98 protein-coding genes, 1 tRNA gene and 2 pseudogenes (2 of these 101 only partly in view) are annotated in these 114,359 nt (G+C 64.7%); 50 read left to right on the top strand and 51 right to left on the bottom strand.

Annotated features, from left to right (window positions below; genetic code table 11):
• Window positions 1-84: the 3' end of a flagellar motor protein MotB gene (locus tag AXW83_RS03455; RefSeq protein ID WP_066610666.1), read on the top strand. The gene continues 792 nt to the left of window position 1, outside the view; 84 of the gene's 876 nt are visible here — the last part of the coding sequence; its start codon lies off the left edge, out of view; the stop codon is at window positions 82-84.
• Window positions 85-300: 216 nt separating this feature from the next.
• Here AXW83_RS03455 and AXW83_RS03450 read toward each other — a convergent pair whose 3' ends face one another.
• From AXW83_RS03450 to ccrA, 6 genes are all read right to left on the bottom strand, one after another.
• Entirely contained in the window at window positions 301-1,989 is a 1,689-nt protein-coding gene (locus tag AXW83_RS03450; RefSeq protein ID WP_066610664.1) for an acyl-CoA dehydrogenase family protein, read from the bottom strand.
• A gap of 74 nt (window positions 1,990-2,063) precedes the next feature.
• Entirely contained in the window at window positions 2,064-2,948 is an 885-nt protein-coding gene (locus tag AXW83_RS03445) for a DMT family transporter (RefSeq protein WP_066610662.1), read from the bottom strand.
• A 102-nt stretch (window positions 2,949-3,050) separates the two neighbouring features.
• Entirely contained in the window at window positions 3,051-3,710 is a 660-nt protein-coding gene (locus tag AXW83_RS03440; protein WP_066610659.1) for a glutathione S-transferase family protein, read from the bottom strand.
• 164 nt (window positions 3,711-3,874) lie between these two features.
• Window positions 3,875-4,324: a YidB family protein gene (locus tag AXW83_RS03435; RefSeq protein ID WP_066610657.1), complete on the bottom strand. Its 450-nt coding sequence runs from the start codon at window positions 4,322-4,324 to the stop codon at window positions 3,875-3,877.
• Window positions 4,325-4,365: 41 nt separating this feature from the next.
• Window positions 4,366-4,620 (bottom strand): GlsB/YeaQ/YmgE family stress response membrane protein, encoded by a 255-nt coding sequence (locus AXW83_RS03430; RefSeq protein WP_066610656.1) that lies wholly within the window; start codon window positions 4,618-4,620, stop codon window positions 4,366-4,368.
• Window positions 4,621-4,745: 125 nt separating this feature from the next.
• A complete protein-coding gene (ccrA, locus tag AXW83_RS03425) occupies window positions 4,746-6,014 on the bottom strand; it encodes a crotonyl-CoA carboxylase/reductase (protein ID WP_236841806.1) in 1,269 nt (422 codons plus the stop codon).
• 207 nt (window positions 6,015-6,221) lie between these two features.
• On the opposite strand from ccrA, the gene AXW83_RS03420 reads away from it, so the two are divergent.
• Window positions 6,222-6,500: a CopG family ribbon-helix-helix protein gene (locus tag AXW83_RS03420; protein ID WP_066610649.1), complete on the top strand. Its 279-nt coding sequence runs from the start codon at window positions 6,222-6,224 to the stop codon at window positions 6,498-6,500.
• A gap of 312 nt (window positions 6,501-6,812) precedes the next feature.
• Here AXW83_RS03420 and ubiG read toward each other — a convergent pair whose 3' ends face one another.
• Window positions 6,813-7,568: a bifunctional 2-polyprenyl-6-hydroxyphenol methylase/3-demethylubiquinol 3-O-methyltransferase UbiG gene (gene ubiG / locus AXW83_RS03415; RefSeq protein ID WP_066610648.1), complete on the bottom strand. Its 756-nt coding sequence runs from the start codon at window positions 7,566-7,568 to the stop codon at window positions 6,813-6,815.
• Window positions 7,569-7,738: 170 nt separating this feature from the next.
• Between ubiG and AXW83_RS03410 the strand changes: the two genes are divergently transcribed.
• The 4 genes from AXW83_RS03410 (at window position 7,739) to AXW83_RS03395 (ending at window position 12,869) form a co-directional block, all read left to right on the top strand.
• Window positions 7,739-8,977: an aspartate kinase gene (locus AXW83_RS03410; RefSeq protein WP_066610647.1), complete on the top strand. Its 1,239-nt coding sequence runs from the start codon at window positions 7,739-7,741 to the stop codon at window positions 8,975-8,977.
• A 283-nt stretch (window positions 8,978-9,260) separates the two neighbouring features.
• Window positions 9,261-10,442, top strand: coding sequence for a methyl-accepting chemotaxis protein (locus AXW83_RS03405; protein WP_156639762.1), 1,182 nt, complete (start codon window positions 9,261-9,263; stop codon window positions 10,440-10,442).
• Window positions 10,443-10,538: 96 nt separating this feature from the next.
• Entirely contained in the window at window positions 10,539-11,582 is a 1,044-nt protein-coding gene (locus AXW83_RS03400) for a phosphotransferase family protein (protein WP_066619748.1), read from the top strand.
• Window positions 11,583-11,594: 12 nt separating this feature from the next.
• Entirely contained in the window at window positions 11,595-12,869 is a 1,275-nt protein-coding gene (locus tag AXW83_RS03395) for an acyl-CoA dehydrogenase family protein (protein ID WP_066610641.1), read from the top strand.
• Window positions 12,870-12,916: 47 nt separating this feature from the next.
• Here the strand turns inward: AXW83_RS03395 and AXW83_RS03390 are convergent, their stop codons facing one another.
• From AXW83_RS03390 to AXW83_RS03375, 4 genes are all read right to left on the bottom strand, one after another.
• On the bottom strand, window positions 12,917-13,207 hold the full coding sequence (locus AXW83_RS03390; RefSeq protein WP_066610639.1) for a DUF1330 domain-containing protein: 291 nt from the start codon (window positions 13,205-13,207) through the stop codon (window positions 12,917-12,919).
• A 324-nt stretch (window positions 13,208-13,531) separates the two neighbouring features.
• The gene (locus tag AXW83_RS03385) at window positions 13,532-16,657 is read right to left on the bottom strand and encodes an efflux RND transporter permease subunit (protein WP_066610637.1); all 3,126 of its coding nucleotides are present in this window, start codon (window positions 16,655-16,657) and stop codon (window positions 13,532-13,534) included.
• The gene (locus tag AXW83_RS03380) at window positions 16,654-17,865 is read right to left on the bottom strand and encodes an efflux RND transporter periplasmic adaptor subunit (protein WP_066610635.1); all 1,212 of its coding nucleotides are present in this window, start codon (window positions 17,863-17,865) and stop codon (window positions 16,654-16,656) included. Before AXW83_RS03380 ends, AXW83_RS03385 begins: the two co-directional genes overlap by 4 nt.
• A gap of 3 nt (window positions 17,866-17,868) precedes the next feature.
• Window positions 17,869-18,366: a MarR family winged helix-turn-helix transcriptional regulator gene (locus AXW83_RS03375; protein WP_066610633.1), complete on the bottom strand. Its 498-nt coding sequence runs from the start codon at window positions 18,364-18,366 to the stop codon at window positions 17,869-17,871.
• A 288-nt stretch (window positions 18,367-18,654) separates the two neighbouring features.
• On the opposite strand from AXW83_RS03375, the gene AXW83_RS03365 reads away from it, so the two are divergent.
• From AXW83_RS03365 to AXW83_RS03355, 3 genes are all read left to right on the top strand, one after another.
• The gene (locus tag AXW83_RS03365) at window positions 18,655-19,746 is read left to right on the top strand and encodes an NADH:flavin oxidoreductase/NADH oxidase (protein WP_066610628.1); all 1,092 of its coding nucleotides are present in this window, start codon (window positions 18,655-18,657) and stop codon (window positions 19,744-19,746) included.
• A 114-nt stretch (window positions 19,747-19,860) separates the two neighbouring features.
• Entirely contained in the window at window positions 19,861-21,354 is a 1,494-nt protein-coding gene (locus tag AXW83_RS03360; RefSeq protein ID WP_066610626.1) for a carboxypeptidase M32, read from the top strand.
• 58 nt (window positions 21,355-21,412) lie between these two features.
• Complete coding sequence (locus AXW83_RS03355; RefSeq protein WP_066610621.1) at window positions 21,413-22,522, top strand: glycoside hydrolase family 5 protein; 1,110 nt, start codon at window positions 21,413-21,415, stop codon at window positions 22,520-22,522.
• 71 nt (window positions 22,523-22,593) lie between these two features.
• Here AXW83_RS03355 and AXW83_RS03350 read toward each other — a convergent pair whose 3' ends face one another.
• From AXW83_RS03350 to AXW83_RS03340, 3 genes are read right to left on the bottom strand one after another with little or no spacing between them, the layout of a single operon-like run.
• A complete protein-coding gene (locus tag AXW83_RS03350) occupies window positions 22,594-24,093 on the bottom strand; it encodes a tripartite tricarboxylate transporter permease (protein ID WP_066610620.1) in 1,500 nt (499 codons plus the stop codon).
• Window positions 24,094-24,108: 15 nt separating this feature from the next.
• Window positions 24,109-24,558: a tripartite tricarboxylate transporter TctB family protein gene (locus tag AXW83_RS03345; protein WP_066610619.1), complete on the bottom strand. Its 450-nt coding sequence runs from the start codon at window positions 24,556-24,558 to the stop codon at window positions 24,109-24,111.
• Window positions 24,559-24,562: 4 nt separating this feature from the next.
• A complete protein-coding gene (locus AXW83_RS03340) occupies window positions 24,563-25,558 on the bottom strand; it encodes a Bug family tripartite tricarboxylate transporter substrate binding protein (RefSeq protein WP_066610618.1) in 996 nt (331 codons plus the stop codon).
• Between the two features lie 235 nt (window positions 25,559-25,793).
• Between AXW83_RS03340 and AXW83_RS03335 the strand changes: the two genes are divergently transcribed.
• From AXW83_RS03335 to AXW83_RS26930, 8 genes are all read left to right on the top strand, one after another.
• Entirely contained in the window at window positions 25,794-26,786 is a 993-nt protein-coding gene (locus tag AXW83_RS03335; RefSeq protein ID WP_066610611.1) for a Bug family tripartite tricarboxylate transporter substrate binding protein, read from the top strand.
• Window positions 26,787-26,836: 50 nt separating this feature from the next.
• Window positions 26,837-27,742 carry a LysR family transcriptional regulator gene (locus tag AXW83_RS03330; protein ID WP_066610609.1) on the top strand — a complete coding sequence of 302 codons (906 nt, stop codon included), beginning with the start codon at window positions 26,837-26,839 and terminating at the stop codon, window positions 27,740-27,742.
• Window positions 27,743-27,838: 96 nt separating this feature from the next.
• Window positions 27,839-28,789: a 5-dehydro-4-deoxyglucarate dehydratase gene (gene kdgD / locus AXW83_RS03325; RefSeq protein WP_066619745.1), complete on the top strand. Its 951-nt coding sequence runs from the start codon at window positions 27,839-27,841 to the stop codon at window positions 28,787-28,789.
• A 192-nt stretch (window positions 28,790-28,981) separates the two neighbouring features.
• Window positions 28,982-30,067, top strand: a complete 1,086-nt coding sequence (locus AXW83_RS03320; protein WP_210179636.1) for a lactonase family protein — start codon at window positions 28,982-28,984, stop codon at window positions 30,065-30,067.
• A gap of 141 nt (window positions 30,068-30,208) precedes the next feature.
• Window positions 30,209-30,340 carry a GIY-YIG nuclease family protein gene (locus AXW83_RS28130; protein WP_335339352.1) on the top strand — a complete coding sequence of 44 codons (132 nt, stop codon included), beginning with the start codon at window positions 30,209-30,211 and terminating at the stop codon, window positions 30,338-30,340.
• Window positions 30,341-31,976: 1,636 nt separating this feature from the next.
• Window positions 31,977-32,591, top strand: coding sequence for a hypothetical protein (locus AXW83_RS26940; RefSeq protein ID WP_156639760.1), 615 nt, complete (start codon window positions 31,977-31,979; stop codon window positions 32,589-32,591).
• A 9-nt stretch (window positions 32,592-32,600) separates the two neighbouring features.
• A complete protein-coding gene (locus AXW83_RS26935; protein WP_156639759.1) occupies window positions 32,601-33,182 on the top strand; it encodes a hypothetical protein in 582 nt (193 codons plus the stop codon).
• Entirely contained in the window at window positions 33,160-34,695 is a 1,536-nt protein-coding gene (locus AXW83_RS26930) for a hypothetical protein (RefSeq protein WP_156639757.1), read from the top strand. The genes AXW83_RS26935 and AXW83_RS26930 overlap by 23 nt, the downstream gene beginning before the upstream one ends.
• Window positions 34,696-34,786: 91 nt before the next feature.
• Here the strand turns inward: AXW83_RS26930 and AXW83_RS03315 are convergent, their stop codons facing one another.
• From AXW83_RS03315 to AXW83_RS03305, 3 genes are read right to left on the bottom strand one after another with little or no spacing between them, the layout of a single operon-like run.
• Complete coding sequence (locus AXW83_RS03315; RefSeq protein ID WP_066610607.1) at window positions 34,787-35,704, bottom strand: ABC transporter permease; 918 nt, start codon at window positions 35,702-35,704, stop codon at window positions 34,787-34,789.
• A complete protein-coding gene (locus AXW83_RS03310; RefSeq protein WP_066610605.1) occupies window positions 35,701-36,669 on the bottom strand; it encodes an ABC transporter permease in 969 nt (322 codons plus the stop codon). Before AXW83_RS03310 ends, AXW83_RS03315 begins: the two co-directional genes overlap by 4 nt.
• Window positions 36,670-36,678: 9 nt before the next feature.
• Window positions 36,679-38,226: an AMP-binding protein gene (locus AXW83_RS03305; RefSeq protein ID WP_066610600.1), complete on the bottom strand. Its 1,548-nt coding sequence runs from the start codon at window positions 38,224-38,226 to the stop codon at window positions 36,679-36,681.
• Between the two features lie 190 nt (window positions 38,227-38,416).
• Between AXW83_RS03305 and AXW83_RS03300 the strand changes: the two genes are divergently transcribed.
• The 4 genes from AXW83_RS03300 to AXW83_RS03285 all read left to right on the top strand — a co-directional run bounded on the left by AXW83_RS03300 (window position 38,417) and on the right by AXW83_RS03285 (window position 43,421).
• A complete protein-coding gene (locus AXW83_RS03300; RefSeq protein WP_066610593.1) occupies window positions 38,417-39,193 on the top strand; it encodes an enoyl-CoA hydratase/isomerase family protein in 777 nt (258 codons plus the stop codon).
• A gap of 26 nt (window positions 39,194-39,219) precedes the next feature.
• The gene (locus tag AXW83_RS03295) at window positions 39,220-40,749 is read left to right on the top strand and encodes an AMP-binding protein (protein ID WP_066610590.1); all 1,530 of its coding nucleotides are present in this window, start codon (window positions 39,220-39,222) and stop codon (window positions 40,747-40,749) included.
• Window positions 40,750-40,806: 57 nt separating this feature from the next.
• Window positions 40,807-41,640, top strand: coding sequence for an IclR family transcriptional regulator (locus AXW83_RS03290; protein ID WP_066610589.1), 834 nt, complete (start codon window positions 40,807-40,809; stop codon window positions 41,638-41,640).
• 185 nt (window positions 41,641-41,825) lie between these two features.
• The gene (locus AXW83_RS03285; protein WP_210179635.1) at window positions 41,826-43,421 is read left to right on the top strand and encodes an ABC transporter substrate-binding protein; all 1,596 of its coding nucleotides are present in this window, start codon (window positions 41,826-41,828) and stop codon (window positions 43,419-43,421) included.
• A 112-nt stretch (window positions 43,422-43,533) separates the two neighbouring features.
• Here AXW83_RS03285 and AXW83_RS03280 read toward each other — a convergent pair whose 3' ends face one another.
• The 6 genes from AXW83_RS03280 to AXW83_RS03255 all read right to left on the bottom strand — a co-directional run bounded on the left by AXW83_RS03280 (window position 43,534) and on the right by AXW83_RS03255 (window position 50,924).
• On the bottom strand, window positions 43,534-44,616 hold the full coding sequence (locus AXW83_RS03280) for a hypothetical protein (RefSeq protein ID WP_066610586.1): 1,083 nt from the start codon (window positions 44,614-44,616) through the stop codon (window positions 43,534-43,536).
• Window position 44,617: 1 nt separating this feature from the next.
• Window positions 44,618-46,147: a class I adenylate-forming enzyme family protein gene (locus AXW83_RS03275; RefSeq protein WP_066610585.1), complete on the bottom strand. Its 1,530-nt coding sequence runs from the start codon at window positions 46,145-46,147 to the stop codon at window positions 44,618-44,620.
• 25 nt (window positions 46,148-46,172) lie between these two features.
• Window positions 46,173-47,939, bottom strand: coding sequence for an ABC transporter permease subunit (locus tag AXW83_RS03270; RefSeq protein WP_066610584.1), 1,767 nt, complete (start codon window positions 47,937-47,939; stop codon window positions 46,173-46,175).
• Window positions 47,936-49,012 (bottom strand): ABC transporter ATP-binding protein, encoded by a 1,077-nt coding sequence (locus AXW83_RS03265; protein WP_066610582.1) that lies wholly within the window; start codon window positions 49,010-49,012, stop codon window positions 47,936-47,938. Before AXW83_RS03265 ends, AXW83_RS03270 begins: the two co-directional genes overlap by 4 nt.
• A 5-nt stretch (window positions 49,013-49,017) precedes the next feature.
• Window positions 49,018-50,088, bottom strand: coding sequence for an ABC transporter substrate-binding protein (locus AXW83_RS03260; protein WP_066610580.1), 1,071 nt, complete (start codon window positions 50,086-50,088; stop codon window positions 49,018-49,020).
• 62 nt (window positions 50,089-50,150) lie between these two features.
• On the bottom strand, window positions 50,151-50,924 hold the full coding sequence (locus AXW83_RS03255; RefSeq protein ID WP_066610579.1) for an enoyl-CoA hydratase/isomerase family protein: 774 nt from the start codon (window positions 50,922-50,924) through the stop codon (window positions 50,151-50,153).
• Between the two features lie 117 nt (window positions 50,925-51,041).
• Between AXW83_RS03255 and AXW83_RS03250 the strand changes: the two genes are divergently transcribed.
• The 4 genes from AXW83_RS03250 to AXW83_RS03235 all read left to right on the top strand — a co-directional run bounded on the left by AXW83_RS03250 (window position 51,042) and on the right by AXW83_RS03235 (window position 54,810).
• Window positions 51,042-51,884 carry an IclR family transcriptional regulator gene (locus tag AXW83_RS03250; protein WP_236841805.1) on the top strand — a complete coding sequence of 281 codons (843 nt, stop codon included), beginning with the start codon at window positions 51,042-51,044 and terminating at the stop codon, window positions 51,882-51,884.
• A gap of 99 nt (window positions 51,885-51,983) precedes the next feature.
• On the top strand, window positions 51,984-52,295 hold the full coding sequence (locus AXW83_RS03245) for a (2Fe-2S)-binding protein (RefSeq protein ID WP_066610566.1): 312 nt from the start codon (window positions 51,984-51,986) through the stop codon (window positions 52,293-52,295).
• Window positions 52,292-53,659 (top strand): FAD/NAD(P)-dependent oxidoreductase, encoded by a 1,368-nt coding sequence (locus tag AXW83_RS03240; RefSeq protein ID WP_066610561.1) that lies wholly within the window; start codon window positions 52,292-52,294, stop codon window positions 53,657-53,659. Before AXW83_RS03245 ends, AXW83_RS03240 begins: the two co-directional genes overlap by 4 nt.
• 8 nt (window positions 53,660-53,667) lie before the next feature.
• Window positions 53,668-54,810 carry an NAD(P)/FAD-dependent oxidoreductase gene (locus tag AXW83_RS03235; RefSeq protein WP_236841804.1) on the top strand — a complete coding sequence of 381 codons (1,143 nt, stop codon included), beginning with the start codon at window positions 53,668-53,670 and terminating at the stop codon, window positions 54,808-54,810.
• 438 nt (window positions 54,811-55,248) lie between these two features.
• Here AXW83_RS03235 and AXW83_RS03230 read toward each other — a convergent pair whose 3' ends face one another.
• On the bottom strand, window positions 55,249-55,557 hold the full coding sequence (locus AXW83_RS03230) for a helicase-related protein (RefSeq protein WP_066610556.1): 309 nt from the start codon (window positions 55,555-55,557) through the stop codon (window positions 55,249-55,251).
• Window positions 55,558-55,600: 43 nt separating this feature from the next.
• Here AXW83_RS03230 and AXW83_RS26925 point away from each other — a divergent pair, with 43 nt between their 5' ends.
• Window positions 55,601-55,819: a hypothetical protein gene (locus AXW83_RS26925; RefSeq protein WP_156639755.1), complete on the top strand. Its 219-nt coding sequence runs from the start codon at window positions 55,601-55,603 to the stop codon at window positions 55,817-55,819.
• 309 nt (window positions 55,820-56,128) lie between these two features.
• Window positions 56,129-56,242, top strand: a pseudogene (locus tag AXW83_RS26385) (ATP-binding protein); the annotation flags it as partial.
• 266 nt (window positions 56,243-56,508) lie between these two features.
• Here AXW83_RS26385 and AXW83_RS03220 read toward each other — a convergent pair.
• Together AXW83_RS03220 and AXW83_RS03215 are read right to left on the bottom strand one after the other, a co-directional pair.
• The gene (locus tag AXW83_RS03220) at window positions 56,509-57,846 is read right to left on the bottom strand and encodes a type II toxin-antitoxin system HipA family toxin (RefSeq protein WP_082766914.1); all 1,338 of its coding nucleotides are present in this window, start codon (window positions 57,844-57,846) and stop codon (window positions 56,509-56,511) included.
• An 11-nt stretch (window positions 57,847-57,857) separates the two neighbouring features.
• Entirely contained in the window at window positions 57,858-58,130 is a 273-nt protein-coding gene (locus tag AXW83_RS03215) for a helix-turn-helix transcriptional regulator (RefSeq protein ID WP_066610552.1), read from the bottom strand.
• A 340-nt stretch (window positions 58,131-58,470) separates the two neighbouring features.
• Here AXW83_RS03215 and AXW83_RS03210 point away from each other — a divergent pair, with 340 nt between their 5' ends.
• Window positions 58,471-58,992, top strand: a complete 522-nt coding sequence (locus tag AXW83_RS03210) for a helix-turn-helix domain-containing protein (protein WP_156639753.1) — start codon at window positions 58,471-58,473, stop codon at window positions 58,990-58,992.
• Here AXW83_RS03210 and AXW83_RS03205 read toward each other — a convergent pair.
• From AXW83_RS03205 to glpK, 3 genes are all read right to left on the bottom strand, one after another.
• Window positions 58,975-61,017: a DUF6538 domain-containing protein gene (locus AXW83_RS03205; protein WP_066610545.1), complete on the bottom strand. Its 2,043-nt coding sequence runs from the start codon at window positions 61,015-61,017 to the stop codon at window positions 58,975-58,977. The two genes, AXW83_RS03210 and AXW83_RS03205, sit on opposite strands and share 18 nt — an antisense overlap.
• A gap of 122 nt (window positions 61,018-61,139) precedes the next feature.
• Window positions 61,140-61,213, bottom strand: a tRNA-Gln gene (locus AXW83_RS03200).
• 104 nt (window positions 61,214-61,317) lie between these two features.
• Window positions 61,318-62,823: a glycerol kinase GlpK gene (glpK, locus tag AXW83_RS03195; RefSeq protein ID WP_066610544.1), complete on the bottom strand. Its 1,506-nt coding sequence runs from the start codon at window positions 62,821-62,823 to the stop codon at window positions 61,318-61,320.
• Window positions 62,824-63,140: 317 nt separating this feature from the next.
• Between glpK and AXW83_RS03190 the strand changes: the two genes are divergently transcribed.
• Both AXW83_RS03190 and AXW83_RS03185 read left to right on the top strand, forming a co-directional pair.
• Window positions 63,141-64,163, top strand: a complete 1,023-nt coding sequence (locus AXW83_RS03190) for a Ppx/GppA phosphatase family protein (protein ID WP_066619737.1) — start codon at window positions 63,141-63,143, stop codon at window positions 64,161-64,163.
• Window positions 64,164-64,212: 49 nt separating this feature from the next.
• Window positions 64,213-64,929 carry an RlmE family RNA methyltransferase gene (locus AXW83_RS03185; RefSeq protein ID WP_066610543.1) on the top strand — a complete coding sequence of 239 codons (717 nt, stop codon included), beginning with the start codon at window positions 64,213-64,215 and terminating at the stop codon, window positions 64,927-64,929.
• A 9-nt stretch (window positions 64,930-64,938) separates the two neighbouring features.
• Here AXW83_RS03185 and AXW83_RS03180 read toward each other — a convergent pair whose 3' ends face one another.
• The 3 genes from AXW83_RS03180 to AXW83_RS03170 are packed head-to-tail and all read right to left on the bottom strand — an operon-like array spanning window position 64,939 to window position 67,003.
• Window positions 64,939-65,253 carry a HigA family addiction module antitoxin gene (locus AXW83_RS03180; RefSeq protein WP_066610542.1) on the bottom strand — a complete coding sequence of 105 codons (315 nt, stop codon included), beginning with the start codon at window positions 65,251-65,253 and terminating at the stop codon, window positions 64,939-64,941.
• The gene (locus AXW83_RS03175) at window positions 65,228-65,509 is read right to left on the bottom strand and encodes a type II toxin-antitoxin system RelE/ParE family toxin (protein ID WP_066610541.1); all 282 of its coding nucleotides are present in this window, start codon (window positions 65,507-65,509) and stop codon (window positions 65,228-65,230) included. Before AXW83_RS03175 ends, AXW83_RS03180 begins: the two co-directional genes overlap by 26 nt.
• A 54-nt stretch (window positions 65,510-65,563) precedes the next feature.
• Complete coding sequence (locus tag AXW83_RS03170; protein WP_066610539.1) at window positions 65,564-67,003, bottom strand: MFS transporter; 1,440 nt, start codon at window positions 67,001-67,003, stop codon at window positions 65,564-65,566.
• 282 nt (window positions 67,004-67,285) lie between these two features.
• Between AXW83_RS03170 and AXW83_RS03165 the strand changes: the two genes are divergently transcribed.
• From AXW83_RS03165 to AXW83_RS03115, 11 genes are all read left to right on the top strand, one after another.
• Complete coding sequence (locus tag AXW83_RS03165) at window positions 67,286-67,618, top strand: hypothetical protein (RefSeq protein WP_066610538.1); 333 nt, start codon at window positions 67,286-67,288, stop codon at window positions 67,616-67,618.
• A 197-nt stretch (window positions 67,619-67,815) separates the two neighbouring features.
• Window positions 67,816-69,309, top strand: coding sequence for an IMP dehydrogenase (gene guaB, locus AXW83_RS03160; RefSeq protein ID WP_066610536.1), 1,494 nt, complete (start codon window positions 67,816-67,818; stop codon window positions 69,307-69,309).
• 337 nt (window positions 69,310-69,646) lie between these two features.
• Window positions 69,647-70,057, top strand: coding sequence for an MAPEG family protein (locus AXW83_RS03155; protein WP_066610535.1), 411 nt, complete (start codon window positions 69,647-69,649; stop codon window positions 70,055-70,057).
• A 209-nt stretch (window positions 70,058-70,266) separates the two neighbouring features.
• The gene (locus AXW83_RS03150) at window positions 70,267-71,532 is read left to right on the top strand and encodes an efflux RND transporter periplasmic adaptor subunit (RefSeq protein ID WP_066610532.1); all 1,266 of its coding nucleotides are present in this window, start codon (window positions 70,267-70,269) and stop codon (window positions 71,530-71,532) included.
• Window positions 71,529-74,669 carry an efflux RND transporter permease subunit gene (locus AXW83_RS03145; protein ID WP_066610530.1) on the top strand — a complete coding sequence of 1,047 codons (3,141 nt, stop codon included), beginning with the start codon at window positions 71,529-71,531 and terminating at the stop codon, window positions 74,667-74,669. Before AXW83_RS03150 ends, AXW83_RS03145 begins: the two co-directional genes overlap by 4 nt.
• Window positions 74,670-74,964: 295 nt before the next feature.
• The gene (locus AXW83_RS03140) at window positions 74,965-76,008 is read left to right on the top strand and encodes a DUF2865 domain-containing protein (RefSeq protein WP_156639750.1); all 1,044 of its coding nucleotides are present in this window, start codon (window positions 74,965-74,967) and stop codon (window positions 76,006-76,008) included.
• Window positions 76,009-76,174: 166 nt separating this feature from the next.
• Complete coding sequence (locus tag AXW83_RS03135; protein WP_066610526.1) at window positions 76,175-77,188, top strand: extracellular solute-binding protein; 1,014 nt, start codon at window positions 76,175-76,177, stop codon at window positions 77,186-77,188.
• Window positions 77,189-77,256: 68 nt separating this feature from the next.
• A complete protein-coding gene (locus AXW83_RS03130) occupies window positions 77,257-78,864 on the top strand; it encodes an ABC transporter permease (RefSeq protein WP_236841803.1) in 1,608 nt (535 codons plus the stop codon).
• Window positions 78,865-78,966: 102 nt separating this feature from the next.
• Window positions 78,967-80,721 carry an AsmA family protein gene (locus tag AXW83_RS03125; RefSeq protein ID WP_066610523.1) on the top strand — a complete coding sequence of 585 codons (1,755 nt, stop codon included), beginning with the start codon at window positions 78,967-78,969 and terminating at the stop codon, window positions 80,719-80,721.
• Window positions 80,722-80,788: 67 nt separating this feature from the next.
• The gene (locus tag AXW83_RS03120; protein WP_066610521.1) at window positions 80,789-81,037 is read left to right on the top strand and encodes a DUF4160 domain-containing protein; all 249 of its coding nucleotides are present in this window, start codon (window positions 80,789-80,791) and stop codon (window positions 81,035-81,037) included.
• On the top strand, window positions 81,024-81,434 hold the full coding sequence (locus AXW83_RS03115) for a DUF2442 domain-containing protein (protein WP_066610519.1): 411 nt from the start codon (window positions 81,024-81,026) through the stop codon (window positions 81,432-81,434). The genes AXW83_RS03120 and AXW83_RS03115 overlap by 14 nt, the downstream gene beginning before the upstream one ends.
• Window positions 81,435-81,461: 27 nt before the next feature.
• Here AXW83_RS03115 and gyrA read toward each other — a convergent pair whose 3' ends face one another.
• Window positions 81,462-84,164 (bottom strand): DNA gyrase subunit A, encoded by a 2,703-nt coding sequence (gene gyrA / locus AXW83_RS03110; RefSeq protein WP_156640471.1) that lies wholly within the window; start codon window positions 84,162-84,164, stop codon window positions 81,462-81,464.
• Between the two features lie 61 nt (window positions 84,165-84,225).
• Here gyrA and AXW83_RS26920 point away from each other — a divergent pair, with 61 nt between their 5' ends.
• Window positions 84,226-84,546, top strand: coding sequence for a hypothetical protein (locus AXW83_RS26920; RefSeq protein WP_156639748.1), 321 nt, complete (start codon window positions 84,226-84,228; stop codon window positions 84,544-84,546).
• 72 nt (window positions 84,547-84,618) lie between these two features.
• Window positions 84,619-85,251, top strand: a complete 633-nt coding sequence (locus AXW83_RS03100; RefSeq protein WP_066619735.1) for a MarC family protein — start codon at window positions 84,619-84,621, stop codon at window positions 85,249-85,251.
• A 22-nt stretch (window positions 85,252-85,273) separates the two neighbouring features.
• On the opposite strand, the gene AXW83_RS03095 is transcribed toward AXW83_RS03100, so the two are convergent.
• Together AXW83_RS03095 and AXW83_RS03090 are read right to left on the bottom strand one after the other, a co-directional pair.
• Window positions 85,274-86,467 (bottom strand): E22 family MetX-like putative esterase, encoded by a 1,194-nt coding sequence (locus AXW83_RS03095; protein ID WP_066610515.1) that lies wholly within the window; start codon window positions 86,465-86,467, stop codon window positions 85,274-85,276.
• A gap of 276 nt (window positions 86,468-86,743) precedes the next feature.
• Window positions 86,744-87,859 carry a M20 family metallopeptidase gene (locus AXW83_RS03090; RefSeq protein WP_066619732.1) on the bottom strand — a complete coding sequence of 372 codons (1,116 nt, stop codon included), beginning with the start codon at window positions 87,857-87,859 and terminating at the stop codon, window positions 86,744-86,746.
• 211 nt (window positions 87,860-88,070) lie between these two features.
• Between AXW83_RS03090 and AXW83_RS03085 the strand changes: the two genes are divergently transcribed.
• The gene (locus AXW83_RS03085; protein ID WP_066619730.1) at window positions 88,071-88,541 is read left to right on the top strand and encodes a VOC family protein; all 471 of its coding nucleotides are present in this window, start codon (window positions 88,071-88,073) and stop codon (window positions 88,539-88,541) included.
• 58 nt (window positions 88,542-88,599) lie between these two features.
• Here AXW83_RS03085 and AXW83_RS03080 read toward each other — a convergent pair whose 3' ends face one another.
• From AXW83_RS03080 to AXW83_RS03070, 3 genes are all read right to left on the bottom strand, one after another.
• On the bottom strand, window positions 88,600-90,186 hold the full coding sequence (locus tag AXW83_RS03080; RefSeq protein WP_066610514.1) for an ABC transporter substrate-binding protein: 1,587 nt from the start codon (window positions 90,184-90,186) through the stop codon (window positions 88,600-88,602).
• A 186-nt stretch (window positions 90,187-90,372) separates the two neighbouring features.
• Window positions 90,373-90,912: a single-stranded DNA-binding protein gene (gene ssb, locus AXW83_RS03075; RefSeq protein ID WP_066610513.1), complete on the bottom strand. Its 540-nt coding sequence runs from the start codon at window positions 90,910-90,912 to the stop codon at window positions 90,373-90,375.
• Between the two features lie 345 nt (window positions 90,913-91,257).
• Window positions 91,258-92,487, bottom strand: a complete 1,230-nt coding sequence (locus AXW83_RS03070) for an MFS transporter (RefSeq protein WP_066619723.1) — start codon at window positions 92,485-92,487, stop codon at window positions 91,258-91,260.
• 375 nt (window positions 92,488-92,862) lie between these two features.
• On the opposite strand from AXW83_RS03070, the gene uvrA reads away from it, so the two are divergent.
• The 5 genes from uvrA (at window position 92,863) to AXW83_RS03050 (ending at window position 100,071) form a co-directional block, all read left to right on the top strand.
• Window positions 92,863-95,766: an excinuclease ABC subunit UvrA gene (uvrA, locus tag AXW83_RS03065; protein ID WP_066619721.1), complete on the top strand. Its 2,904-nt coding sequence runs from the start codon at window positions 92,863-92,865 to the stop codon at window positions 95,764-95,766.
• A gap of 149 nt (window positions 95,767-95,915) precedes the next feature.
• Window positions 95,916-96,308 carry an ATP-binding protein gene (locus AXW83_RS26380; protein ID WP_168166049.1) on the top strand — a complete coding sequence of 131 codons (393 nt, stop codon included), beginning with the start codon at window positions 95,916-95,918 and terminating at the stop codon, window positions 96,306-96,308.
• A gap of 65 nt (window positions 96,309-96,373) precedes the next feature.
• Window positions 96,374-97,906: a hypothetical protein gene (locus tag AXW83_RS03060; protein WP_066610510.1), complete on the top strand. Its 1,533-nt coding sequence runs from the start codon at window positions 96,374-96,376 to the stop codon at window positions 97,904-97,906.
• Between the two features lie 737 nt (window positions 97,907-98,643).
• Window positions 98,644-98,970 (top strand): hypothetical protein, encoded by a 327-nt coding sequence (locus AXW83_RS03055; protein ID WP_066610508.1) that lies wholly within the window; start codon window positions 98,644-98,646, stop codon window positions 98,968-98,970.
• A gap of 726 nt (window positions 98,971-99,696) precedes the next feature.
• Window positions 99,697-100,071, top strand: a complete 375-nt coding sequence (locus AXW83_RS03050) for a VanZ family protein (protein ID WP_156639746.1) — start codon at window positions 99,697-99,699, stop codon at window positions 100,069-100,071.
• Window positions 100,072-100,117: 46 nt separating this feature from the next.
• Here the strand turns inward: AXW83_RS03050 and AXW83_RS03045 are convergent, their stop codons facing one another.
• Both AXW83_RS03045 and AXW83_RS03040 read right to left on the bottom strand, forming a co-directional pair.
• On the bottom strand, window positions 100,118-100,717 hold the full coding sequence (locus tag AXW83_RS03045; protein ID WP_156639744.1) for a flavin reductase family protein: 600 nt from the start codon (window positions 100,715-100,717) through the stop codon (window positions 100,118-100,120).
• 110 nt (window positions 100,718-100,827) lie between these two features.
• Window positions 100,828-102,276 (bottom strand): undecaprenyl-phosphate glucose phosphotransferase, encoded by a 1,449-nt coding sequence (locus AXW83_RS03040; RefSeq protein ID WP_082766911.1) that lies wholly within the window; start codon window positions 102,274-102,276, stop codon window positions 100,828-100,830.
• Window positions 102,277-102,998: 722 nt separating this feature from the next.
• Between AXW83_RS03040 and AXW83_RS03035 the strand changes: the two genes are divergently transcribed.
• On the top strand, window positions 102,999-103,244 hold the full coding sequence (locus AXW83_RS03035; protein WP_066610500.1) for a hypothetical protein: 246 nt from the start codon (window positions 102,999-103,001) through the stop codon (window positions 103,242-103,244).
• 109 nt (window positions 103,245-103,353) lie between these two features.
• Here AXW83_RS03035 and AXW83_RS03030 read toward each other — a convergent pair whose 3' ends face one another.
• The 11 genes and pseudogenes from AXW83_RS03030 to AXW83_RS02985 all read right to left on the bottom strand — a co-directional run.
• A complete protein-coding gene (locus AXW83_RS03030; RefSeq protein WP_066610499.1) occupies window positions 103,354-104,733 on the bottom strand; it encodes a TRAP transporter large permease in 1,380 nt (459 codons plus the stop codon).
• Entirely contained in the window at window positions 104,730-105,350 is a 621-nt protein-coding gene (locus tag AXW83_RS03025) for a TRAP transporter small permease subunit (protein ID WP_066610498.1), read from the bottom strand. Before AXW83_RS03025 ends, AXW83_RS03030 begins: the two co-directional genes overlap by 4 nt.
• 14 nt (window positions 105,351-105,364) lie before the next feature.
• The gene (locus tag AXW83_RS03020; RefSeq protein WP_066610497.1) at window positions 105,365-106,447 is read right to left on the bottom strand and encodes a TRAP transporter substrate-binding protein; all 1,083 of its coding nucleotides are present in this window, start codon (window positions 106,445-106,447) and stop codon (window positions 105,365-105,367) included.
• A gap of 132 nt (window positions 106,448-106,579) precedes the next feature.
• Complete coding sequence (locus AXW83_RS03015) at window positions 106,580-108,175, bottom strand: gamma-glutamyltransferase family protein (RefSeq protein WP_066610496.1); 1,596 nt, start codon at window positions 108,173-108,175, stop codon at window positions 106,580-106,582.
• Between the two features lies 1 nt (window position 108,176).
• Window positions 108,177-108,566, bottom strand: a complete 390-nt coding sequence (locus tag AXW83_RS03010; RefSeq protein ID WP_066610495.1) for a cupin domain-containing protein — start codon at window positions 108,564-108,566, stop codon at window positions 108,177-108,179.
• A 111-nt stretch (window positions 108,567-108,677) separates the two neighbouring features.
• On the bottom strand, window positions 108,678-109,448 hold the full coding sequence (locus tag AXW83_RS03005) for an SDR family NAD(P)-dependent oxidoreductase (RefSeq protein WP_066610493.1): 771 nt from the start codon (window positions 109,446-109,448) through the stop codon (window positions 108,678-108,680).
• Window positions 109,449-109,475: 27 nt separating this feature from the next.
• The gene (locus AXW83_RS03000) at window positions 109,476-110,234 is read right to left on the bottom strand and encodes an SDR family oxidoreductase (protein WP_066610491.1); all 759 of its coding nucleotides are present in this window, start codon (window positions 110,232-110,234) and stop codon (window positions 109,476-109,478) included.
• A gap of 335 nt (window positions 110,235-110,569) precedes the next feature.
• Complete coding sequence (locus AXW83_RS02995; RefSeq protein ID WP_066610489.1) at window positions 110,570-110,767, bottom strand: hypothetical protein; 198 nt, start codon at window positions 110,765-110,767, stop codon at window positions 110,570-110,572.
• A gap of 145 nt (window positions 110,768-110,912) precedes the next feature.
• Window positions 110,913-111,234: pseudogene (locus tag AXW83_RS27710) on the bottom strand (IS3 family transposase); the annotation flags it as partial.
• Window positions 111,235-111,805: 571 nt separating this feature from the next.
• Window positions 111,806-113,047 carry an aminotransferase class III-fold pyridoxal phosphate-dependent enzyme gene (locus AXW83_RS02990; RefSeq protein ID WP_066619719.1) on the bottom strand — a complete coding sequence of 414 codons (1,242 nt, stop codon included), beginning with the start codon at window positions 113,045-113,047 and terminating at the stop codon, window positions 111,806-111,808.
• 8 nt (window positions 113,048-113,055) lie between these two features.
• Window positions 113,056-114,359: the 3' portion of an ABC transporter permease gene (locus AXW83_RS02985; protein WP_066610487.1), read on the bottom strand. Its footprint extends 820 nt past the window's final position; only the last 1,304 of its 2,124 coding nucleotides appear in the window; its start codon lies off the right edge, out of view; the stop codon is at window positions 113,056-113,058.

Here is a 114,359-nt window from a genome sequence, read left to right as displayed (position 1 = left end):
AATCCCTACCTCGCGCCGAACCGACGGGTGACGATCACGCTGCTCAATGCGGAGCCGCCGCTGCCCCCGAACCTCTTTCGCTGACGACAAGGCGCCTCGGCCGCCTCAGAGTCCGTTTGAGACTGAGCGCAGTGGCTGGCACGACGCAAGAGGCTGACCATTGCGACGCGGATCATGGCCTCACCGTTGATTCGCTCGTGAACCGAGACGCCCCGCAGCGGACATTATTGAAGTCCGGACAGGGCCAACTCCCATCGCCAGACATTGACCGTCCAATGCCTCAGACGCGTCGAAACCTGCTTACCCCTCCACCAATCTCCGTGCGATCACCTGCGCCTGGATCTCCGCCGCGCCCTCAAAGATGTTCAGGATGCGGGCGTCGCAGAGGACGCGGCTGATGGCGTATTCCAGAGCGAAGCCGTTACCGCCATGGATCTGCAGGGCGTTGTCGGCCGCGGCCCAGGCGACGCGGGCGCCCAGCAGTTTTGCCATACCGGCCTCCAGATCGCAGCGGCGCTCGGCGTCCTTCTCGCGGGCGGCGAAATAGGTCAGCTGGCGGGCGATCAGGATTTCCACCGCCATCATGGCGAGCTTGTCGGCGACACGCGGGAAGGCGATCAGCGGTTTGCCGAACTGGATGCGGTCCTGGGCATATTTCAGCCCAAGATCGAAGGCCGATTGCGCGACGCCCACCGCGCGTGCCGCCGTCTGGATGCGGGCCGCCTCGAAGGTCTGCATCAACTGCTTGAAGCCCTGGCCCTCGACGCCGCCGAGCAGGTTTTCCGTCTTCACCTCGAAACCGTCGAAGGCGAGTTCGTATTCCTTCATGCCGCGATAGCCGAGCACCTCGATCTCGCCGCCGGTGAGGCCTGAGACCGGGAACGGGTCCTCGTCGGTGCCGCGCGGCTTTTCGGCGATCAGCATGGAGAGGCCGCGATAGCCGGCGGCGTCCGGGTCGGTGCGGACCAGCAGCGTCATGATGTCGGCGCGGACGGGATGGGTGATCCAGGTCTTGTTGCCGGAGACCTTCCAGACGGCCGCATCCCCCTCGCCTATCTTCACCGCCTTGGTGCGCAAGCTGGCGAGGTCGGAGCCGGTGTTGGGCTCGGTGAAGACGGCGGTCGGCAGCACCTCGCCGGCTGCGAGCTTCGGCAGCCATTTCTGCTTCTGTTCGTCGGTGCCGCCGCAGAGGATGAGTTCGGCCGCGATCTCGGAGCGTGTGCCGAGCGAGCCGACGCCGATATAGCCGCGGGAAAGCTCTTCCGAGACGACGCACATCGAGACCTTGGTCAGGCCCATGCCGCCGTATTCCTCGGGGATGGTCAGGCCGAAGACGCCGAGTTCGGCCATCTTCTCGACGACCGCCATCGGGATGTACTCGTTCTGGAGGTGCCATTCATGGGCATGGGGCGTCACCTCGGCGGCGCAGAAGCGGCGCATCTCCGTGCGGATCGCCTCCAGTGTCTCGTCGAGGCCGGGATCGCCGACGCTGATCAGGCCATGGTTCTGGCTGAAGAGCGAGACCAGGCGAGCGCGGTTCTCCGGTGTGTTGCCCTGCGCGATCAGGGCCTCTGCGGCCTCCGTGCGGGCGTCGGCGATCGCTTTGGCCGAGAGACCGAGTGCGCCGAGCCTCACGATCTCGCCCTGGCTCATCGGGATGCCGCCGAATATCTGGGCGGCGTATTCGCCGGCACCGATCCTGATGCAGTAATCCTCGGTCGCGCCGTAACGGTCCTCGGCCAGCAGGCGCTCGCCATAGGCCTTCATTTCGCGCAGGGCCATGACATAGGTCGCGAGCCAGGACAGGCCGTGAGCGGCGTGCTGCTCGGCCTCGAGCCTTGCGGCCGAGATCTTGCCGTCGACGAGCACCTTCTCGCGGACGGCGGCGATGGCCTGTTCGAGCAGAACCTCGAAACCCGGCAGGGCGGCGGCGATCAGTGCGATGGCGGTGGCGGGCGTCGGCGACTGCAGGGCGGCGTTGGCGCTCATGGTTGTTCTCCCCGTGTTGCGACGCAGCATAGGCCGAACAGCGAAGGGACGAAAAGCCGTCTTTCGGGTGAGGCCTACTTCCGGCTCGCCAGCACCACCCCGAGGATCGTCACCGCCATGCCGGCGATCTGGATCGCCGTCAGCGCCTCGCCGAAGAGGATCCAGGCCTCGACCGCGACCAAAGCCGGGACGAGATAAAGGAAGGTCGAGACGCGCGAGACGGCCCCGCGCCGTATCATCATCAAATAGAGCCCGATGCCGCCCAACGACAGCGCGAGCACCGACCAGGCCAGCACGAGAACCATGGTCAGGTTCCACTCGATACGCATCGGCTCCAGCGCCCAGGCGAAGGGCAAGGTCACCAGAAACGCGACGATGTACTGGACGGCGGTGACGGTGCGCAGGTCGCCGGTAACGATGCGGGCTTTCTGGTAGAAGGAGCCCAAGGTCACGGCGAACATGCCTCCGACGTTGATCACGACGGGGATCAGCACCGCCCACAGCGCGGCCGGCTCGACACCGGCGATCTTGGGCTCCAGTACCAGCGCGATCCCCACGAAGCCGCACAGGATGCCGAGCCAGCGGATGCGGGAAATCAGTTCGCCGACGAGCAGGGGCGCGAGCAGGGCCGTCAGGATTGGCTGCAGGCCTGCGATCAGGCCGGAGATGCCGGCGGGCAACCCATGCCTGACCGCCCACCAGACGCCGCCGAGATAGGCCGCGTGCAGCAGCAGGCCGGTCACCACGCAATCGAGCAGGGCTCGTCTGCCCTTCGGCCAGGGCGCGCCTATGACAATAGCGAGCGCCGCGATGAGCACGGCGGCACAGCCATAACGGACGACGAGGAACGTCAACGGATCGGCATAGAGCGCCGAATAGCCCGCCACCACCCAGCCCGAAGACCAGAGAAAGGTGAAGATCAGCGGGACGGCGCGCAGGAAGAGCGGAGATGTCAGCATTGTTCGCCTTTGCGGCGATCTTCTACATCTGTGCCGCGCCGTCCGACAGGGCGCCAACGCCCGCCCGCCATGTCACGCAGGATGGACGGCTCTGGGGGCCGCTCAGTCGCGGTCGGGCGCTCCTGGCGGAAAGAACGAGCGATAGGGTCGCCCCTCGTCCACGGCACGCGCAAAGGACGGCCGCGCAAGCAGGCGGGCCCTATAGGCGCGCGTATGCGGATAGGCCTTGTCGATCTCGTGCACCCAGTCTGCATAGAACAGCGAAGGCGCAGCCGCGCAATCGGCCAGCGAAAAGGCCTCGCCGCACGCCCATTGCCGGGATGCGATCTCGCCATCGAGCCAGCGATAGGCAGAATCGAGCATCGCGCGCGCCTCGGCCACGCCTTGCGGGTCGCGATCCTGCGGCTGCCGAATATGGTCGAAGACGATCTTCTGCATCGGCGTCATGACGTAATTATCGAAGAAGCGATCCATCGTGCGGATGGCCAGCGCTGCCTTGGGGTCACCTGGAAGCAGTCTGACGGGTCCGGGATGGCGCAGCTCGAGATGCTCGATGATCACGCTGGATTCGAGCACGGTCTCGCCGTTGTCGACCAGCACCGGAAAGCGCTTGAGAGGCCAGAGCGCTTCGAGTTCCCTGCCTGCCGCGGGGTCTTCGAAGTCCAGCGTGCGGTAGGTGAACGGTGTCGCGTTCTCATACAGCGCGACGAGCACTTTCTGGCAGTAGGACGAGAACGGGTGAGCGTAGAGCACGGGGAGCATGACGGTCTCGAACGGCTGTTACTTTACCGTTCGATTAAGTGTTTCGCATCGTGAATGCAAGCCCGCTTGGAAACGTCCTCGTTGTGCAGGGCTGACCGCAACGAAATCGCCACCGCGGGCAGAGCCGCGGCGGCGATCGGATGTTGCTTTAGTGGCAATGCCGCTCAGGCCGCGACACGCCCGTCCGGAGTATAGCGATCGACCGCATCAGGGAGATCCCTGGACAATCGCGTCAACAGTTCGTCTCGCGAAAGGCCTGTCCGCTGCTCCAGGTCGGCAAGGACGTCGGGGCCGAGGGCCTGTTCGAGGTCGGGCGCTTCGATCGGCTGGTTGGGCCCGGCCTTGACCCATGAATCGGCGGTCTCACCACGCCCGCCCTGGCGGAAGCGTTCGATCAATTCCTGCAGTCCGCCACCGAGCATGCCGCCGATGCCGCCTGCTCCGATCGCGGGGCCGTTGCCTACTACCTTGTCGAGGCCGGGCGGCGCACCAGCCGGCACCTGGCCGGACTGCGCGTTGCCGAACCATTCCGCCAACTTGTCGCGATTTTGGTATCCCGCGACGGCAAGCAGACCGAGCAGTGCCGTCATCGACGGAAATCCGTTGTTGCTCATCGAAAACCTCCAGGATTACGGATCATTTGAATTGCGGGCGATCAGGTGCTTCTGCGGCTGAGCATCGACCAGACGACCAGAACGACGATGGCGCCGATAACCGCGCCAATGAACCCGGCGCCCTGTCCGGGCGTGTACCAGCCCAGCGCCTGACCGAGATAAGTCGCGACCACCGCCCCGACGATGCCGAGGATGGTCGTCAGAATGAACCCGGAGGGCTCGTTAGACCCGGGCGAAATGAACTTTGCGACCACGCCGGCCAGAAATCCAATCACGATCGTCCAGATGATGCCCATGGTCGTCCCCCTCCAATTCAAAAGCCGTCCGAAAGCCGGCGGCCTCCCTGCATCGTGCAGGGAGCAAAATCCGAACGAAGACGGGCCGCGAAAGTTCCGCAATTCGACAGGCTGGCGCTGCGCGATCAGACGGCGAGGGCCTCCGCCACATCCTCGTAAGTGCGCAGTCCGGTACGCGGGGCGGTCACCAGCACGGCCATGTTGCCGGGCGCATGCTCGTTCTTCCACATCTTCTGATGGGCGAGCGGGATCTTGTCCCAGGGGAAGACCTCGGACATGCAGGGGTCGATACGGCGATCGATGACGAACTGGTTGGCGGCGCTCGCCTGCTTAAGATGGGCGAAATGCGAGCCCTGGACGCGCTTCTGCCGCATCCAGACATAGCGGGCGTCGAAGGTGATGTTGAAGCCCGAGGTGCCGGCGCAGAAGACGATCATGCCGCCGCGCTTGGCGACGAGGCATGAGACCGGGAAGGTCGCTTCGCCGGGATGCTCGAAGACGATGTCGACGTCCTTCTTGCCGGTGATGTCCCAGATCGCCTTGCCGAACTTGCGGGCCTCCTTGGTCCAGTCGTTGTATTCAGGGGAGTTGACCTTGGGCATCTGGCCCCAGCAGTTGAAATCCTTGCGGTTGATCACGCCCTTGGCGCCGAGCCCCAGCACGTAATCGCGCTTGGTCTCATCCGAGATCACGCCGATCGCGTTGGCGCCGGACGCCGCGCAGAGCTGGACGCCGAAGACGCCGAGACCGCCCGAGGCGCCCCAGATCAGGACGTTGTCGCCGGGCTTGATCGTGTGAGGGGCGTGGCCGAACAACATGCGGTAGGCGGTCGCCAGAGTCAGCGTGTAGCAGGCGGCCTCCTCCCAGGCGAGGTGCTTCGGCTTCAGCATCAGCTGGCGCGACTGGACCCGGCAGAACTGGGCGAAGGAGCCATCGGGCGTCTCATAGCCCCAGATGCGCTGGCTGGACGAGAACATCGGATCGCCGCCATTGCACTCCTCGTCGTCGCCATCGTCCTGGTTGCAATGGACGATGACCTCGTCGCCGACCTTCCAGCGCTTCACCTTGGAGCCGACCGCCCAGACGATGCCGGAGCAGTCCGAGCCGGCGATGTGCAGCGTGCCCTTGTGGACGTCGAAGGGCGAGATCGGCTGGCCCAGCCCCGCCCAGATGCCGTTGTAGTTGACGCCGCCGGCCATCACGAGGAGCAGCACTTCCTCTTCGCCGATCGTCCAGGTCGGCACGACCTCGACCTGAAAGCTGTCGAGCGGCGGACCGTGGCGGTCGCGCCGGATCGCCCAGGCGTACATGTTGGCCGGGACATGGCCCAGCGGGGGCAGTTCGGTCAGTTCGTAGAGGTCCTTGAGCGGCGGCTGCGTCTGCGGCTTCGACATCATCGTCTCCCGTTTCTATGGCCGGCGGCTTATCCTGCACGCTCGGAGATGCCTCGACTACGGGCATGATGATGCAATGCAATGCTGCGCTGCGCCATCCCCCTTTGGACCATACTGCAACGCAACAACCGGGGCGGAATGCCAGATTGTGTTCGTCATGATAACGTATATACTTCCTCAGCATTTGAACCATGAGAGTTCCCGAACATGTCCAAGGAAGCCGTCTTCACGATGAAGCTGGAACCGGAGCTGCGCGACGCCTTCATGGCCGAAGCCGAAGCCAGCCATCGCCCGGCCTCGCAGGTGGTGCGGGAACTCATGCGCGAATTCATCGAGCGTCAGCGCGAGGCGCGGGACTATGACGCGTTCCTGCGCCGCAAGGTCGAGATCGCGCGCGCCTCCATGCAAGCGGGCCGCGGTCGATCGAATGAAGAGGTCGAAGCCGAGTTCGCCAAGCGACGCGATAGTCTCATGGGGCAGACGTGAATTGCACGGTATGCCCAAGTCGACAGCATCGCGCGCCATGGAGCGAAACGAGGCAAGGCTTTGAGGCTCTTGGAGGATCCGGCGGCGGTGGATCCCTGGTGCCCGCGCGTATGGAGTTGACTCAAGAACCGCCAGCGTCATTCCGGGGCGACCTGCAGGGTCGAGCCCGGCACCCATAAACACCGGTGATGCCGACAACGGCATCTACATTGGTCGCTTTTCTAGAAGCGCCGAGTGCGTATGGGTTCCGGGCTCTTCGCTACGCGAAGCCCCGGAATGACAACGGGGATTTCCCGCGAAAATTGTCCGACTTCAGCCCCGCCGGCTCGCCGCCAGCATGTAGTTGACGTCCGTGTCGCGGGCGGTCGACCAGCGGTCTGTCAGGGGGTTGTAGACCACGCCGGTGCTCTCGCCGAGATCCAGTCCATTCGCTTCGATCGCCTGTCCAAGTTCATCCGGCGTCACGAATTTGTTCCAGTCATGCGTGCCGCGCGGCAGCCAGCGCAGGACGTATTCGGCGCCGACGATGGCAAGCGCATAGGATTTCAGCGTCCGGTTCAACGTCGCCATGACGAGCACTCCGCCCGGCTTGACCGCTGCGCAGCAGGCCGCGACGAAGGCTTCGACATCGGCGACATGCTCGACGACCTCCATGGCCAGCACGATGTCGAAGGTCTTGCCCTCGGCGACCAGCGCCTCGATCGTCTCCTCGCGATAGTCGATCGCGAGACCGCTTTTTTCGGCATGGGCGGCGGCGACCGCGATATTGGTCGGGGCGGGATCCAGTCCCGTCACCTGCGCGCCCAGCCGTGCCAGCGGTTCCGACAGCACGCCGCCGCCGCAGCCGATGTCGACCAATGTCAGCCCGTCCAGCGACCGCAGCGATCGAGGATCGCGCCCGAAGCGGTCGCAGGCGAGGTCGCGGATGAAGCCGAGGCGTACCGGATTGAACTTGTGCAGCACCGCCATGGGTCCCTTCGGGTCCCACCAGGTTTTTGCGATGGCATCGAAGCGCGCGACCTCGGCGGGGTCGATGGTGGAGCCTTCGCGCTGGGCCGTTGCCGCCATGGCATGGTTCCTTCTCGATAGCCGGCAGGCTTCTCGATCGCCGGCAGGCCTGGCGTCGCATTGACAGTCCGGCCTCTGCCCGTCATCTACACCGGCCCCGCGCCAGGCGCGAGGGCGACCCTTCGTCCCGGACCGCGGGACAATCGATTTACGAGAGCCTCTGGACCGCCATGGCCCGTCTGGTGATGAAATTCGGCGGAACCTCCGTCGCGACAGTCGAGCGCATCCGGAACGCCGCCCGCCATGTCAAACGCGAGTTCGATGCCGGCAACGAGGTCGCGGTCGTGGTCTCTGCGATGTCGGGCAAGACCAACGAACTCGTCGCCTGGTGCAAGGAGGCGTCGCCGCTCTACGACCGGGCCGAATACGATGTCGTCGTCGCCTCGGGCGAGCAGGTCACGTCGGGGCTGATGGCGATCGCGCTGCAGGAACTTGGCCTGCCGGCCCGCTCATGGCAGGGCTGGCAGATTCCGCTCTACGGTTCGGACGCGCATGGCTCGTCGCGGATCGAGGGCGTCGACGGCACGGCCATTCTCGCCGGCTTCGCGAAGAACCGCGAGATCGCCGTCTGCTCCGGCTTCCAGGGCATCCACAAGGCAAGCGGCCGCATCGTCACGCTCGGGCGCGGCGGCTCGGATACCAGCGCGGTCGCGCTGGCGGCCGGGCTCAAGGCCGACCGCTGCGACATCTACACCGATGTGGACGGCGTCTACACCACCGATCCACGCGTGGTGCAGAAGGCCCGCCGCATGGACCGCGTCTCCTTCGAGGAGATGCTGGAGATGGCCTCGCTCGGCTCCAAGGTGCTGCAGGTGCGCTCGGTCGAGATCGCGATGACCCAGCGCGTGCCGACCTATGTACGCTCCTCCTTCGACGACCCAGACAATCCCCAATCCGGCACCCTCATCTGCGACGAGGACGACATCGTGGAACAGCAGATCGTTACCGGCATCGCGTTCTCGCGCGACGAAGCCCAGATCACCCTCCGGCGCGTCGCCGACAAGCCGGGAGTGGCTGCGACCATCTTCGGCCCGCTCGCCGATGCCAACATCAATGTCGACATGATCATCCAGGTCGTCTCCGACGACCAGGCGACAACCGACATCACCTTCACCGTGCCCACCGCCGATTACGAGCGGGCCAAGAGCCTGCTCGAGAGCCGGCACGCCGAGATCGCCTATCAGGCGCTGCAGGGCGCGACCGACGTGGTCAAGGTCTCGGCGATCGGGGTGGGCATGAGGAGCCATGCCGGCGTCGCGGCGCTCGCCTTCCGGGCGCTGGCCGAGAAGGGCATCAACATTCGCGCAATCACCACCTCGGAAATCAAGTTCTCGGTGCTGATCGACGCAGCCTATACCGAACTCGCTGTGCGGACGCTGCATTCGCTGTATGGGCTGGATGCGGCCTAAAAAACGCGCATTCCTCCACTGATTTTCGTTAACATATTCATGGGACCTTTGCTGCAGCGCAAACCCACAGATCGCGGCAGCCTTGGTCACCTATCCGAAGACAGATTCATCGGACGCTAAGCCGGTCGCCATTACGCGCGACGCGATCGAGCGGCTCCTGAACGCATCGCATGTCGATGCGCAGTCGCGTGCCGTCGCGCGGTCACTTTTGCCGATCGTGTCAACGCACGCCGCCGCGGCGTGCCATGATTATTGCGATCATCTCGAGCGCTCGGTGGCCGACATGAAACCTCATGTCGAACAGCACAGGCCTGAAGTCGTCGCCGCGGAAGGCCAGCATTTCCGCACCTTGTTCGAGGCCCGGTTCGACGCGGATTACCTGTCCGAACTCACCGACGCGGCTCAGACCGAATTCGGCGATGCGATGGGCATCCGGACGCGGCTGGGAACGGCACTGCGGCTCGTCGATCCCCTGTTCACCGAGATCGGGCGGCGCCGGCGCTTCAACGGCAGGAAAGCCGTCGAAGACGCCGCCGCCCTGATGCGGCTGATCCTGTGCGATGCGATCGCGGCGACGTCCTGCTATCAGCGCGCGAGCCGGATCGGCCTGACGCATCGCGAAAAAGAACTCCATGTCGCGGCTTCGTCCTTCCAGAGCAACATCGCGGAATTGTCGACCAGCCTGCAGGCGGCGGCGACGACGTTGCGCGAATACGCCGCCACCAGCCTGCACCGCAGCGACCAGGCCGGTCGGGAAGCCACGACCGCGGAAGATGCGGCGCGCGAATGCACGCAGCGGATCAGCAGCACGGTGGAAGCGACGGACAATCTGGTGCGGGCCCTCGACCATGTCAGCAGCGAGGCGCAGCAAAGCTTCGCCATCACCGGACAGGCCGTCACCGACACACGCGCAGTCACGTCCTCGATCGCCGTCCTGGCCGAAGCCACAGGCCGGATCGGCTCGATCGTCACCCTGATCCAGCAGATTGCGACGAAGACAAACCTGCTTGCGCTGAACGCCACGATCGAGGCCGCCCGCGCCGGCGAGGCGGGAAAGGGCTTTGCCGTGGTGGCGGGAGAGGTCAAGTCGCTGGCGCACCAGACCGCCAGCGCCACCGCGGAGATCTCGACCCAGATCGCCCAGGTTCAGTCGGCGACCGAATCCTGCGTCGCCCATGTGAATTCGATCGCCCTGACGATCGCACGGCTGGAGGAATCGGCGGCCTCGATCGCGGCGACGGTGCAAATCCAGTCGAACACGACCAATGCGATGGCGTCCAACACGCAGGAGGCCGCGTCGCGGACCCAGGAAGGGCTGTTCTCCGCCAAGGCCGCCCGGCACGCGATCAGCGACGTCACCAAGATGACCATCGAGCTCGACAGCGCAGCGATTCAGGTCGAGGCCTCTGCCGGCATGATCAGCGATCTCGTCTCGCGGTTCCTGTCGAGCCTTCGGGCGGCGTAGCGTCGAGCGGGCTTTTACTCCGGCTGCAGAATGGGACGCCCAAATGGGCCGAACGTCGCGTTGACCCGCGCGTCCGGCCTCACGATGATGCCGGCCATGCCAGCCGAAGCCGCCTCAGCCGCTCCCGAATTCGATCCCGAGCGGCTCGACGCCTTCCTGCGTTCGGCCCTCCCCGGCCGGACCGCCGGCGCGATCACACTGGAGCGGATCAGCGGCGGCCAGTCCAATCCGACCTTCTTCCTGTCCTACCCCGACGCCGGAACGCGGCTGGTCCTGCGCAAAAAGCCGCCGGGACCGCTGCTGCCCTCCGCCCATGCGGTCGAGCGCGAGTACCGCATCCTCAAGGCGCTCGCCGGTTCGGACGTGCCGGTGCCGCCGGTGCTGCTGCTGCATGAGCAGGACGATGTGGTCGGGACGCCGTTCTACCTGATGGAGCGGCTGGACGGCCGGGTCTTCCACGACACCGGCCTGCCCGGCGTGACGCCCGATGAGCGCCGCGCGATGTATTTCGCCATGGCGGAGACGCTGGCTGCGCTGCATCGCTTCGACTGGCAGGCCGCCGGCCTTTCGGATTTCGGCAAGCCCGGCAATTATTACGCCCGCCAGCTCAGGCGCTGGGGCGGGCAGTGGCGCGAGACGAAGACGCGCGAGATCCCCGCGATCGACCGGGCCGTCGACTGGCTGAGCGACAATCTCGACGAGAGTGCGGAGACGACGATCGTCCATGGCGACTTTCGCCTCGGCAACCTGATGTTTTCGCCGGTTGCGCCGCGCATCGTCGCCGTGCTGGACTGGGAGCTGTCGACGCTCGGCCATCCGTTGTCGGACGCCGCCTTCTCCTGCCTGCCCTGGCATTCGACGCCGGCGATGTATTCAGGCATCGTCGGCCTCGACGCCGAGGCGCTCGGCATTCCGACGCAGGCCGAGTACATCGAACGCTATTGCGCCGCGGCAGGCCGTGCCGGCGGGCCGGGGCGCTTCCACCTCGCCTTCTCGCTGTTTCGCTTCGCCGTCATCCTCGACGGCATCGCCGCGCGCGCCAGATCGGGCAATGCCGCAGCCGAGAATGCGGTCGCGGTCGGTGCGATGGCGGAAAGTTTCGCATTGCGGGCGCAGGCCGTGATCGACGACCAGAACTGAACGAGGACCACCATGGATTTCGCCTATTCCGCCAAGGTCGAAGACCTGCGCGCCAAGCTCCAGGATTTCATGGACGCTCATGTCCAGCCGGCCGATGCGGCCTGGAAGCACGAGGTCGAGGCCGGGCGCTATCCGATGGCGCTGATCGACGGACTGAAGGCCGAGGCGAAGGCCGCCGGCCTATGGAATCTGTTCCTGCCGGCATTGCAGCCCGACGAGCCTGGTACGCGGCTGAGCAATCTCGAATACGCCCCGCTCGCCGAGATCATGGGCCGAATCTACTGGTCGTCGGAGGTGTTCAACTGCAACGCGCCCGACACCGGCAATATGGAAATCCTGCACATGTTCGCCACGCCCGAGCAGCGGCAGCGCTGGCTCGTTCCGCTTCTGGCCGGCGAGATCCGCTCCTGCGTCGGCATCACCGAGCCCGGCGTCGCTTCCTCCGACCCGACCAATCTCCAGACCACGATCATCCGCGACGGCGACGATTACGTCGTGACCGGGCGCAAATGGTGGACGACCGGGGCGCTGCATCCCAACGTCAAGTTCTGCATCGTGATGGGGCTGTCCGACCTCGCCGCCGACGCCAACCCTCACAAGCGTCATTCGATGATCCTGGTGCCGATGGATGCGCCGGGCGTCACCGTGATGCGCAATTTGCCGCTCCTGAACCATTTTTCTCCGGAGGGGCACACCGAGACCGATTTCGATCAGGTCCGCGTGCCGGCCGCCAACATTCTGGGTGAGGAAGGCGCTGGCTTCGCGCTGGCGCAGGCGCGGCTGGGTCCGGGCCGCATCCACCATTGCATGCGCTCGATCGGGCAATGCGAGGTCGCGCTCGAACTGATGGTCGAGCGCGCGCTGGAGCGGCAGGCCTTCAGCCGCAACCTCGCCGACTACGCCAACATCCAGGACTGGATCGCGGAGGGGCGCATGGAGATCGACCAGGCGCGGCTGCTCTGCCTGCGCGCCGCCTGGATGATGGACAGGCATGGCAACAAGGCCGCGCGCACCGAGGTCTCGGCGATCAAGGTGGTGGCGACGCGGCTGCAGACCAAGATCGCCGACCGCGCGATGCAGGTCTTCGGCGCAGGCGGGCTGTCCAACGATACGCCGCTCGCCTTCATCTACTCCTGGGGACGGGCGTTGCGCTTCATCGACGGCCCCGACGAGGTGCATCTGCGCACCGTGGCGCGCGCCGAGATCAAGAAGCGGCAGGGCAGCAACCGCTCGACCTTCGCCGAGCAGGGCGTGCTGCGGCCGTATAGCAAGCCGGCGGTGGAGTAGGCAGCGACCAAGCGGGTATCAGATCCGGCCCCTGCCAGAGCTCGAACTCAGGCCGCCTCGACGATCCGAATGTCCCGTTCGGCTCCCCCCGCCAAAGCGACGAGAGCCTCCTTATAGGCCGCGCTGTCATGCGCTGCCATCGCCTGCTCGACGCTGTCGAACTCGATGACGACGGTGCGCTGCATCAGCCCGTCTTCATAGACATGCGCCGGCACTCCCCGCACGAGGATCCGGCCGCCGCCGGCGACGATGGCCGGTCCGCTGAGCTTGGCATAGGCGGCCAATGCATCGGGGTTGTCGACCGAGCGATATGTTGCAACCCAATAGGCCTTCGCCATCGTCCATCTCCTCGGTTGGAACAGTGCCGTCCAATACCGCGAAGATATCAAGCAACCGGTAGGCTGGCCAGTCGGCCGCAGCGGTGCCGCGGGTAAGTTGCGCAGATGGAGATAAAGTTGGCGAGCAGGGCGTGCTGCGGCCGTATAGCAAGCCGGTGGCGGGGTATGCTCCATCGTCATTCCGGGGCTTGGCGAAGCCAAGAGCCCGGAACCCATACGCACAGGTCGTTCAGGACGAGCCCGGCGGTTTGAGGCTCGATCGTCGAGACCCGTGCTTATGGGTTCCGGGCTCACGCCTGCGGCGTGCCCCGGAATGACGGCAGCCTATTCCGCCGGAGCGGGATGCGGCTCCACCGCTGCACCACTGGTCACCTGCTTGCGCGTAAACAGCCTTTCCAGCCTGTCCATATAGAGAAACAGCACGGGCGTGATGAACAGGGTCAGCACCTGCGAGATCATCAGCCCGCCAACCACCGCAATGCCGAGCGGCTGGCGCAGTTCGGCGCTGGCGCCGGCTCCGAGCGCGATCGGCAGCGTGCCCATCAGCGCCGCCAGCGTCGTCATCAGGATCGGCCGGAACCGCATCACGCAGGCCTGATGGATCGCCGCCTCGGGCTCCTTGCCCTCGCGCTTCAGCACCAGGGCTACGTCGATCATCATGATCGCGTTCTTCTTGACGATGCCGATCAGCATGAGCAGGCCAATGATGGCGATGACCGAGAGGTCGAGATCAAAGAGCCTGAGCGCCCCCAGCGCGCCGATCGCGGCCGAGGGCAGCCCGGTCAGGATGGTCAGGGGGTGGATGAAGCTCTCATAGAGGATGCCGAGCACGATGTAGATCGTCAGGATCGCGCCCATGATCAGCAGGCCCTGATTGGCGAGCGAATCCTGGAAGGTCTTGGCCGTGCCGGCCAGCGTCGTGGACAGGGATTTCGGCAGGTTTATCTCGGCCTTCAGGGCCTCGATGCGCGTGACGCTGGCGCCGAGCGCGACGCCCGCCGGCAGGTTGTAGGAGATCGTCACCGCCGGGAGCTGGCCAAGCTGGTTGACGGTAAGCTGGCCCGCCGTGCGCTCGACATGGGCGAAGGAGCTCAGCGGGATCAGCGTGCCGTTGCCGGCGCGGATGCGGATCTGGTCGAGCCGGTCGGCCGACCAACCGCCTTTCGGATCGAACTCGACCACGACCTGATAGCTGTCGCCAGTGGTGTAGATGGTCGAGACCTGCCGGACGCCGAAGCCGGAATACAGCGTCGAACGAAGGACATCGGAGCCGATCTTCAACTGGTTCGCCTTGTCGCGATCGACCACCAGCGTCGCCTCGGCGGCGCTGTTCTGCAGGTCGGTCGTGACGTCGGCGAAGGTGGCGCGGTCGCGGGTCATGGCGTCGGCGAGCCTGACCGACCAGTCGTTCATCAGCGCCTGGTCGAGGCCCTGGACGACGAGCTGGTACTGGCTCTTCGACGAGCGCGCGCCGATGTTGAGGTTCTGGACGGGCGTCATATAGGCGGTGATGCCGGGGATCCCTGCGAGATCGCGACGCAGTCCGACGAGCACGGCCTGGAGCGGCGGGCGCTCCTTCTGGGGCTTCAGTTCGACGAAGAGCCGGCCGGCATTGAGCGCGCCGGCCGCGCCTGCGCTGCCGCCGACGGTCGAGGCGACATGGGCGACGAATGGCGAGTTGCGGAAGACCTCCGCGACCTGGCCCTGCAGCTCCTTCATCGCCGGGAAGGAAATGTCCTGCCTGGCCTCGGTCGAAACCTGGAGCTGGCCGATATCCTCCTGCGGGAAGAAGCCCTTGGGCGCGCTCTGGAGCAGCCAGACGCTCAGGCCCAGCGTGGCGAAGAAGGCGAGCAGCATCACCGGCTTGAAGCGCAGGCTCAGCGTCAGCGCTCTGTCATAGCCGTGCAGCAGGCCGTCGAAGCCGCGTTCCAGGATGCGGCCGAAGGCGTTCTCCTTGTGCTCCTTGGAATAGCCGCCCAGCAGCCGCGAGCAGAGCATCGGCGTCAGCGTCAGCGAAACGAAGGCCGAGGCCAGGATCGCGACCGTCACCACCACGGCGAACTCGTTGAAGATGCGGCCGATGACGCCGCCCATCAGCAGGACGGGGATGAAGACGGCAACCAGCGAGAGCGAGATCGAGATAATGGTGAAGCCGATCTCGGACGAGCCCTTCAATGCCGCGTCATAAGCCGAGAGCCCGTCCTCCTCCATGTGGCGGACGATGTTCTCCAGCATGACGATGGCGTCGTCGACGACGAGGCCGACCGAGAGCGTCAAGCCCAGCAGCGAGATGTTGTCGATCGAGAAGCCGAAGGCATACATCGCGGCCAGCGTGGCCACGATCGAGATCGGCACCGCCACTGCCGGGATGAAGGTCGCGGCGAGACGGCGCAGGAAGACGAAGATCACCATGACGACGAGCACGATCGTCAAGAGCAGCGTGAACTGGACGTCGTCGACGGCCATGCGGATCGAGCTGGAGCGGTCGTTCAGCAACGCGAGCGAGGCCGCCGCCGGCATCTGCTCGGAGAAGGCCGGCAGCATCGCCTTGACGCGATCGACGACCTCGACGGTGTTGGCATCGGGCTGGCGCTGCACGGCGAGCACGACGGCGGGCATCCCGTCATAGGCGCTGGAGGTCAGCGCGTTCTCGACCGAATCGATGACCTTCGCCACGTCGCCGAGCCGGACCGGGCGGCCGTTGCGGGTGGTGATGATGACGTTGGCGAACTGGGCCGCATTGGCGAGCTGGGTGCGGGCCTGGATGGTGAGCTGCTGGCTGGTGTTCTGCAGCGTGCCGACGGGGGTATTGGCGTTGGTCGCGGTGATCGCGGCCTGCAATTCGTCGACGCCGATGCCGCGCGCGGCGAGCGCGACCGGGTCGATCTGGATGCGGACGGCGTATTTCTGGCTTCCGAAGATCAGCACCTGGGCAACGCCGTCCACCGTCGAGAGCGCCGGCGAGATCACCTGCTGGGCGAAGGCGTCGAGCTGCGAGAGCGGGACCACGTCGCTCTTGAGCGCCAGCAGGACGATGGGGGCGTCGGCGGGGTTGACTTTGCGATAGCTCGGCGGCGTCGTCATCTCGAGCGGGAGCTGCTTCTGGGCGCGGGCGATCGCCGCCTGCACGTCGGCTGCGGCTGCATCGATGTTGCGGCTCAGCACGAACTGGATCGCGATCGAGGTCGAGCCTTGCGAGTTCGTCGTCGCGATCGAATCGATGCCGGCGATGGTGGCGAACTGCTTGACCAGCGGCGTCGCGACCGAGGTCGCCATGGTATCGGGCGATGCACCGGGAAGCTGCGCCGAGACGTTGACCACCGGGAATTCCGCCCGCGGGAGCGCTGCGACCGGCAGGAAGCGATAGGCGAAGAGCCCGGCCAGCACGAGCGAGAGCGACATCAGGATCGTCGCGACGGGATGGCGGATGCAGAAACCGGAGATGCTCATGACCGGGCTCCCTCGGCGACGGGAGTCCCGGGCGCCGTCTTCGGTTTCGCATCGGTGTCCTTGCCATACTCGCTGATGCGGGTGCCGGTCTTCAGCCGCATCTGGCCGTCGATCACGACGCGCTCGCCAGGAGCGACGCCCTCGCTCAGTGCGGTGCGGCCGCCATCGCCGAGCGCGACCTTGACCTGCCGCAGTTCGACCGTCCTGTCGGCCTTGGCGACATAGACATAGGGGCCCTTCTGGCCGGTCTGCACGGCGACGGTCGGCACGATCGTCGGGCCCTTCAGGGTCTCGGCGGCGATCTCGACATCGACATACTGGCCGGGCCAGAGCACGAGGTCGTCATTGGCGAAGGACGCCTTCGCGGTGATGGTGCCCGACGTCATGTCGACACTGGAATCGACGAAGTTGAGCGTGCCTTGGGCCGGCTGGCGGCCGGAATCGGGGACGCTCGCCGTAACCGGAACGGCCTGGCCGGAGGCGAGCGCCTTCTGCAGCACGGAGAGGTCGCGCTCGGGCAGCGTGAAGGCGACGCGCAGCGGCTTCATCTGGGTGATGGTGAGCAAGCCCGTACCGGTGCTGTTGGCGCCGATCAGATTGCCCGGCGTGACCTGCACGGCACCTACCCGGCCGTCGATCGGAGCCAAAATGCGGCTGTAGCTCAGCTTGAGCTTGTCGGCGTCCAGCGTCGCCTTGTCGGAGAGGATGGTGGCGGCCGCGGTGCGCTCGTCGGCGGTCGCCTGGTCGACCGCCTGCTGCGTCCCGGCATTGCGCTCCAGCAACTGCCTGTAGCGGGCCAGATCGGCCAGAGTGCGAGTATGGGTCGCCTCGTCCCGGGCGATCGCAGCCTCGTCCTTGGCGATCTGCGCCTTGATGTCGCGATCGTCGAGCGTGAAGAGCAGGTCGCCCGCCTTGACGAACTGGCCGTCGACCACGCCCTGCGTCAGGATCTGGCTGTCGAGGCGTGATTTCACCACGACGCTGGCCGGCGTCTCGACGAAGCCGATGGCGCGTTTGCGCACAGGCATGTCGGCCTGCTCGGCCAGCGCCGTCACGACCGCCACCGGCGCGCCGTCTCCGCCGCGCCCCCGCGCCGTGCGGGCGCCTTCGCCGGGATCGACGGCACTGCGGGAGACCTTGAACCAGGCGCCGCCCGCGATCGCGGCACCGGCGACGAGGGCGATCAATACGATAGTCGAGCGCTTCATGGCTCATGCTCTCCGTTTCGTCGGGCCGCGCCGCGCCATGGCGGCCTCCTGCGGCATATCCGGGGTTTCGTCCTTCGGGCGGATGCGGTCGCGGACGGCAGCCAGCGTCTCAAGGGAGGCGGCGATCTGCGCCTCCCCGACCCCGTCCAGCACCTCGCCCGCGATCTCGCTGCGCACCGCATCGAGGTCATCGACCAGCGCGCGACCCTGCGGCGTCAAATGCAGCAAATAGGCGCGCCTGTCGGCAGGGTCCGCGCTGCGCTGCAAGAATTCTTGCTCTTCCAGCCTGTCGATCAGGCGCGCCAGCGAGATCGGCTGGAGATCGAGCTGTTCCGCCAGAGCCGCCTGGTTCAGGCCCTCCTGCCGCCGAAGACGCGCCAGCACGCCCCATTGCGCTCGCGTCGTGCCATGCCGGCGTGCGCGCTTATCGACATGGGTCCGCAGGAGCCGTGCGGTCTCGACCAGTTGGTAGATCAGTTCGCGCTTCAAAGGGCGCCGCATCCGGATGCCTCCGTATCATAAGCCTGCTTACGATATCGGCGGCGATTGCGGCGATTTCGGGATCGACTTCGCAGTCGCACAATTACAAATCGGCAATGTTGCCGCGAGCCGTTGCCCCGATGCCCGCAGACAGCTTTTGACCCTGGCGGCGCCTGCGTTTGCCGCTCTCTTGCTGTGCGGGCATGGCGATGGTCATGTTGTCGTGGCAGGGACTAAACTTGCCGCAACGCACAACACTGTCGTGCAAGAACTCCTTGTCCAAAACCGCTCCCCTACCGAGGCCATCCCATGAGCCAGCTCTTCAGCCCCTTCCAGCTCGGCGGGCTCACCCTCGCCAACCGCATCGTGATCGCGCCGATGTGCCAGTATTCGGCCGACGAGGGCCGCGCCACCGACTGGCACACGATCCATCTCGGGCAACTCGCTTTGTCGGGCGCGGCTCTGCTGTTCCTGGAGGCCACGGCGGTCGAGCCGGAGGGGCGCATCAGCCCGCAGGATCTCGGCCTGTGGTCGGACGAGACCGAAGCGGCCCTGGCGACGACGCTGACGGCCGTACGACGCTATTCCGACATGCCGATCGGCATCCAGCTCGGCCATGCCGGGCGTAAGGCTTCCGTAGGACAGCCCTGGCATGGCGGCGGCCAGCTTCCGCTCGACAAGGGCGGCTGGCAGACCTTCGGCCCGTCGACCCTACCCTTCGAAGGCCATGCGCGGGCGCCCAAGGCCCTGACGAGCGACGAGATCGACCGCCTGATCGAAAGCTTCGCCGTGGCGGCGAAGCGCTCGGTCAGGCTCGGCCTTGCCGCGATCGAGGTCCATGCGGCGCATGGCTATCTGCTGCACCAGTTCCTCTCTCCCCTCGCCAACAAGCGCGAGGACGCCTATGGCGGCTCGCTGGAAAATCGGATGCGCTTCCCGCTCGCGGTGATGGCAGCGGTCAAGGCGGTCGTGCCCGCCTCCGTGCCGGTCGGCATCCGGGTCTCGGGCACGGACTGGGTCGAGAGCGGCTGGGATCTTGCTCAGACGTTGCAGTTCGCCGCAGCCCTGAAAGCGCAGTCCTGCGATTTCATCCATGTCTCGGGTGGGGGTCTCTCGGCCGCGCAGACCATTCCGGTCGGCCCGAACTACCAGGTGCCGATGGCGCGCGCGGTGAAGCAGGCCACCGGGCTGACGACGATCGCCGTCGGGCTGATCACCGAGGCCGACCAGGCCGAGGCGATCGTGGGCACGGGCGATGCCGATTTCGTCGCCCTAGCGCGGGGCATGCTCTACGATCCGCGCTGGCCCTGGCATGCGGCGGCCCATCTCGGCGCGACCGTCAAGGCGCCGCCGCAGTATCTGCGCTCGCAGCCGCGTCAGTACAAAACCCTGTTCGGCTGAGCTCTTGGAAGGATGGCAGTCGGCAGTAGGCAATGGGCAGTCGGACTACTGCCCACTGGCTACTGCCCACTGCCGACTGCCCCAATGTCAGCCACCACCAACGATGAGCCTGCCATGACCGCCTATTCCCAACTCAGCGCCCATTTCGGCCGCATCTCGGCCCTGTCCAACGCGATCGGTATCCTGAGCTGGGACAATGCCGCGATGATGCCGACCGGGGCCGCCGGCACGCGGGCCGAGAGCATGGCGCTGCTGGAGGTGATGCGCCACGGCATGATGGTCGAGCGGCGCATCGGCGACTGGCTCGCCGATGCCGACGCCGATAACGGGCTCGGCGACTGGGAGCGGGCCAATCTGCGTGAGATCCGGCGGGTCTGGACGGTGGAGACCGCCCTGCCGACCGATCTCGTCGAGGCCTCGTCCAAGGCGATCTCGGCCTGCGAGATGCGCTGGCGGCAGGCGCGGGCGGCGTCGGACTTCGCCGGGCTTTTGCCGTCGCTGAGCGAAGTGCTGAACCTGCAGCGCCAGATCGGCCGGGCCAAGGGCGAGAAGCTGGGCCTGAGCCCCTATGACGCGCTGCTCAACGACTACGAGCCGGGCGGGAGCTCGGCCCGGATCGACGGGCTATTCGACGATCTCGCCGATTTCCTGCCGGGCTTCCTGCAGGAGGTTCTGGCGGTGCAGGCAAGCCGGCCGAAGACGCCCGAGCCGCAGGGCCCCTTCCCGGTCGAGAAGCAACGCGCGCTCGGGCTGAAGATGATGACGGCGCTCGGCTATGACTTCGAGCGCGGGCGGCTCGACGTCTCGACCCACCCCTTCTGCGGCGGGGCCGACAACGATGTCCGCATCACCACGCGCTACGACGAAGCCGACTTCACCAAGGCTCTGATGGGCGTGCTGCACGAGACCGGCCACGCGCTCTACGAGCAGGGCCGGCCCCAAGCCCATATGAACCAGCCCGTCGGCCAGGCGCGCGGAATGAGCCTGCATGAGAGCCAGTCGCTGCTGGTGGAGATGCAGGCCTGCCGGAGTTCGGCCTTCATCGGCTATGCCGCGCCGCTGATGCGCGAAGCCTTCGGGGGCAGCGGCGCGGCCTGGAGCGACGAGGCTCTGCTGCGCCAGTACACCCGCGTGCAGCCCGGTTTCATCCGAGTCGATGCCGACGAGGTGACCTATCCGGCCCATGTCATCCTGCGCTACCGGCTCGAGAAGGCGCTGATCGCCGACGAGATGCCGCTCTCCGAACTGCCCTCTGCGTGGAATGCCGGCATGACCGCTCTGCTCGGCGTGACGCCGCCCGACGACCGGCTCGGCTGCCTGCAGGACATCCATTGGCCGAGCGGCGGCTGGGGCTACTTCCCGACCTATACGCTGGGCGCCATGACCGCCGCGCAGATCTTCGAGGCCGCCTGCCGGGCGCAACCCGACATCCTGCCGGGGATCGGGCGCGGCGATTTTACACCTCTGGTCGGCTGGCTCAGGACCCATATCCACGGCCAGGGCTCGCTGCTGGAGACCGACGCCCTGCTGACGCAGGCCACGGGACGGCCGCTCGACGCCGGCGTGTTCAAGGCGCATTTGCGAAGGCGGTATGTGGACGAGGCGTAAGCGAGCCATACGCCAGCCTTGCTGATCGCCCGCCATCCCCCCTGCCGAGGATCATCCGATGCATCTCCCGCCGAAGCCTTCTCAGCCCGTGCTGCTCTGGCTGATTGCGCTGGCGGCGATGTGCTGGGCGCCTTTTGCTGCGGCGACCGCAGCTCCGCAACCGCTTCCGCCGTCGATCAGCGAAGGGCTGGCGCGCGGCGTCAATCTCGTCTTCGGCTGGTACGACACCGACAGCTACAAGCCCCGCGAATTCGATGCGGAACTACCCTTGATCAGGGCGGCAGGAGCGGGGCATGTCCGCCTGCCGATCAGCATGGACATCATCGAGGATCGCCAATCCGGCACGCTGCGCGCCGACCGCTGGGCAGACCTCAGGGCCTTCGTGGCAGAGGCGACGAAGAACCAGCTCGTCACCATCATCGACATGCACAATACGGGGCAGAAGAACCCGGACGGAAGCTGGAACGAGGATTTCATGGGGGGCCTTCGCGACCCGGGCCTTCGACAACGGCATCTTCAGCTGATGACGGAACTGGCGAGCCGCGCGAACAAGGAGCTGGATCGCAACTGGATCGTCCTGCAGCCGGCCAACGAGCCCATCTTCAAGACCGATCCGCAGATCTGGTACGATCATCAGGACCAGATGATCCCGGCGATGCGCCAAGCCTGCCCAGACTGCGTCATTTTCGTCGCCGGGCACAACTGGCAGGCGCCCGCGGCGTCCATGTCGCATCTTAAGCCGAGGATGCACCCCTGGTGGGATGCGCGCCTCATCCTCGATCTCCACCTCTATTCACCGCTGCAGCTGACGCATTGCAGCTACCCGCGCCAGCCGAACACATGCCCGGGAAAGACCTGGCCGGGCAGCTATGCCGGCCAATGGCTGCCGGTCTCCGGCTCCCGCTATTTCGGCCGCTGGAACCGCAAGCTGCTCGAACGGGAACTCGGCATCCTGTTCGCCTGGGCGAAGGACGAGAGGATCACGCTCCACTTCAGCGAAATCGGCACGACGGCCGACCTCGATGACCGGATCAGAGGGGCTTATCTGCAGGACCTGACCTCGGTCCTCTCCGACAATCGCGTCGGCTATTCCTGCTACGAATGGAACAAGAACTTCGGCATCAAGGATCACCCGACTACGCTGAAGGCGTGCCTCGCCGAACGCTGAATCCGAGGCGCCCCCTCCGGTCCCGGCGCTCTGGCCTCTCTTGACCATGGCCGAACGCCAGTCGCACAGCTTCATTCGGCGAGCGCTGCCTTCCGGTTGCGCAGGATCGTCGGCGATAGCATGGCCAGCAGCATGATGGCGACCACGCCGAGCAGGACGGCGCTGATCGGTCGCACGAGGAAGACCGAGAAATCGCCGTCCGACAGCAGCATGGCGCGGCGGAAGTTCTCCTCCAGCTGCGGCCCCAGCACGAGGCCGAGCAGCAGAGGCGCGGGCTCGACGCCGATCTTGATGAAGAAGTAGCCGATGGCGGCGCAGCCCAGCATCAGCCAGACATTGAACAGGCTGTTGGCGATGCCGTAGGTGCCGATGCAGCAGAACAGCACGATTGCCGGGAAGAGCAGGCGATATGGGATCTTCAGCATCGCCACCCAGAGCCCGATCAGCGGCAGGTTGATCACGAGCAGCATCAGGTTGCCGACCCACATCGAGGCGATGACGCCCCAGACGAGCTTGGGCTGTTCGGTCATGATCTGCGGGCCGGGCTGGATGCCCTGCATCATCAGCGCACCGATCATCAGCGCCATCAGCGCATTCGCCGGGATGCCGAGCGTCAAAAGCGGGATGAAGCTCGTCTGCGCGCCGGCATTGTTGGCGGCTTCGGGACCGGCCACGCCCTCGATCGCGCCCTTGCCGAAGCGGGAGGGGTCCTTCGCCAGCTTCTTCTCCAGCGCATAGGACGAAAAGGGCGGAAGCGCCGCGCCGCCTCCCGGCAACACGCCGAGCACAGATCCGAGCATCGTGCCCCGGACCATCGCCGGAAAGGCCGCGCGCAGATCCTCCCGGCTCGGGATCAGGCTGCGCACCGACTGGCTGACCACACGCCGCTCGGCCGGCCGCTCGAGATTGGCGATGATCTCGCCGAGCCCGAACAGGCCCATGGCGATGGGTACGAAATCGAGGCCATCGGAAAGTTCCGCGACACCGAAGGTCATGCGGGCGGCGCCCGAACTCACATCGATGCCGACGAGGCCGAGCAGCAGGCCCAGCAGCACCATCGCCAGCGATTTCGCAACCGAGCCATGCGCCAGAACGACAGCGGCGATCAGGCCGAGCACGAGCAGGCTGAAATACTCGACGGCGGTGAATTTCAGCGCCAGCACCGAGAGCGGCACGCTCATCACCGCGATGACGATGGTCGCCACCGTGCCGGCGAAGAAGGAGGCGATCGCGGCGATCGCCAGCGCCGTGCCGGCCTTGCCCTGCTTGGCCATCTCGTGGCCGTCGATGCAGGTCACGACCGAGGAGGTCTCGCCGGGCACGTTGACGAGGATTGCCGTGGTCGAGCCGCCATATTGGGCGCCATAGAAGATGCCGGACAGCATGATCATGGCGCCGGCCGGGTTCAATCCGAAGGTGAAGGGCAGGAGCAGCGCCACTGTCGGGATCGGCCCGATGCCCGGCAGCACGCCGATCGCGGTTCCGATCACCACGCCGAGGAGGCACAGGCCGAGATTGTTGAGCTCGAGGGCGGTCGAGAGCCCCATCAGCAGGTTGTCGAAGAGTTCCATGGTGTGGCTCAGCCTTCAGCGCGGCCAGACGGGCACTGGCAGCGCCAGGACCTTGACGAAGAGAAGAACCGCTGCCGCCGAAAGCGCCAGCGCGAAGGGCAAGCTCTCGCGCAGGCGGCCCTCGCGCGTCGCGAAGCCGGCGAGGACGACCGTGACCACGGAGGCGATGGCGAGCCCCAGCCGCTCCGCCGTCAGCGCGAAGATGCCGACCGCGCCCAGGACCGCGAGCAGCGGGCGCAGCTGCACGGCCTCGATCGCTGGGCCTGCCCGCCTGACGCCACGGGCGCAGAAGAACAGGCCGAAGGCGAGCAACCCGAGCGAGACGACCCGCGGCATGTAGCCGGCGCCCATGTCGGCGGCGTTGCCGACATTCAGGTTGCGGGTCGCAAACAGCGCGCCCGCCGCCACCGCCACCAGAAACAGGCCGAAGAGCAGATCCTGCCAGTCGAATCGCGAACGCGTCATCGGCTCAGCTGCCCTTGATGCCGGCTTCCTTGATGATGCCGCCCCAGCGCGTGGTGGCGTCCTTCAGCCAGGTCGAGAACTCGGCAGGCGTACCGGTACGGACGACGCCGCCCTGCTCGGCGATCTTCGTCTTGATGTCGGGCGTCTCCAGGATCTTGCCAATCTCGGCATTGAGGCGCGCGATCATGGCAGGCGGCGTGCCGGCGCGGGTCAGGACGCCCTGCCAGGTACCGGCGTCGCCGCCGGGTAGGCCCGCTTCCTTGAAGGTCGGCAACCCTGCGACGCGCTCCTCACCGGTGACGGCCAGGCCGATAAGCTGCTTGTTGGAGACGAAGGGCAGCGTCGCGGTGGAGCCGTTGATGATGACGCCGCTCTCGCCGGAAACCACTGCCCGCGAGGCCGCCGCGCCGCCCTTATAGGGCACGTTCTTCCACTGGATGCCGAGTTCCTTGGCCATCTGCACGGCCGTGATGTGGTTGGCCGCGCCGACGCCGGAATTCGCGACTGCGAGCTTGTTGGGGTTTGCCTTCGCGTAGGCGACCAGTTCCTGCGCGGTCTTGGCCGGGATGGATTCGTGGACGGCGAGCACATAGGGGCCGAACATCACCATCGAGACCGGCGCCAGATCCTTTTCGGGATCATAGGTCAGGTCCGAGAACAGGCTTGGAGCAGTCGCGAGCGAGCCGACATCCATCAGCAGCAAGGTGTGGCCGTCCGCCGGTGCCTTGGCGACGGCGTCGGCGCCGAGATTACCGGCGGCGCCCGGCTTGTTCTCGATCACGACCGACTGGCCGATCGCGGCCGACAGCTTGGGGCCGATCAGGCGGGCGAGAATGTCGGAGGTGCCGCCCGGCGCGAACGGCACGACGAGGCGGACCGGACGCTCGAAGTTCTGGGCCATGGCGGGCTGTGCGGCCAGTGCTGCACCCGCGAGCATCGCGGCAGCGAGCCCCTTCAACGAGGCTGTGGAAAGACGGAACGGGAATCGGGTTGGGCTCATGATGTGTCTCCTCCTGTGGGGTGCGGACCGGCGTCGGCCGAGGTCGCAGACAGTCTTGGAAGCTGTCTTATCCGCTCAGGATAGGTCAGGCACGATGCGCCGTTGAGTTAGATTGGCAATGGATCGATACCTTTTTTGGATTGCATGATAGCGCCTAGGGACTTGCCCGCAGGGGGCTACCGCCTACTCTGCGGTCAGACGGCAAAAGCCGCGACTTGATCCTGGGAGGGAAACGATGAGCCGATCGATCACGCGCCGTACGGCGCTCAGCCTTGCCGGCGGCGCGCTTGCCGCACCGCTGGTTTCGCGCAGCGGCTTCGGGCAGGCCTATCCGGCCAAGCCCGTCACGGTCATCATTCCGTTCGGGGCGGGCGGCACCACCGATCTCGTCGGCCGGATCATCTGTGAAAAGCTGACCCAGCGGGTGGGCAAGGCCTTCATCATCGAAAACCGGGCCGGGGCCGGCGGCAACACAGGCGTAGCGGCGCTCTCCCATGCCGCGCCCGACGGCTACACGATCGGCATGACGACGCCTTCGACGCACGGCATCAACCCCAATCTCTACAAGGAGAAGCTGCCCTTCAAGCCGTTCGAGGATTTCGAGTTCCTCTCGCTGGCCTCGTCGCAGCCGAACTTTCTCTGCATCCACCCCTCGATCCCGGCGCAGAACGTGGCCGAGTTCATCGCCTATCTGAAGGCCAATCCGGGCAAGGAGAATTTTGGCTCCTCGGGGATCGGGACGTCCATTCACCTCTCGGGGGAGCTGTTCATGCAGCTCGCAGGCGTGAAGATGCAGCACGTCACCTATCGCTCCTCGGGTGCGCTGGTGCAGGATCTGATCGGGGGCAACGTCAAGGTCTCCTTCGACAACTTCACCTCGCCCTATCCCCACTACAAGGCCGGCACACTGCGTGGGCTGGCGGTCACCTCGCTGGAACGGGCCAAGATCGCGCCCGAGGTTCCGACGCTGGCCGAGACGCTGCCGGGCTTCGACATCAGCTCCTGGAACGGCTTTCTTGCTCCCAAGGGTACGCCGAAGGAGATCTGCGACAGGCTCATCAGTGAGATACAGGTGGTGCTGAAGGATCCGTCCGTGGTCGCGCGCTTTGAGGAACTGGGCGCGGCGACGACGCCGTCGACCGGCGCCGAGGCGAAGGCGAAAGCCGAAACCGAGATCGCCAAGTTCAAGAGCATCATCGACAAGGCCGGGATCAGCATCCAGAACTGACCCGCTGTCTCGGGCGAACCGACTCAAGGCGGTGTGAGGGAAGGCTGGGGATGTTCGAGCTGAGCCAGCTGCGCTGCTTCGTCGCCGTCGCGGAGGAACTGCATTTCGGCCGGGCGGCGGTGCGCCTCAACATGACGCAGCCGCCGCTCAGCCGCCAGATCCAGATCCTCGAGCGCGTGCTCGACGTCGTGCTGCTGGAGCGCAGCAACCGGACGGTGAAGCTGACGCCCGCCGGCCAGAGCTTCCTCGCCGAGGCGCGTCGCCTGCTGAAGCTCGCCGAGAGCGCGGCGCTGCTCGCCAAGCGCGTCGCCAACGGCAAGGCCGGATCGATCAATATCGGCTTCACTGCGACGTCGGCCTATTCCTACGTACCCGACCTCGTCGCCGCCTGTCGCCGTGAACTGCCCGACGTCGAGGTCTCGCTCAAGGAAATGGTCAGCGGCGACCAGCTCAAGAGGCTGGATTCGGGCGAGATCGACATCGGCCTGCTGCGGCCGCCGATTCCGCGCACGGGCTTAAGCGCCTTCCGCGTCACGGCCGAGCCGCTGATCGCGGCCGTCAATGCCGGCCACGTGCTGGCGCGCTCCGAGACGATCGCGATCGAGGATCTCGCAGCCGAGCCCTTCATCATGTATGCGCCCTATGAAGCGCGCTATTTCCACGATTTGCTGGTCGAGCTGTTCTCGCGCACCGGCCTCGTGCCAAACTATGTCCAGCATCTCGCCCAGATCCATTCGATCCTGGCGATGGTCCATTCGGGTGTCGGCGTCGCGCTCGTTCCGCAGGCGGCGACGAACCTGCATTTCAGCGGCGTCGCCCTGCGCCCCGTCGAACTCCCCAAGCAAAGGCCGGCGGAGCTCTTCTTCGTCAGCCGCGAGGACAACGACAATCCTCTCCTGCCGATCATCGCGGCGCTGGCGAGGGGCCTGGCGCAGGACCTCACGAAGACGGCCTGAACGATCCAATGAATGGATCACCCGATACAGTGTTTGGTCTCCTTCGGCATCGTTCTTGATCTAATCCTGCGTGAGAATTCAGCCAAGGAGCCGAGCATGAGCAAGATGACCCCGCAGGAAATGGCACGGCATATCGGCAACGGTCTGCTGTCGTTCCCCGTCACCCCGTTCACGACGGGCAATGCCTTCGACGAGGGGCGCTACCGCTCCAATCTCGACTGGCTCTGCGGCTACGAGGTCGCGGGCCTGTTTGCCGCCGGCGGCACCGGCGAGTTCTTCTCGCTCTCGCCCGCCGAGGTGGTGAAGGTGGTGGCGACGGCGGTGGCGGAGACACGAGGCCGCGTGCCCGTGCTTGCCGGCGTCGGCTACGGCACCCAGATCGCGACCGAGCTTGCGACCGGGGTCGAGCAGGCCGGCGCCGACGGCATCCTGCTGCTGCCGCCCTATCTCGTCTTCTCCGAGCAGGAGGGGCTCGCCGCCCATATCGAGGCGGTCTGCAAGGCGACCAAACTCGGCGTCATCGTCTACAACCGCGACAACGCCATCATCACCGAGGAGACGCTGGCGAAGCTCTGCGAGCGCAATCCCAATCTCGTCGGCTACAAGGACGGCATCGGCGACATCGAGCTGATGACGCGCATCCATCTGCGCATGGGCGACCGGCTGACCTATATCGGCGGCCTTCCGACGGCGGAGACCTTCGCCCTGCCCTATCTCGAAATGGGCGTGACCACCTATTCCTCGGCCGTGTTCAATTTCGTCCCGCAGTTCTCGACCAAGTTCTACGCCGCCGTGCGCCGCCGCGACCGCGACATGGTCCAGGCGGGCCTGCGCGATTTCATCCTGCCGCTGATCGCGATCCGCAACCGCAAGCGCGGCTATGCCGTTTCGATCATCAAGGCCGGCATGAAGGTCATCGGGCGCGATTCCGGCCCGGTGCGGAGCCCGCTGACCGATCTCAGCGAGAGCGAGACGGCGGAACTCGCAGCCCTCGTCGCCCGGCTCGATCAGGGCGAATTCGCGACGCGCGAACTGGCCGCCGCCTGAGCAGCGCTCCAGGAATTCGGGTGGCGTCGCACGATCTCGGTGCGGCGCCATCGCCCGGCCCCTGCGCGATGCGCCGATTGGATCGGTCGATACGGCCTTTGATCTGTCCCGGCCGCGCCGACCCGCTACCCTGCGTCCTCATAAAGGGCGAGCCGCCAGCAAAATGGCGGCCGGGACATCAGGGGGACGATCATGATCGCTATGAAAAATGCTGGCGCCACGGCGATGCTTGCGGTCATGATGACCACCATGCCTGCCGCCGCAAAGACAATCGTTTATGTCTCGAATGCCGACAGCCGCGAGATCAGCGTGCTGGAGCTGGACGCGCGGGCCGGCGAACTCAAGCCCGTCGAGACCGTATCGGTGAGCGGAACCGCGATGCCGATGGCGGTGTCCCCCGACAGGCGCCAACTCTACGTTTCGCTGCGCTCGCAGCCCTTCTCGGTCAGTTCCTTCGCCATCGACGGGAAAAGCGGCAGACTGACCCTCGGCTCCACCGTGCCCCTGCCCGACAACATGGCCTATGTCTCGACCGATCGAACGGGCCGCTTCCTGCTCAGCGCCTCCTATGGCGGCGACAAGATCGCGATCAACCCGATCGGCCCGCAGGGACTCGTCCAGGCCGAGCCGGTTCAGGTCGTGGCGACCCGCAAGAATGCGCACGCCATTTTGACGGACCGTTCCAACACGCATGTCTTCGCCAGCAATCTCGGCGGCGACATCCTGCTGCAGTACAAATTCGACGCCGCAACCGGTCGCGTCGTGCCCAACGATCCCCCCTTCGTCGAGACGAAGAAGGGAGCGGGACCGCGTCATTTCGTCTTCAGCCCGGACGACAAGTTCGCCTATCTTCTCAACGAGCTGGACGGCACGCTGAACACCTATCGCTTCGATGCCGGCAAGGGCACCCTGTCCGAGACCACCAGCGTCAGCGTGGTGCCGCCCGGCTTCCAGGGCGGTGCGCCATCGAGCGCCGAGCTCAAGATCACGCCGAATGGCCGCTTCATCTACGCATCCGAGCGGACGTCCAACACGATCGCGGCGTTCCGTGTCGATGCGGCGACGGGCGCCCTGACACCTGCCGGCAACTTCGCGACCGAGACGCAGCCGCGCGGCTTCAGCATCGATCCGAGCGGGCGCTTCCTGGTCGCGGCAGGGCAGAAATCCGATTCAGCGACGCTTTACGCGATCGACACCGAGAGCGGCGCGCTGAAGGAGCTGAAGCGCTACCCGCTCGGCAAGAACCCGAACTGGGTGGAGATCATCGAGCTGCCGTAGCTCGATAGGCGATAGCCGCTGAGGCACATCGGTCTGATCCCAGTTGGGCGCCCACTACCAGATCGGGTGCAGCGACCAGCTTGAGCGCCGCGTGACAGAGATTCGGCTCGCGCCCCAGAGAAGGCCGAACTTGTCCATGTCATCGCGACCGATGATCCGGCAGGCATCGAAGCTTACCGGCACCGAAGTTTCCCCGATCGGCGCGCCAATAGCGAGTGGTTCAAGCTGACAGGGGCCGATGCCGCGGCGTTCAAGCGCCGACGCTTTCAATAGGCACGACCGCATGCGGTTCCGTTGCGGCGATTGAATTTTGTCTTTGAATCAACCACTTAGCGAAGTGGCTGGGGGACTAGGATGCGCAGCCAGAGCGCGAACCCTCTAAGTCATTGAAATCGCTTGTCGTTCGACACGACGCGACGACAGCTGTGCTACACCAACCGACCAGACTTCGCAACACTACTTTGGAGCTCTTTCAGAACTGCAAGGGCTGACCTCATGGGCCGCATTACAGGCCAATAACTTCTCTTAAACGGGGTGCCCTACCGACATTTTTGCGCCAACTGCAGACATTGGGCTGTTGCCCGGAACCGGACATTCCAGCCTCCTCCTATGACGTTCCAGCCTCCTCCTATGAAGTCCGATGCCGACCACGTCTCTCTTATCTATCTTTTCGATCGCTTGACCAGTAATAGAAAGAGCGGCTTCAAGCCTATTTTTAGTCGCTGCCCGATTCAGTTGCGCGTGATCTTGCGTCCTCGCCTTCAGGGCGGCGCAGAAGGCGGCAACTGCCTCCTTGTGGCTTTTTGTGCCGTCTCGCGCTCGCCTAGTTTGGTTAGCGCGATGCCGAGATTGTTCTGCGTCTCGGCCCATTGCGGCGGGACGCAATCCTGCGTCCTTTCCTTCAGCACGGCGCGAAGGGCGGCAACCGCCTCCTCGAGAAATTCTGTCCCGCTCCTGCGCTCGCCGGGCCATAGCAGGCCGGAACATCCGCCCTAATGACGCGCCGATCATCGACTCAAGGCAACCCACGCGGCTTGCTAGGAAGATGCGGCTCGATTGCCGCCCATTCGAAATCGCTGAGTTCGTAGCGTCCCATCGCCAAGCTCCCCTTTCAGAGCTTGAATCACGAAATCGCCGCAGCTGGAATCGGTCCGCCCGCAATTATGGGTTTACGCCCTAACTTCGGCCGACTTGGTTATGCCGGAGTCTCTCGGCGCGAGCTGATGGGAGCCCCTCGGCGTGAGAAGAGCATCGGCGGCCTGAAGGCAACTAATCGTACGATTCCGGTGAGATGCTTGCTAGGCTGGCGGGAAGCGTCTTGGAGACAGCTCGACGACAACACGATTGAAAAGAGCATTGTTCAGCGTTATAGCTACGATAGTCGAGAAGGTGGTTGCTGATATGAAACGCGCGCTACTTCAAAACGCAACGTTCGCTCTCGGAATGGTTATATGCCTGTACACGGCATGGCTGGGATCGGCGCACGCCCAAACGCCTAAAGCCGAAGCAGAGCAGAGTGCCGCCGCCTTTTTATCGTCACTTCACACGGTAAGCGGCAGCGATCTTTATAGCCGATCAGCAGCGAGGGGAAGAAACTCCACTAGCGTCGAAGGGCTTACACAATGGGTAAATATGTTCCGAATTCAGTCGGGAGGCCCTGCTCAATCTCGCCTCCTAATTGGATCTACGCCAATGACGCAATTGCAGAACGGCGATAGAGGTAGTTTTTAATACATTCGTTATCGCGAAACTTATCCGACCGGTAACGTATTCTCCGACGTCTTCCTCGAGATGGAGAATAATAAATGGCTAGTCTTTTATTTTAATATGATTCCGACTCCGCCAGGGCAGTGATAGCATGAATTTCGGGTCGTTTTTTTACGGTATAATCTTTCTTGCGACAGCCCTAATGCCTGAAGCGGTCTTTGCACAGGCCGGTGGACCAATTGCGCTCGATACCGTCTTTTTCCGGATGTATAAATACTTTGATTCCGCTGAGAGCTCACAATCAATTGACAAAAAGCAGTTAAGCGATGTGAGGCGACTAGTTCGATCAATACGTGAGATAACAATGCGATTTGAGCCGGTTCAAATTCGCCAAGATTACGTTGAGTCTTTAGATTTCAATGCCAAACTGATGGAATCCACACTGAATAATACCGATAAGAACGATAATGTAGAATCTTTAAACGTCGTAGCCAAAGATCTTCAGTTGAAAATTTTATTCGAAGCGGCCGCAGCGGGCGCTGGGGCGGTCTTTAGAGGCAGAGTAGAAGTCGCAGTTCATACTGAACGGAATGGTCAAGCTGTTCCGGGCCTGCGAATAGTAGCGAACCCGCTTCGTTGGGCCAACGCCAACCCCATGGCCCCTCTTGGTGTCAGTAGTCCTGCGAATGGCTCTTTGCCACCTGGCATATATCAATTTTCTGCTTCGAATGCTGCTGATCAAGTTGTGGCAAGGCAGACCGTATCGGTTGGCCTGAATGGAAATGACTCCGAGAGCGTCGTGTTCATTTTGCCTTAGAGAGTGAGAATGGAATACAGCATGCTTTCTAAATTACGGCGTAACTGGTCGCTCTTCTTCCAGTTAAGCATTTGGCTGGCAAGTGTTGTGTTTATAAGCTTTGCGTCTCCTCCTCGACTTTTGGGTGCAGATTTATTACCGGAAACCACTACAAAATTCGTACAATTAATGTTAGCGATTGTAATTGGTGTGTGTTTCTATTTCTTTAAAAATTCGCAAAATAACTCCAAAAAGATTTTATTTATTGTCTTTGGTGTCATTTTTCTAGGATTTGGATTCTGTACTTATTTCATATACCAATACCAGTACGCACACTGGACCTCTGCATACGACGGTCGCGGCGTTGTAACGATCGGCAAAACGATGTTACCTGATGCTGAACGCTATGCTAGAGAGCATCCTGAGATGGGTACTCAAATGTTGATCCAGGTATATGCCGGACAAATCGAACAAATTTGGTACAAAAGCGAAATAATCTTTCGTCACCTGTTGATGCTCCTGACGTTCTTTGCTTCTGTAATTTCTTTATCTCTTGCCATTTTACTTGTAACATTTGCGGGAATCAGAGATGAACAAACTCGCATCGATTAGCAGGCCCGTAGCACTGTTACTTTTCCTACTTTTGTCTTCAATTAGTCTGCCTTCTCATGCGGACGTCCTCAACAACTTAGAATTATCGCTCAGGAATGAAGCGAAATCTATTATCCAATTTTATGACATTGAAGCTAAAATCACTGTATCAGAGGATGGAGGCTACATCTCCCGACCTGACGGAACAGTTTCAATTGGCTTGAAGCGATTACGATCGGATCTAAAAGATGAGGTAGAGTCTATCAAAATCTATCGTCTACGCTGGATAATTGCTCACGAACTTTGGCATCAAGCGCAATTTAGCCTCTACAATTCCGAGTATCCATCAGACAAGGCGGAGATCCGCCGTTTGTTCGAATGCCAGGCCGACTTGGTAGGGGCGCATTACACTGCCAGCACGATTTTTACGGAGAATGTGGCGATCTCAGGTCTAGGGGCCGTGGCCGATCAACTCGACACTTTTCTTAAGATGGCTACTTCATTGAGCGACGATCGCCTTGATGCCGGCAGCCATCCGTCCATGCAACAACGCCACATGGCTGTCACGTTAGGTGTGCTGCGAGCGCTCGGCGAGCGGCTCTCTTCGAAGACCGAGGAAGAAAAATCTTTGCTCAGAATGTTACAACAAGCAATCGAGGTTGAAGAAGACGAAGATAAAACTGATTGGAGTTATCGCCTTTGTAAAAAGATTGTCCACACAGATTCAGATGCTGTAGGCGCGCTGATTCTAAAAGATGAAACATTGCCGCGATCAACAGACAGTTCTACGCAGACTTATCGACTATGGTATGGAAACTCTAGTTCCCGCCCAATTAACGTCAGATTAACAGTTCAGTACGCAGCCGTTAAATATCTTGGCAACTCTATGCCGCCGTTTCCATTATTCTCTAAAGAATACGTTTTCGATATCGCGCCAGGCGGACGTCAATTAATTACTGGCACAATATCGTTAATGCGTCTTGATGATATTGAGTTTGCCATTATTTATCCGCGAACGGTTTATTCGTGGTATACACTTGTCAGTGCTGAATTCACCGATCGTGGCGGGCCCGCTGCGGCTACTAATGTCGACGTCGCAACGCTTGGCCCTTCGGCCCGAGAACTCTACCGAGTTATGCCGCCTCTGGTGGACCTTGCGTCGGAGAAATTCATCAGCCGTATCACGGGAATTTGCACTATAAGACCATCCGAAAAGGTATGTCCGGTGGGCTCTATATTGGACAAAGAGGTGCAATCTCGACTTCATCTCAAAAGAAACGGTGAGTCATACATTCGTATCGTACTATATTCTGGCAAATCTCGTGATGATGCCATGAAGGCTTTAAATAACGCTAAATCTGATTTTCTGAGTATATATCCCGGCTTGACGGTTAATAGCAGATATAGCGATCCAAGTAACCCAGGTATCGAAATTGACGTAAGTAGGCATGCCGCCATAGAGATTTATATGCTTCCTGCTGATGATCCCGACGACGATAATACCACGGTCCTCATGGTGCGGTCGACGTGGTAGTACGATCAAAAGCAGACGTGGCCAACCGGACCGGCTCCACTCTCAGCTTCAGCCACTGTGGCGCTGGCTGGCGGTCTGCGGTTGCCTTGGTCTAACCGTCTTGCCGTCGCGGGTTCAGCACGTCGCGAAGATGGTCGCCGATCAGGTTGATCGCCACGACGGTCGCGAGCAGGGCCAGACCCGGATAGAAGCTGATCCAGAACTTGCCGGACAGCATGTACTGGTAGCCGTTGGCGATCAGCATGCCCAGGCTGGGCTCGGTCACCGGCACGCCCAGTCCGAGAAACGACAGGGTCGCCTCCAGCGCGATGGCGCGCGCGATCTGTACGGTCGCGATGACCATCAAGGGCGGCAGGCAGTTGGGCAGCAGGTGCCGGAACAGGATCCGCATGGGCCGCGCGCCCATCGCGAGCGCCGCCTCGATGTATTCCTTGCGACTCTCTATGAGCGCGCTTGCCCGGGCCGTGCGGGCATAGGTCGCCCACTCGACGATCACCAGCGCGAGGATCACATTGGCGATGCCCTTGCCCAGGAAGGCGAGGATCATCAGCGCGATCAGGATCGTCGGAAAGGAGAGCTGCAGATCGACCAGCCGCATCAGCGCGGTCTCGATCCGTCCGCCGGCATAGGCCGCGAACAGGCCCAGCGTGGTGCCGACGGCGGCGGCCAGCAGCGCCGAGCAGATGCCGACCGCGAGGGAAATGCGCAGCCCGTAAAGAATGGCTGAGAGCATGTCCCGGCCCTGGTCGTCCGTGCCAAGCCAGTAGGTCATCCCGGCGCCCGAGACGGAGCCCGGCGGCAGCCGACCCTCTAGGATGTCGAGTTGCATCAGGTCATATGGGTTCTGCGGCGAGATCCAGGGCGCCAGCAGCGCCGCCAGTACGATCGCGGTAAAGGCGACGAGGCCGCCCATGGCGAGCTTCGACGACGCGAAGGCCCGCACGAAGCGCCGAGCGGGCGTCGCGCGCGGCGGGGAGGTGATCTCCGGCGTCGACGTGGGTGCCGTCATTTGCCCAGCCTCACCCGGGGGTCGAGTGCCGTATAAAGGCAATCGACCAGCAGATTGATGATCACGAACATCAACACGATGATCATGAGATAGGCGACGATCATCGGGCGGTCGAGCACATGGATGCTGTCGATGATCAGCTTGCCCATGCCGGGCCAGGCAAAGATCGTCTCCGTCACCACCGAGAAGGCTATGACCGAGCCGAACTCGAGGCCGATGATGGTGACGACCGGGATCATGATGTTTTTCAGCAAATGCCGTAAGATTACGCTGCTCTCTGGCAACCCCTTGGCGCGCGCCGTGCGGATGAAGTCCTGGGGGATGACCTCGCGCGTTTCGGCCCGCACAAGCCTCATGACCAGCGAAATCTTGAAAAGCGCGAGATTGAGCGCCGGCAGCGCGAGATGCTGCAGCCCATCGAGGGTCAGGAAGGACCAGCCGATGCCCAGTAACTGGCGTGTCTCGCCGCGCCCCCCCGAAGGCAGCCAGCCGAGTTGGACCGCGAAGACCATGATCAGCAGCAGGCCGACCCAGAAGCCCGGCAGCGAGAAGCCCAAGATCGAGCCTGTCATGATCACGCGCGCCATCGGCGCATTGGGTCTGAGTCCGGCGTAGAGGCCGAGCGGGATGCCGATGAAGGTCGCCAGGAGCATGGCGCAGATTGCGAGTTCAAGCGTCGCCGGCATGCGCTGGAGGATCACCTTCAGAGCCGGCTCGTTGTAGACGAAGCTGCGGCCGAGATCGCCATGAATCGCACCGTTGAGGAACGACAGGTACTGCGCCCAGAGCGGGCGATCGAGACCGAATGCCGCAATCGCCCGTATGCGCTCCGCCTGATCCGCATCGGGGGAGATCAGCACCTCGACGGGGTCGCCGATGACGCTGACGCCAATGAACACGATCAGCGTCATCGCCAGCATGACGAAGACGGCCTGGAGCAATCGCTGAAGGAACCAGCCAGTCATCGCGTCCCGCTACCTCCCGATCTTGTATCCGGAAGCTTCCAGGTCGAAGCTCTCACTGACGCTACGGCTCAGGTCACTCTTCTTGATCCGTTGCGTCGGTGTTTTCGGGAATTCCTCGATCGGCTCGATATAACGCGGAATCTGGAAATACGGCATCCGGCTCTCGCACCAGCGGATCAGATCGAGCGGTGCAGGCTCGCGCCCTGGCGTCGCGCGAATGAAGAGCTTGAGGTCGTCGTCGCCCATCTCGCTGGGCACCCCGATCAGGGCGCATTCCTCGATGTCGTCATGGGTCAAGACTATGCGCTCCACCTCCCAGGCCGAAATGTTGACGCCACGGCGCCGGACGCTGTCCTTCTTGCGCCCGGAATAGAACAGGAAGCCGTCGTCGTCCTTGCGGGCGAGGTCGCCGGTCGAGAACCAGCCGTCCTTAACCAGAGCCGCGCCCGTCTCCTCCATTCGGAAATAGCCCTTGAACGCGAGGCCGGGCTCCAGCGGCCGCACGACGATCTCGCCCGGCTCGCCCAGGCCGACCTCGACGCCCTCATCGTCCAGCAGGCGCACCTTGTAGAACGGCAGCGGCCGACCGCAGGAGCCGAGCCGCCCCTCGGGGTTGATCGTGACGAACGTCGTCATCTCCGACAGTCCGTAGCCCTCATAGAGCGAAACCCCGAAGCGCTCCTCGAAGGCGCGCCAGACATCGAGCGGGCAGCCGCCGCCCCAGGCCATGCGGACCTTGTGGTCGCGGTCGCGCGGGTTCGCGGGCTGCTTGAGCAGCAGCGGCAGCACACCGCCCAGATAGTGGATATGCGTCACCTCGAAGCGGCGCACCTGCTCCCAGAACTGCGAGGCGCTAAACTTGTCGACCATGGCGAGCGTGATCGGCTCCATCAGGGCGGCGATCAGAACCGCGACGCCAGCGCCATGATGCAGCGGCTCCCAGAGCAGAAAGACGTCGCCGGCGGTCGCGCCCGTCAGCGCCAGCGTCCCCATCGGCCCGGCCCGAAGACTGCGGTCGGTCTTGAGGACGCCCTTCGGTTCGCCGGTGGTGCCGGAACTCGGCGTGATCGCGATGATATCGTCCGCTTCGACGACCATTGGCGGCGGCAGCGGGCTGCCCGCTTCGACCAGTCCCGACAGGCTCCCTGCCCCGTCGCGCCCGCGCCAGAAGACCGAAAGTCCGGGCGACCTCTCGACGATCGGCGCCAGCGCCCCGGCATAGGCCTCGTCGGCGATCAGGGTATGCGGCTCGAAGCGCTCGAAGACGAAATCGAGCGCAGCGGCCTTGAGGTGAACATTGACCGGGATGCGGACGAGGCCCGCCTTGGCGAGGGCGAAGATGACGATGACGTGGTCGGGATGGCTCGGAAGCATCACGGCGACGCGATCGCCCTTCTGGAGCCCCGACGCCAGCAAGGCATTCGCCAGGCGGTTGATGCGCCCGTCGAGCTGACCGATCGTCCAGCTCTCATCCTCGAAACGGCAGTAGACATGCCCCGGATCCCGTGCGGCGCGCGCGTCCCAGAGCTGTGCGATGGTGATGTCGTTGGTCTGCATGAGGTGGTCCGTGCTGACGTTGGAGCCACGAGCCGTGACTCGCTTTTTGATATCGCATTACAATAACTGTAATTGGATTTTGATAGTGGATTTCGCGTCTGTCAAGCGGTCGACACCAGCGCCCGTTGACAGGCCGCATCAGCATTTATAATAAATGTTATTATATCGCAATATTATCAAGGCGCATGTCATGGCCGATATCGAGCTCGATCGCCGCGAGGGAGTCGCCATCGTGGCGATCAACCGCCCCGCCAAGCGCAATGCCCTGAACGCCGCCGCGTGGCAGGCCCTGGGCGACAGCTTCCTCGCGCTGAAATCCGATCCCGCGATCCGCGCCATCGTCCTGACCGGTCGGGGCGGCGCCTTCTGCGCCGGCGACGAGATCGGCGCCTTCGCAGCCGTGCGCGACGATCCACCGGCACGGCAGGCCTATTGGGATTCGATCATGGCCTGCTATGCCGCCGTCTCCGCCTCGCTAGTCCCGGTCATCGCCGCCATCAGCGGGCCTTGCGTCGGCGGCGGCTGCACGCTCGCGCTGCGGGCCGATTTCCGGATCGCGGACCCGACGGCGCGGTTCGGCGTTCCGCCGGCCAAGCTCGGCCTGGTTTACCCGGCCGACAGCACGCGCTTGCTGGTTGCGACCGCCGGCATCACCATGGCCCGACGCATGCTCTATACCGGCGAACTGATCGACGCTGGCTCTGCCCGCAATTGTGGTCTGATCTCGGACGTGGTCGAGGGCGACGTCGTCGAGGCGGCCCTGCGCATGGCGCAACCGATCATCGCCAACGCCCCGATTTCGATCCGCGCGTCCAAGCTCGCCTGCGATGCGCTGCTGCAGGGCCGTCTCGCCGACGTGGCCGGCGAGATCGCCGCGCTCTCCGATCTGGCCGACCGCAGCGACGACTATCGCGAAGGCTCGCGCGCCTTCGCCGAAAAGCGCAAACCCGTCTTCACCGGCCGCTAGCGCCGACAGATCAGCAGAACGACACGATGGCCGTCATCACCGTGCCCGACGATGCGAACGTCTTCGCCGCCCTGATCGGCGGTGCACGCGATTCCGATCGCATCTTCATGGAGAACGCGGATGATCGCGTGGTTCGTTATGGGGACGTACCCGGCATCACCGCACGCTATGCCGATCTGCTGGCCAGCGAAGGGGTAGCAAAAGGCGATTGCGTCGCGGGCATTCTCGAGAAGTCGCCCGAAGCGGTTCTGCTCTACCTCGCCGTCTGCCGCCTCGGCGCCGTCTACGTGCCCGTGCACATCGGCCTGACCGATGGCGAGGTCAGCCACATCCTCGGCGATGCGCGGCCCAAACTCGTCGTCTGCGATCCGATCCGGCACGATGTTGCCAGCGCCGCAGGCTGTCCCGTCCTGACGCTTGATGCCAGCGGGGCGGGAACCCTCGCCGAACGGAGCGCCACGATGCCCGGCGGGAGCCCGCTCCAGACGATCGCGCCATCCGACCCGAACGCAATGGTCTACACCTCCGGCACAACCGGGCGGCCCAAGGGCGCTCTCCTTTCCGCCGGAGCCGTGATCTGGAATGCGCGCTCGCTGGCGTCCTGCTGGGGGATCACCGACGCCGACACGCTGCTGCACGCCAACCCGATGGCTTTTGGCCTGTTCGGGACGACGACGCCCGCCCTGGCGGGCGGAGCGTCGATGATCCTGCTGCCGAAATTCGACACCGAACGCGTGCTGGCCAAGCTCCCGCGCGCCACGATCTTCGCCGGGGTGCCGACCTATTACAGCCGGCTGATGGCCGATCCCCGGTTCAATCGCGACCTCTGCAGCGCGATGCGTCTGTTCGTGACGGGCTCGGCACCGATGCGTCCCGATGCTTTCGAGGCTTTCGCGGACCGAACCGGCCATCGCCTGCTCGACCGCTATGGCCTCACCGAAGTCTTGATCGCGACGTCGAACCGGCTCGACGACGTTCGCCAGCCCGACGGTTCGGGGCTGCCGCTGCCGGGATCGGAGGTTCGCATCGTCGACGAACAGGGCGAGGGCGTCGAGGCGGGGACCGTCGGCATGATCGAACTGCGTCAGCCCTATCCGTTCCTCGGCTACTGGCAGGATCCCGACAAGACCGCCGCGTCATTCCGCGTCGGCTGGTTCCGCACCGGCGATTTCGGGCGCCGGGATGCGCGGGGTTATGTCAGCGTCCTCGGGCGTGGCGCCGACCTGATCATCTCGGGCGGGCTCAACGTCTATCCCAAGGAGGTCGAGGCGGCCGTCAACGCGCTGGACGGCGTGGCCGAGAGCGCCGTAATCGGCATCCCCCATATGGATTTCGGTGAAGCCGTCGTTGCCGTCGTTCAGCTCACGCTTGCGGCTGAGGCTTTCGATCCGCGCGCTGCGATCGATACCCTCAAGCGCTCGCTGGCCGGATACAAGGTCCCAAAGCGGATCGAAGTCATCTCCGAAATGCCGCGCAACACCTTGGGAAAGATACAGAAAAACCTTCTCAAACAGCGTTTCGAAAATCAATTCCGGGGGCTGACTGACCGGGTTTGAGACGCAGCGCAAAAATGCTAACGCTGCGCCCCATCGACAGGAAAGCAAGAAGGCGCAATGCCGGACGCAACGACGAACGCAAGCCTGGGCCTGTCGCCGAGGGATGCCGGCCCCGCGGTCGGGGAGATCGACGAACGCCTGTTCGTCGCCTCGGTCGGCAAGGCGATGAAGGTGCTGGAGACCTTCGACAAGACAACGGCGAGCTTGAGCCTTTCCGATATCGCTATCCGCACCGGGCTCGGCCGCAGCGCCTCGCAGCGCTTCATCTACACGCTCGAGCGCCTTGGCTATCTCGACCGGGACGAGCAGACCAAGCGCTACACCCTGGCCAAGAAGGTCTTCCGCTTCGCGCAGAGCGTCGTCTCGTCCAACACCGCGCTCGATGCCGCCTACCCCGCCATGCGCGACTTGGCGGAGCGCACCCGCGAGACGATCTCCTGGGTCGAGGTCGATCGCGCCGACATCGTCATCATCACCACCATCGCTAGCACGCACATCTCTTCTATCAACCTGCCGGTCGGCACCCGCTTCCCGGCGCTGTCCTCGTCTTCCGGTCAGGTCCTGCTCGGGCATTCCGCACCAGCCCATATCGAAAAGGTCTGGAACGCCTCGCATGAATCGGTCCCCGGTCGCACGCGGGCGAAGGACGCCGCCGAGATGATGCGCATTCTCGAAGCGGTCAAAGCCGAGGGCTTCGCCGTAACAGAGAAAAATATGGAGCAGGGTTCGATATCGGTGTCGGCGGCTGTCCATGATCGGGCCGGGCGAGCTGTCGGCGCGATCAATCTGTCGACGCTGACGACCCGCTTCGAGCGCCCGGCGGCGATCCGGGATCTGGCGCCGCTGGTCGCCGCAGCCGCCGCACGCGCCACCGAGACACTCAGCGCCTGATCATCGCTCACCGATGCCTGACGGGCGAGCCGCCTCGGCTCCCCTCGCCTGCGCACGCCCGTTCATCGCGGTCACGGCCGCAGGGCGCAGACACGCCGCAGCCCCGCACGGTCGCGAGCCTTGACAGCCAAAGGAAATTGTCCTCAAATATTAGTTATTACAATACAATAAAAGAGGGGATGATCATGGCTTCTTTGCTGACGACCCGCCTGCGTATGTCGCTTCTGCTCGGTGCGGCGGCTTTCGCGATGAGCCTGAGCGCGGCCCATGCCGAAAAACTGACCATCGGGCTGGGCGGATCGGTCAATTCGCTCGACCCGCACTTCTATTCCACGACGCCCAACAATCTCGTCGCCTTCCACATGTTCGATCGACTGGTCGATCGCGTGGCGGACGGGAAGCTCGCACCAGGCCTGGCGACGTCATGGCGCTCGGTTTCACCGACCGTCTGGGAATTCACCCTGCGCGAGGGCGTGACCTGGCATGACGGAAAGCCCTTCACGGCCGACGACGTCGCCTTCACGCTGAAGCGTGCGCTTGACGTGCCCAACAATCTCGGCGGCTTCGCCGGCATCATCCGGCCGATCACGGGTGTCGAGGTCACCGGCCCGCATCTGATCCGCCTTACGACCACCACGCCGATCCCGAACCTGCCGAGCGACCTGACGCGCCTGGCCATCGTCTCGCGCCACGCCGGGCAGGACGCGACCACGGCGGACTACAACAGCGGGAAGGCGGCCGTCGGGACGGGTCCCTTCAAGTTCTCGGGCTATACGCCGGGTGAGCGCATCGAGTTCGTCCGCAACGACAGTTGGTGGGGCAAGAAGAGCGACTGGACGAGCGTGACGCTGCGGCTGATCCCAAACGTCGCCGTCCGAACCGCGGCTCTGCTGGCGGGCGACATCGACGTGATCGACTCCCCCTCGGCCAGCGATCTGCCGCGCCTCCAGGCGTCCGACAAGGTCAAGGTCGCGGAGGTGGCGGGCATGCGCGTCAACTATGTGGTGCCAATGATCCAGCCGGCGCCGGATGCGCCTGCGATCCTAGACAAGAAGGGGGCGAAAATCGAGCCGTCGCCGCTGACCAACCCGAAGGTCCGCGAGGCGCTCTCGCTGGCGATCAACCGCGTCGGCATCGCCGACCGCGTGGTGCTGGGCACCGCAACCCCTACGGGTCAGTGGTTGCCCGCGGGCATCCTCGGGCATGATTCCAAGACACCCGTCCCGGCCTACGACATGCAGAAGGCCAAGAAGCTTCTGACCGAAGCCGGCTTTCCGGACGGCTTCAAGCTGACCCTGTCCACGGCCAATGACCGGACGCCCTACAGCGTCGAGGTCGCCCAGGCGCTGGCGCAGATGTGGAGCCGCATCGGCGTCGAGGTCGCCATCGATGCGATGCCGTTCAGCGTCTATTCCTCGCGCGGCGCCAAGAGCCAGTTCGCGGCATATCTCGGAAGCTGGAGCAACAACTCCATGGAGGGCACGGGCCTGCTGCGCGACCTGCTCGCGACCCGCAGCCAGCAGACAGGCTGGGGCCTGTACAACTGGGCCCAGTATTCCAATCCTGCGCTCGACGCCCTGACGGCGGCGGCGATCGGCGAGGTCGACGAGGGCAAGCGCGAGAAGCTCGTGCTGGACGCCGTCAAGCTCGTCTCCGGCGACGTCTCAATCATCCCGCTCTATCACTTCAAGAACATTTGGGCGACGCGCAGCACGCTGCGCTACGATCCCCGGATCGACGAACTGACGCTGGCGACGGACGTCCACCGCGCGGCGAAATGACAGACGAAATGGCCGTTGACGACAACGTCAACGGCCATTGCTTATCTCTACGATGGATCCGGTTCGGGGCCGGTTGTCTGCTCGTTTCGCGAACCACAACGGCGACCGCCGATCAGGGCGTCGCGATCAGCCGATCGCGCAACTGGAGCAGATCGTCGCAAACAGCCTCGAGATCGTGGACGGCAAAACCGCTAACGAGCGCCGGACGCAGGGCAACGAGGCGGTCGTGCAGGATCCCGGTAAATTGCGCTCGGCCGTCCTGCCCGACGGTCATGCCGCTTTGCGTCTCGAACGACGCGTTCCATGCAATGGCATCGGCCTCGCCGAGCCCCGGCGGTAGGTCAAGCACAAGCTCGCCTTGCGAAAGCCGGACCGGGTACCCGCCTGGCAAGCCGTTGGGGCCCGGCACATGGCCCGACCAGTCTCGGCCGGCGGCCATGGCGAGCAGCATCGGTACGCCGCTGGCGCCTGAGATCTCGATGACAGGCTCGGGCGTGAGCTGGATGTCGGCGAAACGGGCGAAGACATCATCGACCTCAACGCCGTCGATCCAGACGCGCGGCGCCCGGCCGGATCTCAGCTCCGGCGCCTGACGCCAGGCAGCCAGATTCTGGTAATGCGCGAGCACCTTGATCGCGGCTTCGCGCGGCACGCTGGCCGAGCCCGCGAAAACATTCGACAGGATCGCGACATTGCCCATGCCGCAGGCGACCTGATGTTCCTGCGCCGTGATGAGGCCGTTGACGACATCGGGAAAGCTGCAGTTGATCAGCGTCACCGGTTGAGCGTGCCGCGCGATCGCTGCCGCGACGCGCGAGCTGATCAGTGCCTGGAAGACGGCGGTGGCGCTCAGGCCTCCCTCCGCCACCAGCCTTGTCCAGGCGTTGCCCGTCTGGGCAATGATCTGCGAGGTCTGGATCGAGGCCGCCTGGACGAGGATGCGCGGGTTCGTCGCCGCCAGCAGCAGGTCGGAGGCGTCCGGTGCCAGCAGATCGAGGGCATGGGCGGTGAACCGCGCCTTGCTGCCGAACATCGCGGCCCGGGCGTTGGCCGCCGTGCGCAGCCAGTTCAGCCGGCTGCGGTTGCGCCCGGCGATAACGACCCCGACCGGCTCGCCCGCCACGGCGGCGATGTCGAAGGCGATGCGGGCGGCGAAGGCGCCGGTGCCCGAAATCAGGATGTCGCAGGAGCTCATGTCAGCGGACCATCGCCGGAGCCGCACGGTCCCACGCGTCGTCGAGCCGGGGCGAGAGCTTGTGCTTCATGATGCGCTGGCTGGCCGTGCGCTCGAACTCGTCGACGAAGGCGATGTAGCGCGGGTTCTGGTAGGGGGCGAGGCGAGTTGCGAGCCAGTCCGAGAGCGTGGCTTCGTCGATCGTCGCACCCTCGCGCTGCTTGACGAAGAGCTTGATGTCCTGCTCGCCGACATCAGAGGCGACACCGATCATGGCGCAGTCCTCGATGTCCTCATGCTCGGCCGCGACATGCTCGACCTCCCAAGCCGAGACGTTCTCGCCCTTGCAGCGCACGCTGTCTGTCATGCGGCCGTGGAAGAAGAGGTTGCCCTCGGCATCCCAGGAACCGAGATCGCCGGTATAGAGCGCGCCGCCGCGCAGCGCCTTTGCGGTCGCTTCGGGGTTTTCTAGGTAGCCGCGAAAGATCGCGCCCGGGACATCCGTCTCGACCACGATCTCGCCGCGCTCGCCGGCAGTCACCGGCGTGCCGTCCGGCCGTAGCAGCCTGACCTTGAACCACGGCATCGGCTTACCCACCGAGCCGACAACGCCGTTGTCGTTGCAGGTGGTGATGCTGGAGGCCTCGGTCATGCCGTAGCATTCGCGGATCTCGATGCCGAAACGGTCGCGGAACAGCGGCCAGATGTCGGCCGGGCAGCCGCCGCCCCAGGAGATCCGAACGCCATGCGTCCGGTCGAGCGGGCTCTCGGGCTGTTTCAACAGGATCTGCAGGATGCCGCCGAGATGGTGGATATGAGTCGCGCCCTCGGCCGTGACCTGGCGCCAGAAGCGACTGGCGCTGAAGCGGTCGACCATGGCTAGCGTCACGTCGCGGATCATCGGCAGCGGCAGCAGTTGCGCCCCACCAATATGATAGAGCGGTTCCCAGACGAAGAAGACCTCGCCGGGCTTCGCGGCAGACACGCGCCCGACGCCCTCGGCGGCCAACCTCAACATGCGGTGCGAGACGACGACGCCCTTTGGCCGTCCCGTCGTGCCGGAGGTGTACATGATCGCGAAGACGTCGTCGGGCGCTGGCGCGGGCTCCGCGAAACCCACCACTCCGCCGAGGATTGCGTCGAGTTCCGCGCCCTGCTTCAGGATCGGCGGCGCATTCGTCCCCGCGAGCGCGTCATCGACCAGTTCGGCGAGATCCTCGTCGACCAGGATCAGCTTCGGCTGCGGATGCGTCAGCAGATAGCGCAGCCCCTCCCCGCGCTGCTGGGCGTTGACCGGAATCCAGGCGACCCCGGCGCGTGCGAGACCGAAGACGATCGCGATGGTCGCGACAGAATTGCGCATCATCACCGCGACCCGGTCGCCGGGCTTGAGGCCGCGCGCGCGCAAATGGGCGGCGAAGGCGGCGGAGCTGCGATCGATCTCGCCATAGGTGACGGGCTCGCCGCAATAGCGCGCATAGATGCGTTCAGGATCGCGGGCGGCGCACTGCGTCAGAAGGTCAACAAAGCCGGCATCGTCGGTGAGAGACATGGTCGTCGTTCGGTTCGCGCTAAATTCAGGAAGCGGAAGAGGAGGATGAGCGGAAGCGCTCGGCCACCAGCAGCATCACCGTCACCACGACGAAGACGACCACGGACACCGCGGCGAGCGTCGGGTTGAGCTGGAGGATCATGTCATCCCACATCTGCTTGGGCAGAGTGGTCTTGACCCCGCCGCTGACGAAGATCGCGATCGTGAGCTCGTCGAAGGAGGTGATGAAGGAGAACAGGAAGGCGGCGACGAGGCCGCCCTTCACCAAGGGGATCGTCACGCCGGTCAGTGTCTTCAGCCGGTTGGCGCCGAGCGTCGCCGCGGCCTGGTCGAGGCGCTGGTCATAGATCTTCAACACCGCCGCCATGGTGACCAGCGCAAAGGGGATGGCCAGCACGGTGTGGCCGATGACCAGCCCGAGATCGGTCGCCACCAGTCCGATTCGGGCGAACAGATAAAACAGCCCCACCGCGATGACGATGCGCGGCACGATCATCGGCGCGAGGAAGAAGGCAAAGATGAGCCCACTCCAGCGCGTGCGGCTGTTGGCCAGCGCCAGCGCCGTAAAGCCCCCGATCGCAGTGGCAGCGATGGCCGTTGCGAAGGCGACCAGGAAGGAGCGGATCGTCGCCTGGATCCAGAGCTCCGATTCGAAATAGGTCCGAAACCAGGACAGCCCGTAGCCCGGCGGCGGGAATTCAAGGAACTGCGAGGAGGTGAAGGCCAGCGGGATGACCAGCAGCGTCGGCAAAACGAGAAAGCCGATGACGAGCCAGGCGAAAGCCGGCAGCAGCAGCCCTGCCCCCTTCCGTCCGAGCAGCGCCTGTGTTCCCGCAGCGACCGCTCCCGCTAGCCGAGCGACGAGGCCGAGGACCGCGAGGCCGAGATTGCGGATGCGCCCCGTGCCGACCTGCACCGCGCCGCCGGCGATGGTCGAGATGCCGAAGACCCGGTCATAGACCCAGCAGGACACCAGCGCCGCCGCGAGCATCATCGCTGCGAGCGCGCCGGCGAAGGGCCAGTTCAGCAGTTCCTGCACCTGGGTGATGATCAGCTGCGCCAGCATCGTCTCGCGGCGCCCACCGAGGAAAGCTGGCACGATGAAGAAGCCGAGCGAGGAGATGAAGACGAGCAGCCCCGCGGCGGCGACGCCGGGCAGGGACAGCTTGAAATAGACCAGCCAGAAGGCGTGTGCCGGAGAGGCGCCCAAAGTCTGCGCCGCCTGGACCAGGCGGCGGTCGATGCCCGCCATCACCGGCAGCATCGTCATCACCGCGAGCGGCACCATGGCGTGGACCATGCCGACCATGACGCCGAATTCATTGTGCAGCAGCGGCAGCGGCTGATCGACGACCCCAGAACCCATCGCCAGCGAATTGATGATGCCGCTGCGCCCGAGCACGATCATCCAGGCGAAGGTCTTGACGAGATAGCTCGTCCAGAACGGCACCATGACGAAGAGCAGCATGCGGCCGCGATACATGTCGGGCAGGCGCGACAGCCAGTAGGCGAGCGGATAGCCGATCAGCAGTGAATACAGGGCAGTGTAGCCGGCGATGCGGAAGGTGATTCCGAGCACGCGCAGATAGACGTCGGTCGCGGCTATCCGCTCATAGGTCGCGACCGAGGGCATGCCGCTGTCGGGATCGAACAGGCTAAGCCCCAGCAGCTGCGCCACCGGCCAGACGAAGAAGACGGCCAGGAACAGCAAGCCGGGTACGGCGAGCCAAAGCGCACCGAAGCGGAAGGCACGCGTCCCGCGCGCGTCGGCCGAGGCCGCGACCGCGCTCATGCGACGAGGACCGCCCGGTCGCGCGCCCAGCCGGCGACGATCTGCTCATCGATGGTCGGCACGGCGTCGTCGGGCCCCAGCCGCAGCACGAGCTGGCCGCCATCGCCAAGCGTGGCGATGACCCGCGTCTCGGAGCCGGCATAGACGATCTCGCTGACGCGGCCGGTGACGGCGTTGCCGTCGGGCGCTCCGATCTTCAAATGTTCGGGTCGGATCACGAGCGCAGGCTCGGCGCCCGGGCTCGTGGCGTTCTGAGGCAGCGCGAAGCGGCCATGAGCTGTCTCGAGCGAGCCATTGCCGTCCCAGCGGCCGCGGAAGATGTTGGAGATGCCAATGAAGTCGGCCGCAAACGCGGTGCGGGGCCGCTCATAGATCTCGCGCGGCGTTCCGAGCTGTTCGATCTTCGCGTGGTTCATCAGGCAGATCCGGTCGGAGAGCGCCAGCGCCTCCTCCTGGTCATGCGTGACATAGACGATCGTGGCGCCGCTCTCGCGGTGCAGCCGCTTGATCTCGATCTGCATGTGCTCGCGCAGCTTTTTGTCGAGCGCGCCGAGCGGTTCGTCCATCAGGATGATCGAGGGCTGGTAGACGAAGCAGCGGGCCAGTGCGACGCGCTGCTGCTGGCCGCCGGAAAGTTCGCGCGGGAAGCGCTTCGCGAGATGGCCGAGATGGACCATCTCTAGTGCCGCCTCGACGCGCTGGCCGATCTCGACTGAGGGACGCCGGCGCATCTTCAGCGGAAACGCGATGTTTTCGGCGACTGTCAGATGCGGAAACAGCGCGTAATGCTGGAAGACGAGGCCGATATCGCGCTGGTGGACGGGCATGTGGGACTGATCGCGGCCGTCGATCACCACCCTGCCCTCGCTCGCCTCGACGAGGCCGCAGATCAGTTGCAGCAGCGTCGTTTTGCCGGAGCCCGAAGGGCCCAGCAAGGTGAGGAACTCGCCCTCGGCGACGCTGAGCGAGCTCGGCTCGAGGGCCGTGGTCGCGCCGTAGCGCTTGCACAACCCTTCGATGACCAGCTTGCTCTTCGTCGCCAAGGCGGCGGGCGTGTCGGTCCCCGTCGTCATTGCGATCAGGTCAGGAGCCAGGAGTTGAAGCGCTCCGAGACCTTGGCCCGGTTGGCGCTCCACCACGCTTCGTCGGCGATCGCCATCTGCTTCAGGTTTTCCGGAGAGGTCGGCAGCACCTTGGCGCGCTCGGCGGGAATCGTCTGGTAGGCGTCGAGATTGGTCGGGCCATAGGCCAGGATCTCGGTGAACAGCGCCTGGGCCTTCGGATCCGAGCAGAAGCGCACGAACTGGCGCGCGACATCCGCCTTCGGGCCGCCCTTGGGCAGGCCCCAGCCCTCGATCGAGTAAAGGCCCTGGTTCCAGACGATCTTGGCCGGCGTGCCGCCATCGATCGCCGCCTGCAGGCGGGCGTTCCAGCCCGGCAGCATGTCAACCTCGCCGCTCTGCAACAGCTGCGTCGACTGGGCGCCGCCCGTCCACCAGACCGCGACATGCGGCTTGATCTTGTCGAGGACCTTGAAGGCACGGTCGACATCGAGCGGATAGAGGTTGTCGAGCGGCACGCCATCGGCGAGCAGCGCCTGCTCCAGCGTGTCGATCGGGTTCTTGCGCAGCGCGCGACGGCCCGGGAACTTCTCGACATTGAAGAAGTCGGCCCAGCTCGCCGGGGCGGTCTTCACCCGGTCGGTGCGGTAGGCGAAGACGCTCGAGTAGACGTCGGTGCCCATGTAGAGCGGCGAGATTGCCTCCGGCATCAGCTTGGGCACATCGGCATGCGAGAAGCCGATCGGATCGAGCAGGCCCTGGCCGGCGAGGATGTCGCGGGCCGAGAGCGTCAGCGTGCAGACGTCCCAGGTGTAGGACTTGGTCTCGACCATCGCCTTGAACTGGGCGGTCGGCTCAGCCTCGCGGGCGACGTTGACGACCTTGTTGCCCGTCGCCTTCTCGAAGGGGTCGTAAAAGGCCTTGCGGAAGGCAGGGCCGAAGGGGCCGCCGGGATCGGCCACGATGATCTGCGTCGCGGCGCGGGCCTGCCCGATCAGGGCCGGCCCGACCATCGCGCCGGCGGCGACGCCTCCAGCCAGTTGCAGGAGGTGGCGCCGGTTGGGCTTGTTCATGGTGCTGCTGGTCATCGTTCTCTCCCGTTCAAGCGGTTTTCCGCATTTCCCCGTGGACGTCTGGTCGTTGTTTGGCCTCAGGCGCTCTTCTTGGCGGCGCGCTTGGCGAGGAATTCCTCCATCATGCGGGCTGGCTCGCCCGTGGCGTAGGCCTCGCGTTGGGTGCGGATGCCGGCGGCAAGGCATTCGCGGAAGCTCGCCTCGGTCACCTCGCGGAAACGGGCTTTGTTCAGGCGCATTGCGTTCGGCGGCTTGCCGGCGAGCTCGGTGGCAAGGGCGAGGGAAGCCGGCATGACCTCCGCCTGCGGCACGATCCGGCTCATCAGGCCGATGCGGAAGCACTCGTCGGCATCCAGCATCCGGCCGGTCAGGGTCAGGTCGATGGTGCGGGCGATGCCAATCATTTCCTTCATGATCCAGGGGCCGGTGACCGAAGCGATGCCGGAATTGATCTCGGGCTGGCCCATCGTGACGCCGGGATGGCCGACGCGCAGGTCGCAGAGCAGCGAGACCTGGAAGGCCGATCCGGCGGCGACGCCGTTCAGCGCGGCGATGATCGGCTTGGAGAGCGAGCGGATAAGGTCGTAGAGGCGCTCCCATTCGCCCATCCAGAGCTCGGCGCGGTCGGCGTCAAAGGTCTTGGTCTCGTTCAGGTCCTGGCCCGCACCAAAGGCGCGGTCGCCGGCCCCGGTGAGGATGATGGCGCGCACGGCCTCATTGGCCTCGAGCGTCTCGAGCGCCTCGATGAGGCGCGTCCGCATCGGCCCGTCCCAGGCGTTCATCTTTTCAGGCTTGTTCAGGGTCACGATCCCGATCGGGCCGCGAACCTCGCTGAGGATGGATTCCTGCATGACGCCTCCAATGGCATTTTATCGATATGCGATAAGTTCTATTGAATGATCGGCGCGAATGCCCGATCTTGTCAAGGCCGCAGGCCGCAGCCATTGATCGGCGCAGGAGAACCATCGATGTCCGAGACGAGCGAGCGCAGCGGCGCCAGCCTCAAGAGCCAGCAGCCTGCGCACGACAAGGGCGGCAAAAGCGACAAGGGCGGCAAGTCCAGCGCGCTGATGGTCAACTCGGTGGAGAAGGCTTTCCGCGTGCTCTCGGCCTTCGGCCGCCAACATCAGACGCTCAATCTTTCCCAGGTCGCCTCAGAAACGGGGATGGATCTCAGCGCTGCCCAGCGTTTCACCCATACGCTGACGCAGCTCGGCTATCTCCACAAGGACACTGAGACCAGGCGCTTCGAACTCACGGCCAAGACGCTCGATCTCGGCTATCACTTCATCCGCAGCAGCCGCCTCGTCGACCGGGCGATGCCCTATCTTATGCATCTCAGCAAGGAGACCGAGGAAACGGTCAATCTAACGATGCGCGAGGGACCGGAGATCATCTTCGTCTCGCGTTTCCTCAGCCGGCACGTCCTCAACACCGACGTCATCATCGGCACGCGCATGCCGGCCTACTGCTCCGCGCCCGGCATCGCGATGCTGTCGCGCCTGCCGGAGGACGAGGCGATGGCGGTGATCGACGCCTCCGACCTCAAGGCGCATACGCCCTCGACCGTCTGGCAGCGCGAGGCGCTGCGCGACAAGATCCGGCAGGCGGCGGCGCAGGGCTACGCCACCGCCTTCGAGGAGGTCTATCTCGGCGACGCCTCGATCGCCGCGCCGATCCTCGACCATCGCGGCCGTCCGGAAGGGGCGGTCAACGTCGCGGTCTCCTGCTCGCGCTACAGCCGCGAGGAGGTCGTCGCCCGCTTCTCATCCCTGATCATCGCCGCCGCCCACGCCATTTCGCGGGTCTGAGACGCGTCCTGAGCGGCGCGCCGCGCTTGACAGCGGACTCACCCCGTTTATCATTATGAACATGATCTTATCGCATAGCGATAGCATTGGAATGAAGCCGTGAGCGGGGCCCGCGCCCAGTTCCGGCGCGTGGCGCACCGGTCCGGGCCGAGCGTGACCGTGATGTTCGACGGCGCGCCGCTCATAGCCACCGTGGGCGATAGCATCCTCGCGGTGCTGTTGAGCCATGGCCTCCTCCTCCGCCAACCCGAATGCGGGGCCGAGCCCCGCGCCGGATTCTGCCTGATGGGCGCCTGCCAGGACTGCTGGGTCTGGAGCGGGCACGGAGGGCGCTTGCGGGCCTGCACCACGCCGGTGACCGATGGGATGGCCCTGTTCGCCCAGCCGCGCCCGCTGTTGCCCCCGGCATGACGAGGATCGTCATCGTCGGCGCCGGCCCGGCGGGCATCGCCGCCGCCGAGGTGCTGTGTGCCCGAGGATATCGACCGGTCCTGATCGATGAGGGCCAACGCGCCGGGGGACAAGGCTATCGCCAGCCCTCGGCAGGCCTGACGCTCGACATGCGCCGGCTGATGGGCGGCGAGGCCGACAAATACGAAGCCCTCCATGCCCGTTTCGATCGGATTGAGGACCAGATCGACTATCGACCGCGCACCTTGGTCTGGGCGATCGACGGCGCCGCCTTGCACCTCCTCTGCGACGGCCGCGTCGATGTCCTCGAGGCCGACACCCTCCTGCTGGCGACCGGCGCGATGGACCGCGTTGCACCTCTGCCCGGCTGGACCTTGCCAGGCGTTTTCACCCTCGGTGGGGCGCAGGTCGCGCTCAAGGACCAGGGCTGCCTGATCGGCCAGCGGGTCGCCTTCCTCGGGTCCTCCCCGCTGATGCTGCTCGCGGCCCGCCAGTATCGCGAGATGGGCGGCGAGGTCGTGGTCGTCGCCGATACCACCCCCCTGGGGGCCAAGGCCGCGGCACTGCCGCAGATGCTGCGCGCCCCCCGCACGCTCCTGCGCGGCCTCGGCTACATGGCGGACGCGTTTCGGTCGGGGACGCCGCTGCTGCATGGCGTGACGCCGCTGGCGGTCGAGGGCGACGGCCATGTCGAGGGGGTATGGCTGCGTGATTCATCGGGTCGCGAGCGGCGCTTCGCCTGCGACGCCGTCGCGCTCGGCCATGGGATCAAGCCCGAGACGCAGCTCGCCGATCTGGCGGGCGCGTCTTTTGCCTATGACGCGGATTTCCGGCTCTTTCTGCCGCAGACGGATGCGTCCGGCCGCAGCCGGCCGGGGCTCTATCTGGCGGGAGACGGCGCGAAGATCGGCGGCGCGGACGCCGCCGAGGCCAGCGGCGCGCTGGCCGCGCATGCCATCCTCACCGATCTCGGCGTCGCGCAGGACGTCGGCGCCATCCGGCCACTGGCCCGCAAGGTCGCTCGCCTGCGCGCCTTCCAGAGGGGCCTCGCCCGCGCCTTCGCCTGGCCGGTCGCGCAGATACGGGCCCAGCCCGACGACACCATCCTCTGCCGTTGCGAAAACGTCACGATCGGCGCGGTGCGCAACGCGATGGCGCAGGCGCTCGGGCCGGTCGAAGTCAACCGCGTCAAGGCGATGACCCGCTGCGGCATGGGCCGTTGCCAGGGTCGCGTCTGCGGGCCCGCGCTCCAGGAAATCGTGGCCGGATTGACAGGCCAGGACGGTGCCACGGCCGGGCGCCTGCGCGGCCAGGCACCGGTCAAACCTGTCGCGCTTTCGACTGCATCGGCCCCCACGCCATGACCCGCGCCGTGGCGGACGTCGCAATCATCGGGGGCGGGCTGATCGGCGCCTGGGCCGCCTTCTTCCTGGCCCGTCGCGGGCAGCGCGTCGTGCTCTTCGAGAAAGGAACAGTCGGGGCGCAGTCGAGCGGCACGAATTTCGGCAATCTCAGGCTCCAGGGCCGTTTCCCCGGCCAATATCCGCTATCGTTGCGCTCGCATGCGCTGTGGGAGGATTTCGAGGCGCTGATCGGCGAGGGCTGTGAGTTCGCGCAGACCGGCCATCTCTACTGCGCATTCGACGAAGATGAGCAGGCGAAACTTGAAGGCTATGCGCAGGTCTCGGAGTCCCACGGCCTGGCAATCGAGCGGCTCGATCCTGCCGAGCTGCGCCGGCGCTTTCCCTGGCTGGGCCCCGCCACCGTGGCCGCGACCTTCTCGGCGCGTGACGCCACGGCCAATCCCCGTCTGGCCACGCCCGCCGTGGGGCGCGCCGCGCAGCGCTGCGGCGTCGACATCCGGGAGAACACGCGGGTCAGCGCCGTCTCGCAGCAGGGCTCGGGCTTCGTCGTCCGCACCGCCCAGGGCGACGAGCTGGCCTGCGGGTCGCTCGTCAATGCGGCCGGCGCTTGGGCGGTCGAGATGGCCTCGTGTTTCGGCGAGACCGCACCGGTATTCGCAGCAGGGCCGCCGCAATTCGTCACTGAGCCCCTGCCCCCGCTGTTCACGCCCTCGCTCCAGACGATCGACGGCTCCGTCATCGCCAGGCAGACCGAGCGCGGTAACGTCATCCTCGCCGGCTATCCGCGCACTGCGGCGGACGCGACCGCAAACCGCGCCCCGGTGCCGCCGGTCAAGACGCTGGCGGCGATGCGCGCGCTGGCGCGGGTCGTGCCGGCCTTGGCGCATGGCCATGTCATCCGCGTCTGGTCCGGCATCGAGGGCTATCTGCCCGACATGATCCCGGTGATCGGGCCGAGCCTGACCGCGCCCGGCCTCTTCCACGCCTTCGGCTTTTGCGGACACGGCTTCCAGATCGGCCCCGGCGTCGGCCTGTGCCTGAGCGAGATGATCCTCGACGGGTCGACGCCGACGCCGCTCGAACCGTTCTCGATCGGGAGATTCCGGACCGAGACGGTCGTCAGCGACAAGTTCCGCAAGGAGTTTGACTGACCGACGATCGAACGCAAGCTCCAAGACATGCCTATGCAGGGAGTACGTCTCAAGTCCGCTTCTCGATTGCGCGGGAGCGCCCAAGCGACTCGCCGCCCACCGAACATTCTTCATCGTCAACTGGATCACGTAACCGGAATGGACGCAGTCACAGGCGCGACGGTCTCCGCCACGCCTCCGGTTCTGCCAGCGACAGACTCGAACGGTTGCGAAGTCGAGGAGGTCGACGTGGCGGATTGATAGGGCGCAACTTGACGCCCACAGCCGACGATAGGGCCTCGAGACTAGGATGCACAGCCAATTTAGGCCTTCATCTAAGTCATTGAAATTACTTGATGTTCGACACTTTACATCAGCTCTTGTGCTACACTAGGTGGTCACACATCGCAACACCAAACGCTATTTAATAAAATGCGGCGGTAGCACTCTGGCACCATTTCAGCCGATCGTTATCCGGAACAGTTCATCCCTCTCATCCTCGGTCGGTTCGGGCGGCATAAAGGCGTCTTGGAAGAGCTGTCTCTTCCGGCGGATAAGGTCGTCGAGGTTACGATCGAAACTTGGGCGGCCGTCCTCCAGGACGGCGAGCGGAAGGTGGACAAACACGGGACGTGTCTGACCAATTCGCAGCACTCGGCCGGTACACTGGTCCTCGACCGCAGGGTTCCACCACCGCGAAAGGTGGATTGCGTGGTTCGCGGCAGTCAAGGTGAGACCTACGCCGCCGGCGCGAGGCGACAATATCATCACGTCAAACCCTGACGCATCCGCTTGAGAAGGGACTTACACCGTGAGCCTTGCCCAAGCTCGCCGACTCCGATTTCAGGCTGGACAAAAAGAAGGACAAACCTCGGTCCAGCTTGCAAACATATTCGCTGCCGAACATGGGATTGCCCCTGGCATCGTGGTGGGCCAGTTGCAGCATCGAAAGGTGCTGAAGTTCCACCATATGAACCATCTCAAGGTGCGTTACGCCTGGCGCGAAGAGCCAGCTGCGAGCGACAGCTAGGGTGGGATTCCGCGTCAAGGAAGGTGAGAATTCGGTTTAGTAAGGCCAAATCCCCGTCGGCTATGAACGGAGAGGCGAAAGGCCTTCGAAGGCCACATTCGTTTGAGGGATCGAGTCATGGCCTCGCGTGGGCCAGACGAAGATGTGCCGCGGCCACGTGTGAACTCCGATCAGGCTGCCAATCGTTCCGGCAGCGTTTGGGGCCGCTCGTCGATCGTGCCGCGGACCGCGATCGCGACATCTTCCGGAATGCCCACACACCGCTTAGCCTGAGCGCCCGGCCGTACGCCTGGGAGCGGGCTGCGTCAGAGCTCTGTCATCGCCACAACGAACCTCGCCTTCGGCGAGTGGCCGTCCGTCCTCGGCGACACTACGATGCCCACCGCACTTCTCGATCGGCTCACTCATCACTGCGACAGCTAATGCCCAAAGCAATGCGTCACTTCCGGACCAGGACCTTCCCAAGGTCGCCCAACGGGCCCTTTCTGGCTGCATAGCACATCTCCCAAATGAACCGCCCGAAACCGGACCTCGGCGACGTCCGCAACGGGCCAGATTTCCCCGTGGGCCGGTCTCTAGAGAACGGACATTCGTCGCGACCAAGCCGGACTCTTCGTCTCGGTCAATTCACTAGCGGGGATAACGGGGGCGACGAGCTAGTCGCAACATCTGTCTGTAAAGCGCTTGTCTCAGTGACCTGAAGAGCCCTCGGCTTCGGCCTCTGGCTGCTCCACTGCCCGCGGACCTCTCGGATCTTTCCTGGGTCCCTCCCGTCGTTGCGCCAGTTTCAGCCGGGCGGCTGTGGCGCTCGCGATGACGGCATCGCGGGTCCGATCGAGCAGCTCATGGCCGCCGGCGGGCATCGCCACGACCGCGTCAAAGGCCTCCCCGGCGCGATCAACAATCCTGCCACACAGATCGTCGACCGCCTTGAGAGTCTGCGCGGAGTTCAACCCCACGCTTCGCGCCAGGATCTGCCAGTCCGAGCCGAGAACCTCTGCCCCGATCCGACGCTCTCCCAGCTTCTGCGCCATGGTCGTGGTGATGTGAGGCCAGATCTTCGCGCATAGCACATCGTACAGCGGGGCCAGCCGGGTCGAGCCCGAGGCACCGATCAGGATCGAGTAGTTCTTGGCATGGGCGTCCGTGTTGCCGCACACCGTGTTGAAGATCAGCGCATCGAGGAACGTCAGCCTTGCGCCCGGCCCGACATGCCTCTCGACCGCGCCGAAAAGATCGACGAGCCCTGGACCGCTGCGGACCTCACCCTGTCCTGCGAGCGGCGAATATTCGTACTTGTGGCGCGGAAAGATCCCAAGGGTCTGCGCCAGATCCTCCTGATGGATGCGCTGGGTGCCACGCGCAGAGATGGACCGGTCATAGCGCTCGACCAGAAGATAGGAGCGCGCCTTGGCGCGACCGGTGGTGACCTTGGCTGCATCAAGCCCGACGAGGCCGGCCAGCGTCAGGCAGAACGCTTCATTCTGGACGCTGGCCTTCATCGTGGCGACGTCCGGCTTCAGGATGTGGGTTGAGGGCGTCCCATCGAGAGGGATGGCGATCCTGCCATCGACGAGGGCCACGCCAAGCTTCTCCTGCGCGCCGGCAAGCGACATCGAGACGCCGCGCTCGCCGGCCAGCATCGGCCTGATCGGCAGGTCCGAGATGATCCGCTCGAGTTCGTCTTCGCTCTCGACGACATGGAAGCTGTCCTTGCCCTCGCGCTGAAATCCGAAGGACAGGGCGCCGGCCGTGTCTCGCCCGATCTGGGAAAGGATGCCGAGGATGTCCTGGGGAGCAACCCCCAGGATCTGGCCGATCTGCTGCAGGTGGTTCTCCGGCAGCAGGTTCGCGAGCCATGGAACGACGTCCCTGGCGCCATAGGGCTCGGCGCGCAGCGGCATGGTCACCGAAATCGGAAACGCGGCCGGACGCGACAGCCAGTCGGGATCATAGGTCAGCGCGATCTCGCGATCGACCTCGGCAATCGCGGCGACGCGCAGGGTCTCGTAAAAGATATCGGTCACGGGCGGGCGCCTTAGAAGCGAGGCAGGGTCGCGAGCGGATCATCCTCATCCGGTCGCGGTGCGGGTGCGGCATGTTCCGGCGGCGGCTCGGCCGATAGTCGCAAACCCACTTCTCGCGCGGCCATCAGAGCCTTGCCGAGATGTGTGCCGGACTTACCCGCTTCGAGGTCGATGATGGTGCGACGCGTCACACCGCAACGCGTGGCGAGTTGGTCCTGCGTCAGCCCGGCGGCCTGCCGGTGCTGGCGGATGAGTCGGCCGAAGTCGTCGGCGCTATGGATCATGACGGGCCTCCCACTCTGGAGGTCAATATCTAATGTGCAACATTCTGCACATCAAGCGCAGCCTGCGATTAATGTGAAGAATACTGCACTTCCACTCGAATGAGATGCAATGTGCAAAATAATGCACATGCGATCTTCCTGGCCGGACCAGTTCCGCAAGGAAATCGAACAAATCACTGAAACAGAACGCAATTCGATCGATTGCGTTATCGCCTGGGAAATGACCGTAGCTCAGGCTGTAGGCTGATCGCAGGCGAAATTGGGCAGGCTAGAGCCTGTTTCTAGTTCCGCCGCTCTAACGCTGTGCCGCGCTACCGGCACCATACCTAGGCGGAGAACAATGAAGTCCAAGAAGTCCAATAAGGCAGAGGACGCCGCAAGGGCAGCCCAAGAGAGGTTCCACGACCAAGCTCGGAAGATGTTCGCCGGCATCGTCGACCGAAAGGGGTCGGCCGAACGCCTGCGGCCGCCGGCTGAAGGATATATCCGCTGGGTGCGCGAGGGACGAGGACAGACCCGCGAAACGACCGCAGAAAAAATGGAGGTCACACCCCAGAGCCTGGCAGGAATGGAGGAGACCGAAGCCGATGGCAGGATCGGCATCGATACCTTGCGGCGCGCCGCCCAAGCGCTCAACTGCACGGTTGTCTACGCGGTCATCCCCAACGAGGTGTTCGAGCCTCGTCCGATGATCCAGGATGTCGGCGCGGTGCTCGATGAAATGGCGGAACTCGTGGCGCGCGGGAAGCAGCGCGCCAAAGCCCAAGGCAAAGCGCCGGCAGACAACGCCGCACGGTCCCCGATCAAGCTGCCGGTCATTCTGTGGGAGGGCGAAGGCGACCCCTCATCGCCGCGGCGTTAGCTTCATCTTGGCAAGACGCCTGGCGGTCGTGGCTTCCCTGCGTTCGGCAACCGCGGCCCTGGACCAGGGTGCGATCTCGCGCCGCTCGACCCACGCGATCAGCCGGATCGGATGGCGCTCGACCTTCGCGCTGACCACAGGGATGTTGGCAATCAGCTGGAGCTGAAGGGGCAACCCGATGGCGTTGGCATAACGCTCTTCAGTCTCGCCCTTGCCGCCATGCCCCATCAGGTCGGCCCGCATCTCGGAGTGAACGAAGCTCTGCTTCAGGCTGTCGTTGAAGAAGTGCCGTTGCATATGCGGGGTGAAGCCGAGCTTGCTCAACCCCGGCTTCCATTCGTCATAATAGCGGTCGCCGAGCGGACTTCTCGATGAAGGCGATACCAGTTCCGGAAAAAGCCGCGTTTCCCCGATCGCCTTGAGCGCCGCAGCATAGTCGAGCAAACCCAGCCGGATCAGTTCGGGATGAAGCGCCAGCATCCGCTCGGACTGGGCGTTCTTGAGCGTCCTCAGTTCGTTGTCCCGAACATGGATGTAGGGGATCGCTTCCGCGAACACGTCGATGATCATCAGGCCGCAGAATTCTTCGCGCCGCAGTCCATGATAATGCGCCAGGAGCGGTCCGAAATAAGCCGCCCGATGGAAGACGTCCGGTCCCGTCGCGAAGGGCTCATCCCACCCGGCGCAGCCGGTATAGATCGGCTGCTCGAAAATGCGCTCGAACACGGTGGCAGCGGGAATCGCCCGCTCCTTGCGCGCGCGTCCCTTCAGCTTGACCCGGTACTCCGAGAAGGTCAGCTCACGACTGATCGGAGCACCGGCCTTGCGGGCGCGCGCCAGCAACTGGTTCAGATAGGCATAGTGCTTGTTGCGGGTCTTGATCTCGAGGCCGCGTTCGCTCGCCGGGAGCTTCTCCCAGCGCTGGAGCAGTTCCCGGATCGTCCGGGTCTTGTCGGCCTGCGCCTTGCCATAGTTCTTGCCCATCCCGCGCAGGAACATGTCGAAGGCCTCGATATCCTGGCCTGCGAGATCCGTCATATCGACGACGTTGCGCTCCTCGGCCAGGAACCGGCTGAGCAGATCGGTGATCATCCGGACCTGGCGGCGCGTCTTCTCATCCGCCGTGCCGTCCTGCTCCAGTTCAGCGACCAGCTTACCGGCGATCGCCGCGACTGAGAAGTCGCCCGTGACGGCCTTAGGCGTCGGCGCGGCGACGGGCGCCGGAGCCGGCGTCGCCTCGACCGTGATGGGGTAAGCGACAGGCTGTGGCCTGTTTTCAGGGATGACCAGGCGCTCAGGCGCCCTAACAGGCAGCACGCTGAAATCCTGTCCCGTCCAGGCGATGCTGCGTGTGTCTGTCCTGGCGTCCGCGATGATCGCCTCGACGTCGAACTCGTCGGTCTGCGGCATGTTGCGAAAGTTGGCTTCGCTCTTGGCGCGCGCGAAGGCCGAGAAGGCGCGGTCGATATTCGTCTCGCTGGGAACGGCACCAACCTCGGCCAGCATCTGCGCAACCTGTTGGCGAAGCGCTGCGATCCGGTCGGGCCGGCAATGGAAGGCGAGGACGGTCTCGACATCGGCAAACAGCGCTTCCGGCACCTCTCCCTCGCGCATCGCCTCGAGGTCTTCATAGCGAACCGCTGCACCGGGGCCCTGAAGCGCGATCAGCCGCCAGACCCAGCCCTCGATCACGTTCAACCGTTCGGGGCTGTCCGTGGCGCCATAGCGGCTGCTGGCCATGCTGCCGGCCTGGCTGCGACGCACGATCTCTTCGTGGACGCGATAGGCCTGGCGAAAGAAATCCTGGAGCTGGGCCTTGCTGATCCAGAAATCCGAGGAATCGAGGTTCATCTTGGCGACCACGGCATCGAGTTGAGCCGCGATATACCGCGCAGGTTTCAGTTCACGGGTCTTTAACGAGAGGACCACGAAGCGCTGGCCGAGTCGCTCGGCCAGGTGTCGCGGCAGGCGGCGGCGGTAGTAATAGACGGCGCCGCGGCGTTCTAGATGCGAGGAGGAGGACACGTGCTGGGGCTCCTGTGCCACAGGGGTGTGTCACAGGCGTGTGTACCAATCGCTGGAATCGACTCCCAGCCAAGTACACATATCCAGCAATTTCAAGAACTTACAGCCAACTACAGTGAGATTGGCTGGGGGACTAGGATTCGAACCTAGACAACCAGAGTCAGAGTCTGGGGTCCTACCGTTAGACGATCCCCCAACGGCGCGAGGCGTTCGCGTTGGTGAGCGGGGGGTCTAATCAAAGCGCCGGGCGATGGCAAGTGCAGAATTGACATCGCACCGGCTCGTCGCGTGGCGCGCCCCTCAGGCCGGGTTCGAGAGCGTGCGGCGCACGGCGTCGCGCCAGCCGGCGACCTTGCGGCTGCGCTGGCTCGGCGCCATCGCCGGCAGGAAGCGGTGTTCCAGGCGCCACTGGTCGGCGAACCGGTCGGGCTCCGGCAGCAGGCCGGCGTCGAGGCCGGCGAGATAGGCCGCCCCCAGCGCCGTCGTCTCCAGCACGGTCGGACGATCGACCGGCAGGTCGAGCAGGTCGGCAAGGCGCTGCATCGTCCAGTCGGAGGCGACCATTCCGCCATCGACCCGCAGCACCGAGGCGCCGGTGCCCGATTGCGGCCAGTCGGCCCGCATCGCCTCGATCAGATCGAGCGTCTGGTAGCAGACGCTCTCCAGCGCCGCCTGCGCGAATTCGCGCGGGCCGCTGTTGCGCGTCAGGCCGAACATGGCACCGCGCGCGTTGGCATCCCAATGCGGCGCGCCGAGCCCGACGAAGGCGGGCACGAGATAGACCTCCTGCTCCGGGTCTGCGGCCTGCGCCAATGGGCCGGTCTCGGCTGCCGTCCCGATGATGCCCAGGCCGTCGCGCAGCCATTGCACCGCTGCGCCCGCGATGAAGATCGAGCCCTCCAGCGCATAGCTCCTGACGCCGCCGAACTGGTAGGCGATGGTGCCGAGCAGCCGGTTCTTCGAGGCGACGGGCTTGTCGCCCGTGTTGAGCAGGGCAAAGCAGCCCGTGCCATAGGTCGACTTGACCATTCCGGGCGAAAAGCAGGCCTGGCCGATCGTCGCCGCCTGCTGGTCGCCGGCAATGCCGCGCACCGGGATCGGCCGGCCGAAATGCTCCGGCACGGTTTCGCCAAAAAGGGCGGCGCAGTCCCTGACTTCCGGGAGCAGGGAAGCCGGCACGTCGAACAGGCGCAGCAACTCCTCGTCCCAGACGCCGCGCCCGATATCGAAGAGCATGGTGCGGGCGGCGTTGGTGGCGTCGGTGGCGTGGACCGCGCCGCCGGTCAGGCGCCAGAGCAGAAAGGAATCGACCGTGCCGAAGGCGAGTTCGCCCGCTTCGGCGCGCTTGCGGGCGCCGGGCACGTTGTCGAGCATCCAGGCGATCTTGGTGGCGGAGAAATAGGGGTCGATGCGCAGGCCGGTGCGCGCGGCAATCAGCGCTTCGTGGCCGGCCTGGACCAGCGCTGCACAGGCATCCGCGGTGCGGCGGTCCTGCCAGACGATGGCGCGGTGGATCGCCTGGCCCGTGCGGCGGTCCCAGATCAGCGTGGTCTCGCGCTGGTTGGTGATGCCGATGGCGGCGATGTCGCCGGCGTCGAGCCCGGCTTTCGTCATCGCGGCGCGGCAGGTGGCGAGCACGCCGCTCCAGATGTCCTCCGGCTCGTGCTCGACCCAGCCCGAGGCCGGGAAATGCTGGGCGAATTCCTGCTGGGCGCTGGCGACGACCCTGAGCGCTGCGTCGAAGACGATGGCGCGCGAGGAGGTCGTGCCCTGGTCGATCGCGAGGATATGGCGCGGCTTTGCCATGGTTCAGCGTCCCTGCCCTGTCGGCCATCCTGGTCGCGGCCCTGCTGCGAGACTTGCCGGAAGGCGCAGCTATGGGCAAGTGCACGCTGACCGCGAAGGTTCCGCTTGGACTGCCGTCCCGCTGTTGTTACGCTCGGCCTCGAAACGGGCAGCCGGGGCTTACGCCGGCTTAGGTCGCGCTGCCGTTGGCAGGTGCGGCCGGCAAGGGATTGGACAGGGTGGCGGTCGACGACCGGCAGGAGCTAGAGGTCGCGTCAGCGGCCCCGGTGCAAGCCGGCGACTCCGGCGCGGGCGCGCTGGGGCTCGACCTCGCCCTGATGACGCCGGCCGTGACGCGGGATTACGCACCGCGACCGCCGTCGGCGACCTATGCGGCGCTCGATCTCGGCACCAACAACTGCCGGCTGCTGATCGCCCGGCCGGCGCATCACGGCTTTCGCGTGGTCGACGCGTTTTCGCGAATCGTAAGGCTGGGCGAAGGGCTCGGCGCCAGCGGGCGGCTCGGCGAGGCGGCGATGGACCGGGCCGTCGAGGCCCTGAAGATCTGTCGTGGCAAGATGACGAATCGCGGCGTCACCCGGGCCAGGCTGGTGACGACCGAGGCCTGCCGCGCTGCGGCCAACGGGCTCGATTTCGTCCGCCGGGTCGCGATCGAGGCCGACCTCCAGCTCGAGATCGTCGACCAGCGTACCGAGGCTTCTCTCGCGGTATCGGGCTGCGCTGCGCTGGTCGATCCCGCCGCGGAGGGTGTGATCGTCTTCGATATCGGCGGCGGCTCGACCGAGATCGTCTGGATGGGCGGGCGGGCGCAGGGGCGCGACCCGGCGAGCCGCATTCGCGAATGGGCCTCGCTGCCGATCGGCGTCGTCACCGTCGCCGAACGCTATGGCGGCATCGATGTCGGGCGGGAACTGTTCGAGCGCATGGTCGACGACTGCACGTTGGCTCTGGCGCCCTTCGCGGCCAAGGCTGCGGGCGCGCGGACTGCGAAGAATTTCCACCTGCTCGGGACCTCGGGCACGGTGACGACGGTCGCCGGCATTCATCTGGGCCTCGCGCGCTATGACCGGCGTGTCGTCGACGGTCTGTGGATGCGGCAGGAGGATATCCTCACCGTCATCGACCAACTCATCGAAATGGACTATGCCGCCCGTGCGGCCAATGCCTGCATCGGGCGGGAGCGGGCCGATCTCGTGCTAGCGGGCTGCGCGATCTTCGAGGCGATCCGCCGGGCGTTCCCCAGCGACCGCGTCCGGATCGCCGATCGCGGACTGCGCGAAGGCATCCTGCTGCGGATGATGCATGAGGATCGTGCCTGGTGGCGGGGGAAGCCCGCATGAGCGCGGCCGCGCTGTTTACGAGGCCGGCAAGGGAAATGGGCGAACAGCCATGAGCGTCGGCAAATTGGGCGGCAAGTCGAATGTGGCGGGCGCCCGCGACCTGCGGGTCAAGGTCAAGAAGGCTAAGAAGCTCAAGCATTCCTCGCAGCTCTGGCTCGAGCGCCAGCTCAACGACCCTTATGTAAAGCGGGCCCGCGAGTTGGGCCATCGCTCGCGCGCAGCCTTCAAGATCGAGGAGATGGACGACCGCTACAAGTTCCTGAAGACGGGACAGAAGCTGATCGACCTCGGCTGCGCGCCGGGGGGCTGGTGCCAGATCGCGGCCAAGCGCGTCGGGCTCGAACAGGGCAAGGGCCGGATCGTCGGCATCGACCTGCTGCCGGTCGATCCGATCCCCGGCGTCGATCTGATCGAGATGGATTTCATGACTGAGGAGGCCCCTGCCCTGCTGACGGAGCGGCTGGGCGGCAAGGCCGACGGTGTGATGTCGGACATGGCGGCCAATACGACCGGCCACAAGAAGACCGACCACCTCAAGATCATCGGGCTCGCGGAGGCGGCGCTCGAATTTGCCAACGGCATCCTGAAACCGGGCGGCTTCTTCCTGGCCAAGCTGTTCCAGGGCGGCGAGAGCTCCGAACTCTTGGCTGAGCTCAAGCGGGACTTCACGACGGTGCGCCATGTCAAGCCGGCGGCAAGCCGCCCGGATTCGTCGGAGCTCTATGTGCTGGCGACGGGGTTTCGGCGGAAGGCTGAGGAGGTCTGAACCGTCCGATCAGGCCGCCCGCGGCGTGATCGCAGCCAGCGTCGCGCCAATCGCTCGCTTCGCCTCGAGCAATTCAAAATCTATCTGAAGGCCGAGGAAGAACCCCTCCGACATGCCGAAATAGCGCGCGAGCCGGAGGTCCGTATCGGCCGTCACGCCGCGCTTGCCGAGAACGATCTCATTGATGCGTCTCGGCGGCACGCCAATCGCGTTTGCCAGACCTGTCTGACTGAGACCCATCGGCTTGATGAACTCTTCAAGAAGAATGCTGCCCGCATGCGGGTTCGGCAGCAGGTCCTCAATGATAGTCGACGATTTCGACATCGGTAGGCCCTCCTTCGGTCCAGCGGAAGCAGATCCGCCATTGCTGGTTGATCCGGATCGAATGCCGACCGCTGCGATTGCCTCGCAGCAATTCAAGCCGGTTTCCAGGCGGCACTCTCAGATCGTCGAGGCGCTTGGCACGATTGAGCAAACGCAATTTGACCAGTGCCGTCGCCTGGATGTCCGGCGGAAGGCGTCGCGACCTGACGCCATCCCAAATCCTGGCCGTCTCACTATCCCGGAACCCGACGATCATTCCGCACCATAACGCATAACGTTATATGGTCAATATTCACGCACGACTGTGCCGTCATTCCAGCGGCTTCTGGTCCGCGATCGCCTGCGCCGTTGCCTTGGGGGCGCTGATCGGGATGTGGCCCGAGACTTCGGCGCCCGCGTCGTGCGCCAGCCGGACCATCCAGAACACCGAGGAGGCCGAGATCAGGCCGACGATGACGAAGGCCGGCCAGAAATCTCCGGCGCCCAAAACCTTGCTGCCGTTGAAGGCATTGGCGGCCTCGAGCGCGAAGGCTCCGATGGTGACGCCGAGGCTCAGCGACAATTGCTGCGCGACGCTGGACAGGCTGGTCGCACTCGACATCTGGCGGTTCGAGACGTCGGCATAGCTCAGCGCGTTGATGCCGGTGAACTGGAGCGAGCGGAAGCAGCCGCCGATCAGCAGGACGCAGAGCATCAGCCAATGCGGCGTCGCCGGCGTGAACAGCCCCGATGCGGCCAGGAAGGCTGCGCCCACGACCGCGTTGAAGGTCAGGACATTGCGGAAGCCGAAGCGGGCGAGGATCGTCCGCGCCAGGGTCTTCATGATCAGCGCGCCGGCCGCCGAAGAGAAGGTGATCAGCCCGGATTGGAGCGCGTTCAATCCGAAGCCGAGTTGCAGCATCAGCGGCAGCAGGAACGGGATGGCGCCGATGCCGGTCCGGAAGATCGAGCCGCCGACCACGCCGATGCGATAAGTCGGGATACGCAGCAGCGACAGGTTGAGAACGGGATAGGCCATGCCGCGCGCATGAAACCAGTAGGCGACGAGTGCCAGGATGCCGCCGGCGATACAGGCGTAGGAGACGGCCTCCGGGACGAGGTGACGCCCCCCGGTTGCGAGGCCCAGCATCAGCGCCGCGAAGCCGAAGGAGGAGAGCAGGAAGCCTTTGATGTCGAGCGGCGCGACATCCTCTTCGCGGATATCCTCGAAGAACAGGCTCGCCAGAACGATGCCGATCAGGCCAATCGGGATGTTGATGAAGAAGATCCAGCGCCAGTCGAAATAGGTGGTGATGAAGCCGCCAAGCACCGGCCCGACGACCGGCCCCACCAGCGCCGGCACGGTGAGATAGGCGAGCGCGCTGACGAGTTGCGATTTCTCGACGCTGCGCAGGATGACGAGCCGCCCGACCGGTACCATCATCGCGCCGCCCATGCCCTGGACGAAGCGGGCGCCGACGAAGGCCCCGAGCGAGTTGGACATGGCGCAGAGCACTGAGCCGCACATGAAGACACCGAGCGCGGCGCGAAAGATCGTACGCGCGCCATAGCGGTCGGCCATCCAGCCCGAAATCGGGATGAAGACGGCAAGGCTGACGAGGTAGGACGTCAAGGCAAGCTTGAGCGCGATCGGATCCTCGCCCAGCGATTGCGCGATCACCGGCAGCGAGGTCGCGATCACCGTCGAATCGGTGTTCTCCATGAACAGCGCGCAGGCGACGATCAAAGGCAGGAGTTTGGCGCGCTGCAAGGCCGGAGGCTCCGCTTCTATGTATCGGCGAGCGATATAGCGCACCGAGGCAGGTGAGGAGTACGCAGCAAGCGCGTAGGGCGCGATGACGCACAGCTTGTATGAGCCGTACGCTAGAGCCGGCTTATCACCATGCGCCTTGCTCGCGCCGCTCAGCGCAACGCGCTCCCGTCATGCATTTCATGCATCTGACAACTACGAGGCGCCATACTATTTCCTAGGCTAGGGGCGAGCACGGCAAGATTTCAGGAAACGCGCCGGTATTCCGGCAGGAGGTGTCCCATGACCCAGCTTTCAAACTCGTCGACAACTGGAAAAGTCCGGTTTCTGCGGTCGGCCGCATTCGCGGTGCTTGCGACCGGAGCGCTGTGCTGGATGGCACCGACGCCCGCAGCGGCGCTGGAGACCGACTGGAAGCAGGGCTGCATCATGAAATCCTCGCCTCAGGGCTATGGCGAGATGATCCGGGAGCGCCAGTGCGGGCATCTGAACGATTGCCAGAGGATGGCTGACGCCAAGGGTGCCATGATGACCGGAATGGGCTGCTTCTTCGTGGCGCCGAGCTCCGGGGCGGCTGCCACGGACGCCGGGCAAGCACGCGCCACGAAGCGGTAGTAACCTGCCGGTCGGCTATTGCCCCAGACACCGCCTGGTGCTGGGGCGATGGCCCTCCTCAAGAAATTTCCGCAGTACTCTAGCAGCCGCGTCACACGCGTGATATCGGGCCTCGTCAACCCGGGAGCGGGCGGTTCTTTCAACCGTTGTCCTGCACACCCGCAACAGAACCGGCTGGTCCGGTGTCGGAGTTGACGATGGCGACCTTGATCGACGGCCTCATTCGTGACGGATTGACATTCGACGACGTGCTCCTCGAGCCCGGCCCGTCGGACGTCATGCCCTCCGACGTCGATATTTCGACGAAGCTGACGAAGACGATTTCTCTCAACATGCCGATCATCGCTTCGGCGATGGATACCGTCACCGAAGCCAGGATGGCGATCGCCATGGCGCAGGCCGGCGGCATGGGCGTGATTCACCGCAATTTGGAGGCTGACCAGCAGGCGGCGCAGGTGCGCCTCGTCAAGAAGTTCGAATCGGGCATGATCGCAAACCCGATCACGATTTTCCCCGACGAGACCTTGGGCGACGCACTTGCCATCATGAAGCACAACTCGATCTCGGGCATTCCGGTGGTTGAGCGCGGGCCGCAGGGCCACAAGGGCAAGCTCGTCGGCATCCTGACCAATCGCGATGTCCGCTTCGCCGCCAATCCGCAGCAGCCGGTCTCCGAGTTGATGACGAAGGACCGGCTGATCACGGTGCGCGAGGGCGTCGATCAGGACGAGGCCCGCCGCCTCCTGCACCAGTTCCGCATCGAAAAGCTGCTCGTCGTCGACGATCACTACCGCTGCATCGGCCTGATCACCGTCAAGGACATGGAAAAGCAGGTCGCCCATCCGACCGCAGCCAAGGATTCGCATGGCCGGCTGCTGGTGGCCGCCGCGACGACGACGGGCGATCTCGGCTTCGAGCGCTCGGAGATGCTGATCGATGCCGGTGTCGACATCATCGTGGTCGATACCGCGCACGGCCATTCAGCCAAGGTTCTGGAGGCGGTCACCAGGGTCAAGAAGCTCTCCAACGCCGTGCAGATCATCGCCGGCAACGTGGCGACCGCCGGAGGCGCGCAGGCGCTGATCGATGCCGGCGCGGACGCCATCAAGGTCGGCATCGGGCCGGGCTCGATCTGCACCACCCGCATCGTCGCGGGCGTCGGCGTGCCGCAGCTGACCGCGGTGATGGATGCCGCGTCGGCAGCGCAGAAGCACGGTGTGCCGGTGATCGCCGATGGCGGCATCAAATATTCGGGCGACCTCGCCAAGGCGCTCGCGGCCGGTGCGTCCTGCGCCATGGTCGGGTCGCTGCTGGCGGGCACCGACGAAACACCTGGCGAGACCTTCCTCTACCAGGGCCGCTCCTACAAATCCTATCGCGGCATGGGCTCGGTCGGCGCGATGGCGCGCGGCTCGGCAGACCGCTACTTCCAGCAGGACATCAAGGACGCGCTGAAGCTGGTGCCCGAGGGTATCGAGGGTCAGGTCGCCTATAAGGGCCCCGTCTCCAACGTCCTGCACCAGCTTGCCGGGGGCTTGCGTGCCGCGATGGGCTATGTCGGCGGCAGGGATCTCCTCGACTATCAGGCCAAGGCGCGCTTCATCCGCATCACCAGCGCCGGCCTGCGCGAGAGCCATGTCCACGACGTGACGATCGTGCGCGAGAGCCCGAACTATCCGACGCGGTCTTGATCGCCCGCGCCGGATACGGGAGCCCTTGATCAACTCAGCCCTCATCCTGATGCTGCTTCGCGGTTCCTCAGAGGCTGGCTGGAAAATTATTTCGGCTTTCAACGACTTGGGCATCACCGGATAAGGCGCTGTCATTCCGGGCGAAGCGCAGCGAAGTCCCGGAATCCATGCCGGAACGCTGATTGGAGAGCGTCAGGCATGGATTCCGGGTCGCCCTTCGGTCGCCCGGAATGACGGCCCACTTGTCAAAGAAATGCCAAGCCTTTGATTTGACATCATGCTTTATCGGCCAAGCTCTCAGGATGGGGGCTGCCATGGGATGACGGCGAGGTAATGTATGACCATCAAGCTGATCTACCCCGCGCTCGCCCAGATCCTGTGGACCTTCGTGGTGCTGGGGATCATGTTCGAGCGTCGGCGCAAGGCCTTTGCCAGTAAGGAGGTCAGCCTCGCCGACGTTGCGGTCTCGAACGAACGCTACCCGGTGGGGGCGCGGCTGGCCGCTGCCAACTACGCCAACCAGTTCGAAGCGCCGGTGCTGTTCTTCGCGCTGATCATGGTGGCGATGGAGGTCGGGGCGACCGGCTTCGTCATGACCCTGCTGGCCTGGATCTTCGTCGTCACGCGGATCGCCCATACGCTGATCCATGTCGGGTCTAACCAGGTGAAGGCCCGCTCGGGCGTGTTCGCGCTCGGCATGTTGTGCCTGTTCGGCATGTGGATCATCGTCATGGCGGCGGTGCTCTGAAGCGCTCGCCTCCCACGCGCAGAAAGACTTGCAGCTTCCCTAAAGGACGCCCTGTCACATCCTCGCTACAGGAGAGGATAAACCCTGTTTGCCGCTTGCGCCCAAATGCCTGCGCCGTCATGCTAAGTGCTTGCGGCTAGGGTGATTGAGGGGACGATCGCCTGAATGGTTTCAGAGGCTCTCGTCCTCCCTCTGACGCAAGGTTCGATATGGCTATTCTGACTTTCGGTCGCGTCGCTCTGCTGGCTGCCATTGGCGTTGTCGGCGCGGGTGCCGGGATGCATTATACCGGCCGTCCCGTGCCGTGGCCGCTCGACCGCATTCCCTACGGCAAGGTCATTCCGCCTTATGGCGAGATCGCCGCCAAACCCGCCGCCGGAAGCCAGCGCGCAGCGGCACCGCAGCGTCCGCCCGTCACCATCGTCACGGCGAAGGCCGACCGCCGGCCGATGCCGGTCCGGCTCGAGGCGATCGGCACGGTGCAATCGCTCTCGACGGTCTCGGTCCGCTCCCGCGTCGACACCCAGATCATCGAGGTCGGCTTCAAGGACGGCGGCTACGTCACGAAGGGAGACGTCCTGTTTCGGCTCGACTCCCGCTTGGTCGAGGCGCTCCTGAAGCAGTCCGAGGCGACCGTCGCACGCGACAAGGCGTCCCTGGTCTCGGCGGAGGCGGATCTGCGCCGCGCCGAGGAACTCGCCAAGCGCGACTTCGCGACCGATCAGCGCCTCGATGCCGCACGGACCGCGGTGAACACCTTGCGCGCCACGATCCGCGGCGGCGAGGCCGGCGTCGAGGCTCTGAAGGTTCAGCTGACCTACTACACGGTGGTGGCGCCGGTGTCGGGCCGCATCGGCGTGGCAGGCCTCAAGGAAGGAAACATCGCCAAGACCGGCGATAATTCGGCGGTCCTGGTGACGATCAACCAGATCGACCCGATCTATGCGAGCTTCGCGCTGCCGCAGCGGCATCTGGCCGATATCCGGGCGGCGATGAACTCGGGCAGCGCCGTGGTACTCGCGACGCAGTCGGGCGCAGCCAAGGGCGTCGAGGGCAAGATCGCGGTGATCGACAACACCGTCGATGCCACGACCGGCACGATCCAGATGCGCGCCTTGTTCGACAATGCCGACGAGGCGCTGTGGCCGGGCGCGCTCTGCCAGATCCGCGTCACACTCAAGGTCGAGCCCGACGCACTCACCGTCCCGCGCGAGGCGATCCAGAACGGCCAGAACGGCCCCTTCGTCTTCGTCATCGAAGAGGGCGTCGCGCGCACGCGTTCCGTCGTCGTCGATCGCACGATCGAGGGCCGGGTCGTGCTGGCGTCGGGGCTGAAAGGCGGCGAGTCGGTCGTCGTCGACGGCGCGCTTCTGCTCACCGAGGGTGCGCGCGCGATCGAGCGCGGACGCGGCGCGGCGCCTGCGCCAGCCCCGCCAGCCAATCAGACCTCTCAACGCGGGAGCATCAGCGGATGAACCTGCCAGAGGCCTGCATCCGTCGTCCGGTCATGACGACGCTCATCATGGCGATCTTCCTGATCTTCGGGTTCTTTGCCTTCAAGCAGCTGCCCGTCGCCGCACTGCCGCGCGTCGATTTCCCGACGATCAACGTTAGCGCGCGCCTGCCAGGCGCTTCGCCGGAAACGATGGCCTCCTCGGTCGCGGCGCCTCTGGAGCGCGAATTCGCCTCGATCTCGGGCATCACCTCGATGTCCTCGGTCTCGCAGCAGGGCTCGACCTCGATCACGCTGCAGTTCGACCTGAACCGCAACATCGACGGTGCGGCGCTCGACGTGCAGGCGGCGATGAGTGCCACGGCAAGGCGGCTGCCGCCGGAACTGCCCTCCCCGCCCAGCTTCAGGAAGGTCAACCCGGCCGACCAGCCGGTGCTGTTCATGGTGCTGACCTCCAGCACCAGGCCGCTCTACGAAGTCCATGAATTCGGCGAGAACGTGCTGCAGCAGCAGATCTCGCAGCTGCCCGGCGTGGCGCAGGTCAACATCTTCGGCGCGCAGAAATATGCGGTCCGCATCAAGATCAACCCGGACGCCGTCTCGGCGCGCGGGCTGGCGTTGAGCGATGTGCGCACCGCGGTGGCCGCCGCCAACTCGAACGCACCGGTGGGGACGCTCAACGGCGAGAATCAGCGGCTGACGCTGGGCGCGACGGGCCAGCTCGAACGCGCCGCCGAATACGGCAATCTGATCATCGCGCAGAAGAACGGCACGCCGATCCGGCTGCAGGACATGGCGACCGTCTACGACTCGGTCGAGAACGACCAGACCGCGAGCTGGTACAACGGCCAGCGCTCGATTATCCTGGCGGTCTACCGCCAGTCCGACGCCAACACCGTCGAGGTGGTCGACAACATCAAGAACCGCCTCGAAGCCTATCGCGCGCAGTTGCCCGCCGCGCTCGACCTGCATGTGCTGAACGACCGCTCGATCCCGATCCGCGAGGCGGTGGAGGACGTCGAGTTCTCGCTCGTTGTCGCAATCACGCTCGTCATCATGGTGATCTTCCTGTTCTTGAAGAGCCTGGCGGCGACGATCATCCCGACGCTGGCGCTGCCGATCTCGCTGGTGGGCACTTTTGCGGCGATGTATGCGCTGGGCTATTCGCTCGACAACATCTCGCTGCTGGCGCTGACGCTGGCGGTCGGCTTCGTCGTCGATGACGCCATCGTCATGCTGGAGAACATCATCCGGCATATCGAGATGGGCAAGAAGCCATTCCAGGCGGCGCTCGACGGCTCCCGAGAGATCGGCTTCACCATCCTGTCGATCACCATCTCGCTGGTGGCGGTGTTCATCCCCGTGTTTTTCATGGGCGGCGTCGTCGGCAAGGTCTTCGTCGAATTCGCTGGGACGATCTCAGCCGCGATCATCGTGTCGGGCTTCGTCTCGCTGACGCTGACGCCGATGCTGTGCGCGCGCTTCCTGAAAGCCCACGACCATCACAAGAAGCCCAATCTGCTGGAGCGGACCTTCGAGGCCGGTTTCCAGGGCATGCTCACCGCCTACCGCGTGACGCTGGACTGGGTGCTGAAGGCGCGGCTGCTGATGCTGCTGCTGACGCTCGGCACCGTCTATGTCTCGGCGCAGCTCTATACGGCGATTCCGAAGGGCTTCTTCCCGACAGAGGACACCGGCCTGCTGCGCGGCGCCACCGAAGGTCCGCCCGACACCTCATTCGAGGCGATGGCAGTGCGCCAGCAGCGGGTGGCCGAGATCGTCAAGGCCGATCCCGCAGTCGATTACCTGACCTCCAATATCGGCGGCTTCAACGCGACCAATAACGGCTTCATGTTCATCTCGCTGAAGCCGAAGGAAGAGCGCGACAAGGCCGAGGTCGTGATCGCACGGCTCCGGCGCGCCACTTCCGAAGTTCCCGGAATGACGGCGGTGTTCCAGCAGGTCCAGAACATCAACCTGAACGCCGGCCGGCAGTCGCGCGCGCAGTACCTGTACTCGCTGCAGGGGCCCGACCTGAACCAGCTTTTCGCCTTCGCGCCGCTGATGCAGCAGCGTCTCGCCCAGATTCCGCAGCTGCGCGACGCCAATATCGACCTGCAGCTGCGCAACCCGCAGCTCTCGATCGACGTCGATCGCGAACGGGCCGCAAGCCTCGGTATTTCCAGCGACCAGATCCGACAGGCGCTCGGCAACGCCTTCGGCTCGCGCCAGATCGCGACGATCTTCACGCCGGCGACCGATTACCAGGTCATCATGGAGGCCGACCGCGCCTATCAGCAGGATCCCGCCGTGCTCTCGCGGCTGCTGCTCAAGGCCTCGAACGGGCTCAACGTGCCGCTGGAAGCGATCGCCACGATCAAGCCCAGCGTCGGCCCGCTGGCAGTCAACCGGATCTCGCAGCAGCCGGCGGTGACGATTTCGTTCAACACCGCGCCGGGCATCTCGCTGGGCGACGCAGTCAACGCGATCCGCGCCGCCGAGCGCGACGTCAGTCTGCCGCCGACGATCGTGACGAGCTTCGCCGGCTCCGCGCAGTTGTTCCAGGACGCGCTGAAGGGCCAGGGCCTGCTGATTTTCGCCGCGATCCTGGTGATCTACATCATCCTCGGCATCCTCTATGAGAGCTTCATCCACCCGATCACCATCCTGTCGGGCCTGCCCTCGGCGGGCTTGGGCGCCCTGCTCGCGCTCGAATATTTCAACATGGACCTGTCGGTGATCGCGATCATCGGCATCCTGATGCTGGTCGGCATCGTCAAGAAGAATGCGATCATGATGGTCGATTTCGCGATCGAGCGGCGCAAGATGGGCGACGATGCACTGTCGGCGATCCGCGAGGCGGCGCTGGTGCGCTTCCGCCCGATCATGATGACGAGTTTTGCCGCGATCTTCGGCGTGCTGCCGATCGCGCTCGGTCATGGCGCGGGCGCGGAGTTGCGCCAGCCGCTCGGCATCGCGGTCGTCGGCGGGCTGCTCGTCTCGCAGTTGCTGACACTCTACATCACGCCGGTGGTGTATTTCTATCTCGACAAGGTCGATAGCTGGCTGTCTGGCCGCAATCGCCGGGAGACCCAGGAGACGATGGTCTCGGGCGTGCCGGTGGCGGTGCCGCAAGCCGTGCACAAGCCCGATCTCTGATCGTCCGTCGACTACAGCCGGTGCAAAGGCCGCCGTCATTGCGAGCGCAGCGAAGCAATCCAGAGGTTAGCGCGAGACCCCTGGATTGCTTCGCTGCGCTCGCAATGACGGAAGGTCGGACCTTCCAGTTAATGGCGTGACGCCCGCCCTCCTTGGCCCCGGTGTTAAGCATCGCGCGGCTTTGCCGGCCCGCGGAGCCGCCGCGGCGTTGAGGCTTAACAGAAAGTAAACTACATCCCGACGATGGGCGGACGGATCGCGGACGGACCGACAGGCGTAGAGTGGAGTTGGTGCGATGTTGCGTGTCCGTGAGGTATCTGCCGAAGGCGCCATTGTCCTTCGAACGGCGACGCCGCCTTCGCGCCGGCCGATGCGCCTCGCGGCGCTGACGGCACTTGGCTTGGTCCTCGGCGCCGGCGGAGCCGTCCTGACGGTCTCGATGGTCCAGGCCGAGGATGATGACGGCATTCGTGCCGTCCAGCGCGAAGATCACCGCCGCGCGCAGAGTGCGGGACGCCAGCTGGGCTATGCGGCGACGGCTTATGCGCCGTCGCGCGGCCCCTGGTCGCTGCCGCTGTTCCGCACCCAGGCCGACGGCCGCATCGCCCATCCGCCGGTCGTGCTCAATCCGTTCCGGGGGCGTGTCGCGGAAGCACCGCCGGCCGCCAAGGCGAAGCATAAGCGCACCGTGCGTCTCGACACCGTATCGGGCGCTGCCGATGTCGCTCGCACCATCTGCGTCAGGCTGTGCGACGGTTTCCATGCGCCGATCGGCTATCTCCGCGCGAAGGCGGATCTGAAGGCGCATGAGGCGCTGTGCGAAGCGATGAACCCCGGCGTCCCGGTCAAGGTCTTCAAGGTCGCGGCCGGTGCGAAGTCGATCGACGAGGCACAGTCGAGCGACGGCGGTCGCTACGGCGCCCTGCCCGTCGCCTTCGGCCATGAGAAGGCCTCCGAAAAGGCTTGCCGGCCGGCGATCGTGCAGGAAGGCGAGCGCCGCGTTTCGCTGCTGCGCGACATCACCTTGCGCCCCGGCGACAGCGTCGTGCTCGACGGCAAGGTCACGACTTTCGCGGGCTCCTCGCGTTGGCCCTACAGCACGCGGGATTTCAGCGATTTCCGCAGCGCCTCGGAGCTCAATGCCGGCCAGCGCCGCCAGATCGACGAGAGGGTCGGCATCTCGCGGATGGAGGCCGAGGCCCGCGGATTGCGCCGGCAGATGCGCGTGCGCGAGGCGAGCCTGCAGGACGACAGCTTCGCCAGCGATGCCGTTTCGCTGCGCGGCTCGCTCGACCCGCAGGCACGCGGCCCGGTGAGGCAGATCGTCATCGCGCGGTAAGGCGATGCGCAGCAGACGACCAGCGCCCGGGTATTTTAGAATATATCTAAAGAATTGCTACCTTAGAATTCTTTTAACACATTGATTTGAAAGCATTTTTATTGACGCAGGCAGGTCGGCGCTCTACCGCTCCGGGTCAAGAAAATCGACCCGAATGGAGCGACCCATGATCGATACGACCCGCCTGCCGGCGCTCGCCCTGATATCCGTTTTGCTCTCGACGCCTGTGCTGGCGCAGAGCGTCAATCTCTACACCACGCGCGAGCCCGGCCTGCTCAACCCCGTTCTGGAAGCCTTCACCAAGGATACCGGCGTCAAGGTCAATGCCGTGTTTCTGAAGGACGGCTTGCAGGAACGCATCAAGGCCGAAGGCGCCAACAGCCCGGCCGACGTGATGCTGGTCGTCGATGTCGGCGAAATCAACGCAGCGGTCGATGCCGGAATCACCCAGCCGATCAAATCGGCGATCGTCGACAAGGTCGTGCCGACCCAGTTGCGCGGGGCCGACGACAACTGGGTGACCCTGACCAAGCGCGCCCGCATCGTCGTCGTCTCGAAGGAGCGCGTGAGCCAGGACGCGATCACCTATGAGGACCTCGCCGACCCGAAGTGGAAGGGCAAGTTCTGCATCCGCGCCGGCCAGCACCCCTACAACAACGCGTTCTTTGCGGCCTATCTCGCCCGCAACGGCGCCGAGAAGACCGAGAGCTATCTGAAGGCGCTGAAGGCAAACACTGCCCGCAAGCCCGGCGGCGGCGACCGCGATGTGGCGCGCGACATCCTCTCGGGCCAGTGCGACATCGCGCTGATCAACACCTATTATATCGGCCTGATGAGCGTGGCGAAGAACGAGCAGAAGGGCTGGTATGACGCGATCAAGCCGCTGAAGACCACCTTTGCCGGCGGCGGCACCCATGTGAACGTCTCCGCCGCCGCCATAGCCAAGAACGCGCCGAACAAGGACAACGCCGTCAAGCTGGTCGAGTACATGCTCAGCGAGAAGGCGCAGGCTCTCTATGCCGACGGCAATTTCGAGTTTCCGGTCAACCAGGACGTCAAGGACAGCGCCGCCGTGAAACTGCTCGGCGCGGTCACGCCCGACACCACCCCGCTCGGCGATGTCGCCAAAAACCGCAAGGCCGCGGCCGACCTCGTCGACAAGGTCGGCTTCGACAATTGAGCCTGAGCCTCTCCGGCACCAATTTGCGACGGTCGTCACCCTGGTGGCGGCCGTCGAGTCGTTTCGTCTTGTCGGCGCTGGCGGGAGCGGGCCTGGTCGCCCTGCCCGTGCTGGCGCTGGGCTGGACGGCGCTGTCGCCGCGGGCGGCGTCGATCTGGCCGCATCTGGCCGCCAACGTCATTCCCGCCGCGCTCGCCGACACAGCGATGCTGCTTCTGGGCGTCGGGCTGCTCTGCGCGGCCGTCGGCGTCGGCACGGCCTGGCTCGTGACGCAGTATGATTTCCCCGGGCGGCGCACCTTCGAATGGCTGTTGGTGCTGCCGCTGGCGATCCCGACCTACATCACGGCTTACATCTACGTCGATCTGCTCGGCTTTCAGGGGCCGTTCCAGAGTACGCTTCGGGCTCTGACCGGCTGGCGTTCCCTGCGCGAGTACTGGTTCCCCGATCCGCGCAATCTCGGCGGAGCGATCTTCGTGATGGGGATCGTGCTCTATCCTTACGTCTATCTGAGCGTCAGGGCGTTGTTCGGGCTGCAGAGCGCGGCGATCGTCGAATCCGCCCGGACGCTGGGGGCAGCGCGCGGGCGGCTGTTCTGGAGGGTCGGCCTGCCGATGGCGCGACCGGCGCTTGCCGCGGGACTGACGCTGGCGCTGCTGGAGACGCTGAACGACATCGGCGCGACCGAATATCTCGGCGTGCGCTCGCTGACGCTGTCGATCTACACGACCTGGATCAACCGTGGCTCGCTGGCGGGCGCGGCCCAGATCGCCTGCGTCATGCTGGCTCTGGTCGTACTGCTGATCCTGGCAGAGGCGCGGCTGCGCGGTCAGCGACGGTTTTCGCTCTCGGTGCGCCAGCCCCGTGCCGTCGGACGCGTGCAACTGGCGCGGCGCGGCGGCATTCTGGCCGCCACGGCCTGCGCGCTGCCGATTCTGCTGGGCGCGGTGCTGCCGGCCGGATTTCTGATCGTCGAGGTGATCGAGCGCGATCTGCTGGCGAAGACCGATGCGGCGTTGCTGCGCAATCTCGCTACGGCCCTGACCTTATCGGGCCTGGCAGCCGCGATCGTGGTTGGACTCGGGCTCGGCATCGTCGCAGCGCGGCGCGGCGGGCGCGAGCCATGGCTGCCGGCAGCGGCGCGGATCGCGACCCTCGGCTATGCCGTGCCGGGCACGGTGCTGGCGCTCGGCCTGCTGGTACCGCTGGCGGCGATCGACAACGCCGTCGCCAACGCCTCGGTGGCCTGGCTCGGCGTCAATCCCGGCCTGCTGATCCTCGGCAGCGGGGCGGCGCTGGTCATCGCCTATGTCGTGCGTTTCCTGTCGATCGCGATCTCGGGAATCGAGAGCGGCCTGTCGCGAATCTCGCCGCGAATCGACGACGCCGCGCGCGTGCTGGGCTCGAGCGCGCCGGAGTTGCTCCGCCAGATCCATTGGCCGCTGGCCCGGCCCGCGATCGCGGCAGCCGCCCTGCTCGTCTTCGTCGATTGTCTGAAGGAATTGCCGGCGACGCTGCTTTTGCGCCCCCTTAACCTCGATACGCTCGCCACGACCGTCTATGGCCATGCTTCACGCGGTGTTTTCGAGGATGGAGCGCTCGCGGCGCTACTGATCGTGCTGGCCGGGCTCTATCCCGCGATCATGCTGGCGCGCGCCAGCGGAAGGCCGGGGTGAGCGTCGGGCGCCGCTGGAATCCCGACAACTCGACAAGTCTCCGACATCGTCATAAACCGGTCATGGCCTGACACAGGGCCTGGACGCCGCCACACGAGGCCCATGACACGACGCGTCTCCATCCTGGTCTACTGCCTCGTCATCGCCCTGCTGCTTCTCGGACTGCAATCCTGGAGTGTCGCGGTCGGGCTCGTCGAGCGTTATGTGATCGCCGGAATCGAGGACCGCATCGGCCTCGATGTCACGCGGCTGGAAAAGGCCGAGATCGCCTTCCTGCCGCTGCCGCGGATCAGCCTGTCGAATGTCGGCTTCAGCCAGCGCGACGGATTGCTGAACGGCAGCGCCGTGCGGCTACGGGCTCGGGCGAGGCTCCTGCCGCTGCTGGCGGGCCGCCTGACCTTCGATCGCATCGAGCTGATCGGGCCTCAAATCGATGTCGCGGTGAAGGACGGCGAGGACGACCTCGCCAGCTGGCTCGCGCCGCCTCTCACCTATCTTGAGGGCCTGAAGAACCAGGGCAAGATCGTCATCACCTCGGGCTCCATCTTCATGCGGGCGCAGGGGGCGATCCGCACGATTTTGCGCGATGTGAACCTCGTCGTCGAGGACCGGCAGGAGGCCGAGCCGATCTCGCTCTCCGGTTCGCTGAACTGGCGCGGCGCCGCCACCACGATCGGCCTGCTCTGGCCCGTTGTCGGCGAGAACGCCCGGCTCGCCTTGATGGCGACCTCGGAGTTCATGGCGCTCAAGTTCGATGGGGTCCGCTCCGGCGCCCATGATCCGGTGATCAACGGGCAGCTTTCGCTGTCAGGACGCTCGCTGCCGGCATTGCTCGGCTGGTTCGGCGAACGGCCGCGACTGGCGGGCGCCATCGAGGCGTTCAGCCTGTCCGCAGCCGCACAGATCAAGCCGCGCGACATCTCGCTCGCCAATGTCTCGCTCGGGCTCGACGGAGAGCGGCTGGACGGCGTCTTGAAGCTTTCCGAGATCGGCGGCCGTCTGTCACTGTCGGGGACGCTGGCGGGGGCTGCGCTCGATCTCGGCAAGCTCTACGCCCGGCTCGACCTGCCCTCCCCCGGCACCCCTGGAACCGGCGTGACGCCGCTCGATTTCGAGCCGATGACCGGCCAGGACATCGATCTTCGGATTTCCGTCGATGCGGCGCGGATAGGCCAAGCCCGGATCAGCGACGTCGCGACCTATCTCATGGTCAAGAAGGGCCGCTTCGAGATCGGTCTCCTGCATGCCGGCGCCTATGGCGGCAGCGTCAAGGGTCGCCTGCTCGCTGTCGCCGCTCCCGGCGGCGTCGATGCCCGGCTGCAGGCCGGCATCGACAAGCTCAATCTTGGTCAGGCTGCCGCCGATCTGCCCGAGCTTGCGCGGCTGAGCGGCATCGGCGGGCTGCAGCTGACGCTCGACGGTGTCGGCCGGACACTGGAAGAGGTGGTCGGATCATTCAACGGAAAGGCCAGCCTGAACCTGCGGCAGGGCGAACTCGCGGGTTTCGGCTTCATCGATCTGCTGCGCCGGGCCGAGCGCAATCCGCTCGTGGCGCTGCGCGACTGGCGCCAGGGCAAGACCCCATTCGAGAGTGCGACAGCGAGCGCCACCATCGCGAACGGCATTGCCACCGTGACCGAGGCGCAGATGACCGGCTCGGCCTATCGCGTCGCGCTCGGCGGGCAGGTTTCGCTCGCCGAGCGCTGGCTCGACATGGCCGCGGTGCTCTCGCCCCTGAACGGCTCGCTCAAGCTGCCCTTCACGTTGAGAGGTCCGTTCGACAATCCGACGATCGAGCCCGACGCCGACGCGATTCCGCGCCCTACGGGTGCGATCCTGCCGATGCTGCTGCGGTAAAGCGCAGCGAATTCGTCGAGCATCGGAGCCTATTTCCTAACCGCTTGGGTTTTGATAGGCTGGTCGAATGCCGGTCTTTATGCGTTTCGATGGACTGCGGGTCATCGTCTACCCCAACGATCATCGTCCTGCGCATGTCCATATCAAGGGAGGCGGCGGCGAAGCGGTGTTCATCCTGCATTGTCCCGAAGGACCACCGGAACTCAGGGAGACCTTCGGGTTCGGCCGGTCGGAATTGGGTCGGATCAAGGACGCTCTCGCCGAGGCACTGGCATCCCTTTGCGCCGAATGGAGAACGATCCATGGCAATTACTGAACAAGAATTCGAGCAGGCGGAAACGCGGATGAAGGCTCTGCGCGAGGCGGGTCATGCCGTCTCGGTGCGCTATGACCGCCGTGCAGCGCGGATCGTGCTGGATCTGAACACAGGCGTTCGGCTCGCATTCCCGACACGGCTTGCCGAAGGTCTGGCCAGCGCCGCACCCGACGACCTGGCCGAAATCGAGATCAGTCCGACCGGGCTCGGCCTGCACTGGCCCCGGCTTGATGCCGATCTCTACATTCCTGCGCTGCTGCAAGGTGTCTTCGGCTCGAAGCAGTGGATGGCGGCCCAACTCGGAGCGGCCGGCGGCAAGGCCCGCTCAGACGCCAAGTCAGCCGCCTCGCGGGAGAACGGCCGCAAGGGCGGCAGGCCGCGCAAGAGCGCGGCCTGAGCAAAAGGCGATCGTCGTAACTGCCGCTCACTCCGGCTGCGCGGGTTCGCCCTGTTCCGGCTCTCCGGTCTCGCCAGCCTCCTCGCCATCGTCGCCGATGCGCTCGACCGAGACGACCTTCTCGCCTTCGGCGGTGTCGAAGATCGTCACACCTTGCGTCGAGCGGCCGGCGATGCGGATCGGCTTGTCGCCTTCCACGGGCAGGCGGATGGTCTGGCCACCATCGGAGATCAGCATGATCTCGTCGCGCTCCTCGACCGGGAACGAGGCGATCAGCTTGCCGTTGCGGTCGTTGACGACCATGGCGACGATGCCCTTGCCGCCGCGGCCGGTGACCCGGTACTCGAAGGACGAGGTGCGCTTGCCGTAACCATTCTCCGACACCGTCAGGATGAACTGCTCCGCCAGCTGCATCTCGAGCCGCTTGGCACCGAGCTCGACCTCGCCGGCGCTCTCTTCCGGCTCGCTCGCCACTTGTGCGGTCTCCGTCTCCTCGGCCTCGCCGCTCAGCGCCCGGCGCGCGGCTGCGGCATCCTTCAGATAGGTCGTGCGCTCCTCGGGCGTCGCATCGAGATGCTTGAGGATCGCCAGCGAAATCACGCTGTCGCCCTCGGCCAGGTTGATGCCGCGCACGCCGGTCGAATCGCGGCCCTTGAAGACGCGCACCTGCGGCACCTCGAAGCGGATGCACTGGCCCGCCGCCGTCGTCAGCAGCACGTCGTCATGCTCGGAGCAGATCTGCACGTCGACGATGGTGTCGCCCTCGTCGAGCTTCATCGCGATCTTGCCGGCGCGGTTGACGTTGACGAAGTCCGACAGCTTGTTGCGGCGGACATTGCCGGTCTTGGTGGCGAACATTACGTCGAGCGTGTCCCAGCTCTCCTCGTCCTCCGGCAGCGGCATCACCGTGGTGATGCCCTCCTTGGGATCGAGCGGGAGCATGTTGACCAGCGCCTTGCCGCGCGCATTCGGCGCCGCCAGCGGCAGCCGCCAGACCTTCTCCTTGTAGGCCTGGCCCAGCGAGGAGAAGAAGATGATCGGCGTATGGGTGTTGGCGACGAAGAGGCGCGTGACGAAATCCTCTTCGCGCGTCGTCATGCCGGAACGGCCCTTGCCGCCGCGCTTCTGGGCGCGATAGGTCGAGAGCGGCACGCGCTTGATGTAGCCGGCATGCGACACAGTCACGACCATGTCCTCGCGGGCGATCAGGTCCTCGTCGTCGAGGTCGGAACCCCAATCCTGGATTACGGTGCGGCGCGGCGTGGCGAAGGCGGCCTTCACCTGCGCAAGTTCGGTCTTGATGATGTCCTGGATGCGCACGCGGGAGCGCAGGATGTCGAGATAATCGGCGATCTCGGCGGCGAGCTTCGACAGCTCCTCGCCGATTTCCTCACGGCCGAGTGCGGTCAGGCGGGCAAGGCGCAGTTCGAGGATCGCCCTCGCCTGCGCGTCCGACAGCTTGTAGGTGCCGTCGGCATTGATCGGGTGGCGCGGATCGTCGACCAGCGCGATCAGCGGCGCGATGTCCTCGGCCGGCCAGTTGCGCTCCATCAGCGAGGCATGGGCCGAGGCCGGGTTCGGCGCCGTGCGGATCAGGCGGATGACCTCGTCGATATTGGCGACCGCCGTGGCGAGGCCGCACAGCACATGGGCGCGCTCGCGGGCCTTGTTGAGCAGGAAGCGGGTGCGCCTGGAGACGACCTCCTCGCGGAACTCGACGAAGGCCGAGATGAAGTCCTTGAGATTGAGGACTTCAGGACGCCCGCCGGTCAGCGCGACCATGTTGGCGCCGAAGGAGGTCTGCAGCTGGGTGAAGCGGTAGAGCTGGTTCAGCACGACGTCGGAGAGCGCATCGCGCTTGATCTCGATGACGACGCGCACGCCCTCGCGGCTCGACTCGTCGCGCAGGTCGGAAATGCCCTCGATGCGCTTCTCACGCACCATCTCGGCGATCTTCTCGACCATCGAGGCCTTGTTCACCTGATAGGGAACTTCTGTGACGATGATCGCCTCGCGCTCCTTGCGAAGCTCCTCGATATGCGTCTTCGAGCGCATCACGATCGAGCCGCGGCCGGTGTGATAGGCGGAATGGATGCCGCTGCGGCCCATGATCGAGGCGCCGGTCGGGAAGTCCGGACCCGGCACGATCTCGATCAGTTCGTCGATCGAGATCTCGGGGTTGTCGATCAGCGCGATGCAGGCGTCGATGACCTCGCCGAGATTATGCGGCGGGATGTTGGTCGCCATGCCGACCGCGATGCCGCCAGCGCCGTTGACCAGCAGATTGGGAAAGCGCGCCGGCAGGACGGTCGGCTCGCTTTCCTTGCCGTCATAGTTCGGTTGGAAGGCAACGGTGTCGAGGTCGAGATCCTCCAGCAGCGCCATCGCCGACTTTTCGAGGCGGGCCTCGGTGTAGCGATCGGCCGCCGGGCTATCGCCGTCCATCGAGCCGAAATTGCCCTGGCCGTCGATCAGCGGCAGGCGCAGCGAGAAATCCTGCGCCATGCGCACGAGCGCGTCGTAGACCGCGAGATTGCCGTGGGGGTGGTAGCGACCCATCGTGTCGCCGACGATACGGGCGCATTTCGTGTAGGGCCGGTCGGGCGTGTTCTTGTTCTCGTGCATCGAGAACAGGATGCGCCGGTGCACGGGCTTGAGGCCGTCGCGGACGTCGGGCAGAGCGCGGCTCACGATCACGCTCATGGCGTAATCGAGATAGCTCCTCTTCATCTCGTCGGTGATCGCGATAGGCTTGATGTCGCCGCCGAAATGCGGCTCGTCCGGGCGCTTGGTGTCGTCGTCTTCGCTCAAGGGATTAAGTCCCGATTCCTGTGATTTTTCAGGCTTCTGGCTACCCGATTCCGGCGCTTTAGGCCAGCGAAACGGCTGTTTCTCCGGCGAAATAAAAGCGAAGCGAATTCAGCGGCTTATCGGGATATTTCAGGATCCTGTTCCGTGCAGGTCCATCAGCGGCCACGCGACTGCCGCAATCACCAACGGCGTCATTCCGCACAAGCCGCGCAGCGGCGCCGATCCGGAATCCATGCCTGAGCAGAACGTCATCGGGTTCCGGCATGGTTTCCGGGTCTCCGCTGCGCTGCGCCCGGAATGACGATGCCATTCGCGATTCGAAAACGCCTCGCGCGAGGTGACGGCCCGGCGCCGCCATGCGAATGCTGTCGCCATGCTCCTCGACTTCCTCACCTCCGCCCTCGTCACGCTGATGGTCACGCTCGATCCGCCGGGGCTGGCGCCGATCTTCCTGTCGCTGACGCGCGGCATGACCGCGGGCGAGCGCCGGCAGGTCGCGATCCGGGCCTGCATCATCGCCTTCGGGATCATGGCCTTCTTCGGCGTGGCGGGCGACGTGGTGCTGAAGGCGCTCGGCGTCTCGCTGCCGGCCTTCCGCATCGCCGGCGGGCTTCTGCTGTTCTGGATCGCCTTTGAGATGGTGTTCGAGCGCCGCAACGAGCGCAAGGCGCAGACGGCCGAGACCGCGATCACCCAGGACCACATCCGCAACGTCGCCGCCTTTCCGCTGGCGATCCCGCTGATGGCGGGGCCCGGCGCGCTGACGGCGATGATGCTGCTCGCCGGCCGCGCCGGTGGCGATCCCGCGATGCTGGCTGGGCTCGCCGTGATCTGCGGGCTCGTGGTGCTGTCCTGCCTGGCGGTCTTCTGCGCGGCGACGCCGATCGCAAGGCTGCTCGGCGTGACCGGCAATGTCGTGCTGACACGGCTGCTCGGCGTGATCCTGGCGGCGCTGGCGGTCCAGTTCGTGATCGACGGGGTGAAGGCGGTCGTCGGGGGCGGGTGAGCGACCCGTCCACCGCCGAACCTCACTTCTCCAGAAACGCCCGGATCGCGCCTTCCGCCTGCTTCATCGAGATGACGCCGTCGAGATGGCCGCGCGTGCCCTGCAGAAAGGCCTGCGTGACGTCGACGCCGCCCTTCCTGAGCGTCTCGGCAGTGCGGTCGATCGCGTCGGCGGTGAAGACGAGATCCTTGGGCTGGGTGATCAGCAGCACCGGCGCCTTGATCTTGGTGGCGGCATCGGCCAGCGAGACGCCGCCGGCGGCGTAAAGCTGGTTGGCCTTGACCAGATAGAGGAAGTGATTGGCGTCAGAGACTTTTGCGCGGGCCTCGCCGGCCGTGTCGAGAATGCTCTGGACCTGGAAACGGTTGGCGAGCGCCTTGGCGGGCTCCTCGCCTTCCTTCGCCGCACGGCGGCCGAAGGTGGCGTTGGCCCATTCCTGATGGTTGGCCTGCAGCGTGACCACGGCCAGCGCCTTGGCGAGCCCGGCATTGGGCGGCGCCTTGCCGTAATAATCGCCCTTGTTCCAGTTGGGATCGACCAGGATCGGCGCTGCCCAGACGTCGAGCCAGGCGATCAGCTGCGCGTCGGCCTCGGCCGCGCCGATCACCGGCATGGCCTTGGCCACCATTTCGGGGTGGCTCGCGGCCCATTCATAGGTCTGCAGCGCGCCCATGGACGGACCGGCGACGAGCGCCAGCTTCCTGATGCCGAGGCTTTCGACCAGCGCCTTCTGGACGTTGACGAAATCGCCGACCGTCACGACCGGGAAATCGAGCGCATAAGGTTTGCCGGTGTCGGGATCGAGCGAGGCGGGGCCGGTCGTCGTGGTCTTGGGGTCGCCGGTGTTGAGGTTGACCAGCGTGTCCGAGGACAGGACGAAGTACCTGTTGGTATCGATCGCCTTGCCGGGGCCGACGATGGCGTCCCAATAGCCGGGCGCTGCGTCCGCGGCCGCATATTTTCCGGCCGCGTGCGAATTTCCGGAGAAGAAATGGCAGATCAGGATCGCGTTCGATTTGTCGGCGTTGAGCGTGCCGTAGCTCTCCCAGCCGACCTTGACGTTCTTGAGAGTCCGGCCGCCCTGCGTGGTGTAGCTCGGCAGCTCGAAGACTTTCTTCTCGACCATGAGGTCCTGTGCTGCCGCGGTTTCCGTCATCGTCAGGCCTGCCATCACCATGCAGGCGGCACCCACGGCCGCCGCGATCAAAGTCTTCATGCCCTGCATCCTTCCCAAGACGGCCGTCATGCGGCCTTGGGCAGATCAGAGCGGATTTTTGTGACGAACGGAAGCGTTCAACTCAAGAGAGTCCGGCGCGAGGAACCCCTCTCCTGCAAGGAGAGGGGCAGTGGTGAGGTGACGGCCGGATATCCAGCAAGGCGAGAACGCGACCGCGCTGTCGGGCACGTCATAGCAGCAGTGGGCGATGGCCTTCCCCTCACCCTGCCCTCTCCCTCCGGGAGAGGGTTCCCTGCTGGGGTTCCTCGATCAATCTCAGACCGTCTCAAGCAGCCCCTGAATTAGCGCCCGGCGCGGGGCGATCGAGGAGATCAGGCCGTATTCCTGAAGCGTATGGGCGCCATCGCCGTCGATGCCGAGGCCGTCGAGCGTCGGCACGCCGAGCGCGGCGGTGAAGTTGCCGTCGGAGCCGCCGCCGGTCATGGCGCAGTCCTGCAAGTCGAAACCGATCCCGGCGGCGACGCCGCGGGCGGTCTCGAACAGCGCGGCGACGACAGTGCTCTTCTCATAGGGCGGTCGATTCATGCCGCCCGAGATCTTGATCGTGACATCGGGATCGCGCGCCGTCAGGCTCAGGATGCGGCTCTCCATCATCACCCCGTCGGCCAGGCTCGTGACGCGCAGATCGACGCTGAACCAGGCGTGCTGGGGGATGACGTTGGCCGCCGTGCCGCCGCCGACCAAAGCGACGGAGGTGGTGATGCCGGCGGCGTAATCCGTCATCGCCTCGATCGCCAGGATCTGGTGGGCCGCCTCGCGGATGGCGCTGCGGCCATCGGCGTGGCGCGAGCCGGAATGGGCCGGCCGGCCCTCGATCCTGACGTCGAAACGGCCGACGCCCTTGCGGGCCGTGACGATCTTGCCGCCCTCGCGCGCCGGCTCGGTAACCAGCACGGCCGCCGAGGAGCGGCCGATCTGCTCGATGAGGCCGCGCGTCGTCGGCGAGCCGATCTCCTCGTCGGGCGTGAACAGGAAGGTGATCGGCCGCCTCGCCTGGCCCGCCAGCGCCACGTCCTTGAAGGCCTGCAGCGCGAGCCAGGCGCCGCCCTTCATGTCGTAGACGCCGGGGCCGTAGAGCCTGTCGCCCTCGACGCGCACCGCCAGGTCGCGGGCGCTGGTGCCGACCGGGTGGACCGTATCGAGATGCGACATCACCGCGATGCCCGGCTCGCCAGTGTCGAGCCCCGCCCGCAGCACGAGACTGTCGCCGAGGCCGTCGCGGCCGGGAATGCGCTCGACCGCGATCGGCAGGCCTTCAACCTCCGCAGCGACGAGGTCCATCATGCCGTTGACGCCGGGCAGATGATGGGTCGGGCTCTCCAGAGCGAGCCAGACGGACAAGGCGGAGAGGGTTTGATCGATGCTGCTCATGATGGCGCAAGCTTCGCGAGGAAGCGTGGCCGGAGCAAGGACGACGCGGGTGCGGCTGCGATGCCCGTACTGCATGGCGCCGACGGCCGCCGGACCCGGCACGCTTGACAGGCGATCCAATCCCGCAATAGTTAACTTATTAGTTAACTATTGCCCGGTTTATGATCTCGATCCCAACCCGGCTTTCAGCGCGAGGAGGCATGCGATGCGAGTGCAGAAGATCACGCTGTTCCTGTGGTTCGACGATCAGGCCGAGGAGGCGATCGCCTTCTACCTGTCGGTGTTCAGGAATGCCAAGGCAGGTGCCGTCCTGCGCTGCGGCGATGCCGGACCGGGCCCAAAGGGCAGCGTCCTGACCGCTTCGTTCGAGCTCGAAGGCCTGCAGTTCACCGCGCTGAACGGCGGGCCGCATCACACATTCACCGAAGCGATCTCGCTTGTCGTGCACTGCGACTCGCAGGACGAGGTCGATTATTTCTGGGACAGACTCGGCGAAGGCGGCCGCTACGACCAGTGCTCCTGGCTCAAGGACAAGTTCGGCCTGTCCTGGCAGATCGTTCCCGACCGGCTGCTGACGCTTCTCTCCGATTCCGATCCCGACAAGGCTGGCCGGGTCATGCAGGCGATGATGCAGATGACCAAGATCGACATCGCCACGCTCGAGCAGGCGGCGGCCGGGTGAACGACCGCTCTCACGCGTCGCCGCAGCCCGGCCGCCGTTCCGAAGCTTTTGCGCGAACTCAGGCCCGCCTGACGTTCCAGAAGGTCGGGAAACTCGGAAGGACGCCCTCCAGCGTGCGCAGGAAGGCGGTCGGCTGGAAATACTGACCGAGCGGGGCGTAGGGCACGTCCTCGAAGACCTGCCGCTGGATGTCGGCGGCGACCTTCTGTTGAGCGGCAAGATCGGGCGCCTCCATCCAGGCGTCGCGCAGGGCTTCGATCCTGGGCGCCACCGGCCAGCCCGGCCATGCCGCAGCGCCGTTGCCCCGCAGCGAGAGATGGCCGATGGGGTCGAACATGTCGAGGCCGTTCCAGCCGGTGAAGAAGCAGTTCCAGCCGCCCTGCTCCGGCGGCTCCTTCTTGGCGCGGCGCGCGACGACCGTACCCCAATCCATGGTCTGATAATCGACATTCATGCCGATGCGCTTGAGCATCTCGCCGGCGACCTCGCATTCGGCCTTGAGATTGGCGAGGTCTGTCACACCGAGCAGGACGACCTTCTCGCCCTTGTAGCCGGCCGCGGCCAGCGCCTGCTTGACTTTGCCGATATCGCGCGGGCTGTTGAGGACCTCCATCCCCGCATCGCTCGCCATCGGGGTCCCCGGCGGGAACACGCCGACACCCGTCCGCCACAGCGACTGGTCCGGCCCGCCGACAGCGGCCATGAACTCGGCCTGATCGATCGCCAGCAGCACCGCGCGCCTGATCGCCGGGTTGTCGAAGGGCGGATGCAGATGGTTCATCCGCATGATCGCGACCGCGCCGGTGGTTTCCTTGACCACGACCTCGATCTTCGGATTCTTTGCCAGCAGCGGCAGGATGTCGGGCAGCGGCTGCTCGACCCAATCGACCTCGCCGTTCTGGAGCGCCGCCGCGGCGGTCGCGGGATCGGGCATCGTATGCCATTCGACGCGATCGAAATTCACGATCTTCGGACCTGCCGTCCGGCCGGGCCTGCCATCGGCGCGCGGCACATAGTCAGCGAACTTCTCGTAGACGACACGGCTGCCGGACAGCCGCTCCGAGGCGACGAAGCGGAACGGCCCGCTGCCCACGACCTCCGTCACCTGCGTGAAGGCATCGGTCACGGCCAGCCGCTCGGGCATGATCACCGGCATGAAGGCGGTCATCTTGGCGAGAGCGTCGGGCAGCAGCGGAAACGGCTTCTTCAGGCGGAAGCGCAGCGTCCTGTCGTCGACGGCGGCGAGTTCGTCCGTCACGGCCATCAGCGTTTGGCCGAAGGAATCGCGCTTGCCCCAGCGCTGAATGCTGGCGACACAATCCCTCGCCAGGACGGGCGAACCGTCGTGGAACTTCAGACCTTCGCGCAGCCTGATGGTCCAGACCTTGCCGTCGGCATCCGCCGTCGCACCTTCGGCCATCTGCGGCTGGGCCTTGTAGCTCTCATCCTGCCCAAACAGCGTATCGTAGACCATGAAGGCGTGGTTGCGCGTCACGGTCGCCGTCGTCCAGATCGGATCGATGACGGCGAGATCGGCCTGCGGCACGAATTTGAGCAGGCGATTGTCCGCTGCCTGTACGATCGAGGGCGCAGGAAGGCTCAGCGCCGCCGCACCGAGCTGAAGAAATCGACGCCGCGTGGTCATGATCGCCTCCCTGCATAAGCCCGTCGCCGGAGCTGCCGGCCGGGCGACGGATCGCAAGGTGCATGCCAAGTGTCGCCGACGATGCAGGCAGAACAACGAAAAGCCGTGTCTTACGGAGCGATCCCCCGTTCGACACGGCTTTGAATCACGCCGATAGCGCGCTTTCGCTCGACCGGCCTTGCGAGCCTAGAACGGGATGTCGTCGTCGAGATGGGTCGACGAGGAGCGACCGCCACCGCCGCCGCCTGCCATCGCCGGCTGGCGCGGGGCGCTACCGCCACCGCCCATCGGACCCGAGCGGCCGAAGGAGCCGCCGCCGGAGCGATCCTCCATCGCCCCGCCGCCTTCGCCATACTCGTCGGAACCGCCCTGCCCGCGGCTGTCGAGCAGCGTCAGCTCGCCGCGATAGCGCTGCAGCACGATCTCGGTGGTGTATTTCTCGACGCCGGACTGGTCCTGCCATTTGCGGGTCTGGAGCTGGCCCTCGATATAAACCTTCGAGCCCTTCTTCAGATATTGCTCGGCGACCTTGGCCAGGTTCTCATTGAAGATCACCACCTGATGCCATTCGGTCTTCTCCTTGCGCTCGCCCGACTGCTTGTCGCGCCAGTTCTCGGAGGTCGCGATGCGCAGCGAGACGACCGGCTCGCCGGAATTCAGCCGCCGGACTTCGGGATCCTTGCCCAGATTGCCGACGATGATGACCTTATTGACGCTACCAGCCATGAGAGGCTCCATTTCCTGCGCACATCTGAAGACCGGCTTGTCACCGGAGCCGGACCCTACCGATCCGTGCCGTCACTATCAACGATGTTCCCGTTTTGTTCAAGCATAGAATCAGCGGTTGTCCCCTGAAATCTGATTCGCCGCTGGGGCGAATGTGGATGTAGGAGCCGCTTGGCGCTCACCCCGCAACACCGCAACCCCGTCATCCTGGCCGGAGCGCAGCGGAGTGCCGGGATCCATCATAGAGCATGGCCTTGCCCTACGATGGATCCCGGATCTGCGCGGCTGCGCCGCTTGTCCGGGATGACGCAGTGCTTTGGCGATTAGCGCCAAAGTCGAGACAAGTTAATGCCCGGCCACTTTCGGCCCGTCCGATTGCAGCTTCGGCAGGAACCAGGCGAGCAGGCCGATGGCGGGCAGGAAGGAGCAGACGCGATAGACCGCGTCGATGCCGATGCGGTCGGCGAGTTCGCCCAGCATGGCGGCGGCGACACCGCCCAGCCCGAAGGACAGCCCGTAGAACAGGCCGCCGATGAGGCCGATACGGCCCGGCATCAGCTCCATCGCGTAGATCAGGATGGCGGCGAAGGCGCTCGACATGATCAGGTTGATGACGATCGTCAGCACGCCCGTCCAGAACAGGTCGGCGTAAGGCAGCATCAGCGTGAAGGGCAGTGCGCCGAGGATCGAAAACCAGATGATCTTGTTGCGGCCGATCCTGTCGCCGAGGATGCCGCCGCCGAGCGCGCCCGCCGCCGACGAGGCCAGGAACAGGAACAGCATGATCTGCGAGGTCTGCACCGAGACGCCGAACTTGCCGATCAGGTAAAAGGTGTAGAACGAGCTGAAGCTCTGCGAATAGGCGTTCTTCGAGAACAGCAGGATGACGAGGATGGCGACCGTCAGGGCGATGCCCGTGACCGGTCGCACCGCGCCGAGCGGGCCCGAGCCCGAAGTCTTGGCGACGGGCGCGGCGGCCTGCGCCCGCTGCAGGCTGGTGTAGCGCCCTATCGTCCAGACCATCAGCATCATGGCGACAAGGGCCGCCGCGGAAAACCAGGCCAGGCTGGACTGGCCGCGCGGCACGATGATGAAAGCGGCCAGCAGCGGTCCGAGCGCGCCGCCGGTCTGCCCGCCGACCTGGAAGATGCCCTGCGCCAGCCCGTGCTGGCCACCCGAGGCATGGCGCGCCATGCGAGTCGCCTCGGGGTGGAAGATCGACGAGCCGAGGCCGACGCAAGCCGCCGAAGCGAGCAGCAGCCCGTAGCTGCCGGCATAGGCCAGCCCGATCAGGCCCACCAGCGTGAAGCCCATGCCGACGACCATCGAATAGGGCATCGGGTTGCGGTCGGTGTAGTGGCCGACAGCCGGCTGGAACAGCGAGGCGGTGATCTGGAAGGTCAGGGTGATCAGGCCGATCTGGCCGAAATCCAGCCCATAGGCCGTCTTGATGATCGGATAGATCGCCGGGATCAGCGATTGCAGCATGTCGTTCAGGAGATGCGTCGTACCGAGCGCGACCAGAACGGGGATCGCCGCGCGCTGGGACAGGCCGACCGGGCTGTTGATGTTCATCGGGCGAACTTCATGTTGCGGCCGGGCCGGCTTCGGGCTCGGCCGGCTCGTCACGGCGAATGCGATGCGCCGGCTCGAAATGCACCCAAAAACGGCAGCATGCCAGCCGCGATGGCGCATGGGGGCATGTTTTTTCGCCGGGGCCGGGCGAAGCTCCTGACAGGAGCTGTCAGCACGGGCGCATCGGCGCGCGGGGCTGCATGCTAGACATGCCGGGCCGCGCAGGCGTGCCACTGGCATGGCCCGGCATTTGCCCTATCTGTAGCGCTCACCAAAAAACCGGACGCCCTCATGGCCCGCAAGTCTTCTTCCGTCGGCAAGCCGTCCCCTGTCGGCAAGGACTCGCTCGCCGACCAGACCGCCTCGCTGGAGGCGATGTTCGACGAGAGCCGCAAGACGGATTCGCGGGTCATCTCGGTGCGCGGCGCGCGCGAGCATAATCTCAAGAATATCGATCTCGCGATTCCGCGCGACAAGCTCGTCGTGTTCACCGGGTTGTCGGGCTCGGGCAAATCGTCGCTGGCGTTCGACACGATCTATGCCGAGGGGCAGCGGCGCTATGTCGAGTCGCTCTCGGCCTATGCCCGCCAGTTCCTGGAGATGATGTCGAAGCCCGATGTCGACCAGATCGACGGGCTCTCCCCGGCGATCTCGATCGAGCAGAAGACGACGTCGAAGAACCCGCGCTCGACGGTCGGCACCGTCACCGAGATCCACGACTATATGCGCCTGCTCTGGGCGCGCACCGGCATCCCCTATTCGCCCGCGACCGGCCTGCCGATCGAGAGCCAGACCGTGTCGCAGATGGTCGACCGGCTGACCGAACTACCGGAGAAGACGCGCGGCTATCTGCTGGCGCCCGTCGTGCGCGGCCGCAAGGGCGAGTTCCGCAAGGAGATGGCCGAGTGGCTGAAGCGCGGCTTCCAGCGCGTCAAGGTCAATGGCGAGTTCTTCGAGATCTCCGACGCGCCGACGCTCGACAAGAAGTTCAAGCACGACATCGACGTGGTGGTGGACCGGATCGTGATCCGGCCGGACCTCGGCGCGCGGCTGGCGGATTCGCTGGAGCAGGCGCTGGAACTCGCCGACGGCATCGCCGTGTTCGAATATGCCGACGAGAAGCTTGAGAACGGCGAGGCCCGCCGCATCACCTTCTCGGCCAAGTTCGCCTGCCCGGTCTCGGGCTTCACCATCGCCGAGATCGAGCCCCGGCTGTTCTCCTTCAACAACCCGTTCGGCGCCTGCCCGGCCTGCGACGGTCTCGGCCACGAGATGCGGATCGACCCCGACATGATCGTGCCGGATTCCGCCCTGACGCTGAAGAACGGGGCGATCGCGCCCTGGGCCAAGTCGACCTCGCCCTATTACGGCCAGACGCTGGAGGCGCTCTCCAAGCATTTCGGCTTCTCGATGACGAAGCCCTGGAGCGAGCTTCCCGAGAGCGCCAGGAACGCGATCCTGTTCGGCACGGGCAACGAGTCCGTCCGCATGGCCTATAATGACGGCCTGCGCGCCTATGAGGTGAAGAAGCCCTTCGAGGGCGTGATCACCAATATGGAGCGGCGCTGGAAGGAGACCGAGAGCGACTGGGCCCGCGAGGAGATCGGCCGCTTCATGTCGGAGACGCCGTGCAAGGCCTGCAACGGCTTTCGCCTGAAGCCCGAGGCGCTGGCCGTGAAGATCGACATGCGCCATATCGGCGAGGTCTCGCAGCTTTCGGTCAAGGATGCGCTGGCCTGGGTCTCCGCTTTGCCCTCGCGGCTGACGCAGAAGCAGAACGAGATCGCCCCGCGCATCCTCAAGGAGATCCGCGACCGGCTGACCTTCCTGCTCGATGTCGGCCTCGAATACCTGACGCTTGCGCGCGCCTCGGGCACGCTGTCGGGCGGCGAGAGCCAGCGCATCCGGCTCGCCTCGCAGATCGGCTCCGGCCTCACCGGCGTGCTCTATGTGCTGGACGAGCCCTCGATCGGCCTGCACCAGCGCGACAATGAGCGGCTGCTCGGCACGCTCCGGCGGCTGCGCGATCTCGGCAACACCGTGATCGTCGTCGAGCATGACGAGGATGCGATCCTGACCGCCGACTATGTCGTTGATGTCGGCCCCGGCGCCGGCATCCATGGCGGCCGCATCGTCGCCAAGGGCACGCCGCAGCAGATTCTGGACAATCCCGACTCGCTGACCGGCAAATACCTCACCGGCGAGATGTCGGTCGCGGTGCCGGTCCGGCGGCGCAAGGCGCAGAAGGGGCGCAGCCTCAAGATCGTCGGCGCGCGCGGCAACAACCTCAAGGACGTCTCGGTCGAGATCCCGCTCGGGCTCTTCACCTGCATCACCGGCGTCTCGGGCGGCGGCAAGTCGACGCTCATCATCGACACGCTCTACAAGGCGGTGGCGCGCAAGCTCAACGGCGCGATCGACCATCCGGCGCCGCATGACCGGATCGAGGGCATCGAGCATCTCGACAAGGTCATCGACATCGATCAGTCGCCGATCGGCCGCACGCCGCGCTCCAACCCCGCGACCTATACCGGCGCCTTCACGCCGATCCGCGAATGGTTCGCCGGCCTGCCCGAGGCGAAGGCGCGCGGCTACCAGCCCGGCCGCTTCTCCTTCAACGTCAAGGGCGGGCGCTGCGAGGCCTGCCAGGGCGACGGCGTCATCAAGATCGAGATGCACTTTTTGCCGGACGTCTACGTCACCTGCGACGTCTGCAAGGGCAAGCGCTACGACCGCGAAACCCTCGAGGTCAAATACCGCGAAAAATCGATCGCCGACGTGCTCGACATGTCGGTCGAGGAGGCCAAGGGCCTGTTCAAGGCGGTGCCCTCGATCCGCGAGAAGATGGAGACGCTGCAGCGCGTCGGGCTCGACTACGTCAAGGTCGGCCAGCAGGCGACGACCCTGTCGGGCGGCGAGGCCCAGCGCGTCAAGCTTTCCAAGGAGCTCTCCAAGCGCGCCACCGGCCGCACGCTCTACATCCTGGACGAGCCGACCACCGGCCTGCATTTCCACGACGTGGCCAAGCTGATGGAGGTGCTGCACGAGCTTGTCGAGCAGGGCAATTCGGTCGTGGTGATCGAGCACAACCTCGAAGTGGTGAAGACCGCCGACTGGGTGATCGACATGGGCCCCGAAGGCGGCGACGGCGGCGGCGAGGTCGTGGCGCAGGGCACGCCGGAGGAGATCGTGAAGGCCGGCAAGGGGCATACCGCGCGGTTCCTGCGCGAGGTGCTGGCAAGGAGGCCGATCAAGGGGGCGAGGCAGGCTGCGGAGTAGCTTGTACCAACATGATAGATTTAACATCAGGCCGAAACAGGGTGGTCAAATCGAGTTGATCGCCTTCGCCGAATCCCGTTAAGGTTGCATGCCTTCTACCGCTATGTAGATATTGCGCTATAATCAAAAAAACACATGGGGCAGGCAAAGTGCGAAAAATCGAAATAACAGTTGAGAATGATCATATTCAAAGAATTACATCCGCCAAACCTCTCGCGGCAATTTGTGAGTTAATTTGGAATTCGTATGATGCGGATGCGAAAGAGGTCATTGTCGAGCTTGAAGAAGGCAAATTAACGCAACTTGGTTTAGTTCGTATATCTGATAACGGTATAGGTATTCCTGCGGACAAAGTTGAAACGTTCTTCCAATCCTTAGGCGGCTCGTGGAAATCGCGAACGGCAAAGACAAGCGGGGGGCGTATCGTCCACGGGGAAAAAGGGCAAGGAAGATTCAAAGCTTTCGCACTGGGGGAAGAGTCTCGTGGATATCGCAAAATAATGGAGAATCTTTTTCGATTGCAGGAAACAAATCAAATTTAAAAAACTTCGATATTTCCGACACTGTCCCTACCCTGAAAACCGGGTGCACCGTTGAAATTGAGGACGTGGTTCGTGATTTCCAGATTCGTGCTACAGATGGGTTTGCAGACCAAGTAAGAGACGTATTCGCATTACAACTTTATGAAGATCCAAACTTTACGATCATTTACGATGGCGTTGCTATTGACGCCCGAGACGCCATCAAAGATGTAACTTCATGTGAGATCGAAGCGACGCTCGAAGGTGGTCGCCAACTCCGTGCCACGTTGGATATTATTGAGTGGAAGAAGAAAGTTGATCGCACACTAATGCTGTGCGTACCCGGCAGATTCAGCTTCCACTCGATGGCTCCCGGCATACATGCTCGTGGCTTTGAATTCACTTCTTATTTGACAGCCGAGTATTTCCAGGAGCTCGCTGATCAGAATACAGAAGGGCTGGTTGAGCTCGACCCTACTTCAACAGCTCTTATTGAAGCTGCAAAGACCAAACTCAGAGAGCATTTTCGCGGGCGCGAATCCGAGCGTTCGCGCAATAAGATCGAAGAATGGAAACAAGCCAAGATATATCCCTATATCGGAGTCGCTCATGACGCAATTGAGATTAATGAGCGCCAGATTTTTGATGTTGTTGCTCTTAATCTAGCAGATTACAGCGCCGATTTTGAGAAAGCCCCCATTAAACAACAGGAACTTGTGCTACAGCTTGTTAAAGCAGCGGTTGAATCTGGAGCAGACGTACTTGCGTCAATTCTTGAGAAAGTTATTGGGCTTCCAAAAACTAAACAAGAAGAGCTTGCCGACCTTCTACGTAAAACGCCCTTGACTGCGGTTATCAGCGCAGCCAAAGCCGTAACCGACCGGCTAGAATTCCTGCGCGCACTGCAGATTTTGGTCTTTGAACCAACGTCAAAGCGCCAGCTCCTTGAGCGGTCACAACTTCACCGTATCATGGCGCGGGAAACATGGATTTTCGGCGAGCAGTTCAATTTAATGAACGACGACGAAGATTTAACTGCTGTCCTAAGGAGTCACCTTCAGCTTCTCGGCGATGACCGCGCCGAAATGGCAGTTTCTGATCCTGTTGTCGACGCCAACGGCAAAGCAGCGATCGTTGATCTGATGCTTTCTTGTAGAATGCCGACACCGAGAGACGATGAACGCCGGCATCTAGTGGTAGAATTGAAGCGTCCAAATCAACCCATCAACGAAGATGTAATAAGTCAGGTCAAAAAATACGCCAAAGCTGTCGCACTTGATGATCGATTTAAACGCTCCGATGTAGAATGGGATTTTGTAGCCATTTCAAATCGTTTTACTACCGATGCCGAACTCGAAGCGCGGCAGTCCGGAAAACCGCGCGGACTCGTACTAGAACTTGCAGACCCGATCAAGATGAGGGTTTGGGCTAAGACGTGGGGAGAGATAATACAAGAAGCGGAAGGGCGTCTCACCTTTTACAAACGTCGACTTGAGTATCAAGCCAATGATAAAGAGGCCTTACGCTATCTCAGGACGATCAACCCGGACTATCTAAGCGATGAAGTTAAGAAGCGGATTTTAGCTCTTGATGTCGAAGAAAATGAACACGACGGATAAATTGAAACTATAACAGAGGCGAGACGGAGCCGTCGCGCCTTTCGTGGCGACGGCAGGCCCTCATCCGGCCCTCCGGGGGCACTGGGAACCCCTCTCCCGGTTGGGTGAGGGACTGCCGCTGATCGCCTGAGTGCAACGGAGCCGTGGCGCCTTCTTGCTGCAACGGCAGGCCCTCATCCGGCCCTCCGGGCCACCTTCTCCCATCCGGGAGAAGGGAAGAGGCGGCGGCGCTTCCCACCGAAAATAATCCCCGCCCCTTCCCGCTCGCCCTATCCTGACCTCGCCCATCACCCAAACGGGGCGGCCGTCCGGAGGTATGCTGGAGGTTGGGTGAGGGTCGGCGCCTGCGGCTGGTCTTACACGCCAGACTCGGGAGGCTTCGGGGCACCGCCCTGGGGACACTACGGTCCCTGTGCGAGGAGCTCGCTATAAGGATGACGGGAGGACGAACTGCCGGCAAAGGTCGCGACGAGCCTCAGGCGAACTGGCACCCGAGCCTGCAGATCGAAACCCCTGAATCCCGATAAGCGCGGCCCGAGGTCCGAAATCGCCGGAGGCGGAGCGCCACGGGGCGTGCGGAGGGTGGCTCAATCCCTCCGCGCCGCGACCTGGCTCAATGGTTGCGGACCACTACCCCCGCGCCTCGCGGCGCTCCGCCAGCCCCTGATCATCGCCGACGCTGCGCGCGTTTTGCGCAGCGCTGCTTCCGCACGCCCTTCTCCCGACCGGAGCCCGCCATGCCCCATCGCCAAGGCGACTTTGCCGACATCCCGCCCATCACCGATTTCGAAAGTTGCCAGAAGGTGCGGCCGCTGCTGCTGCATCGCGTCGGCGATATCCTCGGCGTATGGCGCTACTGCGCAGACAAGCCCTGCCGCCGCCGCAAGAGCTGCCGGCGCAGCGACTGGGCCTGCCTGACCGCCTTCATGGACGCACTGCCGGACGAGGACCGGCGGCTCTTTCGGTATTCGATCGAAAACCGCCGCAACGGGCTTGCGCCCGACGAGGCGTTCGCACAGGCCCAGGCTCGGATTGCGGCCGAGGCGGCGCTGCCGGAGCTTTGAGGCCGGCCGGCGCTGGCGGCCGGCTGGCGCAAGGCCTTGCCGTCATTGCGAGGAGCAAAGCGACGAAGCAGTCCAGAAGCTCGACTCCCACTGGATTGCTTCGCTTCGCTCGCAATGACGATTCCGGGCGGCGCGGCGGCGCGCGAGATGATGGCCGAGACCGGCGTTATGGCGCCGGCGAGACCGGCGGCCACCCGCGTTGTCATTCCGGGGCGGCGCGCAGCGGCGAACCCGGAACCCACGACCGGGCGAGCCGGTGTTCGTGCCTCCTGCCGTTTGACGCCAGGTCGGGACGTTTCGCCCGGTCGTGGGTTCCGGGTTCACGCCTGCGGCGTGCCCCGGAATGACGGATGGTGGCAGGCGCGGACGGTGATGAGCGTCGTGCGGTCCTTGGGCGAGGCCGGGCAGCCAGGATCGATGGCGATCGGGAGGGCCTTAATCGCTCGTTAAGATCAAAGCAGGGTTTTCCGGCTAAAGCCGCATTCGGGCCCACATCTTGCTTCAACGACACCGCGCCAGGCTCGAACGGAGATCACGATGCCCATGGGGATGCCACGCCGACGCGAGCGGCCTTCCTGTGCGATCGTTCGCTCGTGAGCCCCGGAATGCCGCCATGCGCGCGCGCCGATAGCCGGCGCGCCCAACAGTCCTTATGGGACAGAGCCCGCCCCGAAGCTGCGTGCGCCCCGGGCACGCGCCGACGCCTCTCCTTGCGAAACGATGCCGATGCTTGATCTTGTCCGCGTCCTGTCCCGCTGGGTCTTCTGGATCCTGCTGGCGCTGATCGTCTTCGCGACCCTGTCCTCGATCGAGAACCGTCCGCATGTCCCCTATCTCGGCGCGAATGCGGACCGGTTCGCGGGGTTCTTCGCGCTGACCGCCGCCTGCGGCCTGGCCTATCCGCGCCGGCTGGGCTGGCTTGCGCTCGGACTGATCGTGATGGCGCTCGGGCTCGAATTCGGGCAGACGCTGGTCTCGAGCCGCCATGGCCGGGCGATGGATGCGATGGTCAAGATCGCGGGCGTGGTCATCGCCCTGATCATCGTCACCGCCGGCAACAAGATCGAGGAAAAGTGGCTGCGGACGCCGCGTTTGGGATAGCTCGGGCCCGGCTTCGGCGATGGCCGGAACGACCAACGCTTTGGCCTCAGCGCGCCAGCGAGTGGTATTGCCCGTCGCGATAGACGAGCGGCAGCGGCCGTGACGTATTGTCGATGATCCGGTGGATTTTTCCGACGATGATGTTGTGGTCGCCGGCGCGATGGACGTTGTCGACGCTGCAGAGAAAGCTGCCCACCGTCCGTTCAAGCCAGACATGGTCGCCGTCGCTGCCGAGGTCGAAGGCCGGCGGCTCGGCCTGCCCGCCGGCGAAATAGCGCGACACCAGCTGCTGCTCGTCGCTGAGCAGGTTGACCGAGAACAGGCCCTTTTCGAGGATGCTCGCGGCGCTCGCGCTCTGGGCCCGGGCGCAAAAGAGGATCAGCGGCGGATCGAGACTGACCGATACGACGGAGTTCACGGTCATGCCGACCAAAGCATGGGGCGCCCCGGAGAGAATGACGGACACGCTCCCGGCGACCCGTCGCATGACGGCGCGATACTGATCGCTGCTCACGCCCGGATCGTCGCCGCCCGCGGCGCGCTGTCTCACTGTCGCGTCCACCTCAGGCAAGTCGCACGGGCCCTGCTTGTCGCATCCGGCAAAACTCCGGCAGGCTGGCCAGGCGCATCCCGGCTCGCCCGACACAGCTGTGGGTCCGGCCGGCCAAAAGCAAGGTGCGTTTCTGCGACACCGGAATGACCAGGGCGCGCGCCGGCTGAAGCAAGCCGGCCGGCGGACGGTCGGTCACGCCGCGCTCAGTAGACGTCCTTGGGATTCAACACCGAGATGAAGGTCCGGAAAATGATCGTGATTTCGAGCCAGAGGCTCCAGTTGTCGATGTACCAGAGATCGTAATGCAGCCGCGTCATCATGCTCTCGAGCGTCGGCGTCTCGCCGCGGCTGCCATTGACCTGGGCCCAGCCGGTCAGACCCGGCTTCAGGAAGCGCCGCATGGCATAGCGCAGGATGAGTTCTTCGTACTGGTCGTCATGGGCGACGGCGTGGGGCCTGGGACCGACGATCGACATCTCGCCGCGGAGAACGTTCAGCAGCTGCGGCAATTCGTCGATGCTGCGTTCCCGGATGATGCGGCCGACCTTGGTGACGCGGGCGTCGCCCCGGCGGGCCTGCTGGACATGGGCGCCGTCCTCCATGACGGACATGCTGCGAAATTTCAGGATGCGGAAGCGCTTGCCGTTCACGCCGTAGCGCAGCTGGCGGAACAGGATCGGACCAGGGGTATCGATCTTGATCGCGATCGCCGTGATCAGCATCGACGGGGACAGGACGATCAGGGCCGTCAATGCGACGGTGATATCCAGCGTCCGCTTGATCACCCGCTCGGAGAAGCTCAACGGGTGCCGCTGCACCTGGAACGCAAATGTCCGCCCGAGCCGCTGCGCCGGCCTGAGGATCAGTTCCGCGGTGGTGGCATCGACCGCGAAACGCACCGGCAGAGGGAGTGCGCGCAGCCCCTCCACGATCTGACCGACGAGGGCCAGCCTGTTCAACGACATCGACACGACGATCTCGTCGACATGGAAATTGCGTGCGACGGCAGCGGCCTGCTTGACGAGGCTCTGGAGGCCGTCCTCGTCGATCGCCGTACCGGCCACCGTGAGCGTACTGACGGGGGTATGCCCATAGCGCTGCAATTCGGCGATGCAGGCCAGAGCCGACGGCGCGCCTTCCTCGCAGATGGCCAGAATGCGCCGCCTGACGAACAGGCCCTGCTCCAGCGCCGCGCGAAGCGCATACTGCCAAGCGAAACGCCCCGTTGCCAAGGCAGTGAAGCCGACAAGAAAAAAAGCCGCGGCGGACCCGCGCGAGTAAACGTCAGCGAGCTTCAGGGAGAACGCTACGGCAGTCAGAAAAAAGAACGTTATCGTCCATAGTCCGACGATATGTCTGATTTGCCTGTTGGCATTGATCAGTTCTTGCGACTGATACAATCCACGAGCGTGCGTGACCAGAACGAATATCAGCGCCGTGATGAAACCAATGCCAGCGTATTGGAACAAATCATCATATTTATCGAACACGACAATATGATACACAGTCCCGGTGACAATGCTGGCCAGAACGATAATGACAAAATCAACCACGAACGCGACAGGATGCACGTACTCGTATTGCAGCCGGAGACGGTCTTTTCTTGCCTGCACTGTCTGGGGCGACACTTCATTTGAGTTAAAAGCGGTCATCGTCGCCTCGTTCGCTGCGAAGATGTTACCACATCGTTAAATCTTGGAGCAACAAGCCAATTCTCAGTCCGCAACAAATACTAAGAGCCTACGGCATGCGCCGTTCCGTCTTTCCACCCGGGCGTCTCGGCCAGCACCCCAAAAAGCTTCCCGTTTCCTGAAAAAGACCCCTGCTCTTCGATGCAAGGCCACAAAACCCGCGAATCAACAACGGTTTTCGACATACGCCGAAATCGCCGGATTGACGACCACGGACATCGATATCGCCGCGACCGTTGCATCGACGCATCACCGTATCCGCCTTCCAAGGCTGCCTGGTTGGCCGCACCAGACCGAATCACCTGTGAGCGGCCTGTCAGCTCTCTTGTGCGACGCATCAAATATGCGTCTTGTGCGACGCACTCGTGCGACGGCACCGCCGTTTCACCGACAGGGATTCGACGGCGGAATCGCGGGCGGAACAATGTGTGTAAGCCAGCTGTTACCGCCTTCGCTTTCCGATCGCGGGCTCGGACGCCCCTGTCCGTCACGCGGCCGCCGCAAGTGCTTGGCACTGTCGGCGAATCCTGTCAGGAAGCGATTCGCCGGATCTGACGCAAGTGCCGGCGATAGTGATTGACGATACTGTTTGGACTTCACTGCAGATGGTCGATATTTCCGTCTTCGGATCGAATTAAAATATCGCCACCTCAAGTAAGTCAGCCGAGCTCTCATACGATTTCATGCAGAACCACTCGAAAAACCTGCTGCCGGAACTGGTTCCCTACACGGAATCCGACGGCACACGCCTTGCGATCATCAAGCATCTTGATGTGACAAGGACACCTGCCATGAAATTGCTGAACACAAATGTTTCGGAATGGGACGCCCGGAAGCTCCGGCTGGCCGCGATCGTGTCATCGGTGATCACCCTCGGGTGGTGGATCGGGCTGACCCTTGTGGCAGAGCGGCCGATCTGGTTCTGGTAAGCCGGATCGCGCTGGTCACGATCCGCATGGCGTGCTGAAGGTGCTGCGCTGCAGCAATCAGCGGGCTTGACGATCGCTTTTCCGGCTTCTCAGCGACGAGCGGCCAGGCTCACTGCACGGCCTTCGGCAACCACAGAGCGAGCTGCGGAAACCACATCAGCAGGATGACTGCGAAGATATAAACGAGCACGAAGGGCATGACGCCGGCAAACACGTCGGTGATTGGCCCACCGTCGCGGCGCATCCCCTGCAGGACGTAGAGAACGGTGCCGTCGGGTGGCGAGACCAGCGCGATCTCGACCAGCATCGTCACGATGACGCCGAACCAGACGGCGTCGTAGCCAAGTGCGATCACGACCGGAAAGATCACCGGGATCGTGGTCACGACCATGGAGAAACCTTCCATGAACGTGCCGAGCGCCAAGTAAAAGCCGATGATCAGAAGCATGATCGCCCAGGGCGGCAGCGGCATTTCGCTGACAAGCTTCGCAAGAGCTTGCGGAACGCCGAGTCCGACGAAGACATAGTTCAGCACATAGGCGCCAAACAGGATAAGGCCGATCAGCGCGGTGTTGCGCGCCGTCGCTTCGGCCGAGGCGTTGAGCATCCTGAAACTGAGGCGGCCTTCGATGGCCGCGAAGACCATGGCGCCGATCACGCCGAGTGCGGCGGATTCCGTCGCGGTCGCAAGCCCGCCATAGATCGTGCCGAGCACAATCAGGATCAGGATCGCCGTCGGCATCAGGTCGACGAGGCTGCGCAGCTTCTCGCGCAGCGGGAGACGCGGGGCGTCTTTGTCGATGATCGGGGCGGCGCCGCGGGCCTTCCAGAGGATGACGAGCACGAAGAGCAGGACGACGAGGATGCTCGGCCCGACAGCCGCCAGATAGAGAGCGCCGACGGAGGTCTCGGTGATCAGCCCATAGATGATGAAAGTGATGCCGGGCGGGATCAGGTTGCCGAGCGCTCCACCCGCCGCCAACGAGCCCAGCACCATCTTGGGATCGTAGCGCGAGCCCTTGAAGAAGGGCAACGCGACCGAGCCCATGGTCGCGGCGGTCGCGACCGAGGAGCCAGAGATGGCCGAGAAGACGCCGGACGCCGCGATGTTGGTGTGGAGCAGCCCGCCCGGCAGCCGGTCGAGCCAGACATTGAGCGAGCGGTAGAGCCGTTCCGACAGTCCCGAGCGCAGCAGGATCTCGCCCATCAGCAGGAAGAGCGGCACGGCCACGAGCACGAAGCTCGACGACGGGTTCCAGACGGTCTGGCCGATGAAGGTCCAGAACGGCCGGTCGGAAAAGGCAAAGCCGATGATCAGCCCGAGCACGCCGAGCGCCGCCCCCACATAGATGCCGGCGCCGAAGAAGACGAGGAAGAGCCCGACCAGCAGCAGGACCTCGCCGATCAGGTTGGTGTCCGGGCCGATGCCCATGAAGCTCATGCCGACCATCAGGCCGACGAGCGTGAGCAGGAAGACGATCGCGATCATCGGGCGGCTTTCGTGGTCTCGATTGCGCCGACGGCCTCCAGGGCTTCAGCGACCTCCTCGTCATAGCCGCGCGAATGCAGCAGCGCCTCGGCCTCGGCGCCGCGACCGGCGACGACCAGAAGCGTGCTTTCGACGAGCATCAGCAGGATCAGGACGAGGAAGACGAGGATGCCGAAGGCCCAAAGACCCTGGGGTATCCAGAGCGGGGTTCGCAGTACGCTGATGTCGGTGGCGTTGAAGAGCAGGGATTCGTCGACGAGTTCCCAGGCGCCCTTGGCAAGGAAACCCATGAATACCGCCAGCGCCGCAAGGCTGAGCAGATGCATCGGATAGCGGACCTTAGCCGGCAGATAGTTGATCAGCACGTCGATGCGGACATGGGCGCGGCTGGTCAGCGTATGCGCCAGCGCCCAGGAAATGCCGAAGGCGAGCGCGTAGCCGGTCAGTTCCGTCGTCGCCTGTGAGGAAAAGCCCAGGAAGCGCCGCGCCAGCACGTCGAAGGTGATGAAGGCGGCGCAGAGGATGAAGCCCCAGCCGGCCGCATAGCCCATATAAGTGCCGAGCCTGGCGATGATCCTTCGACAGAAGGACGCCGCGACGATCGATCGGGAGAGCATCGCGGCTGTCTTTCTTACTTGGCTTCGTAGCGGATGCCGGTGATCGGAGCGACGAGCCGGTTGTAGGTTTCGCCGCAACGCTCGCCGCAGCGCTTGACCCAGGCCGGCAAGACCGCCGTGCTCAGGCTGGTGCGCAAGGTCGCGATGTCGGCATCGGTCGGCCGCGTCACCGTCATCGGCTTGTTCTCGACGACATGGCCGATCTTGCAGCCTTCCTTACGGCCGGCATTGCAGGCGATACCGTCCTCGGTCGCCTCCAGGCCGAGCGCCCATTGCTGGTCCTCGACCTGCTTGAAGGTGGCCTGCAGGAAGTCGCGGACGGCGGGATCGAGCTTGTTCCACCAGGCGAGGTTGGCGACATAGGCCGAATTGCCCCAGGACACGGGCAGCGCATACATATGCTTGGTCACCTCGTACCAGCGCGCGCCGTTTCCGGTCGCGGTGCCGGTGATGGCGCAATCGACGACGCCGCGCTCCAGCGCGCCATAGACCTCCGGGAAGCCGATCGCGGTCGGCTGCGCGCCGATGGACTGGACGAAGTCGTTGGAGGAACCGCCGGCGGTTCGGATGCGGCGGCCCTTGAGATCGGCGAGGCTCGTCACCGCATCGCGGCAGAAAAAGACCTGCGCCGGATAAGGGAAGGTCGCGATGATGCGCACGCCGAAGCGCTCAAGCTCCTTGTTCACGTCGGGCAGCACCGCGTCGATGACTTTTCGCGACTGGGCATGCGAGGGGTTGAGGCCCGCGAGATCCGACATTTCCAGCATCGGCACGTCGCCGGCGACCGTCGGCAGCGCCGGGGCGCCGATGTCGATCTGGCCGGAGCGGATGACGCGCAGCAGTTCGGGGCCGGTCAGCGCCCGCTCGGGCCAGCTCGCCAGCGTGACCTTGATGCGGCCGCCGCTCTTCTCCGGGATGCCCTCGCGAAGCATCGGGATGTCGACCTTGGTGTATTGCGGGATCGAAGGCGACAGCTGCGTCACCATGGTGATGGCGACGGTCGGGCCCGGGGGCAGCGTTTGCGCCTGGGAGGGTACGGCTTGCGTCCAAGCGGCCGCGACGAGGGCAGCCGCCGCAAGGCGGTGTCGGCGTGTCATGAATTCGTCCTTCCGATGCGCGGCCGTCCGGTCGTGGAGCGGCCGCGCATCATGGATGCAAACGCGATGCCCACAAGCAGGTGTCACGCAATCGAGCGCCGATAGCGCTCGATATGTTACGCGCCATCGCGGTCACGCCGCCAGCGCGATGCCATCCTTGCGGTGGTCGGAGGCGCCGTACATGACGCCGCGCGCCCAATCGACCTGCACTGCCTGGCAGCCGCCGAGAGCTTCATTGGCAAACTTGACGACATGGCCGCGTGCCGCGAGGTCGTCGGCAACGGCGGTCGGGATCGTCGACTCCAGCGAAAGCACGCCGTCGAAGGCGAAGCTGCGCGGTGCGTCCGAGGCCTGCTGGATGTCGAGGCCGCGATCGAGCACGCCCGAGAGGAACTGCAGATGTCCGGTCGCCTGATACTGGCCGCCCATGACGCCGAAGGCGATGGACGGCTTGCCGTCTTTGGCCAGCAGGCCGGGAATGATGGTGTGGAAGGGTCGCTTGCCCGGCGCGATCGCGTTGGGATGTCCCTCGATCAGGCGGAAGCCCGAGCCGCGGTTCTGGAGGAGCACGCCGGAGCGCGCGGCATAGATGCCGCTGCCGAAGCCGGAGAACAACGAGTTGATGAAGGAGACCATGTTGCCGTCGCGATCGACGACCGCGACATAGACGGTGTCGCGGTGCAAAGGCATGTCGAAATCGGTCGGGGCGCTTGCCGTCTTCAGGCTGATCTTCGCCCGGATGGCGGCGACCGAGGCGTCCGACAAAAAGGCCTCGACATCGAGCGGGTGGAAGGCCGGATCGGCGACAAGCGCGTCGCGCTGGCGGTAGGCGGCTTTGCTGGCCTCGGCGAGAAGATGGATGCGGTCGGCCTCGCTCAGCGCCTTGTCGGCGAGATCGAAGCCCGAGAGGATGCGCGCGATCAGCAGGGCTGCGACGCCCTGCCCGTTCGGCGGGCATTCCCAGAGCCGATGGCCGCGATAGTCGGCGCCGATAGGCTCGACATAGTCGGGCCGCGAGCCGCTCAAATCGCCCAACTCCATCAGTCCGCCTGCAGCCTTCAAGGTCGCGACGATATCCTCGGCGACGGCGCCCTCGTAGAAGGCCTGGCGCCCTTCCCTGCCGATGCGCCGCAGCGTCGCGCCCAAAGCAGGATGGGTCAGCCTGCTGCCGACAGTCGGCGGCTGCCCGCCGGGCAGGTAGACCGGGACGCCGGCGCCATGGCGCTCGATGCGGCCGCGATTGAGCGCCCAATCGTGGCCGGTTCGCGGGGTGACGACGAACCCTTCCTCGGCAGCGCGGATCGCGGCGCCGAGAACCTCCTCCAGTCCCTTGCGGCCGTGATCGGCGGAAAGCCTGCACCAGGCGTCGACCGCGCCGGGCACGGTCACGGCATGGGCTGAATCCGGGGCGATCACGGTGATGCCCTGCTGCTGGAACCAGGCAAGCTCGGCCTTCGCCGGCGCCCGGCCCGAGCCGTTGATGGCAACGGGCTCGCCATCGGCGGGCGCATAAATCGCAAAACAGTCGCCGCCGATGCCGGTCATATGCGGATCGACGACACCCTGCACGGCGACGGCTGCGATCGCGGCATCGACGGCATTGCCCCCGGCGCGCAGGATATCGACCGCGGCCAGCGTTGCCGCCGGGTGGGACGTCGCGGCAATGCCGCGATCGCCGACCGCCAGCGAGCGGCCCGGCACCATGAAATCACGCTGTCCGAAGGTCATGTCACGCGATCTCGGGGAGGTAGCGCCGGGACAATTCGTTGCGGTCGTCATAGGACGCCTCGAAGATGGCGGCGGCCAGCGTCGCGCGGACATGCAGGATGTCGGTGCCGATATTCTTGAAGCCGTGCCGGGCGCCGGCGGGAATCAGCACCGACTGATTGGCGGTGACGACCATCGTCTCCTCGCCGAGATAGATCTCGGCCGTGCCCGAAAACACCTCGAGAACCTCCTCGACCGCGTGAAGATGCATCGGCGCGCCGAGACCGAATTCGCAAAACTGGTCGAAGATGCAGAGCTGATGGCTTTTGACGACCGCGGAGACGCGCATCTGCGTCATCACGCCGTCGCGCCATTTTTCCTGCGGCTGCGTGTTGTGATCCAGCATGGTCATGATCGTCCCCTTCTGTCGTGCCGATCGGCGTATCGCAGTGAATTAGGTGAAGGCTGGCGACCGGACCCTCGCCGAAGCCAGGCGGCGCAGCGCGAGCGTCGCAGCCGGATATCAGTCGTTCCAGAGGCCGCCGGTGACGCTGATGGTCTCGCCGGTGATGTAGTCGGCCTGATCCGAGGCGAGGAAGGCGACCGCCTTGGCGATGTCCTCGGGGACGCCCGGCCGGCGCAACGGGATGGCCTGGGCGCGGTCATAGGCGCTCGGCAACCCTTCGGCCTTGCGCTTGACCTCGGATTCATCGCGCATCTTGGTGTCGACGATGAGGCCCGGCCCGACCGCGTTGACGCGCACGCCGTACTCGCCGACCTCGGTTGCGAGCGACTGGGTGATGCCGATGATCGCGAATTTCGAGGCACAATAGGCGCTGTAGGACGCCACGCCCGACTTGCCCATCCAGGAGGCGATGTTGACGATCGCGCCTTTGCGCCGCTCGACCATCTGCGGCGCGACCGCCTGCGTCATGTGGAAGAGCCCATCGACGTTGACGGCGAAATGCGCCTTCCAGTCGGCCTCGCTCATGTCGAGCAGCTTGCCGACCTTGAGGATGCCGGCATTGTTGACCAGGATATCGATCGGCCCGAGTTCCGCCATCAGCTTGCCGACGCCGGCCTCGACAGCGGCGCGCGACGAGACGTCGCCGCCGGCAAAGGCGACCTTGCCGCCCTTCGCCGACAGCTCGGCTGCGGCCTTCTGCGCCGCTGCTCCGTCGAGATCGAAGATGCCGACGTCGCAGCCCTCGGCCAGCAGCCGCGCTACGATACCCCTGCCGATGCCATAGGCGGCGCCTGTGACGATCGCCCTGCGCCCTTCAAGTCCGTACATCGAGTCTTGTCCTGTCGAAAAATGGTGTCAGCGCGCGGTCCAGCCGCCATCGGCGGTAAGCGTCGATCCGGTGGAGAAGGAGGAATCGTCGCTGGCGAGAAACAGCATGGCCCGGGCGATCTCGATCGGCTGGCCAAGCCGCTCCATCGCCTGGCGCTGCTCCAGCCCGCGACGCAGCTCGGCGGAATTGGGCGCCTTGAGGATCTCGGTGAAATAGGGCGACTCGATCGTGCCCGGCGCGACGCAGTTGATCCGGATCTTCGCCGCGACATGGTCGATCGCCATGGCCCGGGTCAGCGCCTGGACCGCCCCCTTGGAGGCGACATAGGCAGCGCGCTCGGCGATGCCGACATTGGCCACGGCGGAAGCCGTGTTGACGATGACGCCTCCGCCCTGCTTCTCCATCACCGGAATGGCGTGCTTGCAGCCGAAGAAGACGCCCTTGACGTTGACTGCCATCAGGGCGTCCCAATCGGCCTCGGACGTCGTCACCACCGTTCCGGCGAAGCCGAAGCCGGCATTGTTGACGAGGATGTCGAGCCGGCCATGCTGCGCGACGACGGCCTCGATCATCGCCGCGACCTCGGCTTCCTTACTGACATCGACATGATGGGCGATCGCCCTGCCGCCACTGCTCTCGATCTCGGCCGCCACACGCTGTGCCGACGCTTGATCACGGTCGGCGACGATCACGGTCGCGCCTTCCGAGGCGAAGAGTTTCGCGGCCTCATGGCCGATCCCGGATCCGGCGCCTGTGACGATCGCGATCCTATCTGCAAGCTTCATCCTGTCCGTTCCCATTCGCTGTCGATCCGGAGAGCCGTTCAGTTATCCCAGCGCCAGCGCAATGTCGTCGCATGATGCCGGGCGGCGCGCATCTGCGGAACCGACCTTTGCCGATCACCCGCAGGCCCTCTCATATATCGGCGCCCAAGTTCCTTCGGGGCGAGCATGGGAAAGCACAGGCCTGATCCGCTCGAATAAGTCTTTGACAGAGGAAGCTACGGAAACTCCGCGCCGCCGTCCAGCGTCATATATCAACAATGGGGCTTGTGCCTGGAGCCGGATAAACTGAGGAAGTGTGTAGAGGTCCGATTAGCGCCGGCCCGATGCGAGAGGCGCTAGGTATCCTGCCTGACATCCGTGTGACGGGGCTCGATATCGGCCGGGCGAATCGCCTTGCCGGTCGCGCTGCGTACCATCGTCCTCGCCAGAGCGGCGATGATGATCACCAGCGGCAGGGCCCAGATGGCGCTGTCGGTGAGCGCGAGCCAGAGCGCCAGCGCTGAGGTCGCGATGATTGCGATTGCGTACCACATGCCTTCGACGTGGGCAGCGCCAAGTCGAACGACAATACCCGGCTTGATCAGGTGCCTTCCGATCGGTTGACGGGAAGCGCCGCATTGTCCGCGTCGCACCGTTTCTTCAGCGGAGTGGCCTCCTGCCGGTTCTGTGGACGGTGAGTTAAGCTAATCCGACCTTCTTTTCGAACTCGGCCGGGCTGAGATAGCGCGACAAGTCGAGGGCCTGCGGATCGTGTTGTAGAACCTCTCGACGTAATCGAACACATCGGCCCTGGCTGCGTCGCGCGTTCGCTAGACCTCGCCCCTGATCCGCTCGTTTTCAGCGAGGAAACCCGAAGGGCCGCGCGAAGCAGCGAATAAGCTCGCCATGCGGCGTTGTCCCAGACGTTGCCCGATCGGCTCATCGAGCAGGTGACCCCGTTCTCGGTCAGCAGCTCCTGGAAGTGAGTCGGAGCCGGCTGGAGACAGGCGTCAAACCGATGCTGTCCTTATCGCGCGATTTTTATGCAAGGTTTGCTTTGTTTGTGTCCGTCACGTTTGACGCGCCGATCTTATGAAGCGCTTCACGCGCAATCTATCAATTGTCGCAAGCTTTCATGTCCGCTTTCTGGGGGCCGACCTTTAGTCAGGTATATGACGAATGGCGCCCGGAAGCGGGCGGGCGATGCTTGGCCTAGAGCAGAAGTTGGGATCGTCCGGTTTCGGGCGCTCTGATTGGCGCTCCAGCGCGATTAACCTCCCGGGCCAGCTCGAAAGTGACAAAAGCCTGGCGTTCGTCCGCGACCTTGGGATCGGGAAAGCACGGTGGATCGGCGATAAAGTTGGTCGGTTAGATGATCGCAAAAGCCGATCACGGGTCGATCCGCATTGGCTGATCAGCGTGCGAATATCCGATGCAGACGTTCCCAGTCAGGACTATCCTCAAAAGATCGCGATCCAGCGAGCGGGATGTCCGGCTGAGACGGTGATCAGCGACGACCAGCGCCTCGTCCCAGGCAGGCGTCGCTGCTTCCATCGATTTGCGCGGGGCCAGCCCTTCCCGCACAGTCGAACTCAGGTCGTAGCGGCCCCGGCGACTTTTTCGAGCCGTGCGAAACACAGATCGAGTTCGGCGTCGGTCACGGTCATGGGCAGAGAAAAGCCGATGCTATCGGGGCCTTTGGACGTCGTCGAAAGACCGGCTTCAAAGCAGGTGGAGACCAACCGGCCTGCGAATTTCGGCCCGGGTTCCATGCCGAATGCCGCAGGGTCGAACTCGATGGCGAGCAGCAGTCCTCGCCCTCTTACGCCGACAATGGCGGAGGCTTCACCCGCGAGAGCGGCGATGCGCGACCGGATGCGTTGCTCGAGCTCGGCGGCGCGTTGCACCAGGCCATCACGCTCGATGATCTCGATCGCGGTCAGGGCCGCCCGCGTGGTCAGCGGGTTCTTTTCGTGAGTGTAGTGGCCGAGGTCGAGCTCAGGCGCGACATCCAGGCGCGCGTCGGCGATGATGGCGGCGATCGGCAAGACTCCGGCGCCGAGCGCCTTGCCCAGTACCACCGCGTCGGGTACGGCGCCGACATGTTCGAAGGCGAAGAAGCGGCCGGTCTTGCCGAGGCCGGAGGGGATTTCGTCGAAGATCAGTAGCGTATCGTGTCGGTTGCAGAGATCGCGCACCTCGGCCCAGAGCCCATCCGGCGGTACATGGCAGTTGGAGCGGATCGGCTCGGCCACGACCGCCGCGATGCCGGACTGTGACTGCGCGAAGGCTTCGCGCATCTCCGCGAGCATGCGCTGCGCGCCGTCCGGCGCCCAATAGGGCGTCACATGCCGCCGGCCTTGGAGAAAGGGGCCGAGACGCGGATCGGCTGAGGCTTTCGAAAGCCCGAAGGCCCCAAAGCCATGGCCATGATAGGAGCCTTCGAGCGAGATCGTCTCATGACGGCCCGTCGCAACGCGCGCAAGCTTCAGTGCGACCTCGACGGCATCCGAACCGCCGGTCGTGAAAAGGACCTTGGCGCGCGCGCCGGGCCAGTACGCCAGCAGCTTCTCGGCGAGCGCGACAGCGGGTTCATTGGTGAAGCGTCGTGGCGAGAAAGGCAGCGTGTCGAGCTGACGCTTCAAGGCCGCGATCACCACCGGGTGACGATGCCCGATATGGTGCGCGGTGTTGCCGTGCAGATCGATGAAGCGCCGCCCCTCGACGTCTTCGAGCCAGATGCCTTCCGCTGCGCGCAGCGCCGACAGGCAAGGGCTCGATCCCTTCTGGTGGAAGAAGGCGGCTGCGTCGCGCGATACGAGATTGTCTTTCATGGCCACCGTCATTTCGAAAGTGCCGGGAAGCGCGGAAGCGCCAGCCAACGCAGGGGCGAGAGCCGGCGCCGGCCAGGCTCCCGGCCCTTCTCGATCAGTCTTGCGAGGCCGATGGCCGCAAGCGCGAAGGCCAACAGGACGAGGCTCTTGGCGGCGGCATAGCCATATTCGCCGGAACCGGCGTGGTTGAAGATCGCGACCGAGGCGAGCTTGTGGTTGCCGGAGACCAGGAAGATCACCGAGGATAGCGTCGTCAGCGCGTCGATGAAGACATAGAGCATGCCGAGCAACAGGGCCGGCAGCAGGATCGGCAATGTCACGCTCAGGAAGCGCGATACGAGGCCTGCCCCCAGGCTTTCGGCGGCTTCGTCGATGGAGCGGTCAATGCGCTGCAGGGCTGCGCGCGCGGCGAGCACGCCGACGAAAATGTTAGAGAACAGGACGTTGATGACGAGGATCGCCGAAGTACCGGTGAGCGACAGGCTCGGAACGCCGAAGGGCACGTTGAAGGCGACGATATATCCGATGCCGAAGATGATGCCGGGCAGGATTGCCGGCACCAGCACGAGAAAGACGATCAGGTTGGCGCCCGGCGGCCGCAGGCGCTCAACGACATAGGCGATGACGACCGCGAACAGCCCGCCGAGAGGGCCGGCAATCAGGCCGATGCGCAGGCTTTCCCAGACGAGGTCCAGACCGCGCTCGGAGCTGCCATAGCCAGTGCCGGCGAGGCCGACCTTGACGCCTTCGCCTGTGAAATAGCCGAGAGTCAGGCCCCAGTCGCTGCCCCAGATCTTCGTCACCGCGCCGAGCGCCATGGTGCCGTAGACCGCGAAGATGAGCGCGCCGACGGTTCCCGCCAGCGCGGTCAGGCCGATGCGCCAGGAACGGGGCATGGGCAGCTCGGAGCGTCCCGCGGCGCTCGCGCTCGAATAGCCCTTCCGGCGCCCTGTCAACTCCAGGCCAAGGTAGAGCAGAAGTGAGGGGATGATCATCCAGACACAAAGCGCCGCCGCCAGAGGCGTGTTTCGGTAGGCGGTGATCTCGTCGTAGACGATGCCGGCGAGAACCGGGGTGTCGCGCCCGAGAATGAGCGGATTGCCGAAATCCGTCAGGCTCATGATGAAAACAAGCACGATCGCGCGTTTGATCGCGGGCATGGCCAACGGTAGCGTGACGTGGCGAAAGGTCGTGAAGTGGCTGGCGCCGAGACCCGCTGCCGCCTCGTCGATGCGCCCGTCCTGCCGGCGCAGAACATTGTCGAGAATGATCAGCGTGGCTGGCATGAACGACAATGTCTGCGCCAGGACGA

The organism is Bosea sp. PAMC 26642 (genome assembly GCF_001562255.1).
In the GTDB taxonomy this organism is placed as follows: domain Bacteria; phylum Pseudomonadota; class Alphaproteobacteria; order Rhizobiales; family Beijerinckiaceae; genus Allobosea.
The sequence above is the reverse complement of the archived record's forward strand: the minus strand, read 5'-3'. Positions and strand labels throughout refer to the sequence as shown.

What these genes read in the sequence shown, in the direction of transcription:
- AXW83_RS03450 (WP_066610664.1), bottom strand. Translation starts at nt 1,989, where the DNA reads ATGAGCGCCAACGCCGCCCTGCAGTCGCCGACGCCCGCCACCGCCATC.
- AXW83_RS03445 (WP_066610662.1), bottom strand. Translation starts at nt 2,948, where the DNA reads ATGCTGACATCTCCGCTCTTCCTGCGCGCCGTCCCGCTGATCTTCACC.
- AXW83_RS03440 (WP_066610659.1), bottom strand. Translation starts at nt 3,710, where the DNA reads ATGCTCCCCGTGCTCTACGCTCACCCGTTCTCGTCCTACTGCCAGAAA.
- AXW83_RS03435 (WP_066610657.1), bottom strand. Translation starts at nt 4,324, where the DNA reads ATGAGCAACAACGGATTTCCGTCGATGACGGCACTGCTCGGTCTGCTT.
- AXW83_RS03430 (WP_066610656.1), bottom strand. Translation starts at nt 4,620, where the DNA reads ATGGGCATCATCTGGACGATCGTGATTGGATTTCTGGCCGGCGTGGTC.
- ccrA (WP_236841806.1), bottom strand. Translation starts at nt 6,014, where the DNA reads ATGTCGAAGCCGCAGACGCAGCCGCCGCTCAAGGACCTCTACGAACTG.
- AXW83_RS03420 (WP_066610649.1), top strand. Translation starts at nt 6,222, where the DNA reads ATGTCCAAGGAAGCCGTCTTCACGATGAAGCTGGAACCGGAGCTGCGC.
- ubiG (WP_066610648.1), bottom strand. Translation starts at nt 7,568, where the DNA reads ATGGCGGCAACGGCCCAGCGCGAAGGCTCCACCATCGACCCCGCCGAG.
- AXW83_RS03410 (WP_066610647.1), top strand. Translation starts at nt 7,739, where the DNA reads ATGGCCCGTCTGGTGATGAAATTCGGCGGAACCTCCGTCGCGACAGTC.
- AXW83_RS03405 (WP_156639762.1), top strand. Translation starts at nt 9,261, where the DNA reads ATGAAACCTCATGTCGAACAGCACAGGCCTGAAGTCGTCGCCGCGGAA.
- AXW83_RS03400 (WP_066619748.1), top strand. Translation starts at nt 10,539, where the DNA reads ATGCCAGCCGAAGCCGCCTCAGCCGCTCCCGAATTCGATCCCGAGCGG.
- AXW83_RS03395 (WP_066610641.1), top strand. Translation starts at nt 11,595, where the DNA reads ATGGATTTCGCCTATTCCGCCAAGGTCGAAGACCTGCGCGCCAAGCTC.
- AXW83_RS03390 (WP_066610639.1), bottom strand. Translation starts at nt 13,207, where the DNA reads ATGGCGAAGGCCTATTGGGTTGCAACATATCGCTCGGTCGACAACCCC.
- AXW83_RS03385 (WP_066610637.1), bottom strand. Translation starts at nt 16,657, where the DNA reads ATGAGCATCTCCGGTTTCTGCATCCGCCATCCCGTCGCGACGATCCTG.
- AXW83_RS03380 (WP_066610635.1), bottom strand. Translation starts at nt 17,865, where the DNA reads ATGAAGCGCTCGACTATCGTATTGATCGCCCTCGTCGCCGGTGCCGCG.
- AXW83_RS03375 (WP_066610633.1), bottom strand. Translation starts at nt 18,366, where the DNA reads ATGCGGCGCCCTTTGAAGCGCGAACTGATCTACCAACTGGTCGAGACC.
- AXW83_RS03365 (WP_066610628.1), top strand. Translation starts at nt 18,655, where the DNA reads ATGAGCCAGCTCTTCAGCCCCTTCCAGCTCGGCGGGCTCACCCTCGCC.
- AXW83_RS03360 (WP_066610626.1), top strand. Translation starts at nt 19,861, where the DNA reads ATGACCGCCTATTCCCAACTCAGCGCCCATTTCGGCCGCATCTCGGCC.
- AXW83_RS03355 (WP_066610621.1), top strand. Translation starts at nt 21,413, where the DNA reads ATGCATCTCCCGCCGAAGCCTTCTCAGCCCGTGCTGCTCTGGCTGATT.
- AXW83_RS03350 (WP_066610620.1), bottom strand. Translation starts at nt 24,093, where the DNA reads ATGGAACTCTTCGACAACCTGCTGATGGGGCTCTCGACCGCCCTCGAG.
- AXW83_RS03345 (WP_066610619.1), bottom strand. Translation starts at nt 24,558, where the DNA reads ATGACGCGTTCGCGATTCGACTGGCAGGATCTGCTCTTCGGCCTGTTT.
- AXW83_RS03340 (WP_066610618.1), bottom strand. Translation starts at nt 25,558, where the DNA reads ATGAGCCCAACCCGATTCCCGTTCCGTCTTTCCACAGCCTCGTTGAAG.
- AXW83_RS03335 (WP_066610611.1), top strand. Translation starts at nt 25,794, where the DNA reads ATGAGCCGATCGATCACGCGCCGTACGGCGCTCAGCCTTGCCGGCGGC.
- AXW83_RS03330 (WP_066610609.1), top strand. Translation starts at nt 26,837, where the DNA reads ATGTTCGAGCTGAGCCAGCTGCGCTGCTTCGTCGCCGTCGCGGAGGAA.
- kdgD (WP_066619745.1), top strand. Translation starts at nt 27,839, where the DNA reads ATGAGCAAGATGACCCCGCAGGAAATGGCACGGCATATCGGCAACGGT.
- AXW83_RS03320 (WP_210179636.1), top strand. Translation starts at nt 28,982, where the DNA reads ATGATCGCTATGAAAAATGCTGGCGCCACGGCGATGCTTGCGGTCATG.
- AXW83_RS26940 (WP_156639760.1), top strand. Translation starts at nt 31,977, where the DNA reads ATGCCTGAAGCGGTCTTTGCACAGGCCGGTGGACCAATTGCGCTCGAT.
- AXW83_RS26935 (WP_156639759.1), top strand. Translation starts at nt 32,601, where the DNA reads ATGGAATACAGCATGCTTTCTAAATTACGGCGTAACTGGTCGCTCTTC.
- AXW83_RS26930 (WP_156639757.1), top strand. Translation starts at nt 33,160, where the DNA reads ATGAACAAACTCGCATCGATTAGCAGGCCCGTAGCACTGTTACTTTTC.
- AXW83_RS03315 (WP_066610607.1), bottom strand. Translation starts at nt 35,704, where the DNA reads ATGACGGCACCCACGTCGACGCCGGAGATCACCTCCCCGCCGCGCGCG.
- AXW83_RS03310 (WP_066610605.1), bottom strand. Translation starts at nt 36,669, where the DNA reads ATGACTGGCTGGTTCCTTCAGCGATTGCTCCAGGCCGTCTTCGTCATG.
- AXW83_RS03305 (WP_066610600.1), bottom strand. Translation starts at nt 38,226, where the DNA reads ATGCAGACCAACGACATCACCATCGCACAGCTCTGGGACGCGCGCGCC.
- AXW83_RS03300 (WP_066610593.1), top strand. Translation starts at nt 38,417, where the DNA reads ATGGCCGATATCGAGCTCGATCGCCGCGAGGGAGTCGCCATCGTGGCG.
- AXW83_RS03295 (WP_066610590.1), top strand. Translation starts at nt 39,220, where the DNA reads ATGGCCGTCATCACCGTGCCCGACGATGCGAACGTCTTCGCCGCCCTG.
- AXW83_RS03290 (WP_066610589.1), top strand. Translation starts at nt 40,807, where the DNA reads ATGCCGGACGCAACGACGAACGCAAGCCTGGGCCTGTCGCCGAGGGAT.
- AXW83_RS03285 (WP_210179635.1), top strand. Translation starts at nt 41,826, where the DNA reads ATGGCTTCTTTGCTGACGACCCGCCTGCGTATGTCGCTTCTGCTCGGT.
- AXW83_RS03280 (WP_066610586.1), bottom strand. Translation starts at nt 44,616, where the DNA reads ATGAGCTCCTGCGACATCCTGATTTCGGGCACCGGCGCCTTCGCCGCC.
- AXW83_RS03275 (WP_066610585.1), bottom strand. Translation starts at nt 46,147, where the DNA reads ATGTCTCTCACCGACGATGCCGGCTTTGTTGACCTTCTGACGCAGTGC.
- AXW83_RS03270 (WP_066610584.1), bottom strand. Translation starts at nt 47,939, where the DNA reads ATGAGCGCGGTCGCGGCCTCGGCCGACGCGCGCGGGACGCGTGCCTTC.
- AXW83_RS03265 (WP_066610582.1), bottom strand. Translation starts at nt 49,012, where the DNA reads ATGACGACGGGGACCGACACGCCCGCCGCCTTGGCGACGAAGAGCAAG.
- AXW83_RS03260 (WP_066610580.1), bottom strand. Translation starts at nt 50,088, where the DNA reads ATGACCAGCAGCACCATGAACAAGCCCAACCGGCGCCACCTCCTGCAA.
- AXW83_RS03255 (WP_066610579.1), bottom strand. Translation starts at nt 50,924, where the DNA reads ATGCAGGAATCCATCCTCAGCGAGGTTCGCGGCCCGATCGGGATCGTG.
- AXW83_RS03250 (WP_236841805.1), top strand. Translation starts at nt 51,042, where the DNA reads ATGTCCGAGACGAGCGAGCGCAGCGGCGCCAGCCTCAAGAGCCAGCAG.
- AXW83_RS03240 (WP_066610561.1), top strand. Translation starts at nt 52,292, where the DNA reads ATGACGAGGATCGTCATCGTCGGCGCCGGCCCGGCGGGCATCGCCGCC.
- AXW83_RS03230 (WP_066610556.1), bottom strand. Translation starts at nt 55,557, where the DNA reads ATGATATTGTCGCCTCGCGCCGGCGGCGTAGGTCTCACCTTGACTGCC.
- AXW83_RS03215 (WP_066610552.1), bottom strand. Translation starts at nt 58,130, where the DNA reads ATGATCCATAGCGCCGACGACTTCGGCCGACTCATCCGCCAGCACCGG.
- AXW83_RS03210 (WP_156639753.1), top strand. Translation starts at nt 58,471, where the DNA reads ATGAAGTCCAAGAAGTCCAATAAGGCAGAGGACGCCGCAAGGGCAGCC.
- glpK (WP_066610544.1), bottom strand. Translation starts at nt 62,823, where the DNA reads ATGGCAAAGCCGCGCCATATCCTCGCGATCGACCAGGGCACGACCTCC.
- AXW83_RS03190 (WP_066619737.1), top strand. Translation starts at nt 63,141, where the DNA reads ATGACGCCGGCCGTGACGCGGGATTACGCACCGCGACCGCCGTCGGCG.
- AXW83_RS03185 (WP_066610543.1), top strand. Translation starts at nt 64,213, where the DNA reads ATGAGCGTCGGCAAATTGGGCGGCAAGTCGAATGTGGCGGGCGCCCGC.
- AXW83_RS03180 (WP_066610542.1), bottom strand. Translation starts at nt 65,253, where the DNA reads ATGTCGAAATCGTCGACTATCATTGAGGACCTGCTGCCGAACCCGCAT.
- AXW83_RS03175 (WP_066610541.1), bottom strand. Translation starts at nt 65,509, where the DNA reads ATGATCGTCGGGTTCCGGGATAGTGAGACGGCCAGGATTTGGGATGGC.
- AXW83_RS03165 (WP_066610538.1), top strand. Translation starts at nt 67,286, where the DNA reads ATGACCCAGCTTTCAAACTCGTCGACAACTGGAAAAGTCCGGTTTCTG.
- guaB (WP_066610536.1), top strand. Translation starts at nt 67,816, where the DNA reads ATGGCGACCTTGATCGACGGCCTCATTCGTGACGGATTGACATTCGAC.
- AXW83_RS03155 (WP_066610535.1), top strand. Translation starts at nt 69,647, where the DNA reads ATGACCATCAAGCTGATCTACCCCGCGCTCGCCCAGATCCTGTGGACC.
- AXW83_RS03150 (WP_066610532.1), top strand. Translation starts at nt 70,267, where the DNA reads ATGGCTATTCTGACTTTCGGTCGCGTCGCTCTGCTGGCTGCCATTGGC.
- AXW83_RS03145 (WP_066610530.1), top strand. Translation starts at nt 71,529, where the DNA reads ATGAACCTGCCAGAGGCCTGCATCCGTCGTCCGGTCATGACGACGCTC.
- AXW83_RS03140 (WP_156639750.1), top strand. Translation starts at nt 74,965, where the DNA reads ATGTTGCGTGTCCGTGAGGTATCTGCCGAAGGCGCCATTGTCCTTCGA.
- AXW83_RS03135 (WP_066610526.1), top strand. Translation starts at nt 76,175, where the DNA reads ATGATCGATACGACCCGCCTGCCGGCGCTCGCCCTGATATCCGTTTTG.
- AXW83_RS03125 (WP_066610523.1), top strand. Translation starts at nt 78,967, where the DNA reads ATGACACGACGCGTCTCCATCCTGGTCTACTGCCTCGTCATCGCCCTG.
- AXW83_RS03120 (WP_066610521.1), top strand. Translation starts at nt 80,789, where the DNA reads ATGCCGGTCTTTATGCGTTTCGATGGACTGCGGGTCATCGTCTACCCC.
- AXW83_RS03115 (WP_066610519.1), top strand. Translation starts at nt 81,024, where the DNA reads ATGGCAATTACTGAACAAGAATTCGAGCAGGCGGAAACGCGGATGAAG.
- gyrA (WP_156640471.1), bottom strand. Translation starts at nt 84,164, where the DNA reads ATGAAGAGGAGCTATCTCGATTACGCCATGAGCGTGATCGTGAGCCGC.
- AXW83_RS03100 (WP_066619735.1), top strand. Translation starts at nt 84,619, where the DNA reads ATGCTCCTCGACTTCCTCACCTCCGCCCTCGTCACGCTGATGGTCACG.
- AXW83_RS03095 (WP_066610515.1), bottom strand. Translation starts at nt 86,467, where the DNA reads ATGAAGACTTTGATCGCGGCGGCCGTGGGTGCCGCCTGCATGGTGATG.
- AXW83_RS03090 (WP_066619732.1), bottom strand. Translation starts at nt 87,859, where the DNA reads ATGAGCAGCATCGATCAAACCCTCTCCGCCTTGTCCGTCTGGCTCGCT.
- AXW83_RS03080 (WP_066610514.1), bottom strand. Translation starts at nt 90,186, where the DNA reads ATGACCACGCGGCGTCGATTTCTTCAGCTCGGTGCGGCGGCGCTGAGC.
- ssb (WP_066610513.1), bottom strand. Translation starts at nt 90,912, where the DNA reads ATGGCTGGTAGCGTCAATAAGGTCATCATCGTCGGCAATCTGGGCAAG.
- AXW83_RS03070 (WP_066619723.1), bottom strand. Translation starts at nt 92,487, where the DNA reads ATGAACATCAACAGCCCGGTCGGCCTGTCCCAGCGCGCGGCGATCCCC.
- uvrA (WP_066619721.1), top strand. Translation starts at nt 92,863, where the DNA reads ATGTTCGACGAGAGCCGCAAGACGGATTCGCGGGTCATCTCGGTGCGC.
- AXW83_RS03055 (WP_066610508.1), top strand. Translation starts at nt 98,644, where the DNA reads ATGCCCCATCGCCAAGGCGACTTTGCCGACATCCCGCCCATCACCGAT.
- AXW83_RS03050 (WP_156639746.1), top strand. Translation starts at nt 99,697, where the DNA reads ATGCTTGATCTTGTCCGCGTCCTGTCCCGCTGGGTCTTCTGGATCCTG.
- AXW83_RS03040 (WP_082766911.1), bottom strand. Translation starts at nt 102,276, where the DNA reads ATGACCGCTTTTAACTCAAATGAAGTGTCGCCCCAGACAGTGCAGGCA.
- AXW83_RS03035 (WP_066610500.1), top strand. Translation starts at nt 102,999, where the DNA reads ATGCAGAACCACTCGAAAAACCTGCTGCCGGAACTGGTTCCCTACACG.
- AXW83_RS03030 (WP_066610499.1), bottom strand. Translation starts at nt 104,733, where the DNA reads ATGATCGCGATCGTCTTCCTGCTCACGCTCGTCGGCCTGATGGTCGGC.
- AXW83_RS03025 (WP_066610498.1), bottom strand. Translation starts at nt 105,350, where the DNA reads ATGCTCTCCCGATCGATCGTCGCGGCGTCCTTCTGTCGAAGGATCATC.
- AXW83_RS03020 (WP_066610497.1), bottom strand. Translation starts at nt 106,447, where the DNA reads ATGACACGCCGACACCGCCTTGCGGCGGCTGCCCTCGTCGCGGCCGCT.
- AXW83_RS03015 (WP_066610496.1), bottom strand. Translation starts at nt 108,175, where the DNA reads ATGACCTTCGGACAGCGTGATTTCATGGTGCCGGGCCGCTCGCTGGCG.
- AXW83_RS03010 (WP_066610495.1), bottom strand. Translation starts at nt 108,566, where the DNA reads ATGACCATGCTGGATCACAACACGCAGCCGCAGGAAAAATGGCGCGAC.
- AXW83_RS03005 (WP_066610493.1), bottom strand. Translation starts at nt 109,448, where the DNA reads ATGTACGGACTTGAAGGGCGCAGGGCGATCGTCACAGGCGCCGCCTAT.
- AXW83_RS03000 (WP_066610491.1), bottom strand. Translation starts at nt 110,234, where the DNA reads ATGAAGCTTGCAGATAGGATCGCGATCGTCACAGGCGCCGGATCCGGG.
- AXW83_RS02995 (WP_066610489.1), bottom strand. Translation starts at nt 110,767, where the DNA reads ATGTGGTACGCAATCGCAATCATCGCGACCTCAGCGCTGGCGCTCTGG.
- AXW83_RS02990 (WP_066619719.1), bottom strand. Translation starts at nt 113,047, where the DNA reads ATGAAAGACAATCTCGTATCGCGCGACGCAGCCGCCTTCTTCCACCAG.